This window comes from Ruegeria sp. F5, assembly GCF_056533845.1.
This window is the reverse complement of record NZ_JBQFOU010000001.1, coordinates 1-115,343: the sequence shown is the minus strand read 5'-3', so window position 1 is coordinate 115,343 and position 115,343 is coordinate 1. Positions and strand designations below refer to the sequence as shown.

At 60.5% G+C, this 115,343-nt stretch carries 100 protein-coding genes (1 of these 100 running past the window's edge); 42 read left to right on the top strand and 58 right to left on the bottom strand.

Features of this window, described 5'->3' with window-relative positions:
- From tagH to tssA, 16 genes are all read right to left on the bottom strand, one after another.
- Nucleotides 1–1,318, bottom strand: the 5' portion of a protein-coding gene (tagH, locus tag ACR0K1_RS00500; protein ID WP_480848044.1) for a type VI secretion system-associated FHA domain protein TagH. The gene continues 131 nt to the left of window position 1, outside the view; 1,318 of the gene's 1,449 nt are visible here — the first part of the coding sequence; its start codon is at nt 1,316–1,318; the stop codon falls past the left edge of the window.
- Between the two features lie 10 nt (nt 1,319–1,328).
- The gene (locus ACR0K1_RS00495) at nt 1,329–1,637 is read right to left on the bottom strand and encodes a PAAR domain-containing protein (protein WP_480611688.1); all 309 of its coding nucleotides are present in this window, start codon (nt 1,635–1,637) and stop codon (nt 1,329–1,331) included.
- Between the two features lie 2 nt (nt 1,638–1,639).
- Nucleotides 1,640–2,251, bottom strand: coding sequence for a DUF6931 family protein (locus tag ACR0K1_RS00490; protein WP_480848041.1), 612 nt, complete (start codon nt 2,249–2,251; stop codon nt 1,640–1,642).
- 10 nt (nt 2,252–2,261) lie between these two features.
- The gene (locus tag ACR0K1_RS00485) at nt 2,262–4,367 is read right to left on the bottom strand and encodes a type VI secretion system Vgr family protein (RefSeq protein ID WP_480848039.1); all 2,106 of its coding nucleotides are present in this window, start codon (nt 4,365–4,367) and stop codon (nt 2,262–2,264) included.
- A gap of 34 nt (nt 4,368–4,401) precedes the next feature.
- The gene (tssB, locus tag ACR0K1_RS00480; protein ID WP_480848037.1) at nt 4,402–8,766 is read right to left on the bottom strand and encodes a type VI secretion system contractile sheath small subunit; all 4,365 of its coding nucleotides are present in this window, start codon (nt 8,764–8,766) and stop codon (nt 4,402–4,404) included.
- The gene (locus ACR0K1_RS00475; protein ID WP_480611692.1) at nt 8,759–9,613 is read right to left on the bottom strand and encodes an ion transporter; all 855 of its coding nucleotides are present in this window, start codon (nt 9,611–9,613) and stop codon (nt 8,759–8,761) included. The genes tssB (ACR0K1_RS00480) and ACR0K1_RS00475 overlap by 8 nt, the downstream gene beginning before the upstream one ends.
- 69 nt (nt 9,614–9,682) lie before the next feature.
- On the bottom strand, nt 9,683–10,834 hold the full coding sequence (locus ACR0K1_RS00470; protein ID WP_480611693.1) for a hypothetical protein: 1,152 nt from the start codon (nt 10,832–10,834) through the stop codon (nt 9,683–9,685).
- A 48-nt stretch (nt 10,835–10,882) separates the two neighbouring features.
- Nucleotides 10,883–13,600, bottom strand: a complete 2,718-nt coding sequence (tssH, locus tag ACR0K1_RS00465) for a type VI secretion system ATPase TssH (protein WP_480611694.1) — start codon at nt 13,598–13,600, stop codon at nt 10,883–10,885.
- A 2-nt stretch (nt 13,601–13,602) separates the two neighbouring features.
- Nucleotides 13,603–14,673, bottom strand: a complete 1,071-nt coding sequence (tssG, locus tag ACR0K1_RS00460) for a type VI secretion system baseplate subunit TssG (protein WP_480611695.1) — start codon at nt 14,671–14,673, stop codon at nt 13,603–13,605.
- Complete coding sequence (tssF, locus tag ACR0K1_RS00455) at nt 14,637–16,514, bottom strand: type VI secretion system baseplate subunit TssF (protein WP_480848033.1); 1,878 nt, start codon at nt 16,512–16,514, stop codon at nt 14,637–14,639. The genes tssG and tssF overlap by 37 nt, the downstream gene beginning before the upstream one ends.
- Before the next feature lie 2 nt (nt 16,515–16,516).
- Nucleotides 16,517–17,011, bottom strand: a complete 495-nt coding sequence (tssE, locus tag ACR0K1_RS00450; protein WP_480611697.1) for a type VI secretion system baseplate subunit TssE — start codon at nt 17,009–17,011, stop codon at nt 16,517–16,519.
- On the bottom strand, nt 17,004–17,825 hold the full coding sequence (locus ACR0K1_RS00445) for a type VI secretion system accessory protein TagJ (protein WP_480848031.1): 822 nt from the start codon (nt 17,823–17,825) through the stop codon (nt 17,004–17,006). Before ACR0K1_RS00445 ends, tssE begins: the two co-directional genes overlap by 8 nt.
- A gap of 80 nt (nt 17,826–17,905) precedes the next feature.
- Nucleotides 17,906–18,400 (bottom strand): Hcp family type VI secretion system effector, encoded by a 495-nt coding sequence (locus ACR0K1_RS00440; RefSeq protein ID WP_480611699.1) that lies wholly within the window; start codon nt 18,398–18,400, stop codon nt 17,906–17,908.
- 92 nt (nt 18,401–18,492) lie between these two features.
- The gene (gene tssC / locus ACR0K1_RS00435) at nt 18,493–19,989 is read right to left on the bottom strand and encodes a type VI secretion system contractile sheath large subunit (RefSeq protein ID WP_480611701.1); all 1,497 of its coding nucleotides are present in this window, start codon (nt 19,987–19,989) and stop codon (nt 18,493–18,495) included.
- Between the two features lie 3 nt (nt 19,990–19,992).
- The gene (tssB, locus tag ACR0K1_RS00430; RefSeq protein ID WP_039526464.1) at nt 19,993–20,508 is read right to left on the bottom strand and encodes a type VI secretion system contractile sheath small subunit; all 516 of its coding nucleotides are present in this window, start codon (nt 20,506–20,508) and stop codon (nt 19,993–19,995) included.
- 68 nt (nt 20,509–20,576) lie between these two features.
- On the bottom strand, nt 20,577–21,608 hold the full coding sequence (gene tssA / locus ACR0K1_RS00425) for a type VI secretion system protein TssA (protein WP_480848028.1): 1,032 nt from the start codon (nt 21,606–21,608) through the stop codon (nt 20,577–20,579).
- 406 nt (nt 21,609–22,014) lie between these two features.
- Here tssA and ACR0K1_RS00420 point away from each other — a divergent pair, with 406 nt between their 5' ends.
- From ACR0K1_RS00420 to ACR0K1_RS00400, 5 genes are read left to right on the top strand one after another with little or no spacing between them, the layout of a single operon-like run.
- Complete coding sequence (locus ACR0K1_RS00420) at nt 22,015–22,431, top strand: hypothetical protein (protein ID WP_480611703.1); 417 nt, start codon at nt 22,015–22,017, stop codon at nt 22,429–22,431.
- Nucleotides 22,432–22,434: 3 nt separating this feature from the next.
- Nucleotides 22,435–23,055: a MotA/TolQ/ExbB proton channel family protein gene (locus ACR0K1_RS00415; protein WP_480611704.1), complete on the top strand. Its 621-nt coding sequence runs from the start codon at nt 22,435–22,437 to the stop codon at nt 23,053–23,055.
- A gap of 10 nt (nt 23,056–23,065) precedes the next feature.
- Nucleotides 23,066–23,500, top strand: coding sequence for an ExbD/TolR family protein (locus ACR0K1_RS00410; RefSeq protein WP_480611705.1), 435 nt, complete (start codon nt 23,066–23,068; stop codon nt 23,498–23,500).
- Nucleotides 23,497–23,907 (top strand): ExbD/TolR family protein, encoded by a 411-nt coding sequence (locus ACR0K1_RS00405; RefSeq protein ID WP_480611706.1) that lies wholly within the window; start codon nt 23,497–23,499, stop codon nt 23,905–23,907. Before ACR0K1_RS00410 ends, ACR0K1_RS00405 begins: the two co-directional genes overlap by 4 nt.
- The gene (locus ACR0K1_RS00400; RefSeq protein WP_480848025.1) at nt 23,904–25,310 is read left to right on the top strand and encodes a DUF4384 domain-containing protein; all 1,407 of its coding nucleotides are present in this window, start codon (nt 23,904–23,906) and stop codon (nt 25,308–25,310) included. Before ACR0K1_RS00405 ends, ACR0K1_RS00400 begins: the two co-directional genes overlap by 4 nt.
- A gap of 29 nt (nt 25,311–25,339) precedes the next feature.
- Here the strand turns inward: ACR0K1_RS00400 and ACR0K1_RS00395 are convergent, their stop codons facing one another.
- The 8 genes from ACR0K1_RS00395 to ACR0K1_RS00360 all read right to left on the bottom strand — a co-directional run bounded on the left by ACR0K1_RS00395 (nt 25,340) and on the right by ACR0K1_RS00360 (nt 34,567).
- Complete coding sequence (locus ACR0K1_RS00395) at nt 25,340–27,865, bottom strand: cation:proton antiporter (RefSeq protein ID WP_480611708.1); 2,526 nt, start codon at nt 27,863–27,865, stop codon at nt 25,340–25,342.
- Between the two features lie 158 nt (nt 27,866–28,023).
- Complete coding sequence (locus ACR0K1_RS00390) at nt 28,024–28,896, bottom strand: NAD(P)-dependent oxidoreductase (RefSeq protein ID WP_480611709.1); 873 nt, start codon at nt 28,894–28,896, stop codon at nt 28,024–28,026.
- 12 nt (nt 28,897–28,908) lie between these two features.
- Entirely contained in the window at nt 28,909–29,871 is a 963-nt protein-coding gene (locus ACR0K1_RS00385) for a 2-hydroxyacid dehydrogenase (RefSeq protein ID WP_480848022.1), read from the bottom strand.
- 4 nt (nt 29,872–29,875) lie between these two features.
- Complete coding sequence (locus ACR0K1_RS00380) at nt 29,876–30,070, bottom strand: hypothetical protein (RefSeq protein WP_480848020.1); 195 nt, start codon at nt 30,068–30,070, stop codon at nt 29,876–29,878.
- A 16-nt stretch (nt 30,071–30,086) separates the two neighbouring features.
- Entirely contained in the window at nt 30,087–31,430 is a 1,344-nt protein-coding gene (locus tag ACR0K1_RS00375) for an amidase (protein WP_480848018.1), read from the bottom strand.
- Nucleotides 31,427–32,791, bottom strand: coding sequence for a TRAP transporter large permease (locus ACR0K1_RS00370; RefSeq protein ID WP_480611713.1), 1,365 nt, complete (start codon nt 32,789–32,791; stop codon nt 31,427–31,429). Before ACR0K1_RS00370 ends, ACR0K1_RS00375 begins: the two co-directional genes overlap by 4 nt.
- Nucleotides 32,784–33,392 (bottom strand): TRAP transporter small permease subunit, encoded by a 609-nt coding sequence (locus tag ACR0K1_RS00365; protein ID WP_480611714.1) that lies wholly within the window; start codon nt 33,390–33,392, stop codon nt 32,784–32,786. Before ACR0K1_RS00365 ends, ACR0K1_RS00370 begins: the two co-directional genes overlap by 8 nt.
- Nucleotides 33,393–33,472: 80 nt before the next feature.
- Complete coding sequence (locus ACR0K1_RS00360; RefSeq protein ID WP_480611715.1) at nt 33,473–34,567, bottom strand: TRAP transporter substrate-binding protein; 1,095 nt, start codon at nt 34,565–34,567, stop codon at nt 33,473–33,475.
- Between the two features lie 244 nt (nt 34,568–34,811).
- Here ACR0K1_RS00360 and ACR0K1_RS00355 point away from each other — a divergent pair, with 244 nt between their 5' ends.
- From ACR0K1_RS00355 to ACR0K1_RS00330, 6 genes are all read left to right on the top strand, one after another.
- On the top strand, nt 34,812–35,645 hold the full coding sequence (locus ACR0K1_RS00355) for an IclR family transcriptional regulator (protein WP_480611716.1): 834 nt from the start codon (nt 34,812–34,814) through the stop codon (nt 35,643–35,645).
- Nucleotides 35,646–36,022: 377 nt separating this feature from the next.
- The gene (locus tag ACR0K1_RS00350; RefSeq protein WP_480848014.1) at nt 36,023–36,916 is read left to right on the top strand and encodes a helix-turn-helix domain-containing protein; all 894 of its coding nucleotides are present in this window, start codon (nt 36,023–36,025) and stop codon (nt 36,914–36,916) included.
- Between the two features lie 160 nt (nt 36,917–37,076).
- On the top strand, nt 37,077–37,787 hold the full coding sequence (locus tag ACR0K1_RS00345; protein WP_480848012.1) for a GntR family transcriptional regulator: 711 nt from the start codon (nt 37,077–37,079) through the stop codon (nt 37,785–37,787).
- 8 nt (nt 37,788–37,795) lie between these two features.
- Nucleotides 37,796–38,713 (top strand): dihydrodipicolinate synthase family protein, encoded by a 918-nt coding sequence (locus ACR0K1_RS00340; RefSeq protein WP_480611719.1) that lies wholly within the window; start codon nt 37,796–37,798, stop codon nt 38,711–38,713.
- A gap of 5 nt (nt 38,714–38,718) precedes the next feature.
- Nucleotides 38,719–40,215 carry an aldehyde dehydrogenase gene (locus ACR0K1_RS00335; protein WP_480848010.1) on the top strand — a complete coding sequence of 499 codons (1,497 nt, stop codon included), beginning with the start codon at nt 38,719–38,721 and terminating at the stop codon, nt 40,213–40,215.
- Nucleotides 40,212–41,552, top strand: a complete 1,341-nt coding sequence (locus ACR0K1_RS00330) for an NAD(P)/FAD-dependent oxidoreductase (protein ID WP_480848008.1) — start codon at nt 40,212–40,214, stop codon at nt 41,550–41,552. Before ACR0K1_RS00335 ends, ACR0K1_RS00330 begins: the two co-directional genes overlap by 4 nt.
- A 69-nt stretch (nt 41,553–41,621) precedes the next feature.
- On the opposite strand, the gene ACR0K1_RS00325 is transcribed toward ACR0K1_RS00330, so the two are convergent.
- The 3 genes from ACR0K1_RS00325 to ACR0K1_RS00315 all read right to left on the bottom strand — a co-directional run bounded on the left by ACR0K1_RS00325 (nt 41,622) and on the right by ACR0K1_RS00315 (nt 46,777).
- Nucleotides 41,622–44,942: an AAA family ATPase gene (locus tag ACR0K1_RS00325; protein ID WP_480848006.1), complete on the bottom strand. Its 3,321-nt coding sequence runs from the start codon at nt 44,940–44,942 to the stop codon at nt 41,622–41,624.
- Nucleotides 44,943–45,166: 224 nt separating this feature from the next.
- On the bottom strand, nt 45,167–46,012 hold the full coding sequence (locus tag ACR0K1_RS00320) for a fumarylacetoacetate hydrolase family protein (protein ID WP_480848004.1): 846 nt from the start codon (nt 46,010–46,012) through the stop codon (nt 45,167–45,169).
- Nucleotides 46,013–46,027: 15 nt separating this feature from the next.
- The gene (locus ACR0K1_RS00315) at nt 46,028–46,777 is read right to left on the bottom strand and encodes an SDR family oxidoreductase (protein ID WP_480848002.1); all 750 of its coding nucleotides are present in this window, start codon (nt 46,775–46,777) and stop codon (nt 46,028–46,030) included.
- A 272-nt stretch (nt 46,778–47,049) separates the two neighbouring features.
- On the opposite strand from ACR0K1_RS00315, the gene ACR0K1_RS00310 reads away from it, so the two are divergent.
- Nucleotides 47,050–47,829: an IclR family transcriptional regulator gene (locus tag ACR0K1_RS00310; RefSeq protein WP_480848000.1), complete on the top strand. Its 780-nt coding sequence runs from the start codon at nt 47,050–47,052 to the stop codon at nt 47,827–47,829.
- Between the two features lie 115 nt (nt 47,830–47,944).
- Nucleotides 47,945–49,474: a winged helix-turn-helix domain-containing protein gene (locus ACR0K1_RS00305; protein WP_480847998.1), complete on the top strand. Its 1,530-nt coding sequence runs from the start codon at nt 47,945–47,947 to the stop codon at nt 49,472–49,474.
- Here ACR0K1_RS00305 and ACR0K1_RS00300 read toward each other — a convergent pair.
- On the bottom strand, nt 49,471–50,652 hold the full coding sequence (locus ACR0K1_RS00300) for an alpha/beta hydrolase (RefSeq protein ID WP_480847996.1): 1,182 nt from the start codon (nt 50,650–50,652) through the stop codon (nt 49,471–49,473). The genes ACR0K1_RS00305 and ACR0K1_RS00300 overlap by 4 nt on opposite strands.
- 183 nt (nt 50,653–50,835) lie before the next feature.
- Between ACR0K1_RS00300 and ACR0K1_RS00295 the strand changes: the two genes are divergently transcribed.
- From ACR0K1_RS00295 to ACR0K1_RS00280, 4 genes are all read left to right on the top strand, one after another.
- Entirely contained in the window at nt 50,836–51,396 is a 561-nt protein-coding gene (locus ACR0K1_RS00295) for an OsmC family protein (RefSeq protein WP_480847994.1), read from the top strand.
- A 37-nt stretch (nt 51,397–51,433) separates the two neighbouring features.
- Entirely contained in the window at nt 51,434–51,634 is a 201-nt protein-coding gene (locus ACR0K1_RS00290) for a hypothetical protein (RefSeq protein WP_480847992.1), read from the top strand.
- Between the two features lie 61 nt (nt 51,635–51,695).
- The gene (locus tag ACR0K1_RS00285) at nt 51,696–52,931 is read left to right on the top strand and encodes a flavin-containing monooxygenase (protein ID WP_480847990.1); all 1,236 of its coding nucleotides are present in this window, start codon (nt 51,696–51,698) and stop codon (nt 52,929–52,931) included.
- A 12-nt stretch (nt 52,932–52,943) separates the two neighbouring features.
- Complete coding sequence (locus tag ACR0K1_RS00280) at nt 52,944–54,164, top strand: NAD(P)/FAD-dependent oxidoreductase (protein ID WP_480847988.1); 1,221 nt, start codon at nt 52,944–52,946, stop codon at nt 54,162–54,164.
- Between the two features lie 9 nt (nt 54,165–54,173).
- Here ACR0K1_RS00280 and ACR0K1_RS00275 read toward each other — a convergent pair whose 3' ends face one another.
- From ACR0K1_RS00275 to ACR0K1_RS00265, 3 genes are read right to left on the bottom strand one after another with little or no spacing between them, the layout of a single operon-like run.
- A complete protein-coding gene (locus ACR0K1_RS00275) occupies nt 54,174–54,599 on the bottom strand; it encodes a GlcG/HbpS family heme-binding protein (protein ID WP_480611734.1) in 426 nt (141 codons plus the stop codon).
- A gap of 37 nt (nt 54,600–54,636) precedes the next feature.
- Entirely contained in the window at nt 54,637–55,092 is a 456-nt protein-coding gene (locus ACR0K1_RS00270) for a MaoC family dehydratase (RefSeq protein WP_480611735.1), read from the bottom strand.
- Nucleotides 55,089–56,105 (bottom strand): aldo/keto reductase, encoded by a 1,017-nt coding sequence (locus ACR0K1_RS00265; RefSeq protein ID WP_480611736.1) that lies wholly within the window; start codon nt 56,103–56,105, stop codon nt 55,089–55,091. The genes ACR0K1_RS00270 and ACR0K1_RS00265 overlap by 4 nt, the downstream gene beginning before the upstream one ends.
- Before the next feature lie 158 nt (nt 56,106–56,263).
- Between ACR0K1_RS00265 and ACR0K1_RS00260 the strand changes: the two genes are divergently transcribed.
- From ACR0K1_RS00260 to ACR0K1_RS00245, 4 genes are read left to right on the top strand one after another with little or no spacing between them, the layout of a single operon-like run.
- Nucleotides 56,264–57,409 carry an acyl-CoA dehydrogenase family protein gene (locus tag ACR0K1_RS00260; protein WP_480611737.1) on the top strand — a complete coding sequence of 382 codons (1,146 nt, stop codon included), beginning with the start codon at nt 56,264–56,266 and terminating at the stop codon, nt 57,407–57,409.
- Nucleotides 57,406–58,176: a 3-ketoacyl-ACP reductase gene (locus tag ACR0K1_RS00255; protein ID WP_480611738.1), complete on the top strand. Its 771-nt coding sequence runs from the start codon at nt 57,406–57,408 to the stop codon at nt 58,174–58,176. The genes ACR0K1_RS00260 and ACR0K1_RS00255 overlap by 4 nt, the downstream gene beginning before the upstream one ends.
- 9 nt (nt 58,177–58,185) lie before the next feature.
- Complete coding sequence (locus ACR0K1_RS00250) at nt 58,186–59,334, top strand: dihydrodipicolinate synthase family protein (RefSeq protein WP_480847984.1); 1,149 nt, start codon at nt 58,186–58,188, stop codon at nt 59,332–59,334.
- Between the two features lie 3 nt (nt 59,335–59,337).
- Nucleotides 59,338–60,198 carry a sugar phosphate isomerase/epimerase family protein gene (locus ACR0K1_RS00245; protein ID WP_480847982.1) on the top strand — a complete coding sequence of 287 codons (861 nt, stop codon included), beginning with the start codon at nt 59,338–59,340 and terminating at the stop codon, nt 60,196–60,198.
- A gap of 106 nt (nt 60,199–60,304) precedes the next feature.
- On the opposite strand, the gene ACR0K1_RS00240 is transcribed toward ACR0K1_RS00245, so the two are convergent.
- Genes ACR0K1_RS00240 through ACR0K1_RS00230 form a run of 3 tightly spaced genes read right to left on the bottom strand, consistent with a single transcriptional unit; the run spans nt 60,305 to nt 62,985 of the window.
- Nucleotides 60,305–60,616, bottom strand: coding sequence for a Dabb family protein (locus tag ACR0K1_RS00240; protein WP_480611741.1), 312 nt, complete (start codon nt 60,614–60,616; stop codon nt 60,305–60,307).
- Nucleotides 60,617–60,640: 24 nt separating this feature from the next.
- On the bottom strand, nt 60,641–61,408 hold the full coding sequence (locus ACR0K1_RS00235) for an enoyl-CoA hydratase/isomerase family protein (protein WP_480847980.1): 768 nt from the start codon (nt 61,406–61,408) through the stop codon (nt 60,641–60,643).
- Nucleotides 61,405–62,985: an acyl CoA:acetate/3-ketoacid CoA transferase gene (locus ACR0K1_RS00230; protein WP_480847978.1), complete on the bottom strand. Its 1,581-nt coding sequence runs from the start codon at nt 62,983–62,985 to the stop codon at nt 61,405–61,407. Before ACR0K1_RS00230 ends, ACR0K1_RS00235 begins: the two co-directional genes overlap by 4 nt.
- Nucleotides 62,986–63,131: 146 nt before the next feature.
- Between ACR0K1_RS00230 and ACR0K1_RS00225 the strand changes: the two genes are divergently transcribed.
- Complete coding sequence (locus ACR0K1_RS00225) at nt 63,132–63,950, top strand: aldo/keto reductase (RefSeq protein WP_480611745.1); 819 nt, start codon at nt 63,132–63,134, stop codon at nt 63,948–63,950.
- A 72-nt stretch (nt 63,951–64,022) separates the two neighbouring features.
- Here the strand turns inward: ACR0K1_RS00225 and ACR0K1_RS00220 are convergent, their stop codons facing one another.
- The 8 genes from ACR0K1_RS00220 to ACR0K1_RS00185 all read right to left on the bottom strand — a co-directional run bounded on the left by ACR0K1_RS00220 (nt 64,023) and on the right by ACR0K1_RS00185 (nt 73,399).
- A complete protein-coding gene (locus tag ACR0K1_RS00220; RefSeq protein ID WP_480611746.1) occupies nt 64,023–65,621 on the bottom strand; it encodes a GMC family oxidoreductase in 1,599 nt (532 codons plus the stop codon).
- Nucleotides 65,621–67,123, bottom strand: a complete 1,503-nt coding sequence (locus tag ACR0K1_RS00215) for an aldehyde dehydrogenase family protein (protein WP_480847976.1) — start codon at nt 67,121–67,123, stop codon at nt 65,621–65,623. The genes ACR0K1_RS00220 and ACR0K1_RS00215 overlap by 1 nt, the downstream gene beginning before the upstream one ends.
- A 29-nt stretch (nt 67,124–67,152) precedes the next feature.
- Complete coding sequence (locus tag ACR0K1_RS00210; RefSeq protein ID WP_480611749.1) at nt 67,153–67,710, bottom strand: hypothetical protein; 558 nt, start codon at nt 67,708–67,710, stop codon at nt 67,153–67,155.
- 24 nt (nt 67,711–67,734) lie between these two features.
- Nucleotides 67,735–68,769: a zinc-dependent alcohol dehydrogenase gene (locus ACR0K1_RS00205; protein ID WP_480847973.1), complete on the bottom strand. Its 1,035-nt coding sequence runs from the start codon at nt 68,767–68,769 to the stop codon at nt 67,735–67,737.
- Nucleotides 68,766–69,707, bottom strand: coding sequence for an ABC transporter permease (locus tag ACR0K1_RS00200; RefSeq protein WP_480611752.1), 942 nt, complete (start codon nt 69,705–69,707; stop codon nt 68,766–68,768). Before ACR0K1_RS00200 ends, ACR0K1_RS00205 begins: the two co-directional genes overlap by 4 nt.
- A gap of 10 nt (nt 69,708–69,717) precedes the next feature.
- Entirely contained in the window at nt 69,718–71,226 is a 1,509-nt protein-coding gene (locus ACR0K1_RS00195) for a sugar ABC transporter ATP-binding protein (protein ID WP_480611754.1), read from the bottom strand.
- A gap of 10 nt (nt 71,227–71,236) precedes the next feature.
- On the bottom strand, nt 71,237–72,202 hold the full coding sequence (locus ACR0K1_RS00190) for an ABC transporter permease (RefSeq protein WP_480847971.1): 966 nt from the start codon (nt 72,200–72,202) through the stop codon (nt 71,237–71,239).
- 90 nt (nt 72,203–72,292) lie between these two features.
- Nucleotides 72,293–73,399, bottom strand: coding sequence for a sugar ABC transporter substrate-binding protein (locus ACR0K1_RS00185; RefSeq protein ID WP_480611756.1), 1,107 nt, complete (start codon nt 73,397–73,399; stop codon nt 72,293–72,295).
- Nucleotides 73,400–73,669: 270 nt separating this feature from the next.
- Here ACR0K1_RS00185 and ACR0K1_RS00180 point away from each other — a divergent pair, with 270 nt between their 5' ends.
- Nucleotides 73,670–74,308: a TetR/AcrR family transcriptional regulator gene (locus tag ACR0K1_RS00180; RefSeq protein ID WP_480847968.1), complete on the top strand. Its 639-nt coding sequence runs from the start codon at nt 73,670–73,672 to the stop codon at nt 74,306–74,308.
- Between the two features lie 4 nt (nt 74,309–74,312).
- Here the strand turns inward: ACR0K1_RS00180 and ACR0K1_RS00175 are convergent, their stop codons facing one another.
- Complete coding sequence (locus tag ACR0K1_RS00175; protein ID WP_480611759.1) at nt 74,313–74,915, bottom strand: TetR/AcrR family transcriptional regulator; 603 nt, start codon at nt 74,913–74,915, stop codon at nt 74,313–74,315.
- Between the two features lie 118 nt (nt 74,916–75,033).
- Between ACR0K1_RS00175 and ACR0K1_RS00170 the strand changes: the two genes are divergently transcribed.
- The 6 genes from ACR0K1_RS00170 (at nt 75,034) to ACR0K1_RS00145 (ending at nt 81,354) form a co-directional block, all read left to right on the top strand.
- On the top strand, nt 75,034–75,411 hold the full coding sequence (locus tag ACR0K1_RS00170) for a hypothetical protein (RefSeq protein ID WP_480847966.1): 378 nt from the start codon (nt 75,034–75,036) through the stop codon (nt 75,409–75,411).
- A gap of 13 nt (nt 75,412–75,424) precedes the next feature.
- Nucleotides 75,425–75,841 carry a GFA family protein gene (locus tag ACR0K1_RS00165; protein ID WP_480611761.1) on the top strand — a complete coding sequence of 139 codons (417 nt, stop codon included), beginning with the start codon at nt 75,425–75,427 and terminating at the stop codon, nt 75,839–75,841.
- Complete coding sequence (locus tag ACR0K1_RS00160; RefSeq protein WP_480611763.1) at nt 75,838–76,728, top strand: haloalkane dehalogenase; 891 nt, start codon at nt 75,838–75,840, stop codon at nt 76,726–76,728. Before ACR0K1_RS00165 ends, ACR0K1_RS00160 begins: the two co-directional genes overlap by 4 nt.
- A 327-nt stretch (nt 76,729–77,055) precedes the next feature.
- Nucleotides 77,056–78,078, top strand: coding sequence for a putative 2-aminoethylphosphonate ABC transporter substrate-binding protein (locus ACR0K1_RS00155; RefSeq protein ID WP_480611764.1), 1,023 nt, complete (start codon nt 77,056–77,058; stop codon nt 78,076–78,078).
- A gap of 136 nt (nt 78,079–78,214) precedes the next feature.
- Nucleotides 78,215–79,345: a putative 2-aminoethylphosphonate ABC transporter ATP-binding protein gene (locus ACR0K1_RS00150; RefSeq protein ID WP_480611765.1), complete on the top strand. Its 1,131-nt coding sequence runs from the start codon at nt 78,215–78,217 to the stop codon at nt 79,343–79,345.
- Entirely contained in the window at nt 79,345–81,354 is a 2,010-nt protein-coding gene (locus ACR0K1_RS00145) for a putative 2-aminoethylphosphonate ABC transporter permease subunit (protein ID WP_480847962.1), read from the top strand. The genes ACR0K1_RS00150 and ACR0K1_RS00145 overlap by 1 nt, the downstream gene beginning before the upstream one ends.
- A 30-nt stretch (nt 81,355–81,384) precedes the next feature.
- Here ACR0K1_RS00145 and ACR0K1_RS00140 read toward each other — a convergent pair whose 3' ends face one another.
- Nucleotides 81,385–82,272: a LysR substrate-binding domain-containing protein gene (locus ACR0K1_RS00140; protein ID WP_480847960.1), complete on the bottom strand. Its 888-nt coding sequence runs from the start codon at nt 82,270–82,272 to the stop codon at nt 81,385–81,387.
- Between the two features lie 121 nt (nt 82,273–82,393).
- Here ACR0K1_RS00140 and ACR0K1_RS00135 point away from each other — a divergent pair, with 121 nt between their 5' ends.
- The 5 genes from ACR0K1_RS00135 to ACR0K1_RS00115 all read left to right on the top strand — a co-directional run bounded on the left by ACR0K1_RS00135 (nt 82,394) and on the right by ACR0K1_RS00115 (nt 89,541).
- Nucleotides 82,394–83,581, top strand: a complete 1,188-nt coding sequence (locus ACR0K1_RS00135) for a 2-aminoethylphosphonate--pyruvate transaminase (RefSeq protein ID WP_480847958.1) — start codon at nt 82,394–82,396, stop codon at nt 83,579–83,581.
- A gap of 20 nt (nt 83,582–83,601) precedes the next feature.
- Nucleotides 83,602–84,846, top strand: a complete 1,245-nt coding sequence (gene phnA, locus ACR0K1_RS00130; RefSeq protein WP_480611770.1) for a phosphonoacetate hydrolase — start codon at nt 83,602–83,604, stop codon at nt 84,844–84,846.
- A gap of 3 nt (nt 84,847–84,849) precedes the next feature.
- A complete protein-coding gene (gene phnY, locus ACR0K1_RS00125) occupies nt 84,850–86,313 on the top strand; it encodes a phosphonoacetaldehyde dehydrogenase (RefSeq protein WP_480847955.1) in 1,464 nt (487 codons plus the stop codon).
- A gap of 107 nt (nt 86,314–86,420) precedes the next feature.
- The gene (pbfA, locus tag ACR0K1_RS00120; protein WP_480847953.1) at nt 86,421–87,773 is read left to right on the top strand and encodes a (R)-1-hydroxy-2-aminoethylphosphonate ammonia-lyase; all 1,353 of its coding nucleotides are present in this window, start codon (nt 86,421–86,423) and stop codon (nt 87,771–87,773) included.
- Between the two features lie 67 nt (nt 87,774–87,840).
- Nucleotides 87,841–89,541: a Na/Pi cotransporter family protein gene (locus ACR0K1_RS00115; RefSeq protein ID WP_480847951.1), complete on the top strand. Its 1,701-nt coding sequence runs from the start codon at nt 87,841–87,843 to the stop codon at nt 89,539–89,541.
- A gap of 81 nt (nt 89,542–89,622) precedes the next feature.
- Here ACR0K1_RS00115 and ACR0K1_RS00110 read toward each other — a convergent pair whose 3' ends face one another.
- Nucleotides 89,623–90,372, bottom strand: a complete 750-nt coding sequence (locus tag ACR0K1_RS00110; RefSeq protein ID WP_480611776.1) for a creatininase family protein — start codon at nt 90,370–90,372, stop codon at nt 89,623–89,625.
- 69 nt (nt 90,373–90,441) lie between these two features.
- On the opposite strand from ACR0K1_RS00110, the gene ACR0K1_RS00105 reads away from it, so the two are divergent.
- Nucleotides 90,442–91,050 carry a helix-turn-helix domain-containing protein gene (locus tag ACR0K1_RS00105; RefSeq protein WP_480847949.1) on the top strand — a complete coding sequence of 203 codons (609 nt, stop codon included), beginning with the start codon at nt 90,442–90,444 and terminating at the stop codon, nt 91,048–91,050.
- Nucleotides 91,051–91,090: 40 nt separating this feature from the next.
- On the opposite strand, the gene ACR0K1_RS00100 is transcribed toward ACR0K1_RS00105, so the two are convergent.
- Nucleotides 91,091–91,861 (bottom strand): transporter substrate-binding domain-containing protein, encoded by a 771-nt coding sequence (locus tag ACR0K1_RS00100; RefSeq protein ID WP_480611779.1) that lies wholly within the window; start codon nt 91,859–91,861, stop codon nt 91,091–91,093.
- A gap of 120 nt (nt 91,862–91,981) precedes the next feature.
- On the opposite strand from ACR0K1_RS00100, the gene ACR0K1_RS00095 reads away from it, so the two are divergent.
- From ACR0K1_RS00095 to ACR0K1_RS00080, 4 genes are read left to right on the top strand one after another with little or no spacing between them, the layout of a single operon-like run.
- Nucleotides 91,982–92,722 (top strand): amino acid ABC transporter ATP-binding protein, encoded by a 741-nt coding sequence (locus ACR0K1_RS00095; protein ID WP_480847945.1) that lies wholly within the window; start codon nt 91,982–91,984, stop codon nt 92,720–92,722.
- 9 nt (nt 92,723–92,731) lie between these two features.
- A complete protein-coding gene (locus ACR0K1_RS00090) occupies nt 92,732–93,490 on the top strand; it encodes an amino acid ABC transporter permease (RefSeq protein ID WP_480611781.1) in 759 nt (252 codons plus the stop codon).
- Between the two features lie 10 nt (nt 93,491–93,500).
- Nucleotides 93,501–93,836: a carboxymuconolactone decarboxylase family protein gene (locus ACR0K1_RS00085; protein ID WP_480847943.1), complete on the top strand. Its 336-nt coding sequence runs from the start codon at nt 93,501–93,503 to the stop codon at nt 93,834–93,836.
- 5 nt (nt 93,837–93,841) lie between these two features.
- The gene (locus ACR0K1_RS00080; protein WP_480611784.1) at nt 93,842–94,903 is read left to right on the top strand and encodes an aromatic ring-hydroxylating dioxygenase subunit alpha; all 1,062 of its coding nucleotides are present in this window, start codon (nt 93,842–93,844) and stop codon (nt 94,901–94,903) included.
- Here ACR0K1_RS00080 and ACR0K1_RS00075 read toward each other — a convergent pair.
- The gene (locus ACR0K1_RS00075) at nt 94,892–95,995 is read right to left on the bottom strand and encodes a hypothetical protein (RefSeq protein ID WP_480847940.1); all 1,104 of its coding nucleotides are present in this window, start codon (nt 95,993–95,995) and stop codon (nt 94,892–94,894) included. The genes ACR0K1_RS00080 and ACR0K1_RS00075 overlap by 12 nt on opposite strands.
- A 146-nt stretch (nt 95,996–96,141) precedes the next feature.
- Between ACR0K1_RS00075 and ACR0K1_RS00070 the strand changes: the two genes are divergently transcribed.
- Complete coding sequence (locus ACR0K1_RS00070) at nt 96,142–96,723, top strand: carboxymuconolactone decarboxylase family protein (protein ID WP_480611787.1); 582 nt, start codon at nt 96,142–96,144, stop codon at nt 96,721–96,723.
- A 27-nt stretch (nt 96,724–96,750) separates the two neighbouring features.
- On the opposite strand, the gene ACR0K1_RS00065 is transcribed toward ACR0K1_RS00070, so the two are convergent.
- The 7 genes from ACR0K1_RS00065 to ACR0K1_RS00035 all read right to left on the bottom strand — a co-directional run bounded on the left by ACR0K1_RS00065 (nt 96,751) and on the right by ACR0K1_RS00035 (nt 104,736).
- Entirely contained in the window at nt 96,751–97,743 is a 993-nt protein-coding gene (locus ACR0K1_RS00065) for a C45 family autoproteolytic acyltransferase/hydolase (RefSeq protein ID WP_480611788.1), read from the bottom strand.
- Nucleotides 97,744–97,751: 8 nt separating this feature from the next.
- A complete protein-coding gene (locus ACR0K1_RS00060) occupies nt 97,752–99,200 on the bottom strand; it encodes a biotin carboxylase (protein ID WP_480611789.1) in 1,449 nt (482 codons plus the stop codon).
- 17 nt (nt 99,201–99,217) lie between these two features.
- Nucleotides 99,218–101,950 carry an aminotransferase class I/II-fold pyridoxal phosphate-dependent enzyme gene (locus ACR0K1_RS00055; protein WP_480611790.1) on the bottom strand — a complete coding sequence of 911 codons (2,733 nt, stop codon included), beginning with the start codon at nt 101,948–101,950 and terminating at the stop codon, nt 99,218–99,220.
- 42 nt (nt 101,951–101,992) lie between these two features.
- Nucleotides 101,993–102,961, bottom strand: coding sequence for a carbon-nitrogen hydrolase family protein (locus tag ACR0K1_RS00050; RefSeq protein WP_480611791.1), 969 nt, complete (start codon nt 102,959–102,961; stop codon nt 101,993–101,995).
- A 114-nt stretch (nt 102,962–103,075) separates the two neighbouring features.
- Nucleotides 103,076–103,426 (bottom strand): hypothetical protein, encoded by a 351-nt coding sequence (locus tag ACR0K1_RS00045; protein WP_480611793.1) that lies wholly within the window; start codon nt 103,424–103,426, stop codon nt 103,076–103,078.
- Between the two features lie 70 nt (nt 103,427–103,496).
- Nucleotides 103,497–104,018: a VOC family protein gene (locus tag ACR0K1_RS00040; RefSeq protein ID WP_480611794.1), complete on the bottom strand. Its 522-nt coding sequence runs from the start codon at nt 104,016–104,018 to the stop codon at nt 103,497–103,499.
- Between the two features lie 136 nt (nt 104,019–104,154).
- Nucleotides 104,155–104,736, bottom strand: coding sequence for a cupin domain-containing protein (locus ACR0K1_RS00035; RefSeq protein WP_480847936.1), 582 nt, complete (start codon nt 104,734–104,736; stop codon nt 104,155–104,157).
- A gap of 136 nt (nt 104,737–104,872) precedes the next feature.
- Between ACR0K1_RS00035 and ACR0K1_RS00030 the strand changes: the two genes are divergently transcribed.
- Nucleotides 104,873–106,150 carry a 4-aminobutyrate--2-oxoglutarate transaminase gene (locus ACR0K1_RS00030; RefSeq protein WP_480847934.1) on the top strand — a complete coding sequence of 426 codons (1,278 nt, stop codon included), beginning with the start codon at nt 104,873–104,875 and terminating at the stop codon, nt 106,148–106,150.
- A 2-nt stretch (nt 106,151–106,152) separates the two neighbouring features.
- Nucleotides 106,153–107,628, top strand: a complete 1,476-nt coding sequence (locus tag ACR0K1_RS00025; protein WP_480847932.1) for an NAD-dependent succinate-semialdehyde dehydrogenase — start codon at nt 106,153–106,155, stop codon at nt 107,626–107,628.
- 93 nt (nt 107,629–107,721) lie between these two features.
- Here the strand turns inward: ACR0K1_RS00025 and ACR0K1_RS00020 are convergent, their stop codons facing one another.
- From ACR0K1_RS00020 to ACR0K1_RS00005, 4 genes are all read right to left on the bottom strand, one after another.
- Nucleotides 107,722–112,542 carry an NAD-glutamate dehydrogenase gene (locus tag ACR0K1_RS00020; RefSeq protein WP_480847930.1) on the bottom strand — a complete coding sequence of 1,607 codons (4,821 nt, stop codon included), beginning with the start codon at nt 112,540–112,542 and terminating at the stop codon, nt 107,722–107,724.
- 343 nt (nt 112,543–112,885) lie between these two features.
- Nucleotides 112,886–114,634 (bottom strand): gamma-glutamyltransferase, encoded by a 1,749-nt coding sequence (gene ggt / locus ACR0K1_RS00015; RefSeq protein WP_480611799.1) that lies wholly within the window; start codon nt 114,632–114,634, stop codon nt 112,886–112,888.
- A gap of 87 nt (nt 114,635–114,721) precedes the next feature.
- Entirely contained in the window at nt 114,722–115,153 is a 432-nt protein-coding gene (locus ACR0K1_RS00010) for a universal stress protein (protein WP_480847927.1), read from the bottom strand.
- Nucleotides 115,150–115,343, bottom strand: a 194-nt coding sequence (locus tag ACR0K1_RS00005; RefSeq protein ID WP_480847925.1) for a DUF3394 domain-containing protein, incomplete at its 5' end; no start/stop codon positions are given. The genes ACR0K1_RS00005 and ACR0K1_RS00010, both read right to left, overlap by 4 nt.

The window sequence follows — 115,343 nt, the reverse complement described above, 5'->3', positions numbered from 1 at the left end:
TTTTACCCTTAAAAAGTGACCCAAGTTTGCCGGAACCCTCAATTTTTCCCGCCAATACGTCCGGGTCCAGCCGGGCCAGCACGCCTTTCAGCGCCGCTTCCATACCCGTCACCATCGCGACCTCATGCGCCTTGATGTCATTCAGCGCCTGTTCGGTCGCCTCCTCCGAGGCCAGATAGCCTTTGACGCGGGGTTTCACCAAGGCCTCGATGGCCTGTTCCGGGCTGATCGAAAACTTGAGCGGATTGTTCCCGCCCGCGCTGATCATCGTCTGGTCAATGCGAAACTCGGACTTGATCGAGGTGCGGGTCATCAGGATTTCCCGCAGCCCGGTGATCATTGCCCGCAGGACGCGCCCCATCCGGCCCATCGTGGCGGGCAGATCGGCATCGTCGATCTGCAGATCGTCAACCTCGAGCGCTTCAAGCAGCGCGCGCGCGGCGGATTGATCCCCTGCGGGTGCAGGAGCGGGGGTCGGAGATTCCACCTTGGGTGGTTCCGGCGCAGGTTCAGGCGTCGGCGCTGGCGCTTCGGCCTGACCTCCGGGCGTCGGTTTTGTCGGTGGCGGCGGTGCGGCAGGCTTTGTGGGCTCCGGCGCGGCAAACGGATCCTGACCTGTGCCACCCGATGGGGACAGCAGGTCGTCGTCCCAGTCATCCGGGATCAGATTGGCCCCGCCCCCGGCCTGCGGCGCGGAAAACGCATCCGAGGCCGACGGGTTATGCATCGGATCGCTGGCCCCCATATCTGCATGTGCGTCCTTGGGCTTGGCAAAAAACGGATCGTCATCGTCCAGCGGCGGCAGCAACTCATCCATCGGGTCGGGCGTGGAAATCTGGCCGGGGCCCTTGGCATCGCCGCCCAGAAGATCATCCAGAAAGTCGCCTCCGGGCCCGGCATCGTCCAGCAAGGCCAGCGGGTCGGGCGCGTTCTGCGACTGGCCCGGCGACACCCCGCCCTGCTGCATCGGCTGCGGGATCATTTCCTCGAAAGTGGGCAGATCGGCCCCGATCTCGACCACCATCTCGTAGCCGCCTGCGGTCAGCACGTCGCCATTGTTCAGCGGCGTGGGCGTCCGGCCCAAAGCGATCTTGGAATAGTTCAGAAAGGTGCCGTTGGTCGACAGATCCACGATCACCACATTGCCGTTGTGATCCTCGATCACGAAATGGCTTTTGCTCAGCGTCTTTTCGGGGTCCGGCAAGACCAGATCATTGGCCGGGCCGCGCCCCACGGTCAAAGAGCCCCCCTGCATCGAAACCGGGCGCCCGTCGCCCGGAACGATACCGGTGGATTGGAATTTCAGAATGACCGTCATGCGTTTGTCTTCATCCTCCGACCAGTACGGTGGGGCAGCAGGGCGGTATGATAAGACCGCCACAGGCGCAGTTATCAGTGACCCGCGCCGCCGGAAGCTTGCTGATCAGCACCGTTGCCGACCCTTTGACGATCGGATGCGGAAAGGCGGGCGTCGCCAGATCGGTTATCCGCGCCGCAGGCAGCTTTGACACCAGAACGGTGGGGCAGCAGGGCGGCATGATCGGCATCGGAACCGGTGCGGGTGGCGGCGGCGCCGGCGGCGGGGCCGGCAGCGTGCACAAGTGCATATCGGTGACGCGGGCTTGTGGAAATCCCATGTCTACTCCTTCATCTCTGAACCGGCCCCGTCGCGGTCCAGCTTACCGTTCCCACCCCGAGCAATATCGACGCCGCGATCGATCAGCAACTGCACGTATGCGTCAAAATCGCCTTCGTGGTTGTCCATCGCAACAACATTCATCGCAAAAGCCAGGGTTTCGGCGGCCCCGGGCGGAGCGGGCATGGTCGCCAGATCGCCGGTGCCCAGCGTGCCTTCCGAGTATAACACGCCCATTGCGCAGTTAATCGTCTCGTCATCCGGTTCGGCCAGATCAATGGTTTCCCCGGCTTTTTCGCGGTTTTCCTCGGTCGGGCGGAACACCCATTCCTCGGACGCGGCCAAAGCCGGGGTGTTGTTGTCAGGCGCTTCCCCGATGTAGTCGCGGGCCGCCAGGCACGACCACCACACCCGCTCGCGTGGCGGCAGGGCAACACCCAGCAGGCGCAGAATATCGATGGCCGCGCCTTTTTCATCAAGCTCGCCCAGCACCACGTCCAGCGGAGCACTGGCCGGGGCGTCCAGCTTGGTGCTCAGCCGCGCGTTGGCATCCGCCAGCATCCGTGCGGCGGGCACTTGCGGCGTTTTGGTCATCTTGGCAAATCGTTCGCTCATCTCACCAACCCTAATTGATCATGGTCAGGCCGCCCTTGAGGGTCAGCATGGCATCGCCGTTCACGGTCGTCATCGGGCTTTTTGCGTCCAGCTTGGCATTGGCCTGAACCTTGATCATCGTGCTTTTGACAGTGATGCTGGTCGGATCAAGCTTGATCGACGATCCACCCACTTTCAGTTCAATCGACTGCATCGCGGTGATGGTGATCTTGCCCGACTTGGCATCGACCTGAATATTGCCCGTGTTCACCGTGGTCGTCTTGTTGCCGGTCTTGATGGTTTCGGTATTGTTGCCGGTCACGGTGCGGGTGGACTTGCCTTCGACCGTTTCGGTCTGGTCGGTCTTGATTTCGACCGTCTGGCTGCCGGTTTCGATCTTGAAGGTATGGTCGCCCTCTTTGATCGTCTCATCCACGTTTTTCTTGACCACCTGGCTCAGACAGCCGTCGCCGCCATTGCCGCCCTTGTCCAGCTTGTCATAGCCAACGGTGATGGTGGACATGTTCTTGACCAGTTTTTCATGGTCCTTCTGCGCCTGAAAGCGCACCAGTTCCTCGCCCTTCTTGTCTTCGAACATTAGTTCGTTGAACATCTCGGCGCTGCCGCCTTTTGAGGACCGCGTCTTGATCCCTGTCTGGGTCTGATTGGCAGGCAGCGCATAGGGCGGCATGGTGTCAGCATTATAGAGCATGCCGGTGCAAATCGGCCGGTCCGGATCGCCCTCTTCGAACTGGATTACCACTTCCTGACCGATTCGGGGAATGCTGACCATGCCCCAGTTCTTGCCGGACCAAGGCGTGACGACTCGCACCCAGCAGGTGGTGTTCTCGTCCTTCTTGCCTTCGCGATCCCAATGGAACTGCACCTTGATGCGCCCGTGCTTGTCGGTCCAGATTTCCTCGCCGCTCTTGCCGGTCACAATGGCGGTGTGCAGCCCCGAAACCTCGGGCCACGGCGTGGTCAGGGCCGAGCGGTACTTGACCGATTTCGGCTGCGCCTCGAACTCGATCATGAACATCTCACCGGCGTCATCCGGAAATTCCAGCGCGCCGGTGTCGAGGTCTTGCGAGTTCTTCTCGAACCCGTAGCCCTCGGTCGTCTGCAAGTAATAGGTGGCCTCGGTGATCAGGTAATCGTCGTTTTGCGCCTTTTCGGGATGTTCCTTCAATGTGAAGGTCTTACCCACCTCCATCGCCCGGACCGAGGCGCGGCCCCGGCGGCGGTCGAACCGGGCATCCTCGGCCTCCATCCGGACCTGAGCGCGGGTCGTGCCAAGCTTGGTTTCCTTGTAGTAGTGGCCGGGCGCATCATAAAGCTCATAGCTTTTGTAGTTATGCGTGGCCTTGGTCTTGGTGTTTGCCCGCACGTCCAGCTTGGCGTTCGGAGTGGTGAAATCGAAATCCCGCAGCGACACGACACCCGGCACCACCTCTTGCGAGCTGGCCCATTCCGACACGCAATCGGGCAAGCGCTGCTTGTAGTCATCGCCGGGGCGGTATTCGATCGACGATGTACCTTCGATGGGCTTGTGTGCGGAAACATCGTCGCACAGCACCAGCGTTTCCAGCTTGTCCTCGGCGTTCGCGTAATCGAAATAGTAATAGATGCCCTCTTCCTGCATCAGCCGCGAGATGAAATCGAAATCGGTTTCCCGGTACTGAACGCAGTATTCCCGCTGCTGATAGCTGGCGCTCAGGCTCTTTTTGAAGTCCGAGAACGCGTATTCGCCGAAGATTTGTTCAATAATCTGCACGGCGGTCATATTCTGGAAAATGCGGCTGTCGGTGGTCTGGTCCAGCATCCAGAACCAGGGGCGCAGTTCCGCCAGCAACTGTACAAAACCGTCGCGCAGCGCCAGCCGTTCGACGCGCACAATCGTGCCAGTGAACTTGCGCTCGGCCCCCTTGGCGGCGGCCATGTGGATGGTCATGATCTTGCCCAGCAGCTTGTCCAAAGCGATGGACTTGTCCGGGGACAGAACCTCGACCTGAATATCCGTCAACTCGCCCAGCTTTTCCGTCACGATCGCGCGCCGGATGACAAGTTCGTCTTCGTCATAGCTGTATGAACCGGTGATCCGAAGGGGCCACTCTTTACTTTGCAGACTTTGCGCCATTTACCGTTCCTTCCAAATCTCGTTCCGTACGCCGTTACAGATCAGCCAGCAGGGCAGCCAGTTCCGGGTCCATTTCTTCTTCGCCATCTTCGGACCCATCGCCAAAGTCGACGTCATCATCATCCCCGAAGGACGACAGGAAATCATCCAGATCGCCCGCATCATCTTCGTCTTCGGCGGCGTCGCCGCCGCCCGCCAGATCGGCCATCAGGGCCGCCAGTTCCGGATCATCGTCGTCGTCATCCGCATCATCGTCGCCGAGGTCGAGATCCGAGATGTCGTCGTCCATATCCGTATCCAGATCGAAATCATCCTCATCATCCGATGTATCGTCGGCTTCCGGCTCTGGCGGAACATCCGGTGACGGTTCGGGCACCGGAACGCCGGTCCACGGGCCCAGAATCTCCTGCCCGGCGACCGAGTTGAACGAACCCAGCCGTATTTCGTCCCGTCCCTTGACCGATAGCACCGGCATATAACCGCGCTGCACCGAATGTTCGTGTTTTTCCAACGTGATGTTGCGCTCGGTACAGGGCAGCGCGACCTGATCGCCGTAGCGGTCATTGACGAAATGGTATGGTATGCCGCCAAGGCTCATGACCGAGCCGAGGTTCATCGCCTTGCCATTCTGCCTGAACGAGCGTGCCAGCAGGATCGTCACCAGCACCGCCGGATTGGCCCAGAGCATGCCGCGCAGGCCTTCGGTCTCTGTGAACTCCTCGAAATCGAATTCGTAGATCGGTTCCGACTTGGCCCCATAAGGCCGTCGCAGCAGGAACCGGGGCGAGGCCAGCCCCACATGCCCCGCCTCGGGCATGGCGCGGAACATGTCCCAGGCCTTGACCACCAGCGGGTGGCGATCCTCTTTCTTGATGTCCAGATAGCCCGGCGTGATGGCGCTGATGAAGGGCGCGTCCACATGCGCCGCGACCCGGCCCACGCGGCCCAGCAATTCGGCATGGGGCGGGGTTTCCTCGAACGTATAAAGCCCGATCAACGCCGAATAGCCTCCGCGCCCGTTTTCTTCGTCCAGCGGTTCTTCGGTCAGCAGGCGCACCAGCCCGGTTTTGGCGAGATCTTCTTCCGCTACCAGATCGGCGGCGATTTCTTCTGCGGAAACGTCATACAGGATCACGTCCAGCGTATCGTCATCCTCGACACTGCGTGCGATCAGATCGAGGCTGCGCCACTGCGCCTCAACCGACTGGAACTCGGGGTGGTGCAATACCATCCGCATCGCCGCGCTCAGCGCCTCATCCACCGCCGTCTGCATGGCGGAGACATCGGGGCTGGGCAGCTTGCGGATATGCGGCCCGACCACGCGTTTCAGCAGATCGTCCACCGGAGACGGCTGCGCCAGTTCCCAGCCGGTGTCGCCGATCAGCTTCTGAAAATCGCTCAGTTTCAGATCGGCCCGCACGGTATTGCCGCCGGAAGTTTTACGCGGAGGCACCACCGCCTGTCCGAACTCTTCCCCCCAGGCAATCAGCTGCTTCGCCGCGTGATCAGCGGTGGCCCCGGCGCTGAGCTGGCTTTTCAGACCGGACAATCCATCGAAAAGCTCAACCTTTTCATAGAGTTCATCCGGATGCAGATCGTCCAGTTCCTTGAGCTTGACCTCGATCCCTGCACCGTCCTTGCCGATGGGCAGAACCAGCGTGGTGGCGAAGCTGGAAATCACATCCTCGACCGTATCCGGGTCCAGCAGGATCGGCTTGCGCGCGGCCAGCGCATCCCCGGTTTCAATTTGCCCGCGGGCAGACCGGCCGGTGAAATCACCAAAGATCGCGATACGGAACCGGGTGCGTTTCAGCCGCTCGGGGTCGGGCCTGTCGGCGCTCATCCGGCCAAAGGCGAGCGCAGGCTCTCCGCTTGGCTTCGCGTCTTCTGGCGCGGTGTCCGGTTCCGGGGCTGCATCTTCCGTGTCGTCATCGGACAACAGGTCGTCGAGGTCCAGATCCAGATCGTCCGCAGAAGTTCCGTCCTCATCATCGGTTTCATCCAACAGGCCGTCCAGATCGATATCATCCAGATCAATCTCTTCGGCGGCAGAGTCCGCCTCATCAGACAGCGCGTCATCGCCGAGCAGATCGTCAAGGTCCAGATCGTCCAGATCAATGTCAGACGTTCCTTCGGTTTCCCCGTCGCCGGAGGGCGCATCCACGCCCAACAGGTCGTCGAGGTCTGAATCCAGATCCTCATCCGTGCCCTCGGCCTCGGTCTCTTCGTCCTCATCCAACAGGCCGTCCAGATCTAAATCATCCAGATCAATCTCTTCGGCGGCAGAGTCCGCCTCATCAGACAGCGCGTCATCGCCGAGCAGATCGTCAAGGTCCAGATCGTCCAGATCAATGTCAGAGGTTTCTTCGGTTTCCCCATCGTCGGAGGGCGCGTCCTCACCCAAAAGATCGTCGAGGTCTAAATCCAGTTCTTCGTCCGTACTCTCCGCCTCGGTCTCTTCGTCCGAGGTTTCGTCTTCATCCAAAAGACCATCCAGATCGAGATCATCGAGGCTTGCCTCATCCGCATCCGTTCCAAGATCGCCAAGAACTGACTCCAGTTCATCCTCCTCTGCTCCATCCTCATCCGGTTCTTCGTCGGATGTCAGATCGCCAAGCAGATCATCCAGATCAACATCATCTTCTTCAGCGTCTTCCGGTGCATCCCCGGCCAGATCGCCCAGCAAAGTCTCCAGATCATCGTCGTCTTCGCCACCGTCCTCGGGTGCCGCATCCGCCAGATCGCCCAACACGTCATCGGAGATGTCAACGACCTCATCCGGCTCCGCTTCCGGCATAGAGGCAAGAATGTCGTCCGTGACTTCCGCTTCATCCGAGTCCTCGGGCGCAAGATCGGCCAGATCACCCAAAAGGTCATCCAAATCGCTGTCATCTTCGGCTTCGGCTTCCGGCGTAGCCTCGGCCAGGTCCGTCAGAATGTCCGAATGATCCTCCTCTGCCGTCTCCTCAACGTCCGGCAACGACGACAACGCGTCGGCGGCAGCTGTATCCTCACCCTCCTCCGGGGCAAGATCGGCGAGTTCACCGAGCAGATCATCCAATTCGCTGTCGTCTTCGCCCTCTTCCACCGGCGCGGCTTCGGCCAAACCGGTCAGAATGTCCGAATGATCTTCGTCTGTAGTTTCTTCAACTTCAGGCAGCGATGACAACGCATCCACAGCAGATGTATCCCCCTCCTCCTCCGGGGCCATATCGGCGAGGTCGCCCAGCAGATCATCAAGATCACTGTTGTCGTCGCCGTCATCCTCCGGCGCGGCCTCGGAAAGTTCGGTCAGGATGTCGGAATGATCTTCCTCGACGGTTTCGGCTGTTTCGGGGATCGAAGACAAGGCATCTTCAACCGCACTGTCCTCGGCAACCGGTTCGGGGGCCTGATCCGCAAGACCGGCCAGAATATCGTCGCTTTGATCCTGTTCGTCGCTGTCCTCAACCTCGGGCAGGGAAGACAGCACGTCTGCCGCGGAGGTATCTTCGGCCTCTTCCGGTGCCATGTCCGCGAGTCCGGACAAAATATCGGCCGAACCGTCCGGGGCCTCTTCAACCGCAACTTCTGGAATGGACGACAGCGCATCTTCGACCGAGTTTTCCTGCGGCGCGTCCTCAGGTGCGGTGCTGGCCAGATCGGTCAGGACGTCAGAGGTTGTATCCTCGGTCTCAGCTTCGGGTGCGTCCGGCAGGGAGGACAGAGCATCCTCAAGCGCGGTATCTTCCGGTTCTTCATCCGATGCGCTGGCGGCAAGGTCTGACAGCACGTTGGCCGAGCTTTCCTGTTCTTCGACAGCCTCAACCTCGGGCACCGAGGCCAGCGCATTCTCGACCGAACGATCCTCGGGCGCGTCATCCGGGGCCAGGTCGCGCAGGGCATCCAGCGTTGCCTGCGTGTCGTGACCTTCGACCGGGCTGCTGGCAAGCGCGCCCAGCAGCGCCGGGTCGGCCAGTATTTTCTCGATCAGCGCCTCGGCCCCGGCCTTGCCGTCCATATAGGCCATCAGGGTCGACAGCTGCGTCCGCGCGTCCAGAAGTTTGCGCAACGGTTCAATTTTGGCTGCGATCTGCGCGGGGGAGAAATCGGCCATCTTCTCGAACGTCAGATCGACCGCCAGATTGCCCTCGCCCGTCAGCGTGTTCGGAACCGCAAATTCAACGCGCGGGGCCATCGCCTTCATCCGGTTGTCGAAATTATCGACGTCGATCTCAAGGAACTTGCGATCCGAGACCGTTGGGGTTTTAACCGTGGACTTGCCCGACAGGTCGCTGAGCACGCCCATGACAAAGGGCAGCTGCACCTTTTTCTGAGCGCCGTAAAGCTCCACGTCATATTCGATCTGAACCCTGGGCGCCCGGTTGCGGGCGATGAATTTCTGCGAACTGTCAGCCATCGTCCTGCCCTTTCAGTTCCGCCACTTCGTGGCGCAGGGCTTTGACCTCGACCAGCAGTTCCTTGACGCGGTCGTCGACAACGTCGGTTTCGCTGCGCACAAGCTCGCGCAGATGCGAGAACTCTTCGACCGACTCATCCTCCACCGCCGATTGCATCGTATTGACCAGCAGACCGATGAACAGGTTCAGCACCGAAAACGCGGTGATCACGATGAAGGGCACAAAGAAAATCCAGGCGGTGGGATGCACCTCCATCACCGGTCGGACGATGCCCATCGACCAACTTTCCAGCGTCATGATCTGGAACAGCGAATAGAGCGAGCGGCCCAGCGACCCGAACCATTCGGGGAAATCGGGGCCATACATCAACGTGGCCATGACGGCGAAGACATAGAACACGATCGAGATCATGATGATCACCGCGCCCATGCCGGGCAGCGCATCCAGCAGTGCCTGCACCACCGCGCGCATCTGCGGTATGACCGACAAAAGACGCATCGCCCGGATGACCCGCAACCCCCGCAGGGCGGACAGACCATCGCGGTTGGGCAACAGGCCCAGCGTCACGACCACAAGGTCAAAGATATTCCACGCGTTGTTAAAGAAACTCAGCCGGTAAGCATAAAATTTCACCAGCAGCTCGGCGACAAAGATACCCAGTACAATCGTATCGATGACGCGCAGGATGTGTCCGACATTGGCCTGAATTGACGGAGACGTGGACAGGCCCAGCGTGATCGCATTGAAAATGATCACGCCCAGAATCGTATTGGTCACGGCCCGGCGTTCGACGAATTCCCGGGCACGTTCGCGCAGCGAGGGATCAGGGGCCGTACTGGATTCCAACGGGCTCACTCCTTTGAACCGTACAGACAGCGCCGGATCTGAGCCCCGGCGCTGCCCGCGATAGTCAACTTACTTTACGGCCTTCACAATCTTTGCACCGGATTTAGCCAGCGCCTTGCCTGCGCTGATCATGAAGTTTGCCGTGTCTTCGTGATCTTCCGCGAATTTGATCGCTTTGGACAGCTTGCCGCCATCCCAGATGCCCTTGGTCTCAAGGTCCTTGATGACCTTTGCGGCCTCGGCTTTCAGCTCATCATATTTCTTCTTTTTGGTTTCGAATTTTTCCAGCTTGTAGGCCATTTCCTTTGCAAGACGTTCCGCCTCGGCAGCCTCGGCCGAGATGGCTTTGTCCGGGTGGCCTTTCATCTTGTCGGCGTTTTCGCGGGCTTCATTTGCTTTCACCAGCGCCTCATTCATGTGCTTGCGCATCAGCAGCATGCGCGTGGCACCATCCTCAAGGTGCTTTTTCAGCGATTTCACGTGGCCCGAAGTGCCAGCCATCAGCAGCTTGACCTTTTCCTTCGGCCCCAGCTTGCGGAATTCCGACGCTTTCTTCTTTTTCTCCTGATACTCGACAGCCTTGGTGATTGCGTTGATGTCCTTTTCGATCTTGTCCAGGAAACCCTTGTAGCTGTCATATTCCTTCTTGATGATCTTGCCGCTGGACACCAGCGCCCCGATGCCGGTGCCGATGGCCGCAGCGATTACAACCGCGGCCACGCCGCCGGTCAGAACCGTCGCCGCGATCGAGGCCGCCGCGACCGCCAGCGTGATCAACACCAGCGCGGTGATTTTCAGACCCGTCTTGATCTTCTTGCGGGTCATCTTCTTTTTCAGCTTCTTCTCGACATAGTCATAGACCTGTTCCATGCAGGTCGTCGCCAGCGACTGGACCTCGCTCTGAAAGGTCTTGAGACCCTGCTTGATCAGCTGGTTTGCGGTTTCGATGAACTTCTTCAGCTGGTCTTCCGAATAGTCCTTTTTCTCGATGTCCTTTTCGGTTCCGTCCATTGCCTTTTTGAACTCGGCCGAGCGCTTTTTCTCAAGCTTGGTAAAGTTCTTTTCCCACAGCTTGGCATAGGCTGCGCGAAGCAGCTTGGTTTCGGTCTCGTCCTCGCCCTCGGGCACGGCATGGGCCACGGTGAACTCGCATTTTGGTTGTTTGAACATCTTGCCCTTGTACCCGATGTTCAGTTGCGCGCTTGTTGTGAATGCAGCCATCGTCTCTCTCCTGTTGTGGTATGTGATACGACCTTTGGTTGATCGCCCTTAGTCAAACCCATAACTGAAGTCGCCGTCTGTGACGTCGATCACGACTTTGGCAACTTCTTCACCTTCCATCATTCTTTTCAGAAATTCGGTCGAGATATCGGGCAGCATCGTGTTGGTCACGATGGCATCAATCATGCGCCCACCACTGTCGAGCTCCTGACAGCGGTTGACGATCTCTTCGACCACAGCGTCGGTATATTCGAACGGCACGCCATGGGCCTGGCTGACCCGTTTCTGGATGCGGCCCAGTTGCAGCTTGGTGATCTCGCCCAGCATGTCCGGGCTGAGCGGATAATAGGGGATCGTCACCAGACGCCCAAGCAGCGCGGGCGGAAAGACCTTGAGCATCGGGTCGCGCAGCGCCTTGGCCATGCCTTCGGGGTCGGGCATCAGATCGGGGTCGGCGCACATGTCCATGATCATCTCGGTGCCGACATTCGAGGTCAGCAGGATCAGCGTGTTCTTGAAGTCGATCACGCGGCCTTCGCCATCCTCCATCACGCCCTTGTCGAAGACCTGAAAGAAAATCTCGTGCACGTCCGGGTGGGCCTTTTCCACCTCGTCCAGCAGCACCACCGAATAGGGCTTGCGCCGCACCGCCTCGGTCAGCACCCCGCCTTCGCCATAACCGACATAGCCCGGAGGCGCGCCTTTCAGACTGCTGACAGTGTGGGCTTCCTGATACTCGGACATGTTGATGGTGATGACATTCTGTTCGCCGCCATACAGCACCTCGGCCAGTGCCAGCGCGGTTTCGGTCTTGCCGACCCCGCTGGTACCCGCCAGCATGAAGACGCCGATGGGCTTGTTCGGATTGTCCAGACCGGCCCGGCTGGTCTGCACCCGCTTGGCGATCATCCTCATCGCGTGGTCCTGACCGATCACCCGCTGCGCCAGACGGTCTTCGAGGTTCAGGATCGTGTCGATCTCATCCTTGACCATGCGGCCGACGGGGATACCGGTCCAGTCACCAACCACGCTGGCCACCGCCTGATGATCGACGATAGGCAGGATCAGCGGGCTGTCGCCCTGCACCTGTTCCAGTTCTGCGTTCCTGGCCTTGAGTTCAGCCAGCAGAGCTTCGCGGTCGATGGGTTGCACGTCCGGGGCTTCCTCGGTCGCGGCCTCGCCTTCGGCGGTGCCGGTGCCTTCGACTTCCTGCCCGCCTGCGCGCAATTTGGCCCGCAGGTCGAGGATTTCTTCGACCACCTTCTTTTCGGCGTCCCAGCGCCTTGTGAGTTCGGCCAGCCGCGCCTCTTCCGCCTCTTTCGCGGCATTCACCGCCTCGCGCCGGTCGGCGACGTCATAGCCTGCGGTTTCATCGCGTTCGATGATTTCGAGCTCGGTGGTCAGCGCCTCGATCCGGCGTTGGCTGTCATCGACCTCGGCGGGAACCGCGTGCTGCGAAACGGCAACGCGCGCGCAGGCCGTATCCAGCAGGCTGACCGATTTGTCCGGCAATTGCCGCGCCGGGATATAGCGCGCCGACAGCGTCACCGCCGCCTCGATCCCTTCATCCAGCACCTGTACCCGATGGTGTTTTTCCAGCATCGAGGCGATGCCGCGCATCATCAGAACCGCCTTTGGAATATCCGGTTCCTCGACATGCACGACCTGAAAACGCCGGGTCAGGGCCGGGTCTTTTTCGATGTATTTCTTGTATTCGGCCCATGTGGTCGCGCCGATGGTGCGCAAAGTGCCGCGCGCCAGTGCCGGTTTCAGCAGGTTGGCCGCGTCGCCGGTGCCTGCCGCGCCACCCGCGCCGACCAGCGTATGGGTTTCATCTACGAACATCACAATCGGAGTGGGGCTGGCCTGCACCTCATCGATCACCTGACGCAGACGATTTTCAAACTCGCCCTTCATCGACGCGCCCGCCTGCAGCAGGCCCACATCCAACACCAGCAAGCGTACGTCTTTCAGCGCCGGGGGTACGTCGCCACGCGCGATCCGCAGGGCGAAGCCTTCGACCACGGCGGTTTTACCCACACCGGCCTCACCGGTCAGGATCGGGTTGTTCTGACGGCGGCGCATCAGCACGTCGACGATCTGACGGATTTCCTCATCCCGGCCCACAATTGGGTCAATCTCGCCATTGCGGGCCTGTTCGGTCAGATCGGTGCAGAACTGCTCCAGCGCTTCCCCTTTACCCATCGCGCCGGGGGCCATCGCGCCGCTGGCCTCGCCGGGTTCGGCCCCGCCACCCACATTCGAGCCATCCTGCGCACCCAAGCTGTCCTCGGGCGAGCCATCGGTGGCCTCGGCAAAATTATCAGCCAGATCATCCGCGCCGATCTTGGCCAGTTCCGGCGACATACTGGCCAGAATGTTGCGCAGCGCGGGCGTCTTGAGCATGCCCAAAATCAGATAGCCCGTCCGCACCTTGCTGTCGGAATAAAGCAACGAGCCCCAAACCCAGCCGCGCTCCATCGCGTCCATCAGGTGATCGCTGAGGTCCGAGATCGAGGACGCCCCGCGCGGCAGCATGTCCAGCGAGCGGGTCAGTTCCGAGGCAATCTTGCCCGGGTCCAGATCGTAATGCTGAATGATGCGGTGAATGTCGCTGTCCTGACCGTTCAGGATCTGATGCAGCCAATGCTGAATCTCGACATAAGGATTGCCCCGCATCTTGCAGAACACGGTGGCCCCTTCGATCGCCTGATAGCCCAGCTTGTTCAGCTTGCCGAACAGCGACACACGGCTGATTTCCGTCATCTTCAATACCTCTCGTTGCGGGCCGGTTCTTCGGCCTCAAATTCTTGGTTCATATATCCGGGATAGAGGATCAGATCGTCCGCATCCGGTCGAGTTTCATCGGGGTCGTCGCGGGTCTTGATCCAGCTTGTGTGACCCAGCTGCGTCGTCCCCCCAAGGGACGCGCGCGGGACTTCATCACCGGCGAGAACCAGATTGACCTCCCAATCCAGCGTGTCGCCCACGTAAGTCCGCAGTATAGATTCCAGCCGCTGTTGCGACACGCCGCCGGGCAGCAGTCGCTTGTAATCCGGCAGCGACACCGGCCCGATCCGAATGCGGAACTTGGCCGAGCGCGACCAGACCCGGTTGCCGATGCTGGTCGACTGACCCAGACGCGCCGGGCCGCCCAACTGCCAGGTGTCATCGGGTTCAAGCTCCAGCCACGAGCCGACGAATTGCTGCACATGCGCATCGACCCCGAAATAATCCGAGATGATCGCGACCAGCCCCTCAACCGTCTTGGTGCCCGATCCCAGATGCCCGGCGAAAAACCGGCGCAGCATGTCCGACATCGCGTCGCGGTCGCTGAAATCGCCGCCCTTGAACCCCGCCAAGGCCGCCACGCGCTGCTCGAACGGATCGTCGCCCCGGTCGAAACTGGGCGCCGGCTCGGCGGCCGACCACGCACGATAGAGCAGACTCATCATTCGATGGGTCAGCATGTCGGCAAAAGCGACAAAGGTCGGGTCGCGGTGATTGCGCTGCCGGTCGCGGGCAAATTCCGTCAGATGCAGGGGCAGCGGGCCTTGCGGGCCAAAGAAGCCAAAGAACAGATTGCTCAGCTTGCCGGGTTGAGTGTCCGAGGCCGGTTCGAACCGCGTCAGCGTGTTGGGTGGAAAGGCCAGCGACACGTCCTGACCCAACCGCACCCGGTCTTCGCGCGGGCGGCGGGATTCACCCAGACGCGGCGCATCGTGATAATGCGCCTCGATCACCCGAAGCGCCTGAAAGACGTGATGCCTTTCAGGGTCCGCCGCCAGAGCGGCAAGCAGGCTCAGATGATCCTGCCCAGGCCGGCTGCCGGTCGCCATCTGGCAATCTCTCCCCTTCTTTCGGTTTTCAGCACAGTTTCGGTGAAACTGTTGATCGTCGTGTATTTGCGGAAGAACCGTTCCAGCACAGCACCCAGGACGTAAACGCTTGTCCCTTCGTAAAAACTTTCGTCAAAGCCCAGCGTAATCTCGAGCCCGCGCACGGCGGTGCTGAGCACCTCGTCGCTCATCCGGCGCACGATGGGGCGGCTGGTGACGGACACCACGCCTTCAAGCTGTTTTTCGGTCACGCGGTTGCCCAGCGGGGCGTAGATTCCCAACAACTCGCGCAGCGCCCCAGACCCGCCTTCCCGGCCCTCGCCCGCAATCGACAGGTAATTCAGGCTCAGATGGCTGATCAGCTTCCACGCCGCATCGCCCTGCGCCAGCGTTGCATGGGGCCGCGTGGGCGTGATCGGGGTGCGCACCGATTTGACCGGCCCGCCATCGGGCAAATGGAACACATCCTCGCCGCCTGCCGCCAACAACATGGGCAGATCGCGGTTGGAACATAAGGCTTCAACCGCCAACTGATCCAGCGATCCCGGATAGGGCGCCTGCGCGCGGTCCACCAGCGTCAGATAGACCTCGGAGCCCAGATAAGACGTGCGCACCCCGCGCAGCCGTTCCTTTTCGTTGCGCTGCCGCATTCGGCGCTTGATGGTGTAATAGGCCGAGTGATTGTCGCCCGCCGCCGTCAGATCGGTGTCGCTGTAGAACGGGCGGAAGGGAATATCGCCTTCTTCGTCCGACTGGATGCCCGTCACCCGCTCGATCGAGAAAACCTCATAGTCCAGACCCGCCGTCCGGTTCGGAACGACATGGTGCTGGGTGTCCATCTGGGTGATATGCACCCGGTCGCAGCGGCGGTGGAACAGATTCACCGCAGGCACCGCGTTCAGGGCAAAGGCCGCGGGCGTCACCGCCGGGGCCACGTCGCGCATACCGTCCTGCAACAGGATGTAGATATCGACATCATCGCCCGCCGACTGTTTCAGCGCCGGTTTCAGGCCCGTCAGTTCCACGAACAGGAACCGTTCGGGCATTGCAAAATATTCCTGCAACAGGCGATAGCCGTCAAAGGACTGGCGCGGGGTCGGCAACAGGGCTTCTTCCGGCTCGAACCCTTTGGGAACCACATCCGCATCATGCAGGCGCACGGCCCAGTCCGCCCGCCGGTCTGTCGACCGACCGGTCAGGCCGACGCATTGGGTGCTCAGCAGCTCGTGCAAAGCCCAGGGTTTGCCGCTTTGGGTGTCGAGATGCAGCACCAGGCTGTCCATCTCGAGATCCGCCATCGGTTCGCCGTCGGTGCGGTGCAGGCGCAGGCGGATACCGGCCCGCGCATCGGTTTCCTTGGCCACACCCGCCGCAACCAGTTCACCGCGCCCGTCGATATATTCGGCCTCGGTGATCGCAATGGGCCAGAGCGTCAGGTCCGCCGACGTCGTGAATTCGCACGCCGTCTGTTCTCCTTCCGCCAGATGCGACCGCAAGGTCGAGCCCCGGGCAATCGGATACCCTTCTTTCAGCGCGGCATTGGCCACGTCCGGCTCCAGTTGCGCGATCATCATCGACGGGGTCGGGGCCAGATAATGCGGGTAGACGATTTCCAGCAGGTTCGAGGTGAAGGCCGGGAACTGCATTTCCAGTTCCAGCTGCACCCGCGCGGCCAGAAAAGCGCTGCCCTCGAGCAGCCGTTCCACATAGGGATCGACCACCTCGATCCCTTCCATCCCCAGACGCGAGGCTATCTTGGGATAGGCGCTGGCAAACTCGGCGCCCATTTCGCGCAGAAAGGCCAGTTCGGTTTCGTAATGTTTGAGCAGCCGTGTGTCCATGACTAGCTCCGCTCAATCGCAACTTCGCCGGTGGTCACATCGACCCGGCTGCGCAGATACAGTTCCAACGGCATGGGCTGCGCCCACATCACGGCGCGGATGTCGAATTCCACATGCATCTCGCCCGAGCCCTTTTCGGACCGCAAATCAACTGAGACCGAGCCTTTGACGATCCGGGGCTCGAACACCTCGATCGAATCGGCAATCGACTGCTGGATGCGCTGCGCCTGATACAGGGTGGAAAACGACCCCGAGGTTTCCCGGATGCCGTAATTCAGCACGGATTTTGCCGCATAAGGATAAATCTCTTCATCAATCAGGTCGGATTGATCCGTAGTGTTGAGCAACATGGACAGATCGCGCTGGATGATTTCCCGAAGCCGTCCGACATCGATCACACGTGCATCGCGCCCCTCCTTCAACTGGTCCGGCGCGTCATCGGTCAGCCGGTCAAGAAGCGAAGGTTGCAATCGTTCGGCAAGTGTCTTCTCAGCCATCTCCCGCCGTTTCCCCGGCCTCTGCGGCCACATTCAGTACCAGTTCGCGGATATCCAGCAGCGCGACGTCGGATTTGTCGGTGGCCAGCAGGCGCTGACCCAGGCCCACAAACGTATCCGCCCCGGCATCGACCCAGCTTGTCGCCCGCGCCAGACGCGCGGCATCGTCGCCCTGTTCGGTCGTGCCCGCGTAGCGTGTCGGAATCAGCGCCGCGACCTCGCCACCGCTGGCGACCGTCAGCGTGCAGGCGGTCCAGACCGCATCGCGCAGATCGCTGGGCGCTTCGATATCCAGCCGGACGATCTGCCCAAAAGGCAGCCAGAAATAACGCCCGTTCACGATCACTTCGAGCACCGGACCCAGACGCATATCCGCATCGGCGATCCATTCGAACGCCTCGCCATTCACGGTGCCGGACGTCGCGGGTGCCGCATCGAAGGCCTTGCCGCGCAGCTCGGCCGCCTGATCGAAATGGCCGCCCGCCGTCAGTTTCTGCGCTTCGATCAGATGGGCCAGCCACTCTTGCGGCTCGCCGAAAATCATCGGAGTCTTTTCACCCGCAAAGACCTTTTCGCGATAAACCTCGCAAATGATCGCCTCGCGATAGGTCTTGGCCATCATCGTGGCCGCTTCATCCATTTCCGCACTCAGCTTCAGCTGCGTGATCGCGCGTTTCCAGTCGCCCATGACGCAGAGCAGCTGAAACAGAAAAATCCGCAGCTTGGCGTCTGCGGGATTGGCGCGGATCTTGTCTTGCAACGTGGCCAGCGTGGCCGCCAGATCGCCTGATTTAAGATGCTCTTCCGGCGTCATGAAACCCTCGTGCAGTCAGGATGAAAATACCAAAGGCTCTGGCGAAAAAACACGCCAGAGCCATTCTTTCAGGCCGGAAATCAGCTGACGTCGCCGGTTTCCAGGTTCCATTTGAATTCGTTGCAATCGCTGAGCTTGCCGGTCTTGAAGTCAGCGATCTTGTACTTGATCGAGATACCGCGATACGCAACCGTCCAGCTTTCGGTCGGGATCGATTCTTCACCACCCGACACCGAATAACTGTCCACGATGGCATCACGCAGGGTCAGGATCAGATAAGGCTCCATGCCTTTCTTTTCATCGTCGCCCGAACGGCACAGGTGGATTGTCATCTCGGCATTGGCTTTGCCCGAAGCGACATAGGTCATCAGTTTTGCCGAGGCTTTGCTCAGCTCAGTGCTCAGCTCGACCTTGCCGAAATTGGCATTGGCATATCCGCGCTGGGTGGTCCCCATGTCGCCCATATCCAGTGTCCGTTCCACATTCCAGCTGATCTCTTTACAAGCGATCCAGTCCGTGTGTCCTTTTTCCCGGGCCTCGCCAGGGAAGTCCATTTTGATGAATACGTTTTCCATTTTCCGTTCCTTTGATGTCTGTAGCTTTGGTTTACGGGAGCACCGTTCGGGCGGCAGTGAAACGCTTCACATGCCACCCATTTTTTTGCGAATTAACCGGCTTTTTCTGACGGAAGTTTCGAAACGAGACGCAGCGAAACCGACAGACCCTCGAGCTGGTAATGCGGACGCAGGAAGAACTTGGACGTGTAATATCCTGGGTTCCCTTCAACGTCTTCAACAACCACTTCGGCCGAGGCGAGCGGCTTGCGCGCTTTCTCTGCTTCGGCAGAGATATCGGCGTTGAAATCCACGTATTGGTTGATCCACTCCTGCAGCCAGGACTCCATGTCCTGACGGCTTTTGAACGAGCCGACTTTGTCGCGCACCATGCATTTCAGGTAATGCGCAAAGCGGCAGGTCGCGAACAGGTAGGGCAGGCGCGCCGCCAGATTGGCGTTCGCGGTTGCGTCCGGATCGTCATACTCGGCGGGTTTATGCAGCGATTGCGCGCCGATGAAGGTCGCCGAATCGCTGTTCTTGCGGTGGATCAGGGGCATCATGCCGTTCTTGGCCAGTTCCGCCTCGCGCCGGTCCGAGATTGCGATCTCGGTCGGGCACTTCATATCCACGCCGCCATCGTCGGTCGGGAAAGTATGCGCCGGCAGGCCTTCGACCGTACCGCCGCTTTCCACGCCGCGAATGCGCGAACACCAGCCATATTCCTTGAACGACCGGTTGATGTTCACCGCCATGCCATAAGCCGCGTTGACCCAGCTATAGCTGTCGCTGTTGGCACCGCTGGTGTCTTCCTCGAACGCAAATTCCTCGACCGGTTCGGTCTTGGAACCATAGGGCAGACGGCCCAGGAAACGCGGCATCGCCAGGCCGACATATTTGGAATCCTCGCTTTCGCGCAGGGACCGCCATGCGGCATATTCCGGGGTCTGGAAGATCTTGGTCAGGTCGCGCGGGTTGGCCAGTTCCGACCAGCTGTCCATCTGGAACAGGCTGGGCTTGGCCCCGGTGATCAGCGGCGCATGCGCTGCGGCTGCGATCTTGGACATCTCGCCCAGCAGCTCGATATCCTGCGGGCTGTGGTCGAAATGATAGTCGGCCACCAGCGAGCCATAGGGTTCACCACCGAACTGGCCGAATTCCTCTTCATAGAGCTTCTTGAAGATCGGCGACTGATCCCACGCGGTGCCTTTGAACTTGCGCAGCGTCTTGTGCATGTCCTTTTTCGAGATGTTCATCACGCGGATTTTCAGCATCTCGTCGGTTTCGGTGTTGTTCACCAGATAGTGCAGCCCGCGCCACGCGCTTTCCATCTGCTGAAAGTCCGCATGGTGCAGGATCAGGTTGACCTGTTCGGTCAGCTTCTTGTCGATCTCGGCGATGATGCCTTCGATCGAACGCAGCGCGTCGTCCGAAATCAGACCGGTATTGGCCAGCGCCTGCTCGGCCAGCGTCTTGACCGCGCTTTCAACGGCGGTTTTGGCCTGATCCGATTTTGGACGGAACTCTTTCGTCAGCAGAGCTTCAAACTCTGAGGACCCAAATGCTGTTGCGCCTTCGGCGGCTTCTACCTTGGCTTCTTCTTCGGCCATCTTTTATTCCTCCTCAGCAGCGTCACCGCCCGGTTTGGGCTGGGCTGCAAGTGTCTTCAGCAGGCTGGGGTCCTGCATGATTTTTGAGATCAGGTCTTCGGCGCCGGTTTTGCCGTCCATATACGTCATCAGGTTCGACAACTGGGTGCGCGCGTCCAGCAATTCCTTGAGAGGCTCAACCTTGGCGGCAATCGCGGCGGGGCTGAAATCGTCCATGCTTTCAAATGTGATATCGACGGCCAGGTTGCCTTCGCCGGTCAGAGTGTTGGGCACGGTGAACGCGGCGCGCGGGGCCATCGACTTCATCCGGTCGTCAAAATTGTCGACGTCGATTTCCAGGAACTTCCGGTCGGCAACCGCGGGCTGTTCGACCTCGGATTTACCGGCCAGATCGCTCATGACGCCCATGACAAAGGGCAACTGAACCTTTTTCTCGGCACCATAAAGCTCGACATCATATTCGATCTGAACTCTCGGAGCCCTGTTCCGGGCTATAAATTTTTGTGAACTGTCAGCCATCTGATGCTCCTCGATTCATCCATCAGTGTTTGTTTTCAATCCGTTATCAGGGGTTTGCCGTTAACGGATCAGTAATCATCATCGTCGGATTTCAGCCCGCCGATTTGGCGCACCTCATCCAAACCTTCTTTCGCCATATCTTCGATAATCGTCAGAAAATCGGCATTCACAAGCCGCTTGGCCCGTTCCAGCAAAACCGGCAGCGGGCTGGAGGGTTCGCAGCGGGCGTAATAATCCATGATGCGTTCCAGCATCATCGTGACATCATCGGGCGAGTTGATCGCGCCACCGCCGGATGGGGCAGCCGCCGCCGGGGCAGAGGCGGAAACAGGCGCGGCATCTTCGCCTGCGTCTTCAACCGGCATGTCGCCGACATCGGCATATTGGGCCAGAGCTTGCCTGATGCTGGTCAGCGCCTCGGTCAGCGGGTCCAGATTGGGCCCCTCGCCCGGGGTTTTGTCCGAAAAAACCGCATCGATTGCGGCCACATCCTCAATCGCCGAAGCGACGGCCTCGGCATTGGCGGCCAGAACCTCGTCATCGGTATCCTTGAACGCGGCGGCGGCGCCGGTGGCGTCGGGAATGACGTCCAGATCTGCCGGCATGTTGATCCGGCCATCGACCACATCCAGATGGCGCAGGGTCATGCTGCCGAAAGTACGGCTGTCGGTCAGACCGGTGCGACGCAGCGCGCGCACCATCCGGTCGGATGAGGCCAGACCGCGCACCGCGTTGATCCGCATCGTCGCATCGCCGTCATCTTCATCCAGTTCGGGATGGCAGGTGTCCCAGAACTCTTCCAGCAGAGATTTCACATAACCGATCGAGGTCGCGAAGGCGGGCAGGCCCTTGGTGTGCAAAACCGCCTCGGCCAGATAAATCGCCGCGCGCAGGTCGTGGCTTTTGTCCATGACAGCCAGCGCTTTGGTTTCGACGTCGCGCCAGTCCTGTTCCTCGGCAGCGACGACCTCGTCACCCATCTGACGTTCTTCACCGGGCTGAGCGGCAATCTCGAGCTCGGTGAAGGCCGGATCGTACTCCAGATTTTCACCGCTGGGGGGTTCTTCACCCCGGGGTTCCAGATAAGAAGTTAGATCCATGTTCTCCCCAATGACGTGTCGCCCGTTGGCCGTCTGTTGTTCTTGTCGCTTCGCTTAGCGCAGTGTTCATGATCACGTGTATGAATTACTTCACATGATCGCCGAACTGGCAAACAAATCGCGTTTCTTCGCGGCCTATGTGATGAATCAGCCGCATACCCGGTGCAAAGTCAAACCCAATAAATACGTTTTTTTTGCGACATAGGTTCCCTAGCGACACCTGCGGGGCAGAATAACGTCCGACAAGGCGGCACAAGCCGCGCGCATCGCCCGATTTTTTTCTTCGCGCTTGGGGTCAGATGCTGCAATGATCGCAGTCAAACCAATCCGGTCCGACATCCCGTCCGGGGCTGTTTCACGCCGGGGCCAAAATCAGACATTCGAGACTACGAACAGGGGACAACGCATGAAAACAGGCATTATTGGAGCGCTTGCACTGGCTCTGTCAGCGGTCAACGCGCAGGCAGACGAAGGGAAGCTGTCCATCGAGCTGAACAAGTTCGAGGCCGGAGAGACGGGCGGGTGCCGCGCGTTCTTTCTGTTTCGCAACCAGACCGGTAACAGTTTCGAAGAGTTCGAAATGTCGCTTGCGATCCTCGACACCAACGGCGTGATCGACCGGTTGCTGTCCATCGACGCCGCCCCCCTGCCCGTTCAGCGCACCGTGCTGAAACTGTTCGAAATCCCCGAAATCGATTGTGCGGATATCTCCGAGGTGCTGCTGCATGACCTGCCCGCCTGCAAGCCGCAGAATGCCGAGCCCCTGGATTGCTTCCCGCTGTTGGTGCTGGACAGCAAGACCTCAGCCGGTCTGGCGCAGTAAGCCATGCCGGGGTTGGAAAATCTGGGCACCGGCGGCCCGATCATCGCCGTTCTCGCGCTGCTGTCCGTGTTGTCGCTGACGCTGATCGTGGTCAAAACCATTCAACTGGCTCCGGTTCGGTCCGGCGGGCCCGAGCGGGACGCGGCCTTTGTCAAATGGGCGGGCGGCGACCGCCAGCCCGCTCAAGCTGCGTTGGCGGCGGGCAAATCCCCGGCGGACCGGGTCTGCGCCTATGCGATGCAGGCGCTGATCGACGGGTTCAGGGGCCCGGCGCTGATGACGGAACTCACGCGGCGCGGCAATCTGGAATTCGCAGCGATGAGCACCTGGATTCGCGTCCTTGAACTGATTGCCATGATCTCACCCCTGCTGGGGTTGCTGGGCACCGTGACCGGGATGATCCAGTCGTTTCAGGAACTGGAACTGGCGCAGGGGGCGGCCAATGCCTCGGTCCTGGCGGGCGGAATCTGGCAGGCGTTGCTGACAACCGCTGCCGGGTTGCTGGTGGCCATTCCCGCCGCCATCGGGGCCTCTTTGCTTTCGGGCCGGGCCGAGGCGGGGGCGCAGTCGATCGAAAACGCGGTGGGCCGGCTGATGGTCATCGAAGAGCGCGGTGCACATTAGGGAATCGTCGATGTCCAGCGAGTTGAGCCTGAGCAGACGCAAGCCGACGCGACCGTTGATCTCGCTGGTGCCGATGATCGACGTGATGCTGATTCTACTGGTCTTTTTCATGGTCACATCGACCTATCTGAACCTCGACATGATCCCGGCGCTGGCCCAATCCGACCGCCCTGTGCCTGCGCAAGGTGCGGCAAATGACGCGCCCTCCGGTGCCCTGCTGATCCGCATCGGTGCGGATGGCGCGCCCTATTTTCAGGGCCAACCCATGACCGCGGATGACCTGGCAAGGTTACTGGCCGACCGCCTGGCACAGGAGCCCGCCAGCCAAGTCATCATCCTGCCCACCGGCGGCGCGGTGTTGCAGTCGCTGGTGTCGGTCATAGATGTGGTCACCAGCGCCGGGGCCACCAACATGCGTGTCGTCCGGCTCGAGGCCCGCCCATGAGGATCACCCGCCCCGCCCCGCGTCACCACCCCGAGACCATCATTGCCCTGATCGATGTGGTGTTCTTCCTTTTGGTGTTCTTCATGCTGATCGGTCGGATGGACGCCACAGCACCGTTTGACGTCACCCCGCCGACAGCGCAGACCGGCGCCGACATGCCTGCGGGTGGTATGACCCTGTCTGTGGGGGCGGATGGAACGCTGGCGCTGGATGGGGTGGTACTGTCGCCGGATGAGGCCACCCGGCAGGTTCAATCGGTACTTGAAACCCAGCCCGACACCCTGATCCGGATCAACGCCCATCGCGACGCCGTGCTGCGCAACATCCTGCCCCTGATCGCGCAGTTCGAAGCACTGGGCGCGCGCGAGGTTGTGCTGGTCGTAACCCCTTCGGGACCAGTGCGGTGATCCGGGGGCCGCTGATATGGGGTTTGGGGCTGACCGGATCGCTTGCCCTGCATCTGGGGGCCGCCGTCTTTCTGATCTGGACCGTCGAGCCAGAGCCGGTGGTCGAGCAGCCGGTGCCGGAAACACGGATGCAGCTATCTGCCCATCAGGTAAAGCAAAGTCAGGCTGTCGAGGCACGCCTCGACCGCGACACCGCCCGCGCCCAAGATGCCACGGGCGCGCGGCTGGATCAGGGGGTGATCCGTCAATCGACGGCCACCGCCGCGCAGCTTCCGCAGCAGGCGATTGCGACGTCCCGGCCCAACAGCAACACCTTGCCCCCCTTGGATCAAATCGCGCAAAGCATCGAACCCCTGATCGCCGAGGCCGACGCATTGAAGGAAACCCCTGACGCGAATCAGACCGTGCAGGCCGCAGACGTATCACCAACCCTCCTCCCCTCTTCTGTGTTGCAGGCCAACCCGGTCCGAACAGAGGTCGCCCCGACGCAGGCTGTCGCACTTGCGAACCCGACCTCGGATCTGGCCAGACCGCTGCAGCCCCAGCCCGTCGCGCTGACCCAAACCCTGCCCGACATTCCCAAAGCCAGCGCATCCGAGGTGTTTTCGACCACCGGCGACGGCCCAATCGACCCCGTCTCGCTGGCCGCGATTCAAAGCTTCATGCGCCCCGAGGATGCCGGTCAAACCGCGCAGGACCTGCGGGACGGCATTGATGGGTTGCTGTCGCAAATCCCCTGCTCTCGCCTGCAGGTTCAGTTCCAGCCCGACACCAACACGCTGGAAGTTATTGGACATATCCCCGAGGACGGCTTGCGCGCGCCCACGCTGAATGCCCTTCAAGCGCAAATGGGTGAGAATATCCGTATCGCCGATAACCTGCTGATCCTGCCCCGCCCGCAATGCGGGGCGCTGAGCCGTATCGCGGATGTGGGGTTGCCGCAATCGACCGATCAGATCACCAACCCGTTGCTGATCGGCGAGGACGTGCACGCCCGCGAGTTCCGCTACACTCAAGGCCAGCAATTGATTCTGGACCTGACCGGCGCGGATTACGACGCCTATGTTTATGTCGACTATTTCGATGCCGAGGGTCAGGTGATTCACCTCAGCCCGAACACGTCGACGCCGCTGGAGCTGACCCGGGCGAAAACGGCTTTGCGGGTCGGGGCGGCGGCACCGGGTGATCCCGGCCTCTACATCACGATCGGGCCGCCTTATGGACAGGAAATCGCCGTCGCCTTTGCGGCCTCGGAGCCGTTGTACCAAGGCGACCGCCCGCTGGTCGAACCTGCCGAGACCTATCTGAGTTTCCTCAAATCCCGCATTTCAGCCGCGCGGGCCGAAAGCCAGGATTTCAAGGGCGAATGGGTTTACTTCTTCATCACGACCTCCGAGCGGTGACGGGTCCTGCGGGTCAGGGATAGGAAGCCCTATTCCGGTTTCGTCGGCGCAGATCCCTGCGGATCAATGAACTGCCCCAGATCGACGCCCTGATTGGCGGCGCTCGCCATCACGGCTTTGCGCAGGGACTTACTGCGCTGGATCAATCTTCGGAACCTCTCTTCATCCAGAACCAATAGCGTGGTGGGCGCGATGGCCCGGACCGAGGCCCGGCGTCGTTGGCGCAGCAGCAGTTCCGTCTGCCCGAAGATATCGCCCCGACCCAGTCGCCAGCTTTGCCCCGCCATCTCAAGCTCGACGGCGCCCGAGGCGATGAAGTAGACGCTTCGGGCGGGCGCGTCTTTCTGGATGATCCTCTCTCCGGCCTCCGCATAGCGGGTTTTCAAGGCGCGGGCGAGACGGCGCAGACCCCCCCGGTCGAGGTCCGAAAACACGGGCAAACGCCGGACAAGCTCGGTCGCGCGGGGGGCCACATCGATCATCGGGCGTTCTTCCGCTTCGATGCGCTTCTCGGTGACGTCATGCAGCAGCACCGAATAGAGCTCGGCGCTGATGAACCCCTCGTCATACAGTTCAGCATACTCCCGCTCTTCCAGACGCAGGGCGATGCGGCGGATGAACCGGCGCTGCACCTCGTCCGCGAAGCCCGGATACTGAAGCTGAAGGCCGTCCAGCGCGGTGTCCACAAACTCGGCGCGCCGGTCGATGAGTTCCCTCAGAATCTCGGCCACGCGCCGACCATGGATGCGGCGAATACGCTGGTCTGCGAACCGGTACACGTCGCGCAGCACCAGCCGTTGCGCAAGCAGCACCTCAAACCGATGCGCGGTCATGCGGGCAAGGGGCCGGCGCAATCGCAGCCTGTCGTTCAGAAACGCCGCGACCCGGAACAGCGGGCCATAAGCGACGGTGCGCCGCGCGGCCCGCAAATACCCGGTGCGCCCCTGCAGGCGGGTTCCTTCAATAAGCCGGTCAATGTCCAGCAGCGCCCGGTCCGCCAGCCGCGTCGACAGCGATCTGTCGCGCATGTGGCTGAGGACAAAGTTACGCTCGGCCCCGGCCAGCGCGATAAGGCCAAGGGTCACGCGGTCCCGGTCCAGAATGCCCTTGCGGGCTTCGGCAGAGTGCACTGCCGTATCCAGCCTTTGGCCGAACCGGACCGCCTCGGACCGGATGATATCGGGGTTCAGCTCATAGCTGGCCGTCATGTGCTTGACGTCCTCGCGTACGGTTTGCAGCGACACCGCAACGACCTGCTGTGACAGCGCCTCATCCAGCGGCGAAAGCGCGTCGAGGCCCAGACGGCGAATGACCGGGCGCAGGGTCGGCCCCTGAACCAGCAGCGTGAACAAGGTGAATCCCGTCGCCAGAATACCTACGGCTCGTTGCGTTTCCGCCGGGATCTGGGCGTTTTCCGTCACGGCCAGTGCCAGAGCCAAAGTCACCGCCCCCCGCATGCCGCCCCAGAGAATTGCATAACGAAACGGTCGGTCCACGGATGGTGACACCCGTATCAGGGTCAGAAACGGCAGGAAGCCAAACAGAATGACCGCACGGGCAAAAACGGCTGCAAGGGTCACTACCAGGATCAGTCCGAAATCCGTCCACCGCACACCGCTAAGCAGTTTCGGGATCAAAAGCGCCGCAAGGACAAAGATCAAGGCCCCGGCCCAATGGGCCAGAACGCCCCAGACATCCGACAGGCGGCTCCAGGCCTGCGGGGTCAGGCGACCGGGGGCGGACAGGTTCAAGGTGATCCCAGCCACGACAACCGCGATCACGCCTGACGCGCCTATGCTCTGCTCGGCGATGACATAGGCCAGATAGGGCAAGGCCAGCGAGATCGAGACCTGCGCCAGCTCAAAGCCTTCGATCAGCGACATGAGCCACAGGCTGGCGCGCGCCAGAAACCATCCCGTGACCGCCCCGCCCAGCAAAAGCAGAGGAAACTGAATGAGGGCATCCCGGGGTTGCGGATCCGGCGCGCCAACCATGACGAAGCCGACAAACAGCCCGAACAGCGCGATGGCGGCGGCGTCGTTCAAAAGGCTTTCCCCTTCGATGATCCGCGACAATCTTTGCGGCGCAGCGATTGAGCGAAAGATGCTGACAACAGCCGAAGGGTCCGTTGTTGAAATAATCGCACCCAGCAGAAGGCAAGCCATCACAGGCAGCGAGCTGACGGCGGACAGGGCAAAGCCAACGGTGAATGTCGCAACAAACACCGCGACGATGGCCAGCACAAAGATCGGCACCCAGTCGTCCAGCATGCGCCGCAGGTTCATCCCCAAAGTCGCCTGAAACAGCAGCGTGGGCAGGAACAGGTACAGGAACACATTCGCGCGGATGGGGAAGCCGAGGATGGCCTCGGCCACCGGGTTCATCACCTCGGTCAGATCGGTTTGCAGGAAAAAGGTGGCGGCGGCACCGATCACGATCCCCAGAACTGCCAGCACGACGCTGTAGGGAAAGCGCAGGCGCGCGGCGACCGGTTCGGCCAGCCCTATGACGACAAAAAGCGATGCAACAACAGTGGTTACAAGAACAATATCCATAGCACTGTTATAGACTCAGCTTGACGGCAGACGCACGGACAGTCTCGCAACCCGGCGGCCAAAAGGCCATCAATTGCCGGGGACACGGGCCGCAACCCGGATGTCCCACCCGGTGCCAATTTTCCGAAAGGTTCGGACGGCGTCCGTCGCGCCGAAGCTCAATCCGCCGCGCGAAGGCGCTTGAGCAGCGCCGAGGTATCCCACCGCCCGCCGCCCAGCTTCTGAACATCCTTGTAGAATTGATCGACCAGCGCGGTCACAGGCAGGCTGGCCCCGGTCTCGTTCGCGGTATTAAGGCAAATACCCAGATCCTTTCGCATCCAGTCCACCGCGAAGCCGTGGTCGAAGTGGTCGTCCAGCATCGTCTCGTACCGGTTCGCCATCTGCCAGCTTCCGGCGGCGCCCTGGCTGATCACCTCGACGACCGAACGGCCATCCAGACCCGCCTTCTCGGCAAAATGCAGGGCTTCGCTGAGGCCCTGCACCAGTCCTGCAATTGCAATCTGGTTGCACATCTTGGTCATTTGGCCTGCGCCGCTGTCCCCGATCCGGCGGCAGATTTTCGAATAGACCTGCATGATCGGTTCGGCGGCATCATACGCGGCCTGATCACCGCCACACATTATTGAAAGAACAGCGTTTTCCGCCCCGGCCTGCCCGCCGGAAATCGGCGCATCCACAAAGGCGAGGCCTTGTTCCTTGGCAGCTTCGAACAACTCGCGCGTGACCTTGGCCGATACGGTCGTGTGGTCCACAAGCGTTGCCCCCGCAGACATGCCGGCAAACGCGCCATCCGGGCCGGTGCACACGCTGCGCAGATCATCGTCATTGCCGACGCAGGTCATCACGAATTCTGCGCCCTCGGCGGCTTCGCGCGGAGTGACGCCCATGCCGCCGCCATGCTCGGCAACCCATGCGTCGGCCTTGGCCGGGGTCCGGTTGTAAACGGTCACATCATGGCCTGCGGCCTGAAGGTGGCCCGCCATCGGATACCCCATGACGCCAAGGCCAAGAAATGCAAGTTTTGCCATTGTAATTTTCCTCTACAAAAGGTCTCGCGGGGTTTGCCCGGCGAAGAATGCGTCTAGGTTGTCCAACGCGCGAAAGCCCATCGCATCGCGGGTTCTGGTCGTAGCGCTGCCGATATGCGGCAGCATGAAGATATTCTCATGCGCTGCAAAACCGGGATTGCCGCCCGGTTCCGTCTTGAAGCAATCAAGGCCCGCCGCCGCCAGTTTTCCGCTTTCGACGGCGCGCAGCAGCGCGTTCTCATCCACAAGCGCGCCGCGGGCAGAGTTCACCAAAATGGCCCCGTCGGGCAGGGACGCGATCCGCTCGGCATTCATCAAGTCCATCGTTTCGGGCGTTGCCGGGCAGTGAAGCGACAGGAAATCGGCGACCGGCAGCAGGCTTTCGACGCTTTTGTGATAAAACGCGCCTTGTTCCTGATCCGGCGACAGGCGGGTCCGGTTGAAATAGTGGATTTCCATGTCGAACCCGCGTGCTTTTGCGGCAAATGCGCGACCGACGCGCCCCATTCCGATGATGCCCAGACGTGCGCCTGTAACCTGTTTGCCCACCATGAAAGACGGGCTCCAACTGTCCCACGTGCCGGTGCGCATCAAACGGTCCCCCCGGACCGCATGCCGCGCGGCACCCAGCATCAGCAGCATGGCCAGTTCTGCGGTCGCATCGGACAGAACGTCAGGCGTGTTCGTCACCATGATCCCCCTGGCCGCCAATGCGGGCAAATCGCAGTGATCCACGCCAACCGAATGGTTCGCGACGATTTTCAGGCGCGGGTCAAGGCGGGCCACAACCTCGGCCGAGAACGGCTCGGAATGGCAGGGCATCATCGCGTCGACCTGCGCGCTCATCGCGACAATCTCATCTGGCGTGCCCGGCGTATCGGCTTCGTTCAGGATCACGTCATAGTCGCGGCGGGCGCGCTCAACCGTGGCATCGGAAACCCGGCGGGGAAGCCAGAGGACCGGTTTGTCGCTCATGAGGTCAGTCCTTTTTGATGGCGTCTTCCCAGAAGTTGTAAAGCGCAAGCCCGATCACGAAAAACGCGATGCACATGAACGGAAAGCCGCCCCAGAACCCGGCGAACCCGGTCGAGATGCTGTGTGAAAGACCCAGAACAAAGACTGTCATCAGGCCGACGCCGATGATGCCCATGATGATGTTGGTAATTCGCGACATGTGTTTCCCCTTTCCCTTATTCCTGAGCGCCAAGGCTGCGCTGAACCCATGCGGCTGTGCGCAACAGGCGGTCATCTTCTTCCGCCGCGCCGATCAGTTGCACCCCGACCGGCAGATCGTTGCCCCCGACCAGCAAAGGCAGCGTCAGGCTTGGAAGCCCTGCCAATGTCCAGGTCAGGCAAAAGACCGAATCCCCGGTATGCCCCGCATCCAGAGACGGGGCTTCACCCGTGGCCGATGGGGCCAGAATGGCGTCGAATTCATTGAAATACTCGGCAAAAAAGCTCTGCGCCGAGGCCATCACCGCCAATGCGTCCTGATACTGTGCCTCGCCGATCTCGGCCCCGCGATGGATCGCCGCCTGCATTTCAGCGCTGAGGTCGGGCCCATGATCTTTTGAAATCCCCCCCATGTTCTGGCGGATTTCGTAATCGTAGATCGTTTTGTGCACATTGATGAGGTCGGCCAGTTGCGGCGAAGCCGAAAACCGCTCGACCCGCCCGCCCAGACCGTCGATCACGGCATCTATGCCCTCTACGGTGTCCGGGTCCAGACGGTCATGGAACGGGAAATCCAGCCACGCGATGTTCGGCTCGACCGGAGCGTCAGCGCGGGCACCGGCCAGCATATCCGCGCGGGGCCGTGCGAAACTGGCCGGGTCGGTTTGGTCGTAGCCGGACACCACGTCCGTGAGCAGCGCGATGTCTTCCAGCGAATTGGCAAACCCGCCGATGTGATCCAGAGACACAGATGTCCGGAACACGCCGCTGCGCGAAATTGTACCGCGAGTAGGTTTGAAGCCGTAGACCCCGCAGAACGAAGCCGGGCGGATCACCGACCCCCCGGTTTGCGTGCCAATCGCCAAGGGAACATGCCGGGCCGCCACCGCCGCCGCCGAGCCGCTGGACGACCCGCCCGGCGTGCGAGTCGGATCAGAGGGGTTGGTGGTGTCGGTCGGATGCATGTAGGCGAATTCCGTAGTCTTGGTCTTGCCCATGATCACCGCACCCACCTCGCGCAGATGTTCGACGATCCGCGCGTCCGCCTCGGGCTGGCGGCCCGCGAAGATGGGCGTGCCGCGTTGCGTGGGCATGTCTTTGGTGTCCACGATATCCTTCAGGCCAACCGGTACGCCGTGCAGCGCCCCTGTCGCGCGCCCCGCCTTGCGAATACGGTCCAGTTCCCGCGCCTGATCCAGCGCGACGCCTGCGTCCAGGTAGGCCCATGCCTTGACGGTACCTTCGGTGTCCTCGATCCGTTTCAGGCAGGCCTCGACCAGCGCCTCGGACGTGATGCGCCCTTCACGAATAGCCTCGGCGGATTGAACCGCCGAGAACAGGGATAGGTCGTGTTTCGTCATGGCACCCACACACCGAACAGGTAATCCGGCAGCCACAGCGCAATACCCGGGAACTGGTACATCAGCACCATGCACAGGATCACGATGGCGAGGTATGGCATCAAACCTTTGAAAATCTCCATCAACTGGATCTGATTTTTCAGCACGCCCTTAAGGTAATAGGCCGACATCGCCATAGGTGGCGTCAGGAACGAGGTCTGCAGGTTCAGTGCCACCAGCATCGCGAAGAAATACGGGTTCACGCCAAATGTATCGAGCATCGGCAGGAAGATCGGCACGAAGATGATCAAAATCTCGGACCACTCCAGCGGCCAGCCCAGAAGGAAGATGATCAATTGCGCCAGAACCAGGAACTGCCAGGGCTGCAGGTTCATGCCCACCACCCAATGCTCGATCACGTCATGCCCACCGAGATATGAGAAGATCGACGCAAAGGTCCACGAGCCGACGAACAGCCAGCACACCATGGCCGTGGCCTTGGCCGTCAGAAAGACGCTTTGCTTGACCTTGTCCCAGGTCAGCGACCGATAGAGCACCGCCAGCACCAGACCACCCAAAGCGCCCATCGCTGCCGCCTCGGCCGGGGTTGCCAATCCGCCGAGGATCGAGCCGAGCACCAGCATAATCAACACGGTCAGGGGCACGAAGGACACCAGCAGATCAAGGTAAATCTGCCGTTTGGGCGGAATGTCATCCTCTTGCGGTTTCGGGGCCAGAGACGGGTTTATCCACACGCGGATCATAACGTAGACGATGTACAGCCCCGCCAGCAGAAGCCCCGGGAACACCGCCGCCGCATAAAGCCGCAGGGGCGACAGTTCGGCAATCGCGGCATAAACGATCAGCATGATCGACGGCGGGATCAGAATGCCCAAGGTCCCGCCCGCGCAGATCACGCCCGAGGCAAAGCTGCGCTGATACCCGGCATTTGCCATCGCCGGATAAGCCAGCAGCCCCATCAGCGTGACCACCGCGCCCACAATCCCGGACGCGGTCGAAAACACCGCACAGGTCAGCAGCGCCGCGATGGCCAGAGATCCGGGCAGGTTCCGCGCCGCCATGTAAAGCGAGAAGAACAGGCGATCGACGATATTCGCCCGCTCGACCACATATCCCATGAACAGGAATAAGGGTATGGCGACAAGCGTATCATTCTCCATCACCGAATAGGTGTTCTGGTTCAGCAGATAGAAGATGTTGTTGTTGAAAATGTCCGAAATGCTTTCGGGCGCGGACTGGTAGTAGGCGTAATAGCCAAACCCCACACCCATCGCCAAAAGCGTGAACGCAATCGGAAAGCCCAGAAGCACCAGCACAATGAACAGGCTGAGCATCAAGATGGCGACCTGAGGATCAGTCATTGCGGCGCCCTCCGTCCTTGGTGCCGGTTGACTGGATGCGGTCCACAGTGGCGTCCATCAACATGTCTTCCGTCTCGCGCACGTCATCCAGACGGTCGAGCCAGACACCGTTTTTCATCGCCAGCCAGCAGCGCGCCATTTCCGCAAGGCCTTGCAGCATCAACAGAAATCCAGCGACGGGGATCAGCGTTTTGAAAAAGTAAATCTGAATGCGTGCTGGGCTGTTCCAGCTGACCTCTTCATAGCGCCAGCTGTCTTTGGCGATCTCCCACCCGTACCAGAACAGGGCAAACATGCCGGGGAAGAAAAACAGGATGTACAGGATGAAATCAACGCGCGCCTGCCAGCGGACCGAGAACAGCCGGTACAGAACATCGCCGCGCACATGCGCGTCTTGGGCCAAAGCGTAGGCGCCAGCCATCAGGAACAATGCGCCGTACATCTGGACCATCATGTCGAACGCCCAGACGGTTGGCTTGTTCAACACGTAGCGGACGAACACTTCGTAAGACACCGAAAGTGTCAGAATGAGGATGCACCATCCGAAGGCTTTGCCGACCCATTGGCTTAGCCCTTCGATGGCGTGGATTGTCTTGATCAAGGTGATTTCCCCGCCTGTTCTGCCCGCAGATCAGGATGCCGCGCAGCGCGCGACATCCCCTTTCAGAAAGGTTTCAGACCTCAGCTGAAATAGTGCTTGTAGGCCAGTTTGTAGTCCGGCTGGTTCAGGTTCAGGTAGTTCATCACCGTCTGCGCATAGGCTTTCTGGCTTTCGATGACCTTGGCAAAGAACGGATCTTCGTTTGCGATCCGCTCGACCACAACATCCCACGCGTCCAGCTGCGCCTGCATCACGCTGTCGGGCGTACGGTAGACGTTGACGCCCTGCTCGTTGGCCAGTTTCACAAGGTCGTCGGCATAGCGCTTGGTGTTGTTCCAGTAGAAGTTGGAGTTCTCGGCCTCGGACGCATATTTCAGGATCGCCTTCAGCTCGGGCGCAAGCGCTTCGTACTTGTCCTTGTTGAAGGTGACCTCGAAGAATTCCTGGCTCTGGTGGAACGAGGCCAGATGGTAGTGCTTGGACACGTCCTGCATACCGAAGTCACGGTCCGAGGTCGGGTTGTTGAACTCCGCCGCATCAATCAGGCCGGACTTCATCGCGGGCTGAATTTCACCGCCCGGCAACTGCACAACGGACATCCCCATCTCAAGCAGAACGTCCGCAGCCAGACCAACGGTCCGGTACTTGAGGCCGTTCATCTGATCCGCGCTTGTGATCTCTTCCTTGAACCAGCCAAGCGGCTGCGCCGGCATCGGCGAGTTGAAGAACGACACGACGTTCAGGCCCAGAATGCCCATCAGCTCGTCGAACAGTTCCTGTCCGCCGCCATAGTTCACCCAGCCCAGAACTTCCTGGCTGGACCAGCCAAAGCACGGGCCGGTGCCGAACAGCGAGGCCGTCTTGGATTTCGAATACCAATAGGCCGGAACGTAATGCGCCGCATCCAGAACGCCGCGGTGAACCGCGTCCTGCATCTGGCTGGTTTTGACCACCGAGTTCACGGGCAGCAGTTCAATCGTCAGTTTGCCACCCGACATCTCGTTGACGCGGTTCACATAAGACTGCGCGTTTTCAAGAAAGATGCCGCCTCCCCAGGCGGCCTGCATCTTGAAGTTGGTTCCTTCTTGTGCATGGACAGCAGGTGCAGCAAGCGCACCAGCGCCCACAACAGCCGAGCCACGCAGAAAGCTTCTGCGGTTCAAAGATTTTGTCATGTTTCCTCCCTTGACTGGTCCCTTGCCTATTTGTTTTCGGCACGGGCACCAATCCGCCCTGCAGCGGATGCAGATAACGATAAGCCAGAAAATACAATTTGCAAAATTTTTTGGAAACCCTCTCACGAATAATTCAAAAATAACCACAAACATATGAAATTATTTGTATTTTAATTTTCATTTTTTTTAACCCCCAGACGGGCTAGACTCTGAGAATAGAAATCCGAGCATTGGTTGCCCCTTTATGACTGAACAAATCGCCGCCTCACGCCGGGGTCGTCCGCGCCTTCCGTCAAAACAGGACAAGTCAGGCAGTTCGCCTGTGGTTGCGCTTGACCGTGGCATTCGCGTGCTGATTTACCTCGCCGAGTCTAGGGCCGCGAGCCTCGCAGAGATTTCCAAGGACACGGCGATACCAGCGGCAACTGCGCATCGGATACTGAGCACACTCCAGCATCGCGGAATGGTCGCTCACGACGCGGATCACGGCAAATGGCGGATAGGGCCCCAGGCCTACCGCATCGGAAACGCATTTGAAGAGGGTTCAAACCTGCTTGAAGTTGCGCCAGCGGTGATGCGGATGCTTTCCAAGGAAACCGGCGAGACGGCAAATCTGGCGGTCGAAGACGGCGGCAAACTGCTGTATCTTGTTCAGGTCGAATCCGAAAATCCGATACGGGCGTCGATCAAGAACGGGACCGACGCGTATTTCCACACCTCCGGTGTGGGCAAGACCATTATGGCGTTCATGGAGGACGACGAACTTGACCGGTTTCTCGAGCCGCTGTCGCTGATGCGTCAGACATCGAACTCGATTACCGACAAACAGCAACTGAAGACCGAGCTGAAAAAATCCCGGCAGCGTGGATGGGCGCTGGATGATGAGGAACGTTCGCTGGGCATGCGGTGCATTGCGGCGCCGGTCTTTGATTCTTTGGGGAATCTTGTCGCCGGCGTTTCGATCTCGGGACCAATCACGCGGTTTCCGAACGACAAACTGGACGCGCTTGCGATGTCCGTCATCCGGGCTGCGAATGAGATTTCCAAGAGGCTCAGCAACACGCCTGCCGTGAACTGACCGGGCTGCCGGCCAAACAAGTTTGCCACGCCTTCGCCGGTCTACCCTCTCGGTCCCCACGAAAATTTATGACGGCGCATCACAGAAACGGGCCCTTCTCGCTTGGGTCGCCGGGCCTCTTCCGGTTTGCGGCGCGACCTTGCCCGATTATCAGAAACGGCACCAAAAAAGATCGCGTTCAGTACGCCGTGTGACGGTGATATGCGGCGGGTCATGGCAAGGTCCTTTTTTGCTGTTCGGGTCCAACCTGTCTGTTCACCCTCAGCGCGACCACCGCCATGATCCGCAGGAAACCGTAAGTCACCCGTAAGTCGCTTGGGCAAAACCCCCTTTTCAGGCATAGTGACCAACACCCGCCCCGCCATTTCGGAGGCTCCATGACCAGGTGTTCATCCCTTTTTGCCGACAAGCTCCGCAGCTTTCGCACGCAAAACGGCGCGCATGGCCGGATAACGCAGGAACAGCTTGCGGACCTGCTGGGTCTGAGTGTCGACGCAATCGGCAAGTACGAACGCTCGGTCTCATTCATGCGCGGCGATCTGGAGCATCGGCTGGTCGAAAAACTCGGCTGGACACGGGATGAGGTCATCGCCTGCCGCACGGATTGGGAGAGCCGCGAGACCGCCCACGGGACGGTCTATCGCGTGTTTCGCGAACACGATGTCGCGTCGGAATTGGGGTCCGTCGAAGAGGCTGACATCGCCGTACAGGCACTGGAACGCGCAGGCGCGCATGAATTTCCCGACGGGTTTTCCGCCAGCGCTCCGATCTGGAAGGACATCCTACGCGACGGGGCCATGTGCGGCGTCTATGTCACCTGCGGCGGGGGTCTGGCTGCGCATATCTCACTGGTATTTCTGAATGATGCGTTAGAGGCACGGTTCCGCGACAGGCGTCTTGTTGAAACCGAATTCAGTCTCGATGCGCTGCGGCGTCCCCTGCTTCCCGGCAACTATTTCGGCTATTGCGCCGGGGTCTATATCGCGCAAGGGCATCAGAAAGCCGCGCTTCCCCTGCTGACGGGATTCGTTGGCGTTCTGGAAACTCTGGCAGAGCAAGAGGTGTTCTTGCGGGATTTGTCTGCAATCGCTGCCAGCCCAATCGGGCATCAATTGTGCAGCGATCTGAACTTTCAGTTCATCGGCCCGCATGTCGATGGATCAAACCTCGAGTTCTGGTGTTTTGCCGGAGAGGAAATGCCAACCTCGCTGTTTGCCCGCCGCAGCCCGTCCTTGCGGCAGGCCTATTCAGATCACTTCCGCACGGACTAACCCACGTCCATTGTCGGCACGCATTGTTTATCCCAGCTTTGCATTTGCATACAGAGAATTTTTTATTTGTACACAAATTGAATATTCGTTATCACAGCGACGCTGCGCAGGCGAATCTCAAGTCGCCACCGCGTATGATTTCCTGGCGGGAGGTTCAGTTATGAAAGACGCCGCACGGCTCAAGAAAACAAAGCTCTACGAGCACCTGAAAACGGCGGTACTGACGCAGAGGTTGAAGCCAAGTGAAGACTTGGACGAAACAACCCTGTCGGAAGAATTCAATCTGTCGCGTACCCCCCTGCGCGAGGTGTTCCGCCAACTGGCCGGTGAGGGTTACCTTGAGCTGCGCGAGAACCGCGGGGCCCGGGTGTCGGGGATGTCCTACACCACGCTGCGCGACTTTTTCCTGGCCGCGCCGATGATCTATGGCGCCATTCTGCAGCTTGCGGCCAAAAACGCGAAACCCCACCAGATCGACCTGTTGAAACAGGCGCAGGAGTGTTTCAAAGCCGCTTTGCGGTCCGGATCGGGCGCGGATCGGGCAATGACCAACAATCGCTTTCACGAGATTACCGGGGACATGGCCGATAACATCTACCTGCTGCCGTCGTTCAAGCGGCTGCTGATCGACCATGCCCGGATTAGCATGACATTCTACCGGCCTCAGGATGCCGCCATGGCCAAGAACCTGCCGCAGGCCAGCACGCAGCACGACGCCATCATCGCCGCCATCGAGGCGGGGGATGAGGCGGCGGCTGCCCAGCTGGCCATCGATCACTGGAACCTGTCCCGCGACCAGATCGAGCTGTTCGTCACGCCCGCCGGGCTTGATGTGCCGCTTGGAACCATGGCGCGCAAAACCCCTGCATGAGGATGTAAATGACCCCCCTGTTCAAATTCGAAGGGATCTACACGCCCGTCGTGACCCCTTACAACGACGATGGCAGCGTCAATTGGGACGCGCTGTCGGATGTGATCGAGTATCTGATCGAAAACGGCGTGCACGGCCTGATCTCGGGCGGCTCGACCGGCGAGAACTATTCCCAGACCGTGACCGAGCGCCTGGAACTGGCCAGGTTCACCCATGAACAACTGAAGGGCCGGCTGCCTCTGGTCGTTGGCACCGGCGCGATGATGACGCCGGATTCCACCGCTCTGGCCGCTGGCGCGCGAGAGATCGGCGCGGATGCGATCCTGCTGGCCAGCCCCGCCTATTCCGTGCCCACCGACCGGGAAAACGCGCTGAACGCGCTGGCCATCGACAAGGCCGCCGATCTGCCGGTGATGCTGTATAACTATCCGCACCGCACCGGCACTATGATGGGCGCGGAATTCCTGGACCGAGTGGGCCGCAGCCGCAATTTCTGCGGCATCAAGGAAAGCTCGGGTGATATCAACCGCGTGCACCTGCTGGCCCGCGATTATCCGCATATCCAGCTGGGCTGCGGTATGGACGATCAGGCGCTCGAGTTCTTTGCATGGGGATCACGGTTCTGGGTCTGTGGCGGGTCGAACTTCCTGCCGGCTGAACACGTGGCGCTGTACAACGCCTGTGTGGTCGAAGGCAATTTCGACAAGGGCCGCCGCATCATGTCGGCCATGCTGCCGCTGATGCATGTGCTGGAACAGGGCGGCAAATTCATCCAGACCATCAAGCAGGGCGTCACCATGAACGGCATCGACGCAGGGATAATGCGCCCGCCGCTGCGGGGTCTGAACAAAGATGACAAGCGCGCGCTGGAACAGGTGACGCGCGTGCTGAAACGCAAAATAGCCGACATATTGGCAGAAGGATAAGACACATGGCTCTGCTGACACAGGACGAATACAAATCCATCGCCGCGGGTCTGGACCTGCCCACCGGCGCTTTCATCGACGGCTCTTTTCGCCCCGCGATATCCGGCGCAACCTTCACCAGCATCAACCCGGCCACCGGCGAGACCCTGGCCGAGATCGCGGCCTGCGACTCGGAAGACGTGGATTTTGCAGTCGAAAAGGCGCGCGAGGCGTTTGACGATGGCCGCTGGTCGAAACTGCACCCGTCCGAACGCAAGGATGTTCTGATCCGTCTGTGCAAACTTCTAACGCGCAACGCGCGCGAGCTTGCGGTGATGGAAAGCATTGACAGCGGCAAGACCATCTACGATTGCGAGACCGTGGATGTGCCCGAGACGATCCACTGTCTGAAATGGCACGCCGAGGCGATCGACAAGATCTATGATCAGGTGGCCCCGGCCAGCGACGATCACATCGCCATGGTCGTGCGCGAACCGATCGGCGTTGTCGGTCTGGTGCTGCCGTGGAACTTCCCACTGCTGATGCTGGCGTGGAAGATCGGCCCGGCGCTGGCGGCGGGCTGTTCGCTTGTGATCAAACCTGCCAAGGAAACCACCCTGACCGCACTGCGCGTGGCGGAACTGGCGATGGAAGCCGGTATTCCGGCAGGTGTTCTCAACATCCTCCCCGGCGGTGGTTCCGAGGTGGGCGAGCCCATCGGCCGTCATATGGATATCGACATGGTGTCCTTCACCGGCTCGACCGTGACCGGCAAGAAGTTCCTGACCTATTCGGCGGAAAGCAATGCCAAGGAGGTCGTACTGGAAATGGGCGGCAAGAACCCCGCCATCGTGATGGATGACGCCGAGAATCTGGACCGTGTCGCTGCGCATGTGGTGAACGGAGCGTTCTGGAATATGGGCGAGAACTGCTCGGCCTCGTCCCGCCTGATCGTGCACAAGGACGTCAAGGCCGAACTGCTTGAACGCATCGCCTATCACACCAAACAGTGGAGTATCGGTGATCCGCTGGACCCGGAAACCCGCATGGGCGCGCTGGTCAGCGAAGGCCATTACAACAAGGTCTGCTCTTATCTTGAAAAGGCCCAGAATGTTGTGATCGGTGGCAAGGCCAAGGACGGGTTTGTCGAGGCCACCGTGGTCGAGGTCGAAAACAACACCGCCCTGCTGGCCCGTGAAGAGATCTTTGGCCCGGTTCTGTCGGTCATTGAAATCTCGGGCTTTGACGAGGCGATTCAGATCGGCAATGACACCGAATACGGTCTGTGTGCGTCGATCTTCACCGCCAATGCCAAACGCGCCATTCGCGGCGCCCGCGCCCTGCGCGCCGGGACCGTGACGGTAAACAGCTTTGGCGAGGGCGATATCTCGACCCCCTTTGGCGGCTTCAAGCAGTCGGGCTTTGGCGGTCGCGACAACTCGGTCCACGCTCATGATCAGTACACCCAGCTGAAAACCATCTGGATCGATCTGGCCGATGACGCCGACGAGGCCGTGAGTTGACGCGGTACAGCGCAAATTCCCTGCCGGTTCAACACGGGCCGGCAGCCTGGAATGCCATTCTGGGAGCGCAGGCTCCTGCGAAAGTGCTGGAGGATGACCTGAGCGCCGATTTTGTCGTGGTGGGGGCCGGGTTCGCGGGCCTGAGCGCGGCACGGCGCATCACGCAACTTGAACCCGAGGCAATGGTTGTTGTGATCGACGCGGGCCGGGTGGCCGAGGGCGCTGCGGGCCGCAACTCGGGCTTCATGATCGACCTGCCCCACGATCTGGCCTCGGACGATTATGCCGGCAGCGGCGATGACCACAAGATGATCGAGCTGAACCGGCAGGCTATTGGTTTTGCCCGCGCGGCGGTCGAGGAATACCAGATCGACCCGAATTACTTCGACCCGGTCGGCAAGGTCAACGGCGCGGCCAGCGAAGCCGCCGAGGCCCACAACAAAAGCTATGCCCGGCATCTGGCCTCGCTGGGCGAAGACAGCCAGCCGCTGGACCCACAGCAGATGTATGACCTGACCGGCTCGCGTCATTACATCTCGGGGCTTTACACGCCGGGCACGGTGGTATTGCAGCCCGCAGGCTATATCCGGGGTCTAGCGGGCGGGCTGGCCGGGCAAGGCGTGCAAATCTTTGAAAACAGCCCCGTCACCCGCTTTGAACGCGAGGGCGCAGGCTGGCGGGTGCAGGCGGAAAAGGCTGCCGTAACCGCATCGAAGGTCATTCTGACGGTCAACGGCCATCTGGAAAGCTTCGGCATCGAACGCGACCGGCTGATGCAACTGTTCCTGTTCGCCGTCATGACGCCGGAACTGGATCGCGACTCGCTGGCAAAGCTGGGCGGGCAATCGCGCTGGGGCATTACCCCTTCGGATCCGATGGGCACCACCATGCGCCGCATCGATACCGGTCAGGGCGGCAACCGTGTCGTAACCCGCACCTGCGCCGCCCTGCGCCCCGGCATGGCCCCCAAACAGGGCGACTTGAAGCGCGCCGCCCGCGTCATGCAGCGCAAATTCGACCAGCGCTTTCCGCAACTGGCGGGGATGCAGATGGAATACCAATGGGCCGGTCACCTGTGCCTCAGCCTCAACGGTGTCTCGGTCACCCGCGAGATCGACACCGGCGTCTATTCAGGCTGCGTTCAAAACGGGCTGGGCACCGCACGCGGCACCCTTACCGGCATCGCCGCAGCAGAACTGGCCTGCGACCACAGCTCAGCCATTTCCAGCCACTTCTCCGCCGAAGCCCAACCAAAACGCCTGCCACCGCAACCCTTCCGGGAGATCGGCGCGAACGCAATCCTCAGATGGAAAGAGTGGAAAGCCCGAAAAGACTGACCGAGACAGGTTCCGCTTGCCCATGCGCCCGCTGTCCGAGGTTGCTGTCCAAAGATAAATATCCCGCGCTCAAACGGGTTTGGGCACACCGAGTAAATCGCGGGCCTCTCTTACGTCTGGTGACGTCTCTCCTGCGGTGATCGACTTAAGAGCGGCGCCAAGGTCAGATGCCGCAGCGGGTTTGCGCCCAAATTTCCTGCAATGCCTGACATAGTCCACCGCCGTTCGAAGTTCGAACATATTCGCGCGCTGTCGGCGGGCGGTTTCGAAAGCCGCGTGGAACTCAGCTTCGGCGGGCCCGCTCTGCGAGCTTGCGAGGGCGTGAACCCGGTCCGTTTCGGCCTGCGCCCAGCCTTCATTCGTCAGGCTCTGGTGTTCGCGGGCTTCAGCCAGAAAGTTCAAAGACCCTTCCCGATCCCCAGTTCGCAGGGTCAATTCAGCAATCAGGGTCAAAAAGAAGGGTTTGTAATTCCCCGCCCCGCTCGCCCACCAGGCCTGCGCTGCGTGTAGCAGCGCAGGGATCGTTTCGGGTCCGGGGGCGACGTATGCCTCCACCCAGCTTCGCCACATCCTTGCTGTCAACGACATGAAGGTAAAGGAATGCTCGGCAGACAGAGCCTCAAGCTGGTCGACAACCTCAACCACTTTTTCGGGTTCGCGGCGCAGAAGGTGCAGCATGCACAGGTAGGTGAGCGACTGCGCGATGCTATGGGCATGCGCAAGCGTTCGTGCGCCCGAAACCGCCTGACTTTGAATTTCTAGTGCCCTGTCCGGCTGTCCGCGCATCCAGACGGCCAGACTTAGGAAACAGGATGTAATGGCTGCATGATCGGACCCGTAGATAAACGCCAGATGCCCGTCACGGTCCGGGCTGTAGAGGTCCAGCGCGTCTTGCAGGTGATCATGGGCCGGCCCCAGCTCCCCGATATGGAACAGAACCGCCCCCATTGCCCGATGCGCCACCATCTGATGCTGGGTTTCGCCGGTCGTTTCCGCAAGTTCCAGCAGTCGCCCGGCGACCGTGCGGGCCAGGTCATATTCGGCACGCACCAGATGAAAGGAATACAGGCCGTTCAGGATCGGGAACAGGTGCCCGGTTTCTTCGACGCGCTCGCATAGGTCCCGGATGCGCGAATAAACCGATCCGGTTTCATCCGCAGCAATCCCCGCCGTCGAGCGCAAAACGCCCGCGCGAAGGACCTGAATCTCAATCTCTTTCCGATCCCGCTCGGGGCTGCTGTTCTGCTGGCTAAGCTGCTCGATTGCCAGGCCGAGTTGTGTGTTCGCCTCGATATTGGCCGACCTTTTGACCGCGCGCTGGCCGGCGAGGTATCGGCAGTCGATTGCCTCGGTTGCCATTCCGGCCAGCGTGTAGTGGTGCGCCAGAATCTCGGGGCTGGCATCGCCGATATGGTTGGATTTGTGGCTTAGCGCCTGCGCAACGCGCGCATGCAGAACCCGGCGCTCGCTTTTCAGAAGGCTGTTATAGGCGGTGTCCCGAATAAGGGCATGACGGTAGCTGAAGGATTGCGGATCGTCTGAGTCGGAAATCGTGACGATACCCGCATCGACCAAAAGCTCCAGACCAGCCCGCAACGCTTTTTCCCCAAAGCGGGACACTTTGGCGATCAGCGGATAGGAAAACTGCGGCCCGATAACCGCACCGATCTGTGCCACCTCCTTGGCTGAACTCAGACGGTCCAGGCGCGCCATCAGCGCATCATGCAAGGTGCTGGGCACCGAACTGGCCGGGGATGCGTCGCCTATTTTGAATGTCTCGGCTTCCCCCATCAGAAGCCCCGATTCAACCAGGTCTTTCGTGACCTCTTCGACATAAAGCGGCACGCCATCGGATCGGGCGGCAATCAGTTCATACATCTCGTCCGAGATCCCGTCGCATTTGGCGACCTCGTTCACAATGCCTTTGACCTGACCAAAATCCAGTTGCCGCAACGCGACCTTCGTCAGGTTCGACTGCAAGGCCCAACCGGGATCAAACTCGGGCCTGAATGTCATCACCACAAGAACCGGAAGGTCCTTGATCTGATCAGCGATCCGGTCCAGCAGCAGCTTGGTCGTCGGATCAACCCAATGAGCATCCTCAAACAACAGCAGCACGGGCGCTTCCCTGGCCCTGGCAACAAGCGTGTCAATCAGCAGCCCCAGCGTCTGGTCCATGACCTGCTGCGGTGTCAGGTCCAACGGCCCCAGTTGATCTTCGAAAGGAACCGAAAGAAGCGATGCCGCCAGCTTCAGGGTCCGGCTGCCATCATCCCCAAGAACCGAGGAAATCTTCTTCAGCTTCACGTCGTTTGCATCATCGGCGCGAAGGTCAGCGGCGGTTTCGAGTTGGCGAATGGCCGGATAAAACGCGCTGGCATAATGGTAAGGCGAGCACTGATACCGAATTTGGGCGTGCGATGCCCCGGCAATGTTCTGGCTGAGCTCTTCGACCAGCCGGGACTTGCCAATGCCCGCCTCACCCGACACCAGAACAACCTGCCCCTGACCGCCACAGGCCAGTTTCCACTTGTCTCCCAGCGCCTCGTATTCCGTCGTGCGACCGACCAATGGACCAAGCGAAACGCTGTCGGTGGCCATGAACCGGCTGATGGTTTCGCGCGTCCCAGTCACCTGCCAGGCTTCGACCTCTTTCGCGAACCCCTTGAGCTTGAAGACCCCGCGCAGAACGTATTCAAAGGCGTTCCCGGCCAATTGATGTGTGCTCGGGGCGACAATCAGCGTGCCGGGGTCCGCCATGGCCTGCAAACGTGCGGCCAGATTGGGCGTCTCGCCCATGGCGGTGCCATCCTCGAACATCTTTTCGCCGCGCAGATCGCCAACGACAACCAGCCCAGTCGCTATCCCTATCCGAACGTTCAACTTCGCATGGGTGCGGATTTCCGGGATTTCCTTGATGATCCGCAGTCCTGCTCGAACGGCGCGTTCCGGGTCGTCTTCATGGGCATGAGGGAAGCCGAAAAACACCATGATCCCGTCACCGTAATAACTGGCGATATGGCCATCAAAAGCTGCGACCGAGGCGGCACAGCTTTCCTTGAACAGCCGCAGGACCTCGGCCAGGTCTTCCGGATCGACCCGCTGGGACAGCTCAGTTGACCCCACCAGGTCGATGAACATAACGGTCAGTTGCCGCCGCTCGGCAACGATCGACGGACCCAGAGCGGTGTTTTGCGGGCGGTGATCCCCATCGACACTGGCGCGAACGGCTTTCATGAAACGCCGCCGCGGACCGAGCGGCAGCCCAATGGTGACAAGGTCTTCGTCCGTCAGTTCGGTTAAGTCACCAAGTTCGATTTCGTGTTCTGAAAAGGCCGGGGCATATTTGGACAACCCGTGTTTTTCAAGCCAGAGCGCGATATCGGACATTCATTCGTTTCCCATACCGTTGCGGTCGGCTCGATGGCTCATCCCAACGGCAGGCATCTCCCTGCTTAAATTGTTGTCTCAGGACAGCCGGTGGCCATTGCCGAATGCCTTGAGCTGCCTGGCCTCAATGAAAACGACGCGTATTGCGCGGTCAAGGGCTTCGTCCACAGCCCGCAAAACTCACTGGACGGAGTTTCGTCAAATGCGGGTTGCCAACCATCGCGTCAATTGCTGGCCTCGACCTTCTGGCGCTGAACACCCAGACCCCCGATCCCCAACTCTATGACATCGCCGGGCTTTAGGTAAACCTCGGGTTTTTGTCCCAACCCAACACCCGGCGGCGTCCCGGTCGAGATCACATCGCCGGGGTGCAACGACATGAACTCCGACAGGTGCGAGATAACGGTCGCTACATCGAAATGCATCGTTCTGGTCGATCCGTTCTGATAGCGGTGACCGTTCACCTCAAGATACATCGGCAAGTTCTGCGGGTCCGGCACCTCGTCGCGGGTCACCAGCCAGGGGCCGATGGGGCCAAACGTGTCGGCGGATTTGCCTTTGACCCACTGGCCCGAGCGGTGCATCTGAAAGTCCCGCTCGGACAGGTCGTTGACCACGCAATAGCCCGCCACGTAATCCAGCGCACCTTCAACCGAGACGTATTTGGCGTGCCTGCCGATCACCACGCCCAGCTCGACTTCCCAATCGGTCTTGACCGAGCCGCGAGGGATTTCAACCGTGTCATCGGGGCCGATGATGGACGAGGTCGCCTTGAAGAAGATCACAGGCTCATCCGGCAGCGCCATGCCGGATTCGGCAGCGTGATCGGCATAGTTCAGACCGATGCAGATGAATTTACCCACCTGACCGACGCAGGCCCCGATGCGCGGCGCGCCTTCGACAACAGGCAGGCTGTTCACATCCAACGCGCGCAAGGCGTCAAAGCTGGCATCCGACAGCGCCTCGCCCGCGATATCGCCGACGACGCCCGACAGGTCACGGATGGTGCCGTCATTGTCCAGAAGCCCCGGTTTTTCCTGACCCACAGGGCCGTAACGCAGCAGTTTCATGTCAAATCTCCCTGATCAAACGGTCCAGCCGCCATCGATGGCGAAAGACTGTCCGGTGGTGAATGCGGTCTCGTCGCTGGCCAGATAGACGGCCAGCGCGGCGATCTCGTCAGCGTGGCCGATGCGGCCCATGGGCTGGCGTGCGATGAAGTCCTTCATGGCCTGTTCATAGTCACCGGTGGCGCGCAGGCGGTCGTGCAGGCTGGGGCTGTCGACGGTACCCGGGCAGATGGCGTTGCAGCGGATACCCTGCGTTATGAAATCCGCAGCGATGGATTTGGTTAGCCCGATCACCGCCGCCTTCGAGGCGCAATACGAAAACCGGTTCGGCACACCTTTGATCGACGAGGCGACCGAGGACATGTTGATGATCGATCCGCCGCCGTTTTCCAACATGCCGGGCAGCACCAGCTTGGCCAGCCGGTACATTGCCTTGACGTTCAGGTCGAAGCTGAAATCCCACTGATCCTCGTCGCATTCAAGGATCGAGCCCGCGCCGACGAAACCTGCACAGTTGAACAACACGTCCAGCGTGCCTGCATCTTCAACGACCCGGGCCACCGCATCCGCGTCGGTGACGTCCAACTTCTCGGCAGTGACACCGTCAATTTCGTCCAGTTCCGCCAGCGTTGCGTCGTTGATATCGCAGGCCACGACCCGAGCACCCTCGGCCACGTATTTTTCGACGCCGGCGCGGCCAATCCCCTGCCCCGCAGCGGTTACAAGCGCTTTCTTTCCGGCCAGACGGCCCGTTTGCTGTGTCATGTCGTCCTCAATCCGAGTGGAATGCCTCTGTCATCATTGCCCCGTGTTCACCTGGTCTGCGGGTTTTCGCTGAGATCGAGGCAACTCCTGCGTCCAACCGTCAGTTTCACCTTCGAAATCAGAGTGCTCTGCTGCCGACAGCCGATCAACCGCTTTTCCGCCTCATCGATTTGTATGTAAAACACTTATTTACTTTTAAATCAACATTGACTTTGCCCTGCATCTTGCCCCACGATTTCGAAAACCGCCATCACACGGTTTGGGAGGGCAGATTGACCGAAACCACCGAGAAATACCGCGCCCCGGCGCTGGAAAAAGGTTTGGACATTATCGAGCTGCTGTCGCTTCACGCCGACGGTCTGGCGCAGGGCGATATCGCACGCGCGCTGGATCGGTCCCAAAGCGAGATTTACCGCATGCTGACCACGCTGGTGCGGCGCGGCTATGTCATGCGCTCGTCCGAGGATGATCTGTATTCGCTGACACTGAAGATGTTCGCGGTCTCGCAACGCCACCCACCCCTGGAACGATTGCTCGAGCTTTCGACGTCAAAGATTCGGGCCGTCACCCGAAAGGCCTGGCAATCCTGCCATATGGGCATGGAAAGCAACGGCGACATTGTGGTCGTCGCATCAGTCGCGTCGCCCGGAAACTGGGGGCTTGCTTTGCGGGTTGGTACGGTGATCGGGCTGGGCAACACGGGAACCGGCCGCGTTCTGGCGGCGTTCCGCAGTGACGCGGACTTGGACGAGTTGCTGGACAAGCACCGGCTGGCACAGGGCGAGCCGGAACTGGACCCCGTCGAACTCAAAGAACACGTCGCGCGTATTCGCGAATGGGGGTACGAGCGGATGCCGTCAGCCACCGCTGTCGGGGTCACGAACCTCGCCTACCCTGTGCTGGACCACGAAGGCCGCGCGATCAGTGTCGTGAACTGCCCCTTCCTGGAACGGATCGACCAGTTTGAGGTTCCGGGCATCGAAGAGGTGCACGAGATGTACAAGGCGCTGGCGGACTATCTGACGGATTTCTACGCGGGCAGGCAGAGCTGATCGGCGGGGCTGTCTTGAGTAACCCCTGCGGATTGACTAGCCTTTCGCGAAGCCACGGTCCCGCGCCGGACTGACACAATGTGAAACGGTCGGGAACAACGCGACGGAGATACGCATGTATCGTTTCGACGACTTTGAGCTTGATGTTGACCAGTTCGAGCTTCGCCAGTTCGGGCAACCCGTGCATGTGGAGCCGCGTGCGCTGGAATTGGTGTGTTTGTTGATTGAAAGCCGGGATCGCGTCATCGACCGGGACGAGATCATCGAAAAACTCTGGGACGGGCGTGCCGTGTCGGATGCCGCCGTGTCCACCTGTCTGAAAAGCGCGCGCCGGGCCGTTGGGGATGACGGGAAATCCCAGGCCCTGATCAAAACGGTACACGGGCGCGGGTTCCGGTTTGTTGGCCGGGTCGAAGACCACACTCTCACCGTTTCGCACTCCGTGTCTGCCAGGGTCTCGGACCTACCCTCGCTGGTCATTCTGCCGATGCAGGTGTTTGGCGATTCTCCGGACCTGCAGGGGGTTGCAGACGGGCTGGTCGAGATGCTGACGACCGTGCTAACCCGCGTGCCGTTCCTGTCGATCATTTCCCGCGCCGCCAGCTTTGCGATGAAGGACAGCGCGATCGACCTTGCCACGGTCCGTGACCGGTTTGGCGTCTGGTACATGTTGGAGGGCAGTCTGCAGGAAACCCCTGCCGGGGTTCGGGCGAATTTCCAGCTGATCGATGTGGCCAGCGGCCATCACCACTGGGCGCGGCGGATCGAGCAGGCGCGCGACGAAGACATCAGCGAGGGGCTGCTGAACGCCGCGCTGCCGGTGCTGGAACCCCAACTGGTGCGGGCGATGATGAAGGACCTCAGCACCGCAACCGCCGAAGGGTCTGCCCCGGCGCTGACACTGGAAGCCATCGGTGTTCTGTCCCTGAAAGGATGGAACCGCGCGTCGTTCGGGAATGCCCGGCAGTTGCTGGAACGCGCCATCTCGTTGCAGCCCGATCTGGCGCTGGCCCATGCCTATCTGGCGCTGGTTCTGGGCATCGGGCACCGCGTCGGCATTCTGGAAGAGCGTCAAGCGTTGTTTGACCGCGTGAACGCTTTGGTGGACACCGCGATGGATATTGACGGGATGGACTCGACCATTCTGGGCATGACCGGCTGCGCACTGGCCGATATCGGAGACCGCGACCGGGCCCTGCCGATCCTGCGCACGGCGCTGGAATTGAACCCGGACAATGCGCAGGCACGAACGGCGCTTGGGGCCGCGCATCTGCTGGCCGGCAACTTCCCCGAAGCGGTGCGCGAACTCGAAGACGGCATCCGCGTCAGCCCGATGGACCCGCGCCGCGCCGTCTGGGGCGCTGCACTTGCAACGGCAGCCCTGCTGAGCGGTGACGTGGAAAAAGCCCGGGCCGAGGCCACCAAGGCCTGCGATGCGGACCACCGCAACCACATCCCGCGCGTCGTTCTGGCCGCTATCGGTGTGGTTTGCAAAGACCTTAAGATGGCGCAATCGGCGCTGACTTCGGCTTTCAGGATCAGACCCGATCTGTCCGACACAGAAATCCGGGCGGTCGTCGGCAAAGAGATTCAGATCCACCTGTCCTCGCTGGTTGAAGCCATTCGCGCGCAAAGCACGCCCTAGCTGTCCTCCAGAAGAAACTCGGTGATCAGCCGGCTGCACCGATGCCAGGCCGGGTCCGTCTCGGGCAGAATGTGGTTAGAGGTTTCCAGCGGCACAAATCTGGCCCCCGGAATACCCGCTGCCAGCGCCTGCCACTGCCGAAAATTGATGGCGGTATCCTCACGCGCGTGCAGAACCAGCGTGGGGACCGAGACCTGGCCTAGAATCTCGCGCACATCCACCTCTCCGATGGCAGCAATGAGCTTTGCCGCGTTGCGCCCGTTAGACGACTGCGCCTGCAACTCGCTGAACCATTTCAGGTATTCCGCCGGCGCATTGGGCATGAACGTGCCGCTGAACATCTGCTGCACGGCCCCCGCGCCGCCCCAGACGCTTTCGATCAGGGCAATCGCAGCCTCGGTCGCCTTGATACGCTTTTCGCTGCCGTGATGCCGCCGCCCGCAGGCATAGCCTGCATAAAACGCCATCCTCGAAACGCGATCCGGGTTCTTGACGCAATAGGCAACGCTGACCGCAGCCGCCTGCGAAATCCCAAGTATCGGGAATCGCTCAAGGCCAACGGCATTGGCGACTGCCTCCAGATCCTCGACCTGCCGCTCCAGCGAGAAATCCTCGACCTCCCATTCGCTCAGCCCGTTGCCGCGTGGATCGTAGCGGATAAGCTCTTGGGTCTGGGCAAAATGGCGGTGGACATGCCTCCAGACCGGGCTGTTCCAGTCCAGTTCCACATGGGTCAGCCAGTGCGAGGTCTTGATCAGCGGCGGTCCTTCTCCGGCGATGGAATAGGCGATCCGCGTGCCGTCCTTGCTGTGACAAAAATAGATGTCCTGCTCGGGCTTGTCGTCAGTTTGTGCGGCGGGTCCGGCGCCGCTTTCCACGGTGGATGCGATAAAGCGGAAGCCGCGACCGTGGATCGTCTTGACCATGTTCTGCGTCGCGCCGCTGTCGCCCACGGCGTTTCGCACGGCGTAAATCGCCGAGGACACGGCCGCGTCCGAGATAAACCGCCCTTCCCAGATCGTGTCGATCAACTCGTCCCGTGTGACCACGCGATCGCGGTTTTCGACCAGATGGATCAGGATTTCCAGAACCTTGGGCTCGATGGAAACCGGCGCACCCCGCGCGCGCAACTCCAGCCCGGCGGTATCAAGGGTAAACTCTCCGAAACTGTAATTCATGCCGGAAGCCTAGCGGCGTGGGCCGGATTTGTCATCTGAGGGCACATTTTCCGCATATCAGCGGTTTCCCCAAGAATTCCCCAAGAAACCCCAAGATCCTCCTCAAGCTTCACCTCTGCGAGGCCGCTAAGCCTGTGGGTACAGGGCGATCATGCCCAAACCTGATTGGAGAAGAAGATGAACATGACACAGCAAATGACCCAGGCCAACAACGGCGTGAATGTCGAAGCCCTGATGGGTGCCCGCGAAGCGCTGACCGACATGCCCGCAGCGGCTGAATTCACATGGCGCGCCGAATGCGAATGGATGAACGGGGTGCACAGCCGCTCGACCGTCAAAGGGTTCTTTGGCCTTGGCGAAGAGCATGAGCATTCTGAGACATTCACCTTTGACGCCGACCACCCGGCCTGTTTCGCAGCCGAGGATCGGGGCGCGACCCCGGTCGAGATCGTCCTGTCCGCGCTGGCAAGCTGCCTGTGTGCGGGCGTGGCCTCGGTCGCGCAGAACCGGGGCATCCAGCTGAACTCGGTGATGGCAAAGGTCGAAGGTGACATGAGCCTGCACGGCATCCTCGGGATCGACCCGGATGTACGCAATGGCTTCAAAGCCATCCGCGTAGCCTTCGATATCGATGCCGACGCCACGCCGGATGAAATCGCCGCAGTCGTGGCGCAAAGCCAAAAACGTTCGGCCGTTTTCGACATCATCACCAACCCGGGCAACGTGCGGGTGTCTGTCACCTGACGGCGTCCCGCGCATCATCCCAAAAAGGAATTTCATTATGTTTACGATCGCCGCTTTTTCCGCAATCGCCGCTGGCCTTGCCGCACTCATCAACAAAGTCTCGCGCCCGCGCACCGCGCACAGCCCCGCGAGCGTGCTGAGTGACCGGTTGCTGACCGATATCGGCCAGCACCGGTACCGCGAGGTGCGAAAGGCCGCCTCGGCCCTGTCCCATCGCGGCGGTCGTTTTCCCTTGTAAATCCTGCGGACCCCGCATGCCGGGGTCCCCCATTTCAAACCCTTTGACCCAGAGGCCCAAGATGCTTTCAACAACCACCCTGATCATCGGGGCGGGCCAGTGCGGCCTTGCCATGAGTTTCGAACTGAGCAAACGCTCGATCGACCACCTGGCTCTGGACGCCGGACGCGCCGGTGAAAGCTGGCACAGCCGCCGCTGGGAATCGCTGCGCCTGCTAACCCCCAACTGGATGAACACGCTGCCGGGCCAGAGGCACGGTCCCGGTGATCCTGATGGGTTTGCCACCGCCAAAACCTTTGCCGGTGAAATCGCCAGATGGGTGTCGCGCAATGCCCCGCCCCTGCTGCCCAATACGTCTGTCAGTGCCCTGACGCGGTTGGGCGACGGGTGTCTTGCCGAGACACCCCGCGGTCCGATCCGCTGCCAATCCGTGGTCATCGCAACCGGCGCCTGCGCACGGCCCAAGGTTCCGGCCTTTGCGCGGACCCTGCCCCATCGCATCGAACAGTTTTCCCCGATCTCCTACCGCAGCCCGTTGGAACTGCGCGCGGGCGGTGTGCTGGTGGTGGGGGCCTCGGCCTCTGGCCTGCAGATCGCGCAGGAATTGGCCTGGTCCGGTCGCAAGGTCACGCTGGCCGTTGGCAGCCACGGGCGTTTGCCGCGAAGCTATCGCGGAGCCGACATTCTGCAATGGATGCATCTGGCCCGCGTGTTTGATGAGCCCTTCACCAAGATCGACGATCTGGACCGGGTGCGCCGCACGCCCTCGCTGCCGCTGATCGGAACGCCTGAACGCGCCGACCTGAATCTGGATGTTCTGCAGGCGCGGGGCGTCGAACTGGTTGGGCGGATGATGGATATCCGCGACGGCAAGGCGCTGTTCTCGGGCAGTTTATTCAATGCGGCGGCGTCCGCCGACCTGAAAATGAACCGGCTGCTGGACCGGGTGGATAGCTGGGTCAGCAACCATGGCTTCGACGATCTGGTGGCGCCGCCCCAACGCTTTGCGCCGATTTCGGTGCCCTCCGATCCGCGTCTGAGCATCGATCTGTCCGAATTCGACACCGTGATCTGGGCGACCGGGTTCAATCCCGATCATCGCTTTGTCCAGATGCCCGTCTTCGACCGCAAGGGCCGTATCCAGCATCACGGCGGCATCGTCGAACCCGGCCTTTATGTCATGGGCCTGCCGTATCTGCGCACTAGCCGTTCGGTGCATATCGACGGCGCGGCGCGCGACGCAAAGGCACTGGCCCGTCAGATCACCCGTCAACTCAACCAACCTTTGGCCGCCTGAAAGGAGCCTATCATGCAACCGCAGAGATTTGATGCAATCGTAATCGGCGCCCGCGTGGCCGGGGCCTCGACCGCCATGGCTCTGGCGCGGGGCGGCGCGCGTGTCCTGATGGTGGATCGCGAAGCCGAGATCGGTGACACGCTGTCGACCCATGCACTGATGCGCCCGGCGGTTCACCTGCTTGCGCATTGGGGGGTTCTGGACCGGATCAAACCCTCGACCCCGGCGGTCAGAACGACGCAATTTGTCTATGGCGACGAGGTCGTCGATATCCCGGTCAGACCCGACATCGGGTATGAGGGGCTGTTTGCGCCCCGCCGCTGGCTGCTGGACAAAACGCTGGGCGATGCCGCGCAAAAGGCCGGGGTTGAACTGCGGACCGGCACCATCTGCTGCGATATTGTCCGTGGCCGCGACAACCGGGTGACGGGCGTTGTCCTGATGGACCGGGACGGCAAGAACTATCAGGTCAACGCCGATCTGGTCATCGGCGCGGACGGGCGGAATTCGACCCTTGCCAAACTGGTCGGCGCACGCGACATGGTCCGGTCGAACACCCGCTCGGCCTGCGCTTACGCCTATGTCCGGGGCCTGCCGAATGCCGGATACCGCTGGTTTCATGACCACAATATCGCGGCGGGGTTGATCCCCGCGACCGATGGTCAGCATTGCCTGTTCGCCGCCTGCCGACCCGAGGATTTCAAGGCAAGGTTCGGCACGGATATCCGTGCGGGGTTGCGCGATCAGCTGCGGCGATGGGATGGTCATGCGGCGGACCAACTGGACCAACGCTCCTTTGCCGAAAAACCCAGACGGTTTCCGGGCGCGGCGGGCCATATGCGGCAATGCGCGAGTGCGGGATGGGCTTTGGTCGGGGATGCGGGATACTTCAAGGACCCGCTGACCGCCCATGGCATCACCGACGCCTTGCGGGACGCACATATCCTTGCCGAAACAGCTTTGACGCAGGGGTTTGATGATCTGTCCGATTACCAGCGCACGCGCGACCGGTTGTCGGCAAAGCTGTTCAGCCTCACGGCAAAAATCGCGTCTTTCGACTGGACGTTGGAGCAGCTCAAAACCCTGCACATGCACCTGAATGCCGAGATGAAGGCCGAATTTGCCCATCTGGTCGGGTCGCTCGAAACATCTGAGCAGGCACCCACCCCGGTTCTTCCGGCAATTGCTCAGGGCTTTGAAGCGCCCTCATACGCGCGCAGCGCGCGGCCATGATCGGGCGTGTCACGAACCCAGACCAATGGCCCGCAGCCCGGCCTCGGCGCATGTGATGTCGTCGGGGCCAGCGGCACCGGATACGCCAATCGCGCCGATCAGGATGCCGTTCTCCAATATGGGCAGCCCGCCGTCCCAGGCGCACAGGTCGGGGCGGTTTGCCAGGCCAAGCTGCAACGCAGGCTCTGACAACATCCGCTCGGCAAATGCGCGGGTGGTTTTGCCCAACACGGCAGTCCGCGCCTTGTCCAGCGCAAATCCCGAGACCGCAGCAGGCGTGCCATCCATGCGCCCTGCGGCAACCATGTGACCGCTGGGGTCCACGACCACAGCCGAAACCTGCCAGTCATTTTCGGCGGCGTGGCTCAGGGCGGTCTGAACCGCACTATTGGCCGAGGCCTGTGTTATGACGCGTCTGGTGAAGGAAACAGGCATCTTGTCCTCTTGCTCTCAAACTGTTGCCGCGCGTTGGTCACAGGTCGAAGATCAGCTCATTCGTGCCCTGCTGGACCCTTTGATCCTCCTGATTGAAGACATCGAACCGGAAGGAGATGATCCCGCGTCGACCGGACGAGGTATCGCGTTTCGACACGACATGCAGTTCGGCCCGGATCGTATCCCCGGCCAAAACCGGCTGCTCGAACCGCCAGTTCCACCCCAGCGAGGCAAGCCCGTCCGGGCGCGCGCTGGACTGGAATTTCAACCCATCGACAACCGACAGGATCAGCAGCCCATGCGCCACACGCGCCTTGTATCCAAGCTGCTTTGCGACCTGATCATCCAGATGCAACGCGTATTTGTCGCCGGTCAGGTCGGCAAAACCCGCGATCAGGTCTGCCGTGATCTCGGCAGACCCGGTTTTCATCACATCCCCAACCTGCAGGTCGTGATAGCCGTAGATTCCAGCACTCAGAGGGGTTGCGGTCATTCCGGAACAGGGGCGTCTTCGCGCAGCAGACCCTTGGCTTTCAGGTCGGCCCAGAACTCTGCCGGGATGTCATGGCTGAACCAGTTCAGATTCTGCTCCAGCTGCTCGACCGTGCGGGTGCCCGCCATGAAGGTCGGCACCGCCGGATGGGCAACCACAAACTGCAGCGCAGCGGCTGGCAGGGGCACGTTGTACTCGGCGCAGACCGCCTCGATCTTGCGGACCTTGTCCATGATATCGGCAGGGGCCGGGGCGTAGTTGTACTTGGCCCCTTCCTTGGCCCCCGTCGCCAGAATGCCCGAGTTGAAGCCGCCGCCGACAACCACCGCCGCGCCGCGTTCTTCGCAAAGCGGCAGGAACTGATCCAGCGCGTCCTGTTCCAGCAGGGTGTACCGGCCAGCCAACAGGAAACAATCGAAATCGCGCTGTTCCAGCGCGGCGTGGCAGACCTCCCACTCGTTCACGCCGACGCCGATGGCTTTGACAACGCCCTGATCGCGCAGGCTTTCCAGCGCTTTCCAGGCCCCGTCCATCGCCTGCTTGAACACCTCGGGCTGTTCGTCACCACGGGTGAACACGTCGATATCGTGGATGAAACAGATATCCATGTGCTCCAGCGCCATCCGCTGCAGACTGTCTTCGAACGAGCGCATGATCCCGTCATAGCTGTAGTCGAAATGCATGGTGAAGGGAGCGGCGTTGGTCCAGGGCTCAAAGTTGATGTCCTGCCGACGCCCGGGCTTCAGGATCCGGCCAACCTTGGACGACAGGATAAAGTCATCGCGGTCCTTCCAGCGCAGGCTGTGACCTGTCCGCATCTCGGACAGACCGTGGCCATACATCGGGGCAGTGTCGAAATACCGGACCCCCTTGTCCCAGGCGTGCTGGATCATGGCGTTCGACGTTTCTTCGTCAATCTCGCGGAAGATGTTGCCAATCGGCGCAGTGCCGAAGCCAAAGGCGGATACGTTCAGATCCACCCGGCCAAATTTGTTCTTCGTGTTCGGATTCATGCGAGCCTCCCAAATGCAAACCGGACCGCCGATTTTTTCGTTTCAATTAAGTAACTGATTGGTTATTTATAGCATATGCCGAAACCGATCAACCCACTTGACGAACCGGCCTTGCGGAGCGTATTAGTAACTGATTGGTTACATTATGAGGCGCTACGATGTTCCTGACGGAAACCCACATCCAGGTTCGCGACATGACCCGCCAGTTTGCCGAAGGTGTCATCCGCCCCGCCGCGGAAGAGCTGGACCGGGATTCGCGCTTTCCCGCTGAAATCTATGACCAAATGGCCGAGCTCGGCCTGTTCGGCATCGGCGTCCCGGAAGAGCTTGGCGGGCCCGGATTCGACACCGTCACCTACGCTCTGGTGATGGAGGAATTGTCGCGCGGCTATGCCTCGATCGCGGATCAATGTGGGTTGCTGGAACTGGTCACGACACTGCTGGTGCGCCACGGAACGCCGCAACAGCAGGGCAAATGGCTGGGTGATCTGCTGGCGGCCAAACTTCGCCCGGCCTATTGCATCACCGAACCCGAAGCGGGCACCGATGTCTCGGGCATTCGCACTACGGCAGTTCGGGACGGCGACGGATGGGTGCTGAACGGCGGCAAGATCTGGATCCACAACGCGCCGGTCGCGGATCTGGGTTTTGTTCTGGCCCGCACCGACCCCGAGGCCGGGCATCGCGGCATGTCGATTTTTGTGGTCGATCTGCATGCCGACGGCGTCACACGCGGCCCGAAAGAGATCAAGATGGGCCAACGCGCCAGCCAGGTCGGCCCGCTCTCCTTTGACGATGTGCGCCTGCCCGCCGATGCCTTGCTGGGCACCGAAGGGCGCGGCTTTCACATGATGATGAGCGTTCTGGACAAGGGCCGCGTCGGCATCGCCGCGCTGGCGGTCGGCATCGGTCAGGCGGGGCTCGAGGCCGCGACGGACTATGCCCAGCAGCGCAAGCAATTCAGCAAACCCATCGCCGATTTTCAGGGCGTTCAGTGGTTGCTGGCCGATATCGCCAAGGATGTTGAGGCCGCCCGGCTGCTGGTCCACTCTGCCGCCTACAAGATCGACACCGGCCAAGATGCCACCAAGGCTTGTTCGATGGCCAAGTGCTTTGCCGGGGATATGGCTGTTCAGCGGTCCTCGGACGCGGTGCAGGTGTTTGGCGGGTCGGGCTATATTCGCGGGTTCGAGGTTGAGCGCCTGTATCGCGACGCAAAAATCACGCAGATTTACGAAGGAACCAACCAGATTCAGCGTATGATCATCGCCCGAGAACTTCTGTCGAAAGGGGCTGCCGCATGAGCCGTCACGCAGCATTTGTTACCGGGTCTTCCCGTGGGATCGGTCTGGCCGCCGCCATTGCATTGGCGCGCGAAGGCTTCGCCATCGCGGTAAACGGCCCGCAGATGGACGATGAACTGCAGGGTGCGCTGGACAGCATCCGTGCCCTTGGCGTGCCTGCGGTTGCGGCGGCTTTTGACGTCTCGGAAATCGGAACCCATGACGACCAACTGGCCGCAATCGAAGCCGAGATTGGCCCGCTGACAACGCTGGTGAACAACGCGGGCGTCGGCGTGATGCAGCGCGGTGATCTGCTGGAGGTCACCGAGGCCAGTTATGACCGCTGCATGGCCGTCAACACCAAGGCAATGTTCTTCCTGTCGCAGGCTTTTGCCAAGCGGCTGGTTGCCCGCGACCGCGATCCCGACCTGTTTCACAGCATCGTCAACGTAACATCCTCGAACGCGGTGGCGGTGGCCGCCCCCCGCGCCGAATATTGTGCCTCCAAGGCGGCGGCGGCGATGATCTCTAAAACCTTCGCCGTGCGGCTGGGGCAGGAAGACATCGCCGTCTATGACGTGCAGCCCGGCCTGATCGCAACCGACATGACCGCCCCGGTGATCGAGATGTATGACCAGCGCGCCAGGGACGGGCTGACCCTGTTCCCCCGCGTCGGCCAACCCAAGGATATGGGCCGCATCATCGCATCACTGGCCAGTGGCAAACTTCCCTACACGACCGGTCAGGCCATCTCAGCGGATGCCGGACTGCTTGTTCCCCGTTTCTAAGGTTAATTCATGAAAATTCAGCTGCCTGATACCACCGGAAAACTGCATGACTATGCGCTGGTCGGCATGCCGGTCGCCCCGTCGAAGCTGACACCGAACTCGGCCCGGGTTCTGTATTCCGCCGCCCATGTTGTGGCAGACCCGTTTGGCGACCATGACCCGACCGGCCCGGCGCATGTCGACTGGGCAAAGACAATGGATTTCCGCCACTATCTGGCCGGAATGGGCATGGGCATTGCCGAGGCGATGGACACCGCCCAACGCGGCATGGGGCTGGACTGGACCGGCGCATTGGAGCTGATCCGCCGCACCCGCGAGGAACTGCCCGACGCGCTTGTCGCCAATGGCTGCGGCACCGATCATCTGGACCCGGCGGATGCAAAAACGTTGGACGATGTACGCCGGGCCTATCTTGAACAGGTCGAGGCCATTCAAAAGCTGGGCGGGCGGATCATCCTGATGGCATCGCGCGCCTTGGCGAAGGTGGCGACCGGGCCGGATGATTATATCTCGGTCTACAACGATGTGCTGGCGGCCTGCGATGAACCCGTCATCTTGCATTGGCTGGGTGCGATGTTTGACCCGCAGCTTGCCGGGTACTGGGGTTCGGACAATTTCGACGATGCGCTGGAAACCGTGCTGGCGGTCATAGGTGCAAATGTGGACAAGGTGGACGGGATCAAAATCTCGCTGCTGGATGCCGAGAAAGAGGTCATCATGCGCCGCCGGTTGCCCGAGGGCGTCAGGATGTATACCGGCGACGATTTCAACTATCCCGAACTGATCGAGGGCGACGATCAGGGATATTCTCACGCACTTCTCGGCATCTTCGACCCGCTCGCCCCCGCCGCCGCTTATGCGGTCAGCAAATTGAGCGAGGGTGACGCCAGGACCTTCCGCGACACGCTGGACCCGACGGTTCCGCTGGCCCGCCATATCTTCCGGGCGCCGACACAGTATTACAAAACCGGCGTGGTGTTTCTGGCCTGGCTGAACGGGTTTCAGGACCATTTCATCATGCTGAACGGCGCGCAGGCGGCGCGGTCCCTGCCCTATTTCACCGACTGTTTCAAAATGGCCGATGAATGCGGGTTGTTGCGCGATCCGGATCTGGCGGTCGCGCGCATGGGGCATATGCTGAAACTTTACGGGGTCTGAGGCTTGCGCGATTTCTCGAACGATCATTCCGCATTGGCGCTGAACACGGCGACGCTGGGCCATAATCTGGACGGCCACGGCGCGGGCTGGTCGCCCGAGCAGGTGATCGACGCCTGCGCCGCGCGCGGTTATGGCGGAATCACCTTCTGGCGGCGCGAGTTGGACGGGCGCGCGGCCGATATCGGCCAACGTGTCCGCGCCGCCGGGATGCAGGTTTCCGGCCTGTGCCGCACGCCGTTCCTGACCGGCCCGCTGGCGCTGCCATCGGATCAGCAGATCATGGACGATTTTCACCTGTCCATCGATCAGACCGCCGCGCTGGAAACCGAGGTTCTGACCATCGTGACCGGCGGGCCCGAACCGGGCACCAAAGGCGTTATGGAAAGCCAGAAAACCCTCGCCGACCGCGTGGCCCGCGCCGCCCCTTACGCGGCCGAACGCGGTGTGAAACTGGCGTTGGAGCCGCTGAACCCCGCAACCGCAGGCAATCGCACCTGCCTGATGACCGCCGCAGATGCGCTGAATGTCTGCGATGCGGTCGGGGCAGAGAATGTGGGCGTTGCGATCGATGTCAATCACGTCTGGTGGGACACGACGATGGCCGGCACCCTCGCGACCCGCGCCAACGGCCGCATCTATGGCTATCACCTGTGCGACTGGCTGGCCGATACGTCGGACATCCTTCTGGACCGGGGGATGATGGGCGACGGCGTCGCCGATCTGTACGCCCTGCGCGCCGCCGTCGAAAACGCCGGCTATGACGGCCTGTGCGAGGTCGAGATATTCTCGGCCGAAAACTGGTGGAAGCGCGACCCGCACGAGGTTCTGGACATCATTGTCGAGCGGTTCAGGACCTGCTGCTAAAGCGTTTCGGGTTTTACCCGACTCATTTTGCGGTGCGAATGTCCCGAGAACGCCGTAGGCGTGGCAGGGTATTCGTGCCTCTAGTTAAACCCGAAACGTTATTGGGTCAGACCTCGATATCGCAGACAAAAACGCCGTCCGGACCGCCAACGGTTTTGGCAACGATCCGCCCGCCGATTTCCTGATGGGTTGGATCGACCAGATAGACGTCGCGCACGGCGGCATCGCGAAAATCGAACCAGAACATATCGTTGAAATCGCGGACAAGGTCGGTTTCGACGGACACGTTGCTGCGGCTCTGGAAATCGAGAATGCCGTCGATATGGCCCTTCAACCCCTCCAGATCCTTGTAAAGCGCGGACTTCTCAGCCTCGGAAACATCGCCTGCAAAGCGCAGATGTACCAGATGACGTATCATTTCACTCTTCCTTCCCCGAGGTGATTACCAGAAATCCGCTTTCTTGCGGTCTTTGAACGCGGCCAGCCCGACTTGTAGTTCGCTATGCGACGCGGCGACCCGGCCTGCCAAGGCCTCGAACACGCGCTCGCGCTCTTCGCCTTCGGCGGCGTTGATCAGCATCTTGGTCAATTCGATTGCAACCGGTCCGCGATGGCGCATCCGGTTGGCCAGTTCCTCGGCTGCGGCAACGCCCTGCCCTTGTTCGGCAACCTGATCGACAAGGCCAACCGTCAGCGCGTCACTGGCCGAGAACTGCTCGCCAAAAATTGCCATGCGCCGCACCAGTTGCGAGCCGAACCGGCGCACGGTGCGCTGCGTGCCGGACCAGCCGGGAATAATGCCAAGCGCCGGTTCCGGCTGCCCAATGCGGATATGCGATTCCGCGATGCGGTAATCGGCGCAGGCGGCCAATTCCAGCCCACCGCCCAGAACATGGCCGTTCAGAACCGCGATCACCGGCTGGCGAAGGCGCGTCAACGCGTCCAACGCCTGATGCCCATCGCGCAGCCAATGCCGCCCGAACCCATCCGGGGAGCGTGCGGCCCAGGCATCGATGTCGCCACCGGCACAGAACGCCTTACCCGCCCCGGTCAGGATCGCCACATGCACGTCCCCGGCATGTTCGATCTGGCGACAAAGGGTCATCAGATCCTCCATCATCGGCTCGGTCAGCGCGTTCAGCCGCTCGGGTCGGTTGACCGTCAGACGGGCGATGCCGTCGCTGATATCCAGCAGAAAGTGATCCATCATGCCGCCGTCAGGGTCAGACCCATCGGCGTGGGATCAAACAGGGCTCCATCCATCACTTTCAGATCCTCCGACACCAGCAACGGGGTCGCTGCCTGATCCAGAACATCCCGCTGCAGATCAAGACCGGGCGCAATTTCCGTGACCATCAGCCCCTGATCGGTCAGCCTGATCACACAGCGCTCGGTCACATAGGTCACATCCTGCCCGGTTGCCGTAGCGCGCTTGCCCGAGAAGGAAATCTGATCGACCTCATCCACAAACTTGGCAACCTTCCCCTCTTGCAGGATTTTGAGTTGACCGTTTTCGACCGTCATCTTTGCCCCGGCATTGAAATTGCCCGAAAACACGATCTTGCGGGCCCGCGCGGTGATGTCAACGAAGCCCCCGGCCCCGGCGGTGCGGTGCGGGATTGCAGACAGGCGCGAGACATTGACCGAGCCGTTCTTGTCCACTTCCAGAAACGACAGAAGCGAAGCATCAAACCCGCCCGCCTGAAAATAGCAGAACTGATGCGGTGAGGGCACAAAAGCCTCGGCATTGGCGGAACAGCCGAATTTGAAATCGAGCAAAGGCACACCACCGACAGCCCCTTGCTCGATCATCCAGGTGACCGAGCCGTGAAGCCTTTCCTCGACCAGAATGCGAGGGACATTGGCCGATATGCCAAAGCCGATATTGACCGCCCAACCCTGTTTCAGCTCTTGCGCGACGCGGCGCGCGATCACCTTGCCGACATTGAACTCGGCCCTGCTGAAGCTTTCAATCGGGCGGGTCAGTTCGCCCGAAATCGCCGGATCATATTCGGTTGCCGTGGTCTGCAACTGGTCCGGGGCTTCGACGATGACATCGACCAGAATCCCCGGCACGTGCACGTCATGCGGACGGATGCTGCCCGCTGCGGCAACACGCTTGGCCTGAGCAATCACCACACCGCCATTGTTGCGCGCGGCCAGCGCCATTTCCATCGCGCCCAGATAGGCCCCTTCATGTTCAAAGCTCAGGTTGCCTTTTTCATCCGCCGTGGTCGCGCGGATGATGGCCACGTTCGGGGCCATGGACTTGAAATACAGCCAGTCTTCGCCCTCGAACTCCATGCGTTTGACGATGGGCTCGGCCCGCGCCGCGTCGTTCATGGCGCAGCCTTCAATTTCGGGATCGACAAAGGTATCCATGCCAACCTTGGTCAGCACGCCCGGACGCTTGGCGGCGGATTCGCGCAGCATGTCGAAGATAATGCCCGACGGCACATTATAGGCGCGCACCTGTTCTGCGGTGATCATCTGCCAGATCATCGGCGGTTTGGCCTTGCTGGGCCCCGACGGGTACGACCCCCCGATGATCCGGGTCAGCAGCCCCGGCTTGGCGATGTGATCCACCCCTTTGGTGCCGAACATGTCTCCGGCAGCGATGGGATGGATCGTCGTCAGGTTCCGCGGCGCGCCTTCGTCGTCAAAGCGTTCGCCCAGACCTTTCAAGACCGCATCCGGACAGCACAGGCCGCTTGACGAATTCACCGCCACGACCGCCCCGTCAGGCACAAGATTTGCTGCTTCGCGCGCCGTCATTTGCCTGGTCATGCGATCCTCACAGAAGTAACTAAACAGTTATAACTTTATGCCCCGGAGGCTTGCCTAAATCAACAGGAATCTAGACAAAGACGGAATTGACGTGAGATTAAGTAACCATTAAGTTACTTGCAAACTTGTCCCTTGGGAGGATCGCAATGAACATTTATTTCCAGAATACCAACCAGCGCACATTCGGTACATTCCCCCTGACCGGAAGTGAGTTGCGCGACGCCATGATGATCGCTGCCGATGTTGGCTACCGGTCATTCGATACCGCGCAAATGTATGAAAACGAGAAAGAAACCGGTGACGCACTGGCCGAGCTTGGCTTCGCAAGGGACGAGATTTGCGTAACCACAAAGGTTCATCCCGACAATTTCACGGAACAGGCGTTCATCCCTTCGGTCGAAGAAAGTCTGAAGAAGCTGCAGCTGGATTACGTTGACGTCCTGCTGCTACACTGGCCCCCGATCGGCGGAGATATCGCACCCTCGCTGAAACTGCTGGAACAGGCCCACGCGAAAGGGCTGGCGAAGAATATCGGGGTGTCGAACTACACCGCACAGATGATGCGCGATGCGGTCAAGATCATCGACACGCCGCTGGTCACAAATCAGGTCGAATTCCATCCGCTTCTGAATCAGGACGCGCTTCTGGCGGCGGCGACCGAAACCGGCATTCCCCTGTCGTCCTACTGTTCCGTCGCGCGTGGTGAGGTCTTCAAGCATTCGATCTTCGACGAAATCGGCCAGACCTATGGCAAGACAGCGGGCCAGGTCGTTCTGCGCTGGATTTTGCAGAAAGGCGTTTCGATCAACACCATGTCGACCAAACGCGCCAATATCGATGCCAACTTCGACGTTATGGATTTCACCCTGTCCAGCAGCGACATGGATCGGATCGACGCAAAAACCCATACCGGCTTTCGCATCGTTGGTGAGGATCTGGTGCCCTGGGCCCCCAAATGGGACTGAACGTAAAAAGGCGGTGCCTCTGTGGCACCGCCTTACTAGGGGCAACCGTATGAGCCGTGAGAGCGTAATCGCTCAGTGATTGCCCCGGATCATGTCGGATGCTTTCTCGGCCATCATGATCGTTGGCGCATTGGTGTTTGATCCGATCAGGCTGGGCATCGCCGAGCTGTCGCAAATCCGCAAACCATCAATCCCCCGCACCCGCATCTGAGGGTCGACCACGGCCATCTCATCCACACCCATCTTGCAAGTACAGGTCGGGTGGTACGAGGTCCGGCCGTATTGGCGCGCATAGGCCTCGTAATCGGCTTGCGTCTTGACGCTGTCATCCGGGAACCGGATTTGGCGGATGTATTTCTGCAGGCTGTTCTGGCGGAAAATCTCAACGCTGTGTTTGACCCCCTCGACCGAGGTTTTCAGGTCATCCGGATGCCCGAGGAAATTTGGATCGACCAACGGCATATCCTCGACCCGGTTTGACCGCAGCCTGACCGTGCCCCGCGCCTTGGGCCGCAACGTGTAAGAGTTCAGCGTGATGCCCGAGCTGCCCTTGGGAACGCTGGGCACCCCGGCCTCGGCCCCTGCCCCGGCAAGGAAATGGAACTGAAGATCCGGCACGGGCGCATTGGCATCGGCGTACCAGAAGGCCCCGCCTTCGACCACGTTCGAGGCAACAGGCCCGGACCCAAACAGATAATACTGCATCCCGGCCCATGCGGCCCAATGCGGTTTGTTATACTTGTCCAGACTTTGGTGCCCGTTCAACTCGGCCACGATGTCGATGCCGAAATGGTCGGTCAGGTTTTCACCGACGCCCGGCAGGTCGTGCTGCACTTCGATCCCATGCTCACGCAGATGCGCCGCGGGTCCGACACCGGACAGCAGCATCAGCTTGGGCGTGCCGATCGCGCCCGAGGTCACCAGCACCTCCTGATCTGCCGTGACGGTGTGAACCTCTCCGCCCTTGTCATAGGCAACGCCGGTGGCCCGCCCGCCTTCGATCACGACCCGGTGCACCTGACACCCGGTCTCGACCGTCAGGTTCGGACGCGACAGGACCGGTTTGAGATACCCGACCGCAGCCGAGCAGCGTTTCGCATTCCACGTTGTCGTCTGATAGACCCCGGCCCCCTCCTGCCTGGGGCCGTTGAAATCGGGATTGTAGGGCAGCCCGGCCTCCTGACAGGATCGCACAAACACGCGGGTCATCTCTTGTGGTTCAAGGTTGGACACACCCAGCGGACCGTCGGTGCCGTGCCACTCGCCGGACAGTATCGCGTTGCGTTCGGACCGGATGAAGTACTGGCGGACTTCGTCAAAGGACCAGCCTTCGCAGCCTTCCTCATTGGCCCAGCGGTCGTAATCGACGGGGTTGCCGCGGGTGAACACCTCGGCATTGATCGAGCTGCCGCCGCCCAGTACCCGGCCCTGCGCATAGGGGATTTCGCGGTTGTTGGCATGTGTCTGGGGCACCGTGTCAAAACCCCAGGTGTGCGGTCCGGCGGTCATCTTGGCGAAACCCACGGGCATGTGGATCAGCGGGTGGCTGTCCTTGCCGCCCGCTTCCAGCATCAGCACCCTTACGCTGCTGTCTTCGGTCAGGCGATTGGCCAGAACGCAGCCCGCCGAACCGCCGCCGACGATCACATAGTCATATCCGTTTGCCGCCATCACTCCACCCAATGCGACCGTTTGCCGATCTCGACATGGATCGACTTGATCTGCGTATATTCCTCGACCCCGTGCATCCCGGCTTCGCGCCCCCAGCCCGAGGCTTTGAACCCGCCAATAGGCAATTCGGGGCCACCGGCCAGCGTCGTGTTGACCCAGAACCGCCCGGCCTGAACCCGGCGCGAGATCGTCAGCGCCTTGTCGATGTTCTTGGTCCAGACACTTGCCGCCAGCCCGTATTCGGTATCGTTGGCAATCGCGATCGCCTCGTCAATCGTGTCAAACGGGATCACCACCAGAACGGGTCCGAAAATCTCTTCCCGCGCAATCGCCATGTCGTTGGTCACACCCGTGAACACGACCGGATCGATATACTGCCCGCCCGAGATTTCGGGCGTGGTGCCGCCGGTCAGCAGGGTCGCGCCCTCTTCCTGACCCTTCGCGATGTAGGACAGGATGGTGCGGTTCTGCGCATCCGTGGTGATCGCACCGGCCTGTGTGCGCTCGTCCAGCGGATCGCCCACGCGGACCTTGCGCAGTTTCCCGGCCACCATTTCGGCGAACCGGTCCGCGACCGAGCGCTCCACCAACAGCCGGGCGCCGGACACGCAGCACTGTCCGGTGTTGAAAGCGATTCCAAAGGCCACACCGTCGGCGGCGTCTTCCAAATCCGCATCGGCAAACACGACCTGTGGGTTCTTGCCCCCAAGCTCCAGCCCCAGCTTCTTGAAGTTGCTCTGACCTGCAGCGGCAACAACCGAGCGCCCTACGGCGGTCGAGCCGGTGAAGGACAGCATGTCCACATCCATATGCTCGGCCAGTTTCTGACCGATCACGCTGCCCGATCCGGTGACCACGTTGAAGACGCCATCGGGCAGCCCCGCCTCGGACAGGATTTCCGCCAACAGCAGCGTCGTGGCGCTGGTCACTTCGGAGGGTTTCGAGACGATGGTGCAGCCCGAGGCCAGGATATAAGGCACCCGTTCGCACAGGATCAGGAACGGGAAATTCCACGGGGTGATCAGGCCGACAACGCCAACCGGTTCGCGGGTGACGATGCCCATCGCGCCGTCACCGCTGTTGTTGAAACTGTCCCCATGCAGCGCCCGCGCAAGACCTGCGGCGAACTCGAACATGCCAACACAGCCCTGAACTTCGGCCCGCGCCTGCGCGATGGGCTTGCCGTTTTCCAGCGTTTCCCAATAAGCGATCTCATCCGTGCGCTTGCGGATCAGGTCCGCCGCTTTCAGCAGCACCGCCGCGCGGTCGGCCCCGGACAGGCCACACCATCGGCGGTCATCAAACGCCCCGCGCGCCGAGGCGACCACGGCGTTCAGATCCTCCTCGGTGCAGCGCGGAATGCGCGTGACCGGCACGCCATGCCCCGGCGAAGACCGTTCGAACACGTCGCGATCCCCGGTGGGCACCCAGTTGCCGTCCATGAAGAACCCGAACGCGCGCGGCTCGGATGGGGGTGTCAGAATCTGGCTGTTTTGGTCCATCAAAAAGGCTCCGATATTAGGGCGGTGGGCTACGCTGAGGCGTCCAGCCCGTCGCGGAAATCATTCCAGCCGCCATCCACCGAGGACGGCGCGTCATGCCATTGATGCAGAACATCGCCGGTCGCAGGGTCCTTGTCAGGGATCGGCAGCATCATGATCCGCTTGACGGCGGCCTGAAACATCTCGGGCGTCAGAAACGCCTCTTGAATGTTGTCCCAGTCCCGGCCCGCCGCATAGCCGCCGACCATCATGATATCGTCGGACCGGCCGACCATCTCGTGGCTGACCCCTGCGGGCATAACGATGACATCGCCTGCTTCGATCCGGACGCGGGTCCAGCCTTCGACGGACAGGTTGAACTCCATCCAGCCCGCCGCACAGCCAAGGCATTCATGCGTCGTCGAGTGGAAATGCGGGTACTCATACACACCGGGATATTCCCAGTTGTTGCCCCAGCCATTGGCGCGAAACCGGGCCTTGACGGCATCGACACCGCCGCCCGGAATGGCCCCGCGATGGATCAGCAGAGGAAAACGGCTGTTGGGGATCATTCCTTCCGGTTTCGACGTATAGACTTCGACGGTCATGCTGAGTTCCTCCCTCTCTGGCGATTACGTCATAACGATCTGCGTTTTCAGGTCGGCGGGGCGATCCGGAAAACTGTCGAACGCCTCCTGAATGCGGTCCAGCGGATACGCCGCCTGCGTGAAACGTTCGGTCCTGATGCGGCCATGGCTCAGCAGGGTCAGGGCGTCATGCATATCCTGCCCCATCCCCGCGACAGAACCCTTGATGGAGTTCTCCTGCAGGATGGTCTGCAGAATGTCGACGGGCAAAGTCTCGCCTGTGCCGGTAAGGCCAAAGGCCGCGATATGCCCGCCTTTGCGGATCAGGCGGGTGGCCTGTTCATAAAGCGCGGGATGTCCGACACTTTCAATCACCACATCCGCGCCGCGCCCGCCTGTGTGGCGTAGAACGGTTTCTTCCAGCTGAGCCGGGTCGGTCACACCCACATCTGCGCCGCCCTCCAGCGCCATCTGCACCCGGTCGCCGGACAAATCCGCCACGATGATCGGGGCGGCCCCGATGGTGCGCAGCAACTGCACATGCAGGTTGCCAATCGGTCCCGCGCCCAACACCACGACGGATTGGCCGAAGGTGATATTGGCCTTGCGCGCGCAGCGCACCACGCAGGCCAGCGGCTCGGTCAATGCCAGCACATCCGGCGTTGCATCCTGCGGCGCAGGGATCACAAGGCGGGCGGGAACCGAGATGTATTCGGCAAAAGCCCCATCCATGGTGATGCCCATCTGCTGCATCTCGGGACAGTTCAGGATCTCATTCCGGCGGCACCAATAGCAGGTGCCGCAGCCGATATTCATATCGACCACCACCTGCGCGCCCATGGTCAGGCCCGACACGCCTTCGCCCAGTCCGGCAATCGTACCGGTGAACTCATGTCCTGGAATCAGCGGCAGGTGTTCAGCGGCGTAATGACCATTGAAGATGTGCATATCGGTGCCGCAAATGCCGACGCGTGATATACGCACCAGAACTTCATCCCGGCCCGGCTCGGGGCGGGGCACGTCCTGCACCTGAAACTGACCCGGCTTGACCAGCACCGCAGCTTTCATGGTCTGCGTCATTTGACGACCCTCAGCTTGGTGCGGTCGATGGTCAGCGCAATCGCTCCGATCAGGATCAGGCCGAACACCATCTGCTGCTGTGTGGCATCGACCTCGAAATACAGCATGGACGAGCGGATCACCGCCACGATCAGCGTGCCGATCAACGTGTTGATCACCCCGCCGACACCCCCGGTCAGCGGCGTGCCGCCGACCAGAACCGCGACGATTGCAGGCAGCAGGAACCCGTTCGCCAGTGTGGGAGAACCACCAGAGAGTTTCACCGAGAACAGCAGCCCCGCAATCGCCGCCAGCCCACCGGACAGGGCGAAAGCAATGATCTTGATCCGGTTCACGTTCAGGCCCGAGGCAACAGCAGCCGGTTCCCCCGCCCCCACCGCTTTGAGCGCGCGGCCGAACGTGGTGCGCGATTGCAGGAACCATGCGCCCAGAACCAGCACAGCAGCGATGATCAGTTCGGCGGGCAAACCGGCGACCGAGCCTGTCATCCAGCCAAAGGTCGAATCCCGCAGCGTGGCATCCATGAACAGCGCCCGCTGGCCCGACATATACTGCGCCGCCGAAAAGGCGATGCCGCCCACCGCAAGCGTCGAGATAAAGGACGGCACATAAAGCCGCGTCGTCACATAGCCCGAGATACTGCCCAGCACGGCACCGGACAGGATACAGATCAGCGCGGTTCCGATCCCGAAGGTCGGCAGGGCAATCGTGGCCACCACGGTGGTCATGTTCGCCACGGATTGCGCCGACAGGTCGATGCCGCCGATATAGATCGCAAAGGTCATCCCCAGCGCCATGATAAACAGCGGCACAATGTCGGCCATCATCGAGATCAGGTTGGCAGGCCGCAGAAAGTTCGCATCCGCCAGACCGACCGCCAGCACAAGCGCCAGCAGCGTGATCCAGGGCAGATGGGGTTTGATACGTTCAAAACTCATGGGTCCGGCCTCAGATCATGTGGTGGACAAGGTCGTACAGCGACGGCTTGTCCCCCGGGCTGCAATCGAAACGTTTCTGCGCGACACCGTCTTTCAGGACGATGATCGTGTGGCTGAGGCCAATGGCCTCTTCCAGCGTGTCCGCCACCAGAATGATGCCGACGCCGTCATCCGACATCTCGCGCACCATGTCATAAACATCTTCCTTGGCGCCGATATCCAGTCCGCGCGTCGGGTGGTCCAGCAGGATGATATCCGATCCGGCGGAGCGCCACTTGGCCAGCACCACCTTTTGCTGATTGCCCCCCGACAGCCCGCCGCAATCCTTGTAAACGTCGGGTGTCTTGATCGCCAAACGGTCGATCCACCGGGTCGCCAGTGATTTCTCCTCGCCAATGCGTAGAACGCCCGAATTGGCATAGTTGCCCATCTGGCTCAGCGTCATGTTCTCATATACATTCATCCCCGCCACGATGCCCTCGACCTTACGCTCGCGCGGGATGTAGCCCACGCCGCTGCTCACACCGGTCTGCGCGTTGAACCTGCCAACCACCTGTCCCTTGAGCGTCACCGTGCCGGACGAGGGCGTTTCCAGCCCGAAGATCGTGCGCAGGATCGCCTCGCGACCCGAGCCTTCGGTGCCGACGAGGCACAGAACCTCTCCGGGATGCAGGTCAAACGAGATGTCCGCGTATTTACCGTCTGCCGAGACCGCATCGAAAGCCACCAGCGGCTGCGCGTCAGACTGAAAAGGCTTCTGCTTCTGCTCGCGGTAATATTCCTTGTCGACGTCGCGGCCCACCATCTTGTGCTGGATCGCATCCACATCGGCGTCGTCATGGGCGACCACATCCACCACCTCGCCATCTTTCATCACATAGATGCGGTCGGACAGGTCCAGAACCTCGTCCATGCGGTGGCTGACAAAGATGAACGAGGCGCGTTTGGTCAGTTCGCGTACAAGGCTGAACAGCAGCTCGACCTCTTCCTTGGCCAACACGCTGGTCGGTTCGTCCAGCAGAATGACCAGATCACCGTCGATCCGTTCTTCCAGCGTCAGCACCTTGGCCAGTTCCACCAGTTGGCGCTGCGCAAAGGACAGTTTCGAAGTCGTGGTCGCCGGATCGATATCCAGTTTGACCTTGGTCAGTTGCGCGGCGGCGGCCTCGGCCATGGCTTTCCAGTTGATTACGCCATAACTGACGAATTGCTGTTCGAAGCCCAAAAAGATGTTTTCCATCACGGTCAGGTTGGTGATCAGGGATTGTTCCTGAAACACCATGCCGATGCCGTGATCCATCGCCTGACGCGGGTTCTGAAAGCGGACCTTGGTGCCGTCGATGGTGATGTCGCCGCCATCGGGCTGATAGGCGCCGTAGATCACTTTCATCAGGGTCGACTTACCCGCGCCGTTTTCGCCAACCAGACCCACGATCTCACCCCGCCCGATCTGGAAATCCACGGATTTCAGAGCGTGGACGCCGGGGAATTTCTTGTCGACATTGATCAGTTCATACATCTGCCCGCCCCTATTTCACGAAGGTTACGGATTTGCGGTCGGTCGACAGAACCACCGCGGCAATAACTAACACGCCCAGAACGCCGTCCTGCACGTAGCCGGGCAACCCAATCACAACCATGCCGTTGTTGATGACATTGACGATCAGCACCCCGATTAGCGTGTTCCAAACACCACCGATCCCGCCCCACAGCGCGGTGCCGCCGACCACCACTGACGTGATCGACACGAACATGAAATTCGACCCCGTTGCGGTTTCCGCAATCCCGATCCGCCCAACCGCCAGCAGCGCGCCGACAGCATAGAACACCCCCGCCAGAGCAAACCCCATGATCCGCACGCGGTTGACGTTCAGGCCCGAGGCATGGGCCAGTTCCTCGCCTCCACCCACGGCATAGAAGTTACGGCCCAGCGTGGTGCGCGACTGGATGAACCAGGCGATCAGCAGGAACAACAGCGCCACGTAACACATGATCGGAAAGCCGAACCAGCGCTCGGTCAGCAGCGCGCGGAACAGATCGTCTTCGACCCGAATCCGGTCGCCACCGGTCAGCAGCAAAGCAAATCCGGTGCCCACAAACCCCATCGCCAGCGAGGCCATGAAGGACGGGATTTTCAGCAACACATGCACAAGCCCGTTCACCAGCCCGATTGCAGCCCCCACCAGCAGGGCCAGCGGGATGGCCAGCCACGCCCAGGACGCCAGCGTGCCCCCAAGGCCGATAAAGGCAAAGGCAAACACCACCGCACAGACGGACACCGTGCCTTCCATCGACAGGTCGATCGACCCCATGATGATGATGAAGGTCACACCGATCGCGACCATCAGGGCCGGCGCTGACGAAATCCCGATGCGCGCGAAATTGCGCAGCGAAAAGAAACGGGGCTCCATCGTTGTGAAAAACAGGACCAGAACCAAAAGGACGATCAGGGGCGCCCATTTGATCAGCACATCCCGTGTCAGCACATTGCTCACGTGCTTCCTCCCACTGAGTGAATTGGCGGGGTTGCGGCTGCCGCAGACCCGGGTGCGCGGGCCGGTTCCGAAAACCGGCCCGCGTTCACTTTACTTGTATTGGATCTGACCGTTCGACGTGGACCAGAAATCCTTCCAGTCATAGGTTGGAACGCTGTCCAGATACTCGGCCTTGAAGGCTTGCGCATCTTCCGGGCGGACCATGATGGTCGGGCCGTAGAATTCGCGGTGCTCGTTGGGCTCTTCCGAAGGTTTGAAATGGCCGGTGGCCGCATAGTAGGCCAGTGCCGCAGTGATGCCGCCGCCCCAATGCGGGTTGGTAAAGACGGTGGCCAGGATCTTGCCCTCGCCGACCAGCTCAACGGCCTGCGGGTTGCCGTCATAGGATACGATGGGCATATCCTCTATCCCTTCGGCACGAAGAGCTTCCAGCACGCCATAAGCGATGGTGTCATTGGCACAGTGCACGCCCTTGATCTCATCCCCGTAGCGGGTGAGGAAGGCGCTCATGACCTGGTTGGCCTTTTGGGTGTCCCAATCGGCAGGCTCGGCCGCCAGAAGCTCGCAATTCGGATAGTCTTTCAGCGCGTTCTTCAGACCGGCCAGACGTTCGATGGCCGGGTTGTTCGAGGCGATACCGCCCAGATGCACAACCCCACCCGAGCCGCCCATGGCATCCAGCAGAATACGCGCTGTCTGCTCGGCCGGGCCTTCGTCGGACCAGCTCATGTGGCTGACATAGTGATCGCCGAAATCCCACGGATGCAGGTCGTCGGTCTTGTTCCACAAGGTCGAGACATAGGCACCCGCCTCGGCGCAGCTTTCCACCACCGGGCGCGCGTTAGGCGCGTCGTTGGTGTCAATCGCCAGCGCCAGTTCGCCATTGGTCTTCGACAGCAGCGCCTTGACATCTGCCAGCGACTTCTCGGACGAGCCTTCGTTGATCAGATGGGTCAGGAAATCCTTGGGCTTACCCAGGCTTTCGACAAACGCCTCACCGCCCGAGACGATTTCGTTCCAGTACGGGTTCGTCCGGTTGCGGTATGACCATGCAACCGTCGGGTCCGTGATCGCCGCGCGCGCCATTCCCCCCAGCATGCTCGAAACCGCGACGCCACCGACGCCATAGGCCGAGGCGAGCAGCAGGTTACGACGGGTTATCGTCTCCTGTTCGATGTATTTCTTGATGAATGACATGACGTCCTCCCTTTTTCCATCAGCACATGGGATCAAAGGCGTTCGCGTATCGGCCCTTCCCCGGCGACGATCCCGCACTGCGGTACTGTGCGCCCATAATGCACTAACTAGTTACTTCTTTACGAAACGATGTGTCAAGCGTTAAGACTGGGACAGGGGCAGTCGAAAACGGCGGCTGGCAGGGAAGTGTTGAAGAACCCCGGCCATATGTGCGAAATGCTCTGACCAGATGAGCTGCGCCCGGACAGCTGCACGAAAAAGGAGGTGGCTGTGGTCGAAAAGACGATCAAAAAGAAAAGAGATGCTGAAGCAACCAAGGCGCGCATCCTGCATGCCGCCAAGAAGGAATTTGCGAAACACGGGCTCGGCGGCGCGCGCGTGGATGAAATCGCCGAACGCGCCAATGCGAACAAGCGCATGCTTTACCACTATTTTGGCAGCAAAGAGGGGCTGTTTCGCACGGTACTGGAAGCCGCCTATCTCGACATCCGAAGCGCCGAACGCAAGCTGAACCTCGAGTCGCTGTCGCCATCAGAAGCGCTGGAATCGCTGGTTCGTTTCACGTGGAAATACTATCTGAAGAACCCCGAGTTCATCACTCTGGTCAACAGCGAGAACCTGCACCGCGCCCGGCATCTCAAGTCTTTGCCCAGCCTGCCCGAATCCACCCGCGGGCTGGTCGAGATGGTTGAAGGCATTCTGAAACGGGGTGAGGAAAGCGGCGAGTTCCGTCCGGGCATTGACGCGACCCAGCTGAACATTACCATCGCCGCCATCGGGTATTATTATCTGACCAACCGGTTCACAGGATCCTATCTGTTTCAACGCGACATGATGGATAAGCAGGCCCTGGACGAGCGCCTGAACTTCAACGTCGAAAGCATCATGCGCATCGTGCGCAAGGACTAGCCTATCACGCCGCGGGCCCGGTCTTCCACCCGTCGATAAGCGCCGCCACCGCCTCGGCGTAGCTTTGCGGAAACTGGTCCGAGGTCCGGGCTTTCATGATCGTGTGAAGGCCCAGCAAAAGGCCGATCAGCACCTTTGCGGCCTCGGCGGGATCGACCTCGGACCGGATGGTTCCGTCTGCCTTGGCCCTGCTCAGTATCGCCGCGAACCGCCCTTCCAGCGCGGTCAGGTAACGCTCGATTCGCGCGTTGACTTCGAGGTCTGAGCGGTCGAATGAACTGATCGAGTTGAAGGCAAGGCAACCGGCATCCTCGATCCTTGGCATGCGTTCTGCCGAGGCGATGCCCCTGATCCAATCGCCCAGATCATCCAGCGAACAGCTGTCGGGGTCGGGAAAATGCCGGGCCTCGGCATTGTCCAGATAAGTGTCCAATGTCTTTAGGAAAAACTTCTCTTTCCCGCCATAGGTGGTCTGCAGCGTGAACCGTGTCAGTCCCGTCTGCTGCTCCAGTTCTCGCGTGCTGGCACCGTGGTATCCCCTTCGCCAAAACAGGTCCAAGGCACCCGCCACGGCACTATCGTGATCCGTCTTGCGTTTGCGCGCCACAGATTTCTCCTTGCTTTTTCTATCCATGTGGATAGTTATTAATTCCTATCCACATGGATAGCATTGCGGGCGCGCGGCAGCAAATGCTGCATGCCCCCAACTGAAACGGAGACCTGACATGACCGCCATCGACCCGACAACCGGGGCGTCAAAGCCCGTCACCCTGCGCGTGATCTTCATTCTGAACGCGCTGAAAATCCTACTGGCCTTTGGCTTCTTCACCGCTTTCAGGTTCTACGGCCTGCAGGTCGGAGAGTTGGCCGGCCCGCAAGCCGCCAACCTGATGCTTTATACGATGCTGGGATACATGGTGACGTTTGCCTGCATCGTCGCATCGATCCTCAAGCGCAACATGATCGGTATCCGCGCAGCGATTGCCGTTGATTTTCTGGTCTCGATCCCGGCGACGGCGGTTGTCGGCTTTATCATCGCGATCATCAGCATGGGCCTGACCTTTACCGCCCCGGTCCGCGCGTATTTTGCTTATCGCGGCTGACATGAGCACTCCGATGGACCACATTAACGGCCAATGCATCTGCGGCGCGGTGCGCTTTCGCGTGCAGGACAACATTGCTGCGTTCAAACTCTGCTATTGCAGCTTCTGCCAAAAGGCCTCGGGGTCGGCCCATGTTGCGAATGCCTTCACCACGCCCGACCAGATCGAGTGGCTGCAAGGCAAGGACATGCTGACATCCTTCGATGTGCCCGATTCTCAGGTCCGCCGGGTGTTTTGCCGCACCTGCGGGACGACCCTGCCGTTCGAAACGCAGAACGGAAAGTTTCTTGTCGTCCCCGCCGGCAGCCTGTCCCGCCCGCCATCCGGGCCCGTCTCCGCGATTGCCGGCTGGGCGTCCCGACCCGCGTGGTATGATGAGGCGCTGGGTTTGATCGAAAAGACCTGCACTGCAGAAAGGGCCGCTCAATGACGACCGAACATGGGATTTCACCCGACTTCCCGTTTGACTCGAAATATGTCGAGGTGAACGGACAGCGCATCCACTATGTCGACGAAGGCGAAGGCGCGCCGGTTCTATTTCTGCACGGCAATCCGACCTCGTCCTACCTGTGGCGCAACATCATTCCCTATGCCGCCAGACAGGGCCGCGCCATCGCGATGGATCTGATCGGCATGGGCAAATCGGACAAGCCGGATATTCCCTACCGCTTTGTAGATCACGTCCCCTTCGTGGACGGGTTCATCAAGGCGCTGGGGCTGAAGGATGTCACGCTGGTCATCCACGACTGGGGCTCGGCACTGGGGTTTCACTATGCTCACCGGCACCCCAAGAGCATACGTGGCATTGCGTTCATGGAGGGCGTCATTCGCCCGATGTCCTGGGCCGGATTCCCGCCCGATTTCCGCGTCGGGTTTCGCATGATGCGGACGCCGGGTCTGGGATGGATGATGATTTCGGGCCTGAACATGTTCGTCGAGAAAATCCTGCCAAGCGCCATCGTGCGCGACCTGATCCCGCAAGAGATGGCGCAGTACCGCGCCCCCTTCCCCACCGCGCGCAGCCGCAAACCGGTTCGGGTCTGGCCCTGCGAAATTCCGATCGATGGCACGCCATCTGACGTACATCAGATCGTCAGCGCCTACAGCCGCTGGCTGGGTGAAACGGAAACCCCGATGCTGATGTTTCACGCCACGCCCGGAGGAACCATTGGCCCAAAGGAGGTTGCATGGTGCCGCCAGACCATCCGCAATCTCGAAGTGGTGGATATCGGCAAGGGCATTCATTTTCTTCAGGAAGACAATCCGCATCTGATCGGAGAAAAACTGGAAGAGTGGCTGCGCTTGATGCCAATGTGAACCTTCCCGCCGGATCAAGCGATTTCGGTGAAACACGGTTATCAAGAGAACTCTGTAAGAGCCCGGCGCTGGCGTTAGGGCTCTAAAAATCTGCGCGGCCAAGTGAATTGAAATGTAAGTCGCCAGCAATGAAAATCTGGCGATCAAGTCGGTGCTTTTTCGCCTCTGCCTCACCCCCGGAACTTCATAAGTTTTGCCTATGATATGGAAGGTAGAAACGATTTTTCTTAACTCACAAACCTGTCAGACTGCTTTCATACAACCTTCAAACCAGAAACGCCGCGAAAGAAAGGCGTCAGCGTCACAATAAAACCAACAGAGGAAAACATGAAAAACGCCACATCCAAGTTTGCTGCAATCGTTGCCGGAGTCCTGTTGGCCACCGCAGCCGCCGCCGAAACCGAGCTGACTGTTTACACTGCGGTCGAAGCTGAAGACCTGGCCCGCTACGCCGAACAATTCAACGCCTCGCACCCGGACATCAAGATCAACTGGGTCCGCGATTCCACCGGCATCATCACCGCCAAACTGCTGGCTGAGCGCGACAATCCGCAGGCCGATGTGGTCTGGGGTCTGGCCGCGACCTCGCTGCTGCTGCTGAAATCCGAAGACATGCTCGAGCCCTACGCGCCGGTTGGCGTTGACAAGCTGGACCCCAAATTTGTTGATGACGGCGACGTGCCCAGCTGGGTTGGCATGGACGCCTGGGTGGCGTCGGTGTGCTATAATACGGTCGAGGCTGAAAAGGCCGGTCTGACCCCGCCGACCTCGTGGAAAGACCTGACCGACGCGCAGTACAAAGGTCAGGTCATCATGCCGAACCCGAACTCGTCGGGCACAGGCTTCCTGGACGTGTCCAGTTGGCTGCAGATGTTCGGTGAAGACGGCGGCTGGGAATATATGGACGCGCTGCACAACAATATCGCGCGCTATACCCATTCGGGCTCCAAGCCCTGCAAGCTGGCCGCTGCCGGTGAAATTCCGATCGGTATCTCGTTTGCCTTCCGTGGTGCCAAGTCCAAGGCTGCTGGTGCACCTCTGGAAATCATCGTGCCCAGCGAAGGCGTGGGTTGGGACATGGAGGCAACCGCGATTGTCGCGGGCACAGCCAATCTGGAAGCCGCGCAGAAGCTGGTTGATTTCTCGGTAACCAAGGAAGCCAACGAGATGTACAACACCGGGTACGCCGTTGTCGCGATGCCGGGTGTTGCCAAACCGGTCGAGCATTTCCCCGACGGTCTGCTGGACGCTATGATCGAAAATGATTTCGAATTTGCTGCCAATAACCGTGCCGCCATCCTGAAGGAATGGCAGTCGCGTTACGACGGCAAATCCGAACCCAAAGAGTAAACCACTCACATAGGAGGGGCTTACCGCCCCTCCGGCCTTTGGATAACATCTCTCTCACATCGCATGTGACCGGTGCGGCGACATTCTGGCCAGTCTTTTGGTATGGCTGCTGCGCAAAGCTCAAGGACAACTCCCAGTGCTAAAGAAAACCTCTCCCGGTGATCTCTATCTGAGCATCCAGAACCTGTGGAAAGCTTTTGGTGATTTTCTCGCGCTCCGGGACATTTCGCTGGACATCAACGAAGGCGAATTCATCTGTTTTCTGGGCCCGTCGGGCTGCGGCAAGACCACGCTGCTGCGCGCGATTGCCGGGCTGGACCTGCAGACCAAGGGCACGGTCATGCAGGATGGCAAGGATGTCTCGAACCTGCCCCCGTCCGAACGTGATTTCGGGATCGTGTTCCAGTCCTATGCGCTGTTTCCGAACCTGACGATTGAAAAGAACATCGCCTTCGGGCTTGAAAACACCGGCCGCAGCAAATCCGAGATTGCGGTGCGGGTCGCCGAACTGCTTGATCTGGTCGGCTTGCCGGATCAGGGCCGCAAATACCCCGCCCAGCTGTCGGGTGGTCAGCAGCAAAGGATCGCCCTGGCGCGCGCGATTGCCACCAGTCCCGGCCTTTTGTTGCTGGACGAGCCGCTCTCGGCGCTGGATGCCAAGGTGCGGGTGCATTTGCGGCATGAGATCAAAGAGCTGCAGCGCAAACTGGGCGTGACCACCGTCATGGTGACACATGATCAGGAAGAGGCGCTGGCCATGGCCGACCGGATCGTGGTGATGAACCATGGCGTGATCGAGCAGGTGGGGACACCCACACAGATTTACCGCCACCCGGCGAACCTGTTCGTGGCCGATTTCATCGGCGAAATGAACCAGTTGCCCGCCGTCGCAGGCGATGCCGAGAGGCTGGAACTGGGCGGCTCGGTCCTGAAATGCAGGGCGCATGACCACCAAAAAAGCAACCGCATCGTCGCAGCAATCCGCCCCGAAGACGTCATCCCGCATGGCGAAGGCGCCCCGTCGCCCGACGCGCCGGATGTCATCACCACACCGGAAAACGCGTTCGAAGTGCTGATCACGGAAATGGAGTTTCTGGGCTCGTTCTGGCGCTGCCGTCTGTCGCACAAAACCTTCGGCGACGAAGCGCTGATTGCCGATTTCTCGATCAACGCAGTGCGCCGCCTCGGGCTTGAGGAAGGCGGGCAGATGATGATCGAACTGCCGCGCAACAGGCTGATGGCCTTCTCACCGGCGGGGGAAGGCTGATGACCGACACAACCTCTCTGCCCGCTGGCCCGGTGATCAAGGGAAAGCTGAGCCGCGATGACCTCATCATGCGCGGCGGCATGATGGTCATCGCGCTGTATCTGGTCGTAACCCTGGCCTTTCCGCTTTGGGCGATGCTGTCCAAATCGTTCTCGACCTACCGCATGGACCTGTCGCAATACGAGTTTCAGGTCAGCGACGAAAACGGCGTCTTTAGCGGCACCATCCTGAACGGGGCGCAACTGAACGCCGAAACCGGGGCCTATAGTGATCAGGAACTTTCGACCGGCTCTGACGGGCGGTTGTCCGTCACGCCCTTCTTTCCCGATTTCAGCTTCCGCAGCCCGGTGATGTACCAGATCCGGAACACGGTTCCGGATGGCCGATTCCTGATCGGATCGACCCTGCAAAAGGGCACCGATTGGGTCGAGCTGGATTCCAACACTTTCCGCCGCGTTCAACTGCGGCCGGTGAAATCGACCGGCGTGGACAATTTCGTCAGCTATTTCTCTACCCCGGCGCTGTTCAACTCGATCAAGAACTCGCTGTGGATTGCGGTCGTCAGTACCGTTGTCACGGTCACGCTGGCCTTCTGGTTCGCCTATGCGCTGAACCGCAGTTGCATGCGCTTCAAAGGCGTGTTCCGGCTGATCGCCATGGCCCCGATCCTTGTGCCGTCGCTCTTGCCCGGTATCGCGCTGGTCTACCTGTTCGGCAATCAGGGCATGCTGAAAGAGCTGCTGTTCGGGGCAAGTATCTATGGCCCCATCGGCATCGTCATCGGTTCGGTCTTCTTTACCTTCCCGCATGCCTTCCTGATCATCTCGACGGCCCTGGCGATCTCGGACGCGCGATTGTACGAGGCCGCCTCGAGCCTGCGGTCGACCCCCTGGCGCACCTTCTGGACGGTGACGATTCCGGGCGCGCGCTATGGTCTGATCTCGGCGGCGTTTGTGGTGTTCAACCTGGTGATCACCGATTTCGGCCTGCCCAAGGTGATCGGAGGGCAGTTCAACGTTCTGGCGGTAGATATCTACAAACAGGTGATCGGCCAGCAGAACTTTGAAATGGGGGCCGTGGTCTCGGTCGTTCTGGTGGTCCCGGCGATCCTGGCCTTTGCAATCGACCGGCTGGTGCAGTCGAAACAGGTGGCCCTGCTGTCGGCGCGCTCGGTCCCCTATCAGCCGAACCCGAACCCGAAAACCGACCGGATCATGCTGATCTATTGCTGCATGGTGGCGCTGTTCATCGTGGGCCTGCTGGCGGTCTGCCAATTCGCCGCGCTGATCAAGTTCTGGCCCTATGACCTGAGCCTGAGCCTGAACAACTACCAGTTCGACAAGATGGATGGTGGCGGCTGGGGGTCGTATTTCAACTCGATCAAACTGGCGCTGCTGACAGCGGTGATCGGAACGGCCGTCGTGTTCTTCGGGGCCTATCTGGTCGAAAAATCCAACGGGTTCAAAACCGGGCGCGCTTTGTTCCAGATGTTCGCCATGCTGCCGATGGCAATCCCCGGAATGGTGCTGGGTCTGGCCTATATCTTCTTCTTCAACAACCCGGCCAACCCGCTGAACGCGATCTATGGCACGATGGCCATTCTGGTGATCTGCACCGTGACTCACTTCTACACGGTGTCTCATCTGACTGCTGTGACCGCGCTCAAGCAGATGGATACCGAGTTTGAATCCGTCTCCGCCTCGCTCAAGCAACCCACCATGAAGCTGTTTGCACGGGTGACCGTGCCGGTCTGCATGCCCGCGATCCTGGACATTTCGATCTACCTGTTCGTCAACGCGATGACGACGGTGTCGGCGGTGGTGTTCCTGTATTCGCCGAAAACCACACTGGCCTCGATTGCGGTGCTGAACATGGATGACGCTGGCGATATTGCCCCGGCGGCGGCGATGGGAATGATGATCTTCTACACCAATGCGGCAGCCCGCATTCTGCACATGATCGCGTCCAAGGGCGTTCTGCGCCGCACTCAGGCCTGGCGGAACCGCTGACCGGTGAAGGGGATGGAACCCCTGCCGCAGTCACGCGGCGGGAGCTTCCTTGGATTCCAAAACCTGCCGCGCAAACTCGATGAAGGCCCGGATGATCTTCACTTCCCGGCGCTGAGACAGGGCGACAAGACTTTCGTCCATATGCAAATGGACATCCTTCAACCGGATTTGCCTGAGACGGTCATCATGGCTGTATTCCGCCTGCGAAACAAAGCCGATACCTGCGCCCGAGGCCACCAGTTCTCGAACCGCTTCCCGCCCTTCGGCAACAATTGCGGGTCTCAGAACAACGCCGTTCCTCTTGGCCTTGTCTTCCAGTTTCTGACGCGTTTTCGACCCCTGTTCCCGGAAAATCAGCGGTAACTCGGCCAGTTCCTGAAGCGAAAGAGAGGATTGCGAAGCCAACAAGAGGTCCCGGGCGGCAAACGCCACGATCTCGGTCGATCCAAGGTTCAGAATACTCATATCCTTGCCGGGCGTTAAACTGCCGACCACTCCGATCTCGGCATTATAGGACCTGAGTTCTTCAAGAATCTCCTCGGTATTGCCGGACCGAACCGAGATCCGGGCATCGGGATGTTTTTCCCGGAACGGGCCAAGAAACCGGGTCAGGTGTTGGGCGGAATCGGCGATGATCCGCAACTCGCCATCGATCACCGCCTTTGTTTCGGACAGGTAATCCTCGATCTGATCCTCGATCTCGAAATACTGTTTCGTGAAGCGAAAAAGCTGTTCCCCCTCCGGGGTCAGGTGCACGCGTTTGCGTTCGCGCAGAAACAGCAGCAGGTCATGATCCTGTTCAAGCTTGCGGACCTGTTCCGATATGGCAGGCTGGGTCAGGAAAAGCGCCTCGGCCGCGCGCGAAAACCCGCCATATTTGGCGACATAGTGAAAGGCCTTTAACTGGCTGTGCCGCATCGCAGACTTCCCCAAATTCCATGCATAAGCTGCGCCTATTACTAGATTGATTTTTACAATTTCACATATGGAATTCATTGCTGCAATTGTAATCTCGAGACGCAGTTCAGGAGCCTTTGTTATGACCCAACGCGACACGGCTTTAGAGCCCCCGAAACTGGGCGAGGCCTATCTGCTGACGCCGGGGCCATTGACCACCTCTTATGCGGTGAAGCAGGCAATGCTGCGGGATTGGGGCAGCTGGGATGGTGATTTCCGCGCGATGACGCGCGAGATGCGTAGCCGGTTGCTGGCGCTGCTGGGCGATGGCGCCGATGCCTTTGACTGCGTGCCGATGCAAGGGTCCGGCACCTTCGCGGTCGAAGCGATGCTGGCCTCGTTCATTCCACGGGATGGCAAGGCACTGGTGCTGGCGAACGGGGCCTATGGTCAGCGCTCAGCACAGACGCTGGAATATCTTGCGCGCGATCATGTGGTGCTGGACAAGGGCGATTACCTGCCGCCGCGCGGCAGTGAAGTGGCCACAATTCTGGCGCAGGACCCCGCGATTACCCATGTGGTTGCGATCCATTGCGAGACGTCCTCGGGCATTCTGAACCCGGTCGAAGAAATCTCGGAAGCCGTCTATGCGGCGGGGCGCAAACTGCTGATCGACTCGATGTCGGCCTTTGGCGCGATTGAACTCAAGCCCTCGGACGTACGGTATGAGGCGATGGTGTCCTCGACCAATAAATGCATCGAGGGCGTACCGGGCTTTGGCTTCATCATCGCCCGCAGGGATGAGCTGGAGGCGGCCAAAGGCAACAGCCACTCGCTGTCTCTGGACGTGCATGCGCAATGGGCGCATATGGAAAAGACCGGCCAATGGCGGTTCACCCCGCCGACCCATGTGGTTGCGGCCTTCCTCGAGGCGCTGCACGCGCATGAGGCCGAAGGCGGCGTCGCAGGGCGCGGCACACGCTATACCCGCAACCGCGATGTGATGGTTGCCGGCATGCGCGAACTGGGCTTCGAGACGCTGCTGCAGAACCGCTGGCTGAGCCCGATCATCGTGACGTTTTTCTGCCCTGCGGACGAAAACTTCGTCTTTGACCGCTTCTATGATCTGATGAAGGACAAGGGCTTTATCATCTACCCGGGCAAGCTGACGGTTGTGGACAGTTTCCGCGTCGGCTGCATCGGGCAGATGGATGAACATGTGATGCGGCAGGTCGTGGCCGCCGCAAAAGACAGCCTGGCCGAGATGGGGGTCGCTAGCGCGACGCCTCCGGTACAGGCCCTGCAAGAACGCGCCAAACTGGCCGCATAAGAGATAAAGGACATCCGCAAATGACCATCCACACCCCTGTGACCGCAAATGAGCGTGTGTATCCCGCGCCAAAGGTCCCGGCCATCGCCATCTGTCTGGACGGCTGCGAGCCCGAGTATCTGCACGTGGCGATCGCCAAGGGCCTGATGCCGACGCTCAAGCGCATCCGCGAAACCGGCACCGACCGTCTGGCGCATTCGGTGATCCCCAGCTTCACCAACCCCAACAACCTGTCGATTGCCACCGGCCGCCCGCCAATTGTGCATGGCATCTGCGGCAACTATCTGATCGACCCCGACAGCGGCGAAGAGGTGATGATGAACGATGTGCGCTTCCTGCGCGCGCCGACCATCTTCTCGCAATTCTACGAGGCAGGGTATCGCGTTGCCATGGTCACCGCCAAGGACAAGCTGCGCGCGCTGCTGGGCGCGGGCCTGAAATTCGACGAAGATCGCGCGGTGGCGTTTTCCTCGGAACGTTCGGGCGAAACCACCAAGGCAGTACACGGCATCGACAATGCCAGCGAATGGCTGGGCATGCCGGTGCCCGAGGTCTATTCGGCGGACCTGTCTGAATTCGTCTTTGCCGCGGGCGTCAAGCTGCTGAAAGAATTCAAGCCCGACATCATGTACCTGTCTACCACCGACTACATCCAGCACAAATTCGCGCCCGAACAGCAGGGCGCGCTGGATTTCTACGCCATGTTCGACAGGTATCTGGCACAACTGGATGAGCTGGGCGCGGCCATCGTCGTTACCGCCGATCACGGCATGAAGCCCAAGCACAATGCCGAAGGCGCGCCCAACGTGATCTACGCGCAGGACCTGATGGACGAATGGCTGGGCGAAGGTCAGGCCCGCGTGATCCTGCCGATTACTGATCCTTACGTGGTCCACCACGGCGCGCTTGGTGCTTTTGCCACCGCCTATCTTCCCGAAGGTGCAGACACGGCTGACATCATGGCAAAGCTGGACGCCCGCGACGAGTTGATCCTTGTTGTGGACAAGGAAGAGGCAATCAAACGTTTTGAACTGCCGGCAGACCGCATCGGCGATATCGTAATGATCTCGGGCGAGAACATGACCATCGGCACCTCGGCGGACCGTCACGATCTGGCCGCCCTGAAAGAGCCGCTGCGCAGCCATGGCGGCTTGACCGAGCAAGAGGTGCCTTTCATCGTCAACCGGGTCGTTGATCTGGGCAACGCGCCCGATCTGCGCAATTTTGACGCGTTCTTCTACGCCACAACAGCGGCGGCACAGTAAGTCATGAAAGATCAGGTTATGACAAAATCCGAAATCAGAAACGAAGGGATGCGCATCGGTGGCGAAATCGTCTTTACCGACGAAACCGTGCCGGTGCTCTACCCCTATACCAACGAGGTTGTCGGTCACGTTCCGGCGGGCAAGGCCGAGCATGCCCGTAAAGCCTTTGAGATTGCGGCGAATTACACGCCCAAGCTGACCCGCTACGAACGCAGTCAGATCCTGCAGCGCGCTGGAGAGCTGATTGGCGAGCGCCGCGAATACCTCGCCAAATGGCTGGTGCTGGAACTGGGCATCTGCCACCAGCACGCGATTTACGAGACCAAGCGCGCGCAGGATGTCTATCAGTTCGCGGCTGCCGAGGCGCTGAAAGATGATGGTGAGATTTTTTCCTGCGACCTGACCCATAATGGCAAGGACCGCAAGATCTTCACCACGCGTGAGCCGGTGAATGCAATCAGCGCGATCACGCCCTTCAATCACCCGCTGAACATGGTCAGCCACAAGATCGCGCCATCGATTGCCACCAACAACTGCATGGTGTGCAAGCCGACGGAACTGACGCCGCTGACGGCGCTGACGCTGGCCGATATCCTCTATGACGCGGGCCTGCCGCCCGAGATGTTCCAGGTGGTCACCGGCTGGCCGCAGGACATTGGCGATGAGATGGTCGTCAATGATAATATCGACATCATCACCTTCACCGGCGGTGTTCCGGTGGGCAAGATGATCGCGGCCAAGGCGGTCTATAAACGTCAGGCGCTGGAACTGGGCGGCAATGACCCGCTGATCGTTCTGAACGATCTTTCCGATGCCGATCTGGACAAGGCCGCGACCATTGCCGTGGCGGGCGCCACCGGCAACTCGGGCCAGCGCTGCACCGCGATCAAACGCATTCTTGTGCAGGACAGCGTGGCCGACAAGTTTGTGCCGCTTGTGCTGGAGAAGGCCAGGAAGATCAAGTTCGGCGACCCGCAAGACCCCGAAACGGAACTGGGCTGTGTCATCCACGACAAGGCGGCCGAGCTTTTCGAGAACCGCGTTTACATGGCCGAGAAAGAGGGCGCAGAAATCCTCTACCACCCCGGTCGTCAGGGCGCGTTGCTGCCGCCCATCGTGGTGGACAAGGTGCCCCATGGCAGCGAGCTGGTGATGGAGGAAACCTTCGGCCCCATCATCCCCATTGTCCGCGTGCCGGACAATGACGATGAGGTGATGGCCATCTCGAACGGAACGGAATTCGGCCTGTCCTCGGGCGTCTGCACCAACGATCTGAACCGCGCGATTGCCTATATCAACGGGCTGAATGTGGGCACCTGCAACATCTGGGAACAACCCGGCTACCGGATTGAGATGTCCCCCTTCGGCGGCATCAAGGACTCGGGCAACGGCGTCAAGGAAGGCGTCATCGAGGCGATGAAGTTCTTCACCAACGTGAAAACCTATTCTTTGCCCTGGCCCGGCTAACAGCCTTGCCCTGCCCGGTGGCGGGCGGGGCATCAAACACCCCCTCTGCGGGAACAGCGGGCCATCAAACGCCCGCCGTTTCTGTCGGGCAGAATTGAGAGAGAGCCATGTCGCAAATCGTGCACACCGAAGGGGAATCCAACACTTCAGAGGCACGAAAGACGTGGCTGAACACATCCATTGGGCCGAAATCCGCACCACTGCTGAAACGCGACGCAGATGTCTTTCTGCATCAATCGCTGTCCTCGCCCTGCGTCAGCACAATCGCAAAAGCCGAAGGCATCTGGATCGAGGACAAGGACGGGCGGCGCTACATGGATTTCCATGGCAACTCGGTCCACCATATCGGGTACGGCCATCCCCGGCTGGTTGCCGCCATCAAGGCGCAGCTGGATGATCTTCCTTTCGCACCGCGCCGCTTCACCAATGACCCGGCAGTCGAGCTGGCCGAAAAACTGGCCGAGATCGCGCCCGGAGACCTTGGCAAAACCCTGTTCACCACCGGCGGCTCGGACGCCAACGAGGTTGCCCTGAAAATCGCCCGCGCGGCGACCGGGCGGTTCAAGACCATCAGTTTCTGGGATGCCTTCCACGGCGCGGGATTTGGGGCCGCAAGTGTCGGGGGCGAGGCCACGTTTCGCAGTCACATTGCCGGGCCCCTGCTGCCCGGCGCCGAACACGTGGCCCCGTTTGCCTGCTATCGCTGCCCGTATAATCACGCCGGGCCGGAAACCTGCGGTCTGGCCTGCGCGAAAATAGTCGACTATGTGCTCGAGCGCGAGGGCGACATCGCTGCCGTCATCGCCGAGCCGATGCGCGCCGTGCCCTACGTACCGCCGCCCGGCTACTGGAAACATGTACGCGAGGCCTGCAACCGGCACGGCGCGCTTTTGATCATGGACGAGATTCCAACGGGTCTGGGCAAAACCGGCAAGATGTTTGCCTTTGAACATGACGAAATCATCCCCGACATCGTGACCCTGGGAAAATCTCTTGGCGGAGGCATTCTGCCCATCGCTGCCTGCATTGCCCGCAAGCAACTGGACGTGTGCGGCGATTTCGCCATTGGGCATTACACGCATGAAAAGAACCCGGTAACCGCTCGCGCCGCGCTGACCACGCTGCAGATCATCGAGGATGAGGGGCTGGTCCACCGCTCGGAGGAGTTGGGCAGACATGCGATGGCCCGCCTGATGGACGCGCTTCAGACCGTTCCGATCGTCGGCGACATTCGGGGCCGCGGTCTGATGTTCGGGGTCGAAATCGTGGACGACCGCGCCGACAAAACGCCCGGCAACGCCCGCGCCGAGCGGATTTACTATGCCTGTCTGCACGCCGGGCTCAGCTTCAAGATCAGTCAGGGTTGCGTGCTGACCCTGTCGCCGCCGCTGACAATCACGCGCGAAGATCTGGACCGCGCCCTCGACATCGTCATTGCAGCCATCAAGGAAGAGATTTGATCGCACCACTAACGCCAGAAGTTTCGCCAAAACGCACTCTTCCTGAAACCCGAGGAGGAGGCACAGCATGGCGATAGTCACCTTTCTGATCAGCCTTGCCGGGGCGACGATGCTGTTGCTTTATGCGGTGCGTATGGTTCGCACCGGGATTGAGCGCAGTTACGGTGCGTCTTTCCAGCGGGTCATGACACGACAGCGCAGCTTTACGCAGGCCTCGCTGGTGGGGCTGATGATGGCGGTGGTGCTGCAAAGCTCGGCAGCGGTCGCTTTGCTGACATCGGGGTTTGCTGCCAGCGGCATGCTCGGTTTTTCGACCGGGCTGGCGATGATACTGGGCGGCGATCTGGGCTCGGCGCTGATCATTCAGGTCCTGTCCTTCAAATTGGACTGGCTGGTTCCGATGCTGCTAGCGGTCGGCGGCTATCTGTTTGTCAAAACCGAAAGCAAAAAGTCCCGACAATTGGGGCGTATCCTGATGGGCGTGGCGTTCATCCTGATCTCGCTTCGGTTCCTGCGCGAGGCGATGGTCCCCATTCAAAGCAGCGCCTTCCTGCCCGCCGTCGCCGATTACCTGGCGCGCGACTATGTCACCGCTTTCCTTGTCGGCTGGGCGTTGGCCTTTGTCATGCACTCATCTGTCGCCGCCATTCTGATGTGCGTGACGCTTGTGCAGATCGGCGCGATCCCGTTTGCCGCCGGGATGTCACTGGTGTTTGGCGCAAATTTCGGCTCGGCTTTCATCCCCGTTTGGCTGACCCGGGATTTGCCCGTCGCCGCGCGCCGGCTGACCTATGCCAATCTGGCGCTTCGGGGCAGCTGGGCCGTGGTGGCCTTGTTCGCCGCCAATCTGGCGTTGCGGAACGGGTTGCTGGGGGTGCCGCAAGGCGGTCAGATGCTGGTCAATGTGCATCTGGCCTTCAACTTCCTGCTGCTGGTTCTGGCGCTGCCGTTTTGCGGCCGCCTGACGCAGCTATTCGAAAAACTGGTTCCCGAACAGAAGACGGCGCAGGACACCCTGACAACACGCCCCGTCAGCGCTTTGGACAACATCAGCATCGAAAGCCCCAGTCAGGCCCTGTCCAGCCTCAAGCGGGAATTGCTTCGGATGAGCGATCTGGTCGAAACCATGTTCCGGCCCATACTCGATCTCTACCGAAACGGCAGCAAAGACGAGATCCGGGCCGTCCGGGCCATCGACGAGGAAGTCAACCAATGCCTGTCCGAAATTCGCGCCTTCGTCGCGGCGATACCGCCGGGTCTTTATGAAAAGGAAGACGCAAAATCGGCGCGGGATCTGCTGGAATTTGCCATCCGCCTGGAAACCGCCGGCGATGTCGTGGCCAAACGCCTGACCGTGCTGGCAAGCGACGTGCGCGCGAAACAGGCGAAGTTTTCCAAGGAAGGCTGGTCCGAGCTTGTCCGGATGCACGAGGACATCCTGACCAACATGAAGCTGGCTTCGAACGTGCTGGTTTCAGACGATCTGGAAAGTGCGCGTCTGCTTAGCCTGGAAAAGACCGAGATCAAGCGCGTCGAGCGAGACAGCCGAAAACGCCACCTGCGCCGGTTGCAGCACGGAACCACGGAAAGCTTCGAGACCAGCGATTTCCATCTGGAAACCCTGCGCGCTTTCCGCGAATTCAACGGCCATATCGCGTCCATTGCCTATCCGGTCCTCTACCGGAACGGGCAGCTACTGGAAACGCGTTTGATCAAAGAGGTCGCAGACAAAAACGAGGCGGCTTTGAAACCTCACGAAAACAGTTAGAAGCTTCAATGCTCTGTTGGGGTGCGGAACACAGGCAAGCCTTGCAACACGCCCGGCGCGTTCTGGCTGTATGATACCCACTCAAACTCCGGTCAGAGCTTTGGCCAGAAACGCATCAAACTCGCGCGCAATGTCCGCAGCACTGGCCTGAAGCAGCCGATGCCCTGCTTCCGGCGTGGCCAATGCTGAATGCGACCCAACCCGGCCGTCCGGAAACTCGACCCGGTGCCGCCTGGGTGGCCCGTGCCGGTCCCGAGCATGGGCGCGGATATATTCATCGCTCAGCGGTTCAGGCGGCTCTACAGCCGGGCCGGGCGGCAGGGGTCCCAAAAGAGCTTGGGTTATAGCCACTTCCGAGGGGGTCGCATGCATGCCCTCCCAATTCCCATAAAGCTCTGCGCGCAACGCATTTACACCTGTCGGTTCCCACCAACTGCGTATCCTCAGCCTGTTCGGTGGCAGGCCTGACGCAATCCGATCCAGCGGGTCCAGATTGGCTCCGTGGCCGTTCACGACAAAAACACCGGCGAACCCCTGATCCAGACAGCCAAGGATCACGTCCTGCGCAAGTGCTTCAAAAATCTCCTCGGTTACGGAAAGTGTTCCCGGAAAAGCAGTGTTGAAGGGTGCGGGTGTATAGGCCAGAGGCGGGGCGACTATCGCATCGCACTGTTCCGCAGCCGCCAGAGCGACCGCATTTGCGCAGATCGTATCCGTTCCGATCCGTCCCATTGGTCCGTGTTGCTCGGTCGAACCGACCGGCAGCAGGATTGCAGCGCCCTTTTCGATACGGGCTTCGACCTCATACCAGGTCATGTCTTCAAGTTTCATACCACCCCCCTGTTGGCTCGCGCGGCGAGTGTCCTTTTCCTTTTTGCACGACGGTATTAGGCTGCGCCAATGGAAGATTCACCCATTCTCGAATTGAAGAAACCACCTTTGGATCACCTGATCGGTGCGGCGGTAAAAACGCATCGGCACCTGGCCGAGATGACCTTGTCGGAACTGTCCGCAAGGTCCGGCGTGTCCACGGCGATGATTTCCAAGATTGAACGCGGACAAGTTTCAGCCTCGCTCGCCACGCTGGAAGCGCTGGCCGGGGGGATCGGCGTTCCGCTGATCAACTTCTTTGCCGCAACCGTCGACCGGTCTGACGCGTCATTTGTCGCCGCCGGAGAAGGCGTGACCGTTCAGCGGCTCGGCAGCGGGTACGGGCACAGTTACAAGCTGATCGGTCGGGCCGAGGCGAAACATGTCAGCTTTGAAAGCTTCAGCGTGACGCTCGAAGCGCCGCTGGACACCCGGCCTCTCTATCAGCATCAGGGTGTCGAGTTCATCCATGTCACCGATGGAGAGATGGTCTATGGGTGCGGAGACACCACCTACCTCATGCGCCCCGGCGACAGCCTGAGCTTTGACTCGAACGCGTCTCATGGACCGGTCGAACTGAAAACACCAAAGGTCAGCTTCGTAACGGTTGTCGCCAAGGCCATAACCGGCGGAATCTGAAAAGCCCAGCCAATCAGGCCGGGCTTTTGATCTGGTTGGATCACAGACCCCATTTTTCCCGGTTTTGATCAAAGAAGCCCTGCGCTTTCTTAACCTCGATCCAGTTGTTCACATAGTTGATCCAGACCTGATCGCCCTGCGGCAGGATCATCGCAATGGGCGAAGGCGAACGGGGCCCCGCGTTCTTGACGCGCACCACCGGGAACTTGGCTTCAAGCGTTGAGCCTTCGATATTCGACGTGATGAACACGTCCGCACGTCCGGCAATCACTTCCTGAAAGCCACGGGCCGGGGCTTCAACCACTTTGATATCCGCGTTCGGGAACCATTCGCGCACGCGCTTTTCGAAGGTCGTGCCCAGCGTGGTCGCAACCTTGACGCCCGGCTGGTTGATCGACTCGTACCCGTCGAATTTATCCGCCTTGTCCTTGGTCGTGTACGGGAACAGCTCGACCGATATGTAGCTGTCCGAGAACCCGGCGACCTTCATGCGCGGCGGGGAAATCGACGCCGACCCCGTCAGATGGTACTTGCCGGCGACAACCCCGTTCACCAGCGTTTTCCAGTCGGTTGGAACATATTCGACCTCAACCCCCAGATCGGCGGCAAGCTCGTTCATGATGTCGATGTCATAGCCTTTGTAGCTGTTGGTCGCCGGGTCGCGCAGCGACATAGGGTTCCAGTCGCCGGTGGTGCCAACCTTCAAAACACCCGAATCCAGTACCTCGTTCAACGCCGATTGCGCCTGAGCAGCGCCCGAGACGATCAGACCAAGCGCAGCGATGGCTGCGGCTTTGCAAAAACTGTTCATCTATTTCTCCTGTTGGTGATGTTTCGGTCTTGTTGCCATATTCCTGGTTGATTTAAGCGCAAAGCCAAAGATAACCTCAAGAAAATATTCTACTATGAATAAAAAGGGGTAGGTCGGCCCATGTCAGATGCCGCCATCGAGCTTGCAGGCGTGAACAAGTGGTTCGGCGACTTTCATGTTCTGAAAGACATCAACCTGACGGTAAATTCCGGTGAAAAAGTGGTCGTTTGCGGCCCGTCCGGGTCCGGCAAGTCGACGGTTGTGCGCTGCATCAACCAATTGGAGAAGCACCAGAAAGGCACCATCCGGGTCGATGGGGTCGAACTGACCGACGACCCGAAATCGGTTGCCACCATCCGGTCCGAGGTCGGCATGGTGTTCCAACAATTCAACCTGTTTCCCCATCTGACCGTGCTTGAAAACCTGACCCTCGGCCCGATCAAGGCGCGCGGCCTGTCCCGCAAAGACGCGGAAGAGAAAGCCCGGCATTACCTGGACCGCGTCCATATCCCCGATCAGGCCGACAAGCGGCCCATTCAACTGTCCGGCGGGCAGCAGCAGCGCGTCGCCATAGCGCGCTCGCTATGCATGGAGCCGCGTGTGCTGCTGTTCGACGAGCCGACCTCGGCACTGGACCCCGAGATGATTTCCGAGGTGCTGGATGTGATGGTCGAACTTGCCGAAGAAGGCATGACGATGGTGGTCGTGACCCATGAAATGGGCTTTGCCCGCAAGGTCGCCGACAAGATGATCTTCATGGATGCCGGTGAGATTGTCGAAGAAGGGCACCCCGAACATTTCTTCACCAACCCGCAATCCGAGCGGTGCCGCCAATTCCTGTCCCAGATCCTGCAGCATTAAGAGGGGCCGATGAAAAAACTGCTTCTGATCGCGCCTTTTCTTCTGCTGGCGGGCTGTTCCTCGTCCCAGACATGGGGCTGGTACGTGATCGACCCGACCACGCCATCGGGCTGGACCAATGTGAAATTCCTGATCTCGGGCATGTGGGCGACGATCCAAATCTCGCTGATCGCCGCCGTTCTGTCGATTGTGCTGGGCCTGATGGTGGCCCTGCCCGGCCTGTCGGAAAAACGCGGCTGGCGCTGGGTCAACCGAATCTATGTCGAGTTCATCCGCGCCATTCCCCTGCTGCCGATGCTGTTCTGGGTGTTTTACGGGCTGCCCATCGTGTTTCAGTCGATGGGCATGACCATCCCCATCGATCCATTCTGGGGCGCGATTATTACGCTGGCAATTTCCGACAGCGCCTTCACCGCTGAAATCTACCGCGCAGGCATCCAGTCCATCGCCCGAGGTCAGCGCGAGGCGGCACAGACCATCGGCCTGAACTACGTGCAGACGATGCGCTATGTGATCCTGCCGCAGGCCATCCGGCGCATCCTGCCGCCCCTGGCGAACCAGTTCATCTACATCGTTAAGATGAGCGCCTTTGCCAGCGTCATCGGCATGCAGGAACTGACCCGCCGCGCGAACGAGCTGGTCGTGACCGAATACCGCCCGCTGGAAATTTACACGCTGCTGATCTTTGAATACCTGATCCTTGTTCTGATCATCAGCGCAGGCGTGCGCTGGCTGGAACGCCGCATGGGCGCGGATGAGCGCGGATAAGGAGGACACTATGGAATGGAAAGACTTCATGGCCGAGACCGAGGCCAATATCGGCTCCTTCTCGAAAGAGGTGCCCGAAACCGTGCGCGGCTTCGGCATCATGGGCAAGGCCGCCAAGACCGACGGCGCGCTCAGCGAAAAGACCAAGGAATTCATCGCTCTGGGAATTGCGGTGGCGACGAAATGCGATAGCTGTATCGGCTTTCACGTCAAATCCCTGATCCGGCTGGGCGCCACCCGCGAAGAGATGTGCGAGGCGCTGGCCATGGCGACCTATATGGGCGGCGGCCCGTCCTTTGGGTACAGCGCCAAGGCGCTCAAGGCCTTTGACGTTTTCTCGGAGTAACCCCCATGCGACCTGACCTGGCCGGAGCTCAAGGGTACATCCGAAACAGCTGGTATGTGGCCGGACGGTCCGAGGATTTCGCCCGCAACCTGAGCGCGGTCCGGATGCTGGACGAAGAGATCGTCATCTACCGTGACACGGCTGGCACAGCCATCGCGCTGGAAGATGCCTGCCCGCACCGCAAACTGCCCCTGTCCCGCGGCACGATCGAGGGCGATCACGTTGTCTGCGGCTATCACGGCCTGACCTTTGGCTGCGGCGGCGAATGCGTCAGCGCGCCGACCCAGTTGGACAACCCGCCGCGCCGCGCTGTGATTCATGCCTATCCGGCCGAGGACCGCTGGGGGTTTCTGTGGCTCTGGATGGGGGAGCCTGATCTGGCCGATGCGAAAGACATCATCGACATTCCGAACTTCGACAACCCGGATTGGGGCAAGACCCAAAAGGGCGCGATGGAGATGGCGTGCCACTATCTTTACATCATCGACAACCTTCTGGACCCCAGCCATGTGGCCTGGGTTCATCTGACCTCATTCGCCGGGGCCGGGACAGATAACCGCCCGCTGGATCTGGAAGAAACCGAGGATGGTGTCATCGTCTCGCGCTGGATCGCGGATGAGCCTGCACCGCCCTATTACGCCCCAATCCTGCCTTTTGGACCAAGCTGCGACCGCAAGCAGCACTACGAATGCCGCCTGCCCTCGACCGCGATCAACATGTCGGTTTACACCCCGGCTGGCGAAGGCGGGGCGGACCGGCCCATGTCGCCCAATGCGTTCGTGAATATCTCGTACAATTTCATCACGCCGGTGGACGCCGGAACCTCGCGCTATTTCTGGTTCCAGCACCGCAACATGCACGCCGAGGATGAGGCCATGTCACAGCGCATGTTCGACGGCGCGCTCATGGCGTTCAACGAGGATAAAGAGGTGCTGGAAAACGTTCAGACCGGAATGGCGCGCCGCAAAAGCGGGTATATCAACCTCAGCTTGGATGCGGGTGCCATGCGATTCCGCGCCCGCGTGGCGAAACGGATCGCCGGGGATGAGGCTCCGCTAACCGGCTGACAGCCTGCCATTCGCGGCCTGCCCGACCTGCTGCGCCGGCGCGTCGAACACCGATTTGATGCACGGGTAGGTTTGTAGAACTTCGGCACCTCCGGGGATCGTCTCGGGCCGGAATACGCCTTTGTCCCAGACGGCCACCCCATCGATCCTGATCGTCGGGTCCAGTACGTTCAGTGAAATCTCGCCCGGCGCATAATGCCCGCAGGTGTGAAAATGCAGCAGGCGCGGATTGCCGAAAGCAGACCCGCTCCACCGTTCGTAGTTTTCGTAAGCGGGGGACGTATAGGCGCAGCCCGGATGAATGCCCGCGTGCCAGGAATGCATGGTCATGGGATCCAGTCCGAACATCTGACCCACCTTTTCGTAATGCATCTGCGCGCAATGCACATCCATCGGATGCCCGGAAAAACCGATCAGCCTGCTGTCTTCAAACTCAACTGCCAGGGGTTCCCGCAGATCACAGCCATAGGGTTCATAGAATTTCGACCCGGTTCCAACCAGAAACCCGTCCTGCATGACAGTGCCCGAGAACCCGGCGGTCGGGACCGGAGCAAACACCGACATCGGAAAGCGCGTCACGCTGACATCCGCCCGGGTCGTCGGAAAAGCCGCGCCCGGACCACTGAAATCCGTCCCCAACGGGCAGGTGACATGGATGTGCGACGCCGCCGCCAAAGCCCGGTTCACCGCGTTCTTCAGCTCGACAAACCCGGTATAGTTCGCGCGGCCAAACCCGGAATCCAACATCCCGGTATCCAGCACGTAGGACATGATCGGGTGAATATCGGACATGTCCGAGTTAAAGCGAATCTGGTCCCCGGCGCGGGACAGAAACAGCGTATGATCTGCCGCCTTCATCCGGGTGATCATTTCCGGGGAAAGCGCAGCCCCCATTGGGTCAAATGGAAGGGTCTGAACGGTTGTTCTGATGCCATTCGATTGCGCACATTCCACAATGATGTCCGTCAGTTCGCCATCATAATACCCGTTCTGTGCGCTTTCACGCAGCACCAACAGGTGATCCCCCGATGTCAGCCCGCCACATCTGAACAGCAGATTTTCCGCGCCCGCAATGCTGTTGGGACCGACCATGCCCATGGCTCCTTGGTTTTTCCGATCAATTGATACACGGCTCACGATCCCGTGATCCACAGAAAATGTCGTGAGAGGAAAAATTTTTACTGAAATTACCCGCCCCTTTGCCCATAACAGGACCACCATAAGCAGGAGGCCCAAAAATGAGCGCTTGGATCGAGATGATTTCCGATGAACAGGCCGAAGGCCGCCTGAAAGAGCTTCTGGACAAAGCCCGCACACCGCATGGAACGGTCGACACGGTGATGCGCGTGCATTCCCTGCGGCCGGAAACGATGAACGGGCATGTTACGCTCTACCGCTCGGTCCTGCATTCCGAGGAAAATCAGCTGCCGTTCTGGTTTCTTGAAATCATCGCCAGCTATACGTCGATCCTGAACGATTGCACCTATTCCCTGACGCATCACTTCATGAATGTGCGGAACCTGCTGAAAGACCAGCCCCGCAGCGACCGGATTTTTGTCGCCCTCAAGGCCCACCGCCCCGAGGATGCGTTTCAGGGCAAGGAACTGGCCCTGCTGCGATACACCGCAAAGTTGACAACAGATGTGGGCCGCATGGTAAAGTCGGATTTCGAAGCGCTGAAGATCGCCGGGTGCTCGGACGGAGAAATCCTCGAGGTGAATCAGGTCTGCGCTTACTTCAACTACTCAAACCGGCTGCTGAACGGTTTGGGGGCAACAACCGAAAACGACGTGATCGGCTACTACAAGTCGGACGATTGAGTACTTCGCGCGGTTCGTCGGCAAGGCTCACACATCGGCATACAGATCGTCTGTCGGCATCAGGATCGTGCGGGCGCTTTCGGTGAACGTATCCAGAGACAGATCCCAGGACGTTCCGGGCCAATGCAATTCAAGCTGCTTCTTCGCGGGGCGGTAAACGGCGGTGTAAAGCGTTCCGAACCCCGATTTGAATGCGGTGGAATAGAGCGGCGGGCGCAAAAAGGCGTCAATGAACCGCTTCTCGCTTTCCGGGTGCTGGTTCAGGCGGTTCAGCAGGAAGCGTTCGCGTTCCACCGTTGCCGTAAAGCGCGCGTGTTTCGACCACTCCACATGGCCCTGATGGTTCGTCGCCACCGGCACGTCCGAGATTTGCGGGTGGCGGTCAGGGGCAAGATAGACCGTGCTGTGGTTAAATTTGGCGTCCAGAACGGTGACATTATAGCTCATATGGCAGGGGATGCGGCACAGGGCATCGACCGCTTGCGCCGTGGTCTCGCAGGTTTGCAGCACATAGCGCAGGATCAGCGGCACGCCGAAACCATCGCCCACCTCGCGCCGTCCGCCAAAGGTCAGGGACACCGTCAGGCCCGCATCGTTGATGCCGTCGAGCAGGCCCAGAATACCGTCGCTCATCCCGATCACGCCGCGCCCGTCCCAGCGGGTTTTCAGCAAAGCCGCGTCAAAGGTTTTCGGGTGATAGTCGTAGTTGCGCACCAAAATCGGCGTCTTGCCCCGCCAGATCGCCTGACTGCAGCCCGACAGGTATTTCGGCGGGCAGTAGAAGCTGAGAAACCGCGCCTGGCTGTCGCTGCCGCCGACAAGCTCGACCACCTCTTCATAAAGCGGCAGGATTTCGGGCATGTGCCGTTGCAGCGCGCGCAGGCATTCGCGATAGGTGGGGCGGGCCGAATACCCCTCTTGCGCCCACCATTTGCGGTAGGCGGGCCAGTATTCGGCAAACAGCCCGGCCAGCTTGGGACCGGGCTGTTCCTCGTCGATTGAGCGAAAAACAAGCGCCATGGGGCTTTCTACATGATTTTGAAGGCGGGGTCTTCCATCGGCTGCGCCGCGGGCAGCGGCTCGGCGGCATAGGCCGATTTAATCCCGTGAATCCATTTCTTCGATTTGTCGGTCAGCTTGAAGCCCTTGGTCATCGACCGACCGCGCGTGACCAGAATACCCAGATCGGCCCCTTCATAGCGATAATCGCCCACATTCGAGATGCGCAGGAAGAAGGCCTCGTTCTCACCAACCGCACGGCGGTGATAGTCGAAGCGGTCGAACACGACACGGCCATCTTCAAGCATCTTATAGATGCCCGATTGCGGGGCCTGCGTGATGCGGTCGACGCTGTCATCGGTGTGTTTGATCACCATCTGCGACCAGCTGTCGATCATGTCCGGATCGGCCCAGCGGGCGTTGAGCTCTTCGACATCCAACTGGAACGGTTTCTTGGAAAACTCCAGCAGGTGGAACAGGAACAGCGGCGCGTCAGCATGGGCAAAGGCCGCGTGGTTGGTCATGGAACTGGCCCCGGTGATGCGAGGGTTCAGCTCACCAAGCCACAGCTCATCGGTTTTCTTGTCGATCAGGAAGTCGAGCTCGAAATACCCGCGATAGCCGGATTTGCGCAGCTCTTCCCCGAACTGATAGGTCAGTTTCCGCGCCTGATCGCGGGCTTTGGGCGGGAAGGCGGTCGAGAAAATCTCGTTCCCGCACCAGCCGCCGCGATAGGGTGTAAGTTCCTTGAAGCCCACAAGCTCGGTCATCAGCGGGCCAACGATGGTACCTTCCGAAGTTGCGCAGGCCTCAATCGCCGCGCCGCGACAATCGATCCGTTTCATGATCTTGATCTCGCCCTCGCCGACGATCTCATGTTCGTGCTTCTTGAAATCGGCCTCGGACTTGATGAAGAACGTGGTGTGGCCACTATCTCCAAAGGCCGATTGCAGCACCAGATCGTGGCCCAAACCGGCCTTGTCGCAGATCTTTTTCAGGTGATCGTAGCTTTTGACCACGCTCAGAGTATTGGGCACGGACGGCACGCCCGCCTTGTTGCCAATGCGGACGGTTTCGATCTTGTTGTCGCATTTGGTGCGCAGCTTGGCCTTGGGGAACCACAGCTGACCGCCCAGTTCCTTGACCAGCTTCTCGGTCGTCTCATCGAACATCAGGAAGACAAATTTCGGCTTGCCACCGCGCCGCTTGATCAGGTCGATGACCTCTTTGTGCTGCAGCAGATAGTTGTTGATGTCCTCGATGGACTGGAATTCGTCATGGGGCATCTCGGAAGGCACGAACACGTTCGGATGACGCCCGTCGAAGCAATCCATGTAGCAGATATAGGTGAAATTCATCACCCATTCATCCAGCCCCAACAGGTTGAAATTGGTCGCCGATACAAAATAGATCGGGTCCTTGTTGGTGTGGAAATACCGGCGGATTTCCGAGATGTTGTTGAGCACCTTCTTTGGCATGTGTTCCTCCCAGTCCCTTATGTTTTCTTGACTGATTTCAAAGCGTCTTCAGTGAAAATGCGCAGGCCCAGATCGGCACGGAAACCGTGGATCTCCGACACGTCCAGCTCCTGCATGAATTTCAGAATCTCGGGGCTGATCACCTGCCCCGGCACCAGAATGGGGAAACCCGGCGGGTACGGGATAACGAAAGTGGCCGAGACCATCTCTTCGCCCGCCTCCAACCGTTCCAGCATGTCCTTGTCGGGTTCCACATAGTCGCAATTGTCCTCGTCGTACGACAGGAAGAAGGCGGTGCGAATATCCCCGGCCTCGGTGCCCTCTTCATTTCGGAAGGCATCGTGGAAACGGCTGAAATCGGGCAGCGGCGGGACGTGTTCGCTCAGGTTTCGGACGCGCTTTTCAAAGGCGCGCTTTTCCATCTTGGACGCGTCGTCCATCAGATCGTCCAGTTCCTTGGCGATCTCGACCAGCACCTCGATCAGATAGGCGACCGAACTGCGCGTGGTGCCGATATTGGTCATGAACAGCACGGTATTGCGCGAGGTCTTGTTGATCTGGATGCCGTATTTGTCCATCAGGATCTTGGTTTTGAACGTATCGCCATCCCAGCCGGTCGCACCCACATGCAGGGTGATGCGGGTGGCATCCAGAACAAACTCGTCCTTGGCCCAGCAATCCCAGACGTCGGCCCAGCCCTGATCGGGGTCGAAATAGCTGGTCATACCGCTTTCACGGTATTGTTCGGGGATCATGTCGCCCGCCGTGACCAGCTTGAAATACTTCTTCAACAGCGGATGCGTCGTCACCGCCCGCCGGATCGCCATGGCACTTTCGACTTGCCGCTGGACGAACTCATAGCCTTCGATTTCGACCTGCCGGCGGCCCACATCCAGCGAGGCGATGATCTGGTAATTGGGCGAGGTCGAGGTGTGGGTCATGTAAGCCTCGTGAAAGGCCTCTTCCACCGCGCCTTTGAATTGCTGGTCGTTGACATGAATCATCGACCCCTGCCGCAGCGCCGTCAGCGTTTTATGCGTCGATTGCGTCGCATAGACCCGCACCCGCGCTTCCGGCGGGGCGATCAGGCGGGTGTTGAGCAGGGTCTCATCATCCGCGCCCTCCAGTTCCGCCTGCTGCGCGGCATAGGCTTCGGCATGTTCGGGGGTGCGGAACCGTTCGCGCAGCAGGTTGGCCGAGCGCATCGCGGTTCGCACCCGCGAGTTCGGGGCAAAGCGGGCATAGCCGAACCACGCCTCATCCCACAGGAACACGAGGTCTTTCTTGATCGCCAGACATTCCTGCATCACCCGCTGCACGTTGTAGACGATGCCGTCGAAAGTACAGTTGGTCAGCAGCACCATGCGCACGCGATCCAGCTTGCCCGCCGCCTTCAGCGCCAGCAGCTTGTGCTTGATCTCGCGGATCGGTACCGCGCCGTACATCGAGTAATCGTGCAGCGGATAACTGTCCATGTAGACGACGCTCGCCCCGGCCAGCACCATGCCGTAATGGTGCGACTTGTGGCAGTCGCGGTCGATCAGAACGATGTCACCGGGCCGCACCAGTGCCTGCACCACGATCTTGTTGCAGGTCGAGGTGCCGTTGGTGGCAAAAAACGTCTGTTTCGATCCAAAGGCGCGGGCGGCGGCCTCCTGTGCCTCTTTGATCGGGCCGCGCGGTTCCAGCAGGGAATCCAGACCGCCCGACGTGGCCGAGGTTTCGGCCATGAAGATGTTCGTGCCGTAAAACGCGCCCATATCCTGAATCCAGTGGCTGCGGCTGATCGATTTGCCACGGCTGATCGGCATCGCGTGGAACACGCCGGTGGGCTGTTTGGAATATTCCTTGAGCGCGGTGAAAAACGGCGTCTTGTACCGCCGCTGCACCCCGCGCAGGATGTTCAGGTGCAGTTCCAGAAAATCTTCCTGGTTGTAGAACACGCGCCGGCACAGGCCCAGATCAAGGCCCGCGATATCCTCGGCGGACCGGTCGGTGATCAGATAGGCGTCCAGTTCCGGACGCAGCATTCCGATCCGGCGGCAGGTCTCGGGGCCATATTCAGACGGCGATAGCGCATCCAGATCGGCCCCTTCGCCATACAGGCTGATATAGCGGCCCAGGACATTGGTTTCGTTCTTGGATTTCAGGCTCAGACCCGGGCGGACGATGACGGCCTGCACATTCTGGTTGAACAGAACCCCGATCAGCGCATCCTCGACACTGGGTACGACAACGGTTTCGTAGATGAACGGATCCTCGCTGCGCCGCATGCGCTGCAGGCTGGATTGCAGGAAACGTTCCTGATGTTCGTTGACATTGTCGACGATCATCACCTCGAAATAAGGCCGCCCCAGCGCACGTGCCTCATGGCTTTGGGCGGCTTCATCCTCAAACTCATCACCCTCGGTCTCATCCGCGATCAGCGGGATTGAGCGGCGGCGATACGCACCGGAGGTCAGGGCCCGCGACACCCGGCGCACAGCGGTCGAGAAGTCGGTAAAGTTGCCGTGATCCAGCAACCGGCGCAGATAGTCAAAGGCCGACCCGCCGGGAAAGGCAAAATACACCTCGATCGGGGCCAGGGCCTGCAACAATTGCCGGGCCCGGTCCCGCTCGGTTTCGCCACCGCTCTGGTCCAGAGATTCCGCCGTTTCCCGCAGCGCGCTCCATCGGTCGGCCCTTAATTGCGAGGCGCTGTAGTAATCCGATATGGTATGGAGCTTTTCGCTGTCGGAAATGCCGTGCATGAAATCTGTCCTTTCTGCCGATACCGAAAAGCAGCCCCGGTATCAGTCTGTCCCTGAGCGCCCTTTGTAGAGATAGAGGTTATCGGGCTTTTTGGTGGCGTCTTCGCTGTATCCCAGCGCCGTTCTGGGGTCGGATGCAGCAACGCCCGCCGCGTCGCCCTTTTGCGGAATGCGCAGCGGGCCCAGCGTGTGCAGATAGGCATCTGCGCCGCTGGTGCGGTCATAGACCGGGAAATCGGCCTCGCGGTCGCGGAAGCTTTTGAGCACCTGCCCAAGACCTTTCAGCCCTACCTCGCGCTGGCGGCGAACCTGATCCAGATCGATCTCGATGGGGAAGATATCTTCCTGCCCGGCCGACTGGTGCAGCACGGTGGCAGAGGGATCGACCACCAGCGACCGGCCCACGCCACCGGCGGCCAGCCCGTTAACGTCGAACACATAGCACTGGAACTGCGCGGCGGTGGCCTTGGCAATCGACAGTTCGGCCTCGCGGTCGGTAGTGCCGGTCAGGACCGGGTGCAGCAGAACCTCGACCCCCTGGCTGGTCAGGTGACGGGTGGTTTCGGGGAACCAGATATCATAGCAGATCGACAGGCCGAACCGGCCCACATCCGGCACGTCGAAGATGCAGAAATCCGTGCCCGAGGCGATGTCCTGCTCATACGGCTTGAACGGGAACATCTTGGAATATGTCTTGACGATTTCACCATCGGGATTGATCACCACCGAGGTGTTGAAAATCCGCCCGTCCTCGCGCTTTTCGAACATCGAGCCGGGGATCAGCCAGATGCCATAGCGCCGCGCCGCGTCCTGAAAGCGCGACAGGTCGTCATTGGGGAAAGGCTGGGCAAAACGGTCGAGCGGACCATAGGGGGCCAGCTCACTGAACAGGGCCATCTGGGTCCAGGGGAAACGCGCCATCATGATGTCGATCCGATGCAGCATCGCATCGACATTCGACTGCAAGGCGCCGACATGCATCTGAATTCCGGTTATCGCAAAGGGGGTCATTTTCTCGTTTCTTCTCTTTTGCTTGCCGATTGCGATTGCCGGTTTGATCCGGCGTTCTTCATCGGAACATAAAACCGCGCATTAGCGCAAGCCCACTGTCCGCAGGCGGTTGAGTTATCCGGCGTCTTCCTCGGCCAGGTCGTTGCCGGGGGTTTCCACAAAGTCGATATCGTTGCGCACCCAGAAAAACCGGAACCCGCAACTGCGCAGCCATTTTTCCAGCCGGTCCAGACTGGACCATTCCCGCCGCAGCCCGCGCGTGGATTCGACAAGCGCCCATTGGCCATCGACCAGGAAATAGACCGTCCAGGTGTTGGGATGCGCCGACTGGTTGGCAAAGCCGCCGCTGACCACCTCGCGCGCGGTGCGCACGGCTACGGGATAGTCCCCGATGCGGTTTTCGGCGGCAAGGATGGCCAGATCGTTCTGGCGGATCGTGAAGGTGGGAAGGGGTGCGTCGCTCATGATTTGCCTGTTAAAGAACACACCCATTCCGGTACCTCACGACCCGTCCGTTGTTCAAGCTCTGCCGGGATCACGCGGCTTCGATCTGTTCAGCCGATGGGGTCGATTCGACCACGGCTTCGGCGTCCTGATCCTGAATCGCCTTAAACAGCGCCTTGCGGCGCTCGCTGATATCTTCGGATTTCAGGTTTTCGATGCGCGTCGCCAGCGTCCAGACATGACCGAACGGATCGGCAACGGTGGCGCAGCGTTCACCCCAATATGTGTCACTTGCCCCGGCAATCAGGGTCGCGCCGTTTTCCAGCGCGGTGGCCAGCGTGGCATCGGCATCTTCGACATACATGTGATGGCCCACCGGAATGACGGTGCCGGGCACGGTCGGAACATGGGCGCCCCATCCGGCGGTGACGAACAGCATCGAATTGCCGATCTTGATGGCGGCAAAGCCCGGGGCCTGTTCCGCGTCATAGGCCTGAATCCTGGCGTCAAAGGCTTGTTCATAGAACTGCAGCGCAGCGGGCACGTCGGCAACGGCAAGCGATGCGGTGCAGGTGCGGTATCCGCGGGGCAAGGTGGCAGGCTTCTTCTTCATATCCGAAATCTCCGAACAGGGCGGGGGTCGCCCGATGAGGCGTGCGGGGTAATTCCCGCACTATGCACCATACTGTGGAGCAGATTCTTAGATTTGGCAACACTATGGTTCATAGTGTTGCGGTTTTGGCCGCAGTTCAGAAGGTTGGCGGCGTGCAGGCGCTGACGATCCGGCATTTTTCCGGCCCCACCTGCCGGAACCTGTGCGGCGTGCGGCTGTCAAAGTAATAGGCATCCCCCGGCCCCAGCACTTTGCGCTGATCCCCCACCGTCACTTCGATCCGGCCCGAGATCACCACGCCGCCCTCCTCGGCCTCGTGCCGGTACAAAACGCGGCCCGTGTCCGCGCCCAGATCATAGGTCTCCTGCAGGATCATCATCGCACGGCCATATAGGTTCGACCCCACCTGCCGCAGCGACAGCCCGCCCTTGCCGATCTCGGTCAGGTCTTCGGCGGCATAGAAAACCGTCTGTTCGCTTTCGATCTCCAGCGAGAAAAAATCGGACATGCTGATCGGGATGCCCTGCAAAATCCGCCGCAGCGCACCGACCGACGGATTCATCTTGCCGGACTCGATCAATGAGATGGTCGAGTTCGGCACATTCGACGTCTTGGCCAGCGCCCGCTGCGACAGGCCGGCCCGTTCGCGCAGGGTGCGCAGGCGCAATCCAAGGGTCAGATCATCCTGATTGGCGTTCTTCATGTTCAGTATCCGCATCACTTGAGGGCTTGGGGGACAGTAAATCAAGGACTTATGAATCACAAGAAACAGGCTTTCGCTCGGGGCTGCGAACACTACATTCGCGCGGTCATATTTACGGGCGTACCCGCCCGGCAACCCGAAAGGACGCAAGATGCTGAATGCTCAGATTTCTGAACGCCGCAACACCTCGATCGCACAGGGCGTGGGAATGCAGACGCAGGTCTATGTAGACCGCGCCGTGAACTCGGAAGTCTGGGATGTCGAGGGCAAGCGCTACATCGATTTCGCTGCAGGCATCGCCGTCGTCAACACCGGGCATTGCCACCCCAAGGTGATGGAGGCGGTGCAGAAACAGGCCGCCAGTTTCACCCATACCTGCCATCAGGTTCTGCCCTACGAAACATATATCCGTCTGGCCGAGCGTCTGAACGAAAAGGTCCCCGGTGATTTCGCCAAGAAAACCGTTTTTGTGACCACCGGTGCCGAAGCGGTCGAAAACGCGGTCAAGATCGCCCGCGCCGCCACCGGCCGCCCCGCCGTGATCGCCTTTGGCGGCGGCTTCCATGGACGGACCTTCATGGGCATGTCGCTGACCGGCAAGGTGCAGCCCTACAAGGCCGGGTTTGGTGCGATGATGCCCGACACCTATCACGTCCCCTTCCCGGTCGAGCTGCACGGCACCTCGGTCGCGGATTCGCTGGGCGCGCTGACCAAGCTGTTCAAGGCCGATCTGGACCCGGGCCGCGTTGCCGCAGTCATCATCGAGCCGGTTCAGGGCGAAGGTGGCTTCTACCCTGCCCCCGCCGAACTGATGCGCGGCCTGCGCGCCCTGTGTGACGAACACGGTATCGTTCTGATCGCCGACGAGGTGCAGACCGGTTTCGCCCGCACCGGCAATCTGTTTGCGATGGACGCCTATGACGTGTCCGCCGACATCACCACCATGGCCAAGGGTCTGGCGGGCGGTCTGCCGCTGGCTGCTGTCACCGGCCGCGCCGATCTGATGGATGCGGCCAAACCGGGCGGTCTGGGCGGCACCTATGGCGGCAACCCGCTGGGCATCGCCGCCGCCCATGCGGTGTTGGACGTGATCGAGGAAGAAGACCTCTGCGCGCGCGCCAACGAACTGGGCTCGCGCCTGAAACAGCGGCTGGAATCGATCCGCGCCCGCACGCCCGAGATCGTCGATATTCGCGGCCCCGGATTCATGATCGCAGCCGAGTTCAACACCACCGACGGCTCGGCCCCGAACCCCGACATGGCCAACGCCGTGCGCGCCGAAGCGCTCAAACGCGGATTGATCCTGCTGACCTGTGGCGTATATGGGAACGTAATCCGTTTCCTCGCACCACTGACGGTGCAGGACGAGATCTTCGCCGAGGCCATGAATATCCTGGAAGCCTCGGTCGACGCTGCCAAAGGAGCCTGAACATGCTGGATACCGAAGTAACCAAGCTGGAGCTGAAAGACCCCGGCCTTCTCGAAACCCGCGCCTATATCGATGGCGAATGGGTTTCGGGCGAGTCGACGTTTCCCGTCCACAACCCCGCCACCGGCGATCTGATCGCCAATGTGACGGATGTTCGCATCGAAGGCACCGCGCAGGCCATTGATGCCGCCTATGCCGCCAAGAAAGACTGGGCGGCGCAAACCGGCAAGGAACGCGCGGCCATCCTGCGCAAATGGTTCGATCTGATGGCCGAGAACGCCGATGACCTGGCCACCATCCTGACCGCCGAAATGGGCAAACCCTGGCCCGAGGCGCGCGGCGAGATCCTGTACGGGGCCTCGTTCATCGAATGGTTCTCGGAAGAGGCCAAGCGCGTCTATGGCGACGTCATCCCCGGCCACCAGCGTGACAAGCGCATCGTGGTGCTGAAACAGCCCGTCGGCGTGGTGGGGTCGATCACCCCGTGGAACTTCCCCAACGCGATGATCGCGCGCAAGGTCGGCCCGGCGCTGGCTGTCGGCTGTACCTTCGTGGCTCGCCCGGCAACGCTGACACCGCTTTCGGCACTGGCGATGGCTGTGCTGGCCGAACGCGCGGGCATCCCGGCGGGTGTGTTCAACGTGATCCCGGGCACCGACAGTTCGGGCGTGGGCAACGAGCTCTGCACCAACGACAAGGTCGCCAAGATCACCTTCACCGGCTCGACCCGCGTGGGTCAGATCCTGATGCGTCAGGCGGCGGATACCATCAAGAAGATGTCGCTGGAACTGGGCGGCAACGCGCCCTTCATCGTGTTCGACGACGCCGATGTGGATGCCGCCGTGGACGGCGCGATGATCGCAAAGTTCCGCAACAACGGCCAGACCTGCGTCTGCGCCAACCGCATCTACGTGCAGGCGGGCGTCTATGACGAATTCGCCGCCAAGCTGGCCGAAAAGACCAAAGCCCTGAACGTGGGTGACGGCTTCGGCGACGGCGTAACCACGGGCCCCCTGATCAATCAGGCCGCGGTCGACAAGGTCGAAGAACATATCTCGGACGCGGTGTCCAAGGGCGCAACCGTGACGCTCGGCGGCAAACGCTCTGGCCTCGGCGGCACGTTCTTTGAACCGACCGTCCTGACCGGCGTCACCCGCGACATGGTGGTGGCGAAGGATGAAACCTTTGGCCCCGTCGCGCCTCTGTTCAAGTTCGAGGACGAAGACGACGTCGTTGCCATGGCCAATGACAGCGAATTCGGTCTGGCCGCATATTTCTACAGCCGCGATCTGGCGCGCGTCTGGCGCGTGGCCGAGGCGTTGGAGTCGGGCATGGTGGGCATCAACACCGGCCTGATCTCGACCGAGGTCGCGCCCTTTGGCGGCGTCAAGCAATCCGGTCTGGGCCGTGAGGGCTCGAAATACGGCACCGACGATTTCCTCGAGATCAAATATCTCTGCATGGGCGAGATCTCCTGACCCCCGACGTCCGGCTTCGGCCAATGGCGTCAAGAAAAGGACCGGGCTTCGCACAAGCCCGGTCCTTTTTTATGGCCTGGGACAATCCCGGCGTCAGGTCGCCAGTAGCGCAAAATGCGAGGACGCGACCGCCAGCTTGGACACGCTCAGCGCGCCGCCTGACCGCAGTTCCGCAATTAGCCGGTCTGTCCGTTGCGCCAGATCCCCGTTCTGCTCGACCCAGTGGGCAACGCTGTCCTTGCCGGAGTTCGCCCCGGACAGCACCAGCGCGGCAGCGGCAATGTTGGACTGATGTACCCGGATGTCCGACATCAGACGGGACAGCGCCACCCGTTCCCAATGGTCGCCGACGGCAACACTTCTGGCCCGCGACCGCAGCCAGTCGAGGCTGAACCGGGCGCCGGTTGCAAAATAGCTTGCGGCCACGTCCCGCACCTCAAGCTGCAACCGTTCCGAGACATCGAAGATATCCATCGCGCCACCCAGCAGCTCAAGCGTCGCAACTTTCGACGCCAGATCGTCCGGGGTGCCCTTTTTCAGCAACTCATCCGTCCGCAGCTTGAGCCGTTCCAGAGAAAACGCGCTGACCGTCGCTTCGGCCACCGACACAATCTCGGCAATGCCGGGCTGATAGACCGCGATGGCATCGCCGATCGAACGGACATTGTTCTTGATCAGCCGCTGGCACTGAGCGGCCAGCATTTCCGACAGCGCCCGGTGGATTTCGATCTGCACATCTGCCGCAAGCTTGTTGTCCAGCGCGTTGACCTCGGCCGCGGTATCGGCAAGGCCGAAAATCTCGCGATCGATGATGAACGCCTTGACGATTTCGCCCACGGTCGCGCCGGTATCCTCGCGCAGACGGGCGCAGAATGTCGGCCCGATTTCGTTGACCAGCATATTGACGACCACCGTCGCGATGATCTCGCGCCGCAGGCGGTGGTTGCGCAGCACCTCAAGATGCGCAGTGCGCAACGGGGTCGGCATATATTCGATCAGGAACCGTTCCATATACGGGTCGTCGAGAACATCGGACTTCACCAGATCCGAGAAGATATCGTTCTTGGCATAGGCCACAAGCACGGCGATCTCGGGCCGGGTCAGGCCCCGGCCGGCGGCGCGGCGTTCGGCGATTTCCTCGTCATCAGGCAGATACTCGACCGCGCGGTCCAGTTTGCCTTCAGCCTCGAGCCCCTCCATGAACCGGACATGGTTGTCCAGCAGCGCAGGGGCTGCAGCCTCATCCAGCGAGATTGCCAGCGTCTGGTGATAATTGGTCTTCAGCACCAGTTCGCCGACTTCATCGGTCATATCGGCAAGCAGCGTGTTGCGCTGCTTTTCCGTCATGTCGCCGGCATCGACGACTGCGCCCAGGGCGATTTTGATGTTGACCTCGTGGTCCGAACAATCGACCCCGGCCGAGTTATCGACAGCGTCATTGTTGATCTTGACGCCGCCCTGCGCCAGCTGGATGCGGCCCTTTTGGCTGACACCCAGATTGGCGCCCTCGCCGATCACCCGCACGCGCACTTCGTTGGCGTTCACCCGGATCTGGTCGTTGGCCCGGTCGCCGGTATCGGCGTGGGACTCAACGGCACTCTTGATATAGGTGCCGATGCCGCCGAACCACATCAGATCGGCCTGCGATTTCAGCAGCGCCCGGATCAGTTCGAACGGGGTGACGGTCTTGTCGTCCAGCCCGGTCAGCTTTCGGATCTCGGGCGTCAGCTTGATCGACTTCAACGACCGCGAGAATACGCCGCCGCCTTTCGAGATCAGCTTGGAATCATAGGATTCCCAACTGGAACGCGGCAGTTCGAACAGCCGCTTGCGCTCGGCAAAGCTTTTGGCCGGATCAGGATTTGGATCGATGAAGATGTCGCGGTGGTCGAACGCGGCGACCAGCTTGATCTGGTCCGACAGCAGCATGCCGTTTCCGAATACATCCCCCGACATGTCCCCGCAGCCGATCACCGTGAAGGGCTGCGTCTGGGTGTCGTGGTCCAGTTCGCGGAAATGGCGTTTCACGGCCTCCCATCCGCCTTTGGCGGTGATCCCCATTCCCTTGTGGTCATAGCCGTTCGAGCCGCCCGAGGCGAAGGCGTCGCCCAGCCAGAACCCGTATTCGGTGGCCAGGGCGTTGGCATAATCTGAAAAGGTCGCCGTGCCCTTGTCGGCAGCAACAACCAGATATGGGTCGTCGGGGTCGCGGCGAACCACCGCATCGGGCGGGACGATATCCGCGCCCGAGATATTGTCGGTGATGTCCAGCATGCCGGACAGGAAAATCCGATAGCAGCGCACCGCCTCGGCCATAACCTCTTCCCGGCTGCCACCGGCAGGCAGGGTCTTGGGCAGGAACCCGCCCTTCGAGCCGACAGGCACGATAACCGCATTCTTGACCTGCTGCGCCTTGACCAGCCCCAGCACCTCGGTGCGGTAATCCTCTTTGCGGTCGGACCAGCGCAAACCGCCACGCGCAACCGGGCCATAGCGCAAATGCACCCCTTCGACCGAGGTCGAATAGACAAAAATCTCGCGCCACGGGCGTGGCAATGGCAGTTCGTCCAGCTTTGAACAATCGAACTTGAACGACATGTAGGGCTTGTCGCGCCCATCCGCGCCGGGCTGGAAATAATTGGTGCGCAGCGTCGCCTGAATGGCATTGCGGAACCGGCGCAGGATCTGGTCGAAGTCGAGGCTGGCGACCTTCTCCAGCATCGCTTCGATGTCTGCCGCAATCGCTTTTGCTGCCTTTTTCCGCTTGTCGGAATCCCCCGAAGCAGCCGGATCAAACAAGGCCTGAAACAGCTCGACCAGCTTGCGCGCGATGCCGGGATTGGCGATCAGAGCGTCCTGCATATAGGGCACCGAATACGGAATCCGCGCCTGACGCAGGTATCCGCCATACGCCCGCAACAGCGCGGTTTCGCGGATCGACAGACCGGCGACCAGCACCAGCCGGTTCAGCGGGTCGTCATCGGCCTCTGCCGCCCAGAGCGTGGAAAAGGCCTCTTCCAGATTGCTGCGAACGGCGGTGACATCGATTTTCTGCCCGTCCGAGGACTGCATGTGAAAGTCGTGAATCCAGATCGTATCCTCGCCACGGTCGATCAGGAACGGATGTTCTGCCAGAATGCGGAAACCCAGATTTTCGAGGATCGGAAGACAATCGGACAACGGCACCGACGGCCCGCGCTTGTACAGCTTGAAGCGCACGCTGTGTTCGGGGTCTTCCAGCCTGCGGTAGAACTTCAGCACCAGGTCGGTTTCAGCGTCCAGCTGCTCCATCTTGTCAATGTCGGACACCGCCGTGACCGCCTGAAACTCGTCCCGATAGGACACGGCAAACCCGTCGCTATAAAGCGCATGCAGCCGGTTGCCTTCGGATTCGCCCTTGCGTTCGACCAGCGCGTCGTGAAGGTGGTCGCCCCAGCTGCGCACCGCATCGATGATCCGCGCCTCAAGCGCCGCGGCCTCTTCCTTTGATGCGACCTTGCCGCTCAGTGCGATGACGAAATGCACCCGCGCCAGAACCTCGTCAAAGGCAGGCGACCACGTTGCGACGCGGCCTTCGAATTCTTCCGCCAGAATGTCACCGATCTTGGTCCGCAACTCGGTGTTGTACCGCTCGCGCGGGACGTAGACGAGGCACGAGACGAACCGCCCGAACCGGTCCGGGCGCAGCAACAGCCGCGATCTTGGCCGGATCGTCAGATGCAGCGCGTCGATGGCATTTTCGAACATCTGGTCGTCCGAGCTCTGGAACAGCTCATCGCGCGGATAGATCCCCAACACATGTGTCAGCGCCTTGCCGTCATGGCTGTCGGGGGTAAAGCCCGAACGTTCGATGATGCGCTCGACCTTCTGCCGCAACAGCGGGATCGACTTGGGGCTGCGGTTATAGGCGGCAGCGGTGAAATGCCCGATGAACACGTGCTCGCCGGTCTGCTTGCCCTTTCCGTCAAACTGCTTGACCCCGATCAGATCGAAATGCGTCGCGCGGTGAACGGTCGAACGGCGGTTCGCCTTGATGATCATCAGCGGAGAGATATCGCTGGCAAAGGCATCCATCTCGGGCGAGCGGTCAGTGAAATTGCCCTTCAGGTCACGCAGGACGGTGAATTCCGGATCGCGCATCAGGCCAAGCGCCGTTTTGCCGACCTGACGCATCGCGCCGGTTTTGCTGTCGGCGGCATATTCGCGGTATCCCAGGAACGTAAAGTGGTTCTGCGCCAGCCAGTCCAGGAATTCGACAACCTCAGCCGTGGCCGCCTTGGATTTCTTGGGGGCATTGCCCGTGAGCATCTTGGTCACGGTGCCCAGACGCTCCATGATCGGTTGCCAGTCCTCGACCGAGACGCGCACGTCCTTCATGATCTGGGCGACCTCGGCCTCGAGCCGGTCAATCTGCGCCTGATCCCCGATCTGATCAATCTGGACCTGGATCATCGACTCGACCAGACATTCGGCATCGGATGAGTCGGGCGCACCGATCCGGGTGCCGTCGGGGCCCCGTTTGACCCGCAGCAGCGGGTGGATCAGCGAATGTATCGACAACACCTGCCCGGCCAGAAACGACGTGACCGAGTCGACAAGGAACGGCATGTCGTCATTGACGATTTCCAGAACCGTATGGGCGCATTCCCAGCCATGTTCCGCCATGCGCGGGTTGTACATCCGCACCCGCGCCTCGCCCGATGGCTTGTGCGCCGCAAATTTCCACAGCGCCAGAGAGGCCCCGTAAACCTCTTCCGCCGTCCGGCCCTGCAGGTCTTCGATCGAGGATCGGCCAAACAACATTTCCAGAGCGGTCAGGAAATCATCGCAATCCGTTTTGTCCAACCGCGCCGAAGCGATGGCGCGGACTTCGTCCAACAATTGATCGAAAGCGGGGTTCTCAGTCTTAGTCATTGCACTCTCCCAGCGGCGGCCAGCCGTCATTCAATTTCTGTTGGCGGCTGAATCCAAAACAGAATCGCCCGCCTTATGTCGACACACGCTCTGACACTGACGGTACCTGCGAAATCCGGTTTCGAACAATGCCTAAAGCTAAAATCCGGTTTTCCACCGGCCACGGCCACCCTCGTTCCCCTGCACAAAAGGTGAACCGGCACAGCCAGCCAAGCCTTCTCGCGCGGACCGTCAGACGCGCCATGACATTATCTGAACACCTCGCTCCGGGCTGTGGCGCGGCTTCAATTGGCGGAATTGACCGCGGCGGCTCAACCAAGCCGCCGCGATCCGGTTTTTGACCTTACTGCCCCAGCGCCACGCCTTCGCGGCGGGGGTCAGCGGCACCGATCAACTGGCCATCCTTGATCAGGATCGCATGCAGGCCCGAGTTCAAGTCGACCGTCTTGACCTCATGGCCCTTGCCGGTCAGCGCTTCGGCAAAATCCGCAGCGGCGGTTTCCTGCTCCACATCCATGCTCGATCCGTTGCGATGCACGAAATGGCCGGTCTCGATGGCGTCCTGCGGGTCCATGTCCCAATCAAGGATCGCGATGATGGTCTTGGCCACGTAGTTGATGATGCGGCTGCCCCCGGGCGAGCCGATCAGCAAATAAGGCTCACCGTCCTTCATCACGATGGTCGGCGACATCGAACTGCGCGGACGCTTGCTGCCCTCGACCCGGTTGGCCACCAGACGGTCGCCGTCCTTGGGCGCGCGGTCAAAATCGGTCAGTTCGTTGTTCAGCAGGAAGCCCCGCACGAAAACCCGGCTGCCAAAGAAGGTCTCGATGGTCGTGGTCATCGACAGGGCGTTGCCATACTGGTCGCGGATCACGATATGGCTGGTGCCGGGACGATCGGGGTTCTGCGAGGGCGCAAACAGCGCGGTATGATCGCGCGGCGGCTCACCCGCCTTGCGCTTTTCACTGGCCGCAGCCGGGTCAATCATCTCGGACCGCAGCTTCAGGTAATCCTTGTCCAGCAAACCCTTGACCGGCACGTCAACGAAATCGCTGTCGGCCATGTAAAGCGCGCGGTCGGCATAGGCCAGCTTGGCGGCCTCGGCATAAAGATGCGCCAGTTCCGCGTTCCAGCCGGTGCCTTTGAGGTCAAAGTTGTTGAGGATACCCAGAATCTGACCCACGGTCAGACCGCCCGAGGTCGGCGGGCCCATGCCACACACGTCATAGCCGCGATAATCGGCGCAGACGGCGGGGCGGACCTTGACCCGATAGGCGGCCATGTCTTCCAGCGTGATGTTGTTTTCCACCTTGGACGTGGCCTCTGCCGCAGCCACGATATCCTCGGCAATCGGACCGTGATAAAAGGGATTCGCACCCTGATCGGCCAGAATACGCAGGGTCTCGGCAAAGGCGGGGTTCTTCAGCAGGGTGCCTTCGGCCAGCGGGCTGCCATCTTCGTTAAAGAAGTATTCCTTGGCACCGGGGAAGACATCCAGATACCGCTCGCGGTCAATCGTGGACTGGATCGAGTATGCCATGCGCGGCGACACTTCGAACCCGTTTTCGGCCTGTTCGATGGTCGACTGGAACAGCGAGGCCCAGTCTTTCTTGCCATAAAGATTATGGGTCACTTCCATCAGCCGCAGGATGCCGGGCACACCCACCGCCTGCCCGCCCGAGATCGCCTCGGCGAACGGCATCTTCTCTCCATCAGGCAGCAGGAACCGTTCAGGCGTGGCTTTGGCGGGGGCTTTCTCGCGCGCATCAAAGGTGGTCAGGGTTTTGGATTCGGCGTCCCAATACAGCAGAAACGCGCCACCGCCGATGCCCGAGGATTGCGGCTCGACCAGGTTCAGCATCAGCTGCACGGCGATCATCGCATCGGCAGCAGTGCCGCCTGCGGCCAGCACGTCGTAACCAGCCTTGGCGGCAATCGGGTTCGCGGCGGACACCATGAACTCGGTGCCGGTGACCGAATCCTTATCCTCCCATCCATAGCCATATTCCGGCGCGGGGTCCTGCGCGCTGGCAGCACCCGCGATGACCCCCAGGGCCAGCGCGGCGCCGGTTCTCGAAAATATCCTCATCACTAACTCCTCCGGATGATGACGAATTCCAAAAAACGCTTTAATACTGGTACTTTGAAAACAATTGATCGAAACCGCAGGTGCGGTCTACCGGACCACGTAGACAGACACATCCGAGTGCCGGACCACGCGGGCCGCATTCGGACCCAGCAGGTAATCCTTGAGGTCGGGCCGATGCGCGCCAATGACGATCAGATCGCTGCCCGCCTCTTTGGCGGTGTGCAGAATCTCCTGATAGGCCGTGCCTGTCGCCACCACATGGCGCACGTTTGCGTTGCGCGTCTCCCCCAGGACCGACTTTCCAAGGTCTTCCAGGGCCTGGTGGGCCTTGGCCACCGCCTGTTCATGATGCTCAGGCTCAAAGAAGCTGCCGACAAAAGATTCCCCAAAGTCCGGCAGCACGGTCACGACATCCAATTGCGCGCCATCCAGCTGCGCCAGTCGCGCGGCCTGACGCAACACATTGGCATCGGTTTCCGGCTTTCCGGCATCCACGGCGCAGAGGACGGATTTTGTCATGGTGTTACCTCCTGGTCAGTGGTGCGTGCGGCGCGGCCGCGCTGCAGGAAGGCGATGAGGGCCAGCAGCAGCAAGGCGGGGATGAACATCAGTTCCTTGGGCGGCTGGTTCTGCGGCGCCTGTACGCTGGTGATGCGGACGGGGTCGTCGGCGTAGTAGTCGAACATGTCCAGCTCATCGCCGACCGGGG

Coding starts and splice junctions, on each gene's coding strand:
- ACR0K1_RS00495 (WP_480611688.1), bottom strand. CDS start 1,637: ATGGGATTTCCACAAGCCCGCGTCACCGATATGCACTTGTGCACGCTG.
- ACR0K1_RS00490 (WP_480848041.1), bottom strand. CDS start 2,251: ATGAGCGAACGATTTGCCAAGATGACCAAAACGCCGCAAGTGCCCGCC.
- ACR0K1_RS00485 (WP_480848039.1), bottom strand. CDS start 4,367: ATGGCGCAAAGTCTGCAAAGTAAAGAGTGGCCCCTTCGGATCACCGGT.
- tssB (WP_480848037.1), bottom strand. CDS start 8,766: ATGGCTGACAGTTCGCAGAAATTCATCGCCCGCAACCGGGCGCCCAGG.
- ACR0K1_RS00470 (WP_480611693.1), bottom strand. CDS start 10,834: ATGGCTGCATTCACAACAAGCGCGCAACTGAACATCGGGTACAAGGGC.
- tssH (WP_480611694.1), bottom strand. CDS start 13,600: ATGACGGAAATCAGCCGTGTGTCGCTGTTCGGCAAGCTGAACAAGCTG.
- tssG (WP_480611695.1), bottom strand. CDS start 14,673: ATGGCGACCGGCAGCCGGCCTGGGCAGGATCATCTGAGCCTGCTTGCC.
- tssF (WP_480848033.1), bottom strand. CDS start 16,514: ATGGACACACGGCTGCTCAAACATTACGAAACCGAACTGGCCTTTCTG.
- tssE (WP_480611697.1), bottom strand. CDS start 17,011: ATGGCTGAGAAGACACTTGCCGAACGATTGCAACCTTCGCTTCTTGAC.
- ACR0K1_RS00445 (WP_480848031.1), bottom strand. CDS start 17,825: ATGACGCCGGAAGAGCATCTTAAATCAGGCGATCTGGCGGCCACGCTG.
- ACR0K1_RS00440 (WP_480611699.1), bottom strand. CDS start 18,400: ATGGAAAACGTATTCATCAAAATGGACTTCCCTGGCGAGGCCCGGGAA.
- tssC (WP_480611701.1), bottom strand. CDS start 19,989: ATGGCCGAAGAAGAAGCCAAGGTAGAAGCCGCCGAAGGCGCAACAGCA.
- tssB (WP_039526464.1), bottom strand. CDS start 20,508: ATGGCTGACAGTTCACAAAAATTTATAGCCCGGAACAGGGCTCCGAGA.
- tssA (WP_480848028.1), bottom strand. CDS start 21,608: ATGGATCTAACTTCTTATCTGGAACCCCGGGGTGAAGAACCCCCCAGC.
- ACR0K1_RS00420 (WP_480611703.1), top strand. CDS start 22,015: ATGAAAACAGGCATTATTGGAGCGCTTGCACTGGCTCTGTCAGCGGTC.
- ACR0K1_RS00415 (WP_480611704.1), top strand. CDS start 22,435: ATGCCGGGGTTGGAAAATCTGGGCACCGGCGGCCCGATCATCGCCGTT.
- ACR0K1_RS00410 (WP_480611705.1), top strand. CDS start 23,066: ATGTCCAGCGAGTTGAGCCTGAGCAGACGCAAGCCGACGCGACCGTTG.
- ACR0K1_RS00405 (WP_480611706.1), top strand. CDS start 23,497: ATGAGGATCACCCGCCCCGCCCCGCGTCACCACCCCGAGACCATCATT.
- ACR0K1_RS00395 (WP_480611708.1), bottom strand. CDS start 27,865: ATGGATATTGTTCTTGTAACCACTGTTGTTGCATCGCTTTTTGTCGTC.
- ACR0K1_RS00390 (WP_480611709.1), bottom strand. CDS start 28,896: ATGGCAAAACTTGCATTTCTTGGCCTTGGCGTCATGGGGTATCCGATG.
- ACR0K1_RS00385 (WP_480848022.1), bottom strand. CDS start 29,871: ATGAGCGACAAACCGGTCCTCTGGCTTCCCCGCCGGGTTTCCGATGCC.
- ACR0K1_RS00380 (WP_480848020.1), bottom strand. CDS start 30,070: ATGTCGCGAATTACCAACATCATCATGGGCATCATCGGCGTCGGCCTG.
- ACR0K1_RS00375 (WP_480848018.1), bottom strand. CDS start 31,430: ATGACGAAACACGACCTATCCCTGTTCTCGGCGGTTCAATCCGCCGAG.
- ACR0K1_RS00370 (WP_480611713.1), bottom strand. CDS start 32,791: ATGACTGATCCTCAGGTCGCCATCTTGATGCTCAGCCTGTTCATTGTG.
- ACR0K1_RS00360 (WP_480611715.1), bottom strand. CDS start 34,567: ATGACAAAATCTTTGAACCGCAGAAGCTTTCTGCGTGGCTCGGCTGTT.
- ACR0K1_RS00355 (WP_480611716.1), top strand. CDS start 34,812: ATGACTGAACAAATCGCCGCCTCACGCCGGGGTCGTCCGCGCCTTCCG.
- ACR0K1_RS00350 (WP_480848014.1), top strand. CDS start 36,023: ATGACCAGGTGTTCATCCCTTTTTGCCGACAAGCTCCGCAGCTTTCGC.
- ACR0K1_RS00345 (WP_480848012.1), top strand. CDS start 37,077: ATGAAAGACGCCGCACGGCTCAAGAAAACAAAGCTCTACGAGCACCTG.
- ACR0K1_RS00340 (WP_480611719.1), top strand. CDS start 37,796: ATGACCCCCCTGTTCAAATTCGAAGGGATCTACACGCCCGTCGTGACC.
- ACR0K1_RS00335 (WP_480848010.1), top strand. CDS start 38,719: ATGGCTCTGCTGACACAGGACGAATACAAATCCATCGCCGCGGGTCTG.
- ACR0K1_RS00325 (WP_480848006.1), bottom strand. CDS start 44,942: ATGTCCGATATCGCGCTCTGGCTTGAAAAACACGGGTTGTCCAAATAT.
- ACR0K1_RS00320 (WP_480848004.1), bottom strand. CDS start 46,012: ATGAAACTGCTGCGTTACGGCCCTGTGGGTCAGGAAAAACCGGGGCTT.
- ACR0K1_RS00315 (WP_480848002.1), bottom strand. CDS start 46,777: ATGACACAGCAAACGGGCCGTCTGGCCGGAAAGAAAGCGCTTGTAACC.
- ACR0K1_RS00305 (WP_480847998.1), top strand. CDS start 47,945: ATGTATCGTTTCGACGACTTTGAGCTTGATGTTGACCAGTTCGAGCTT.
- ACR0K1_RS00300 (WP_480847996.1), bottom strand. CDS start 50,652: ATGAATTACAGTTTCGGAGAGTTTACCCTTGATACCGCCGGGCTGGAG.
- ACR0K1_RS00295 (WP_480847994.1), top strand. CDS start 50,836: ATGACACAGCAAATGACCCAGGCCAACAACGGCGTGAATGTCGAAGCC.
- ACR0K1_RS00290 (WP_480847992.1), top strand. CDS start 51,434: ATGTTTACGATCGCCGCTTTTTCCGCAATCGCCGCTGGCCTTGCCGCA.
- ACR0K1_RS00285 (WP_480847990.1), top strand. CDS start 51,696: ATGCTTTCAACAACCACCCTGATCATCGGGGCGGGCCAGTGCGGCCTT.
- ACR0K1_RS00280 (WP_480847988.1), top strand. CDS start 52,944: ATGCAACCGCAGAGATTTGATGCAATCGTAATCGGCGCCCGCGTGGCC.
- ACR0K1_RS00275 (WP_480611734.1), bottom strand. CDS start 54,599: ATGCCTGTTTCCTTCACCAGACGCGTCATAACACAGGCCTCGGCCAAT.
- ACR0K1_RS00270 (WP_480611735.1), bottom strand. CDS start 55,092: ATGACCGCAACCCCTCTGAGTGCTGGAATCTACGGCTATCACGACCTG.
- ACR0K1_RS00265 (WP_480611736.1), bottom strand. CDS start 56,105: ATGAATCCGAACACGAAGAACAAATTTGGCCGGGTGGATCTGAACGTA.
- ACR0K1_RS00260 (WP_480611737.1), top strand. CDS start 56,264: ATGTTCCTGACGGAAACCCACATCCAGGTTCGCGACATGACCCGCCAG.
- ACR0K1_RS00255 (WP_480611738.1), top strand. CDS start 57,406: ATGAGCCGTCACGCAGCATTTGTTACCGGGTCTTCCCGTGGGATCGGT.
- ACR0K1_RS00250 (WP_480847984.1), top strand. CDS start 58,186: ATGAAAATTCAGCTGCCTGATACCACCGGAAAACTGCATGACTATGCG.
- ACR0K1_RS00240 (WP_480611741.1), bottom strand. CDS start 60,616: ATGATACGTCATCTGGTACATCTGCGCTTTGCAGGCGATGTTTCCGAG.
- ACR0K1_RS00235 (WP_480847980.1), bottom strand. CDS start 61,408: ATGATGGATCACTTTCTGCTGGATATCAGCGACGGCATCGCCCGTCTG.
- ACR0K1_RS00230 (WP_480847978.1), bottom strand. CDS start 62,985: ATGACCAGGCAAATGACGGCGCGCGAAGCAGCAAATCTTGTGCCTGAC.
- ACR0K1_RS00225 (WP_480611745.1), top strand. CDS start 63,132: ATGAACATTTATTTCCAGAATACCAACCAGCGCACATTCGGTACATTC.
- ACR0K1_RS00220 (WP_480611746.1), bottom strand. CDS start 65,621: ATGGCGGCAAACGGATATGACTATGTGATCGTCGGCGGCGGTTCGGCG.
- ACR0K1_RS00215 (WP_480847976.1), bottom strand. CDS start 67,123: ATGGACCAAAACAGCCAGATTCTGACACCCCCATCCGAGCCGCGCGCG.
- ACR0K1_RS00210 (WP_480611749.1), bottom strand. CDS start 67,710: ATGACCGTCGAAGTCTATACGTCGAAACCGGAAGGAATGATCCCCAAC.
- ACR0K1_RS00205 (WP_480847973.1), bottom strand. CDS start 68,769: ATGACGCAGACCATGAAAGCTGCGGTGCTGGTCAAGCCGGGTCAGTTT.
- ACR0K1_RS00200 (WP_480611752.1), bottom strand. CDS start 69,707: ATGAGTTTTGAACGTATCAAACCCCATCTGCCCTGGATCACGCTGCTG.
- ACR0K1_RS00195 (WP_480611754.1), bottom strand. CDS start 71,226: ATGTATGAACTGATCAATGTCGACAAGAAATTCCCCGGCGTCCACGCT.
- ACR0K1_RS00185 (WP_480611756.1), bottom strand. CDS start 73,399: ATGTCATTCATCAAGAAATACATCGAACAGGAGACGATAACCCGTCGT.
- ACR0K1_RS00170 (WP_480847966.1), top strand. CDS start 75,034: ATGACCGCCATCGACCCGACAACCGGGGCGTCAAAGCCCGTCACCCTG.
- ACR0K1_RS00165 (WP_480611761.1), top strand. CDS start 75,425: ATGGACCACATTAACGGCCAATGCATCTGCGGCGCGGTGCGCTTTCGC.
- ACR0K1_RS00160 (WP_480611763.1), top strand. CDS start 75,838: ATGACGACCGAACATGGGATTTCACCCGACTTCCCGTTTGACTCGAAA.
- ACR0K1_RS00155 (WP_480611764.1), top strand. CDS start 77,056: ATGAAAAACGCCACATCCAAGTTTGCTGCAATCGTTGCCGGAGTCCTG.
- ACR0K1_RS00145 (WP_480847962.1), top strand. CDS start 79,345: ATGACCGACACAACCTCTCTGCCCGCTGGCCCGGTGATCAAGGGAAAG.
- ACR0K1_RS00140 (WP_480847960.1), bottom strand. CDS start 82,272: ATGCGGCACAGCCAGTTAAAGGCCTTTCACTATGTCGCCAAATATGGC.
- ACR0K1_RS00135 (WP_480847958.1), top strand. CDS start 82,394: ATGACCCAACGCGACACGGCTTTAGAGCCCCCGAAACTGGGCGAGGCC.
- phnA (WP_480611770.1), top strand. CDS start 83,602: ATGACCATCCACACCCCTGTGACCGCAAATGAGCGTGTGTATCCCGCG.
- phnY (WP_480847955.1), top strand. CDS start 84,850: ATGAAAGATCAGGTTATGACAAAATCCGAAATCAGAAACGAAGGGATG.
- pbfA (WP_480847953.1), top strand. CDS start 86,421: ATGTCGCAAATCGTGCACACCGAAGGGGAATCCAACACTTCAGAGGCA.
- ACR0K1_RS00115 (WP_480847951.1), top strand. CDS start 87,841: ATGGCGATAGTCACCTTTCTGATCAGCCTTGCCGGGGCGACGATGCTG.
- ACR0K1_RS00110 (WP_480611776.1), bottom strand. CDS start 90,372: ATGAAACTTGAAGACATGACCTGGTATGAGGTCGAAGCCCGTATCGAA.
- ACR0K1_RS00105 (WP_480847949.1), top strand. CDS start 90,442: ATGGAAGATTCACCCATTCTCGAATTGAAGAAACCACCTTTGGATCAC.
- ACR0K1_RS00100 (WP_480611779.1), bottom strand. CDS start 91,861: ATGAACAGTTTTTGCAAAGCCGCAGCCATCGCTGCGCTTGGTCTGATC.
- ACR0K1_RS00095 (WP_480847945.1), top strand. CDS start 91,982: ATGTCAGATGCCGCCATCGAGCTTGCAGGCGTGAACAAGTGGTTCGGC.
- ACR0K1_RS00090 (WP_480611781.1), top strand. CDS start 92,732: ATGAAAAAACTGCTTCTGATCGCGCCTTTTCTTCTGCTGGCGGGCTGT.
- ACR0K1_RS00085 (WP_480847943.1), top strand. CDS start 93,501: ATGGAATGGAAAGACTTCATGGCCGAGACCGAGGCCAATATCGGCTCC.
- ACR0K1_RS00080 (WP_480611784.1), top strand. CDS start 93,842: ATGCGACCTGACCTGGCCGGAGCTCAAGGGTACATCCGAAACAGCTGG.
- ACR0K1_RS00075 (WP_480847940.1), bottom strand. CDS start 95,995: ATGGTCGGTCCCAACAGCATTGCGGGCGCGGAAAATCTGCTGTTCAGA.
- ACR0K1_RS00070 (WP_480611787.1), top strand. CDS start 96,142: ATGAGCGCTTGGATCGAGATGATTTCCGATGAACAGGCCGAAGGCCGC.
- ACR0K1_RS00065 (WP_480611788.1), bottom strand. CDS start 97,743: ATGGCGCTTGTTTTTCGCTCAATCGACGAGGAACAGCCCGGTCCCAAG.
- ACR0K1_RS00060 (WP_480611789.1), bottom strand. CDS start 99,200: ATGCCAAAGAAGGTGCTCAACAACATCTCGGAAATCCGCCGGTATTTC.
- ACR0K1_RS00055 (WP_480611790.1), bottom strand. CDS start 101,950: ATGCACGGCATTTCCGACAGCGAAAAGCTCCATACCATATCGGATTAC.
- ACR0K1_RS00050 (WP_480611791.1), bottom strand. CDS start 102,961: ATGACCCCCTTTGCGATAACCGGAATTCAGATGCATGTCGGCGCCTTG.
- ACR0K1_RS00045 (WP_480611793.1), bottom strand. CDS start 103,426: ATGAGCGACGCACCCCTTCCCACCTTCACGATCCGCCAGAACGATCTG.
- ACR0K1_RS00040 (WP_480611794.1), bottom strand. CDS start 104,018: ATGAAGAAGAAGCCTGCCACCTTGCCCCGCGGATACCGCACCTGCACC.
- ACR0K1_RS00035 (WP_480847936.1), bottom strand. CDS start 104,736: ATGCGGATACTGAACATGAAGAACGCCAATCAGGATGATCTGACCCTT.
- ACR0K1_RS00030 (WP_480847934.1), top strand. CDS start 104,873: ATGCTGAATGCTCAGATTTCTGAACGCCGCAACACCTCGATCGCACAG.
- ACR0K1_RS00025 (WP_480847932.1), top strand. CDS start 106,153: ATGCTGGATACCGAAGTAACCAAGCTGGAGCTGAAAGACCCCGGCCTT.
- ACR0K1_RS00020 (WP_480847930.1), bottom strand. CDS start 112,542: ATGACTAAGACTGAGAACCCCGCTTTCGATCAATTGTTGGACGAAGTC.
- ggt (WP_480611799.1), bottom strand. CDS start 114,634: ATGAGGATATTTTCGAGAACCGGCGCCGCGCTGGCCCTGGGGGTCATC.
- ACR0K1_RS00010 (WP_480847927.1), bottom strand. CDS start 115,153: ATGACAAAATCCGTCCTCTGCGCCGTGGATGCCGGAAAGCCGGAAACC.